Genomic DNA, 115,343 nt, shown 5'->3' with positions numbered 1-115,343 from the left:
ATTTTTGCTAAGCATCCGGCTTTATATACCATTTCTTTAGTTTCTTTAGTGGGTATTTTATCTGCAGTACTTATTGCTTTTACAGTGCAACCGTTGTTATTTAAATTATTTATTGGAAATAAAACCAAAAGGCCTATTTCTTTTCGCTTGTTTATTCACTCTGTTTTGTCCTTTACCTATTTTGGTTTAGGCGGGTTGGTACTTTCTTTTTTTAGTTTAGTATTAAAAATAATACCAGTTTCTAAGAAAGTAAAAATGGGGGGCTTCCATAGGTCTATTTCTAAACTTATGGGTTCAGTACTATATACCAATGGTTTTGTGTCTAAAGAAATAATTAATTTACAGAAAGAGACTTTTAAAGAACCGGTTATGATTATAGCTAACCATACTTCTTTCTTAGATATTTTAGCCATAGGAATGTTGCATCCAAAAATTGTTTTTTTGGTGAACGACTGGGTGTATAATTCACCCGTTTTTGGAACAGCAGTACAAGCGGCAGGTTTTTATCCAGTTTCTAAGGGAGTAGAAAATGGAGAAGAACATTTGCGTAAAAAGGTAGCGCAAGGATATTCGCTTATTACTTTTCCGGAAGGCACACGCTCTAGAACCAATAAAATAAAAAGGTTTCACAAGGGCGCTTTTCATTTGGCCGATAAATTAGGATTAGACGTTCTTCCAATCTTAATTCATGGAAATTCCGAGGTGTTACCAAAAGGCAGTTTTATAATTCGTGATGGAAGTATAACCATTAAGGTGTTAAATAAAATAGGAATTCAGGATACATCTTTTGGTATTACTACAAGAGAAAAAACCAAACAAATAAGCACTTACTTTAGAGAAGAATTTAATACACTTCGAAATACGATAGAAGGTGCTACCTATTTTCATTCTTTAGTAGCATTAGAATATAGATATAAAGGAGATTTTTTATACAAAGCCGTTAGCCAAGATTTAAAATCTAATGCGCTAGTTTATAAAGAGATTTTAGATTACGTAGACCCCAAAGGTAGCATAGTACATGCCTCTAAAGATTTTGGACAGCTAGATTTTTTACTAAAATTAGATGCACCAGACAGAAAGATTACAGCATTTATTAAAGATACAGAGGTTAAAGAAATTGTTGCTAATAGTTATATTACCAGTAATTATGGAAAATTTATTTTTTCTGATACTTTGATAGATGCATTTAAAGAACCAGCAACTATTGGTATTTTAAATTTAGATACTTTTAATTCGGAAGCATCTATAGCACTTTTAAATTCTGAAATTACTATCTTAATCCTCTTAAAAGATGGAAAATCTTTAAATTTAGATAGTTTTATAGAAGGCGGATTTACAGTAGATAAAGAAATGCCTGAAGCTCTATTTTTAAAAAGATAAATTAGAAGATGAATAAGAAGTATGATGTTGTAATTGTTGGTAGTGGTATGGGAGGCCTTGTTTCTGCTATTATTTTAGCAAAAGAAGGAAAAAGTGTATGTGTGCTAGAAAAAAACAACCAATATGGTGGTAACCTACAAACATTTGTGCGCGAAAAAACCATTTTTGATACAGGCGTACATTATATAGGCGGACTTTCTAAAGGGCAAAATTTATATCGTTATTTTAAATATCTAGGCATTTTTGATGGGCTTAACCTTAAAAAAATGGATGTAAATGGTTTTGATATTATCACCTTTGATGAAGATGAAAACGAATACAGTCATGCACAAGGGTATGAAAGGTTCCAGGAATCATTAATACATCAATTTCCTGAAGAAGAAGAAGGTATTAGAGCGTATTGTAAAGATTTGAAGGAAACGTGTAATAAATTTCCGCTTTACAATTTAAAATTAGGAAAGCCTTATTATGATGATACCGAGCTTTTTTCGTTACCAGCCAAAGCACATATAAATTCTTTTACCTCTAACAAAAAACTACAAGCAGTATTAGCGGGTTCTAATTTATTGTATGCTGGGGAGTCTGACAAGACTCCATTTTATGTACATGCACTTTCTGTTAACTCTTATATAGAAAGTTCGTATCGTTGTGTAAATGGTGGTAGCCAAATAACCAAGCTATTAATTAGAAAATTGATAGAAAATGGAGGGGAGGCATATAAACATAAAGAGGTAACCCAATTAGAATACAAAGAAAAGCAAATTGTTGCGGCGCATACTAAAGATGGTACTATTGTAAAAGGAGACCTTTTTATATCTAACATAGAACCAAAACTAACTTTAAAATTAGTTGGGGAAACCAATTTCAGAAAAGCTTACAGTAATCGTATTAAAGATATAGACAGTACCATATCAGCCTTTAGTATTCATTTGGTGTTAAAACCGGAGATGGTAACTTATTTAAATAAAAATTATTACCACTATAAAACGCCAGAAGCAGTTTGGAACTGCCATAATTATACCCAAGAAAATTGGCCATTAGGGTATATGGTTTCTATGGGAGTTAAGAAAGGATTAGGAGAATGGGCAGACCAATTAACGGCTATTACCTATATGAAATATGATGAGGTAAGACCATGGGATAAAACATTTAATACAGTTGCACATAAAAATGATAGGGGAGAAACCTATGAAGAGTTTAAAAAAAATAAGGCAGAACAACTTATAAAAGAGTTAGAAAAAAAATTCCCAAAAATTAGAGAATGTATACAAACGGTTTACACCTCTACACCATTATCCTATAGAGATTATATAGCGTGTAATGAGGGTTCTATGTATGGCTATGTAAAAGATGTAAATAATCCTTTAAAATCGGTCTTGTCCCCAAGAACAAAAATTAAGAATTTGTTGTTTACAGGACAAAGTTTAAATATGCATGGAATTTTAGGAGTTACTATTAGCGGAATTGTTACCTGTTCTGAAATTTTAGGAAGGGAATATTTATTAAATAAAATTACAGAACCTACTGCAAAAGAAAACATTGTAAACGTAAATGCGTAATGGGAAAATTTAAAATCACTCCTGTAGAGCGAGTAAAAAATATTACCAAAGCAGATTTTATAGAAAAGTACTACAAGCCGCAACGTCCAGTTTTAATAGAGGGCTTAACTAAAGATTGGCCAGCCTATGAAAAATGGACACTAGATTATGTTCAGGAAAGAGCAGGAGAACAAATTGTACCACTGTACAACAATGAGCCAGCAAAAGACAAAGAGAGCGTATACGCACCAGTAAAAGAGCTTAAACTATACGATTATATAGAGATTTTAAAAACCAAACCTACCGATTTACGGATTTTCTTTTATGACATTCTAAAAAGTATGCCCGAGTTACTTAAAGATTTTAAGTACCCAGATATTGGATTAAAATTCTTTAAAAGATTACCAGCTTTGTTTTTTGGAGGTGGAGATTCTAAGGTTTTTATGCATTATGATATTGATTTGCCAGACAGTATGCATTTTCATTTTCATGGCGATAAAAGTGTAACTCTTTTTTCTCCAGAGCAAACCCAATATTTATATAAAGTGCCTTTTTCAATACACAATATTGATAAGATAGATATGGACAATCCAGATTTTGAAAAATACCCTGCTTTACAATATGCACAAGGAATACAGGCGCAGATGAAGCATGGCGATGCTTTGTACATGCCAAGTGGTTATTGGCATTATATAAAATACCTGAATGGGGGTTTTTCTATGACTTTACGCGCATTGCCAAGGACTCCAAAACGTTTTTTAAATATGCTGTATAATGTAGCAATTATGCGTCATTTTGATAATGTTACACGCAAATTTTGGGGACAAAAATGGTTAAATTATAAAGAAGAACTTGCTGTTAAAAAAACACATAAAAATTTAGATAAACATTAGAATGAAATTAAAAGTAAACTTCTTTTTTTCTACTGTAGTTGCCTTTACTTTAAGTACGTTACTGTTCTCTTGTAGTGTTTCTAAGTCTTTAAAGAATGTGCCAGATATTAGTAATTACTCTTTAGAAAAACCAGAGCGAATTAAAATTTCGGATACTAGTTATATTACTCAAAACGGATTTTTAAATAAAAATAAACAAGGACTATGGGAACTCTATGTAAAAGGAAATCCAATGCAATTAGGTCTAGCAACTGGTGCACTAACACAAGAACTTTTTCATAAACAAGAAAATGCGTTGTTGTCTAAGGTAGATGAACTTGTCCCTTCTAAAACAAAACAATACTTATTACGTAAATTTTTAGCTTGGTTTAACCGTAAAATGTACTTGAATATTAATGAGGATTTTAAATCAGAAATTTACGGACTATCACAATATGCGTCTCCAAAATACCAACATATAGCAGAGCCCTACCCTAGAATATTATATTTACATGGTGCACATGATATTGGGCATGCATTACAAGACTTGGCTCTAGTTGGCTGTTCTTCTTTTGCTGCTTGGGGAGACAAAACCCAAGACGGGAATCTTATAATTGGAAGGAATTTAGATTTCTATGCAGGCGATACTTTTGCCGAAGATAAGATAATAGCTTTTATAGAGCCAGATAAAGGCCACCCTTTTATGTCGGTTACCTGGGGTGGAATGTTAGGTGTTGTTTCTGGAATGAATAATCAAGGATTAACCGTTACTATAAATGCCGGAAAATCTAAATTTCCATTGGTTGCTAAAACTCCAATCTCTTTAGTTACTAGAGAAATTTTACAATACGCAAGCACTATAGAAGAGGCTATTGCTATAGCTAAAAGTAAAGAGGTCTTTGTGTCCGAATCTATTTTTGTTGGCAGCGCAAAAGATAAAGAGGTAGTGCTAATTGAGGTTTCTCCTAAGAATTTTGGGGTTTATAAAGTAGAAAATCAGAATACGTTGGTTTGTTCTAATCATTTTCAAAGTGCTGCGTATGCAAATGATGAAAAGAATCAAAAGCACATAATAGAGAGTCATTCTCAATATCGTTATGAGCGCATGGAAGAGTTGCTGCAAGAGAATCCAAAAGTAACTCCAGAAATAGCGGTAGATATTCTAAGAAATAAAGAAGGTTTAGACGATAAAGAAATTGGTTATGGTAACGAAAAGGCTTTAAATCAATTATTGGCGCATCACGGAATAGTTTTTAAACCAGAAGAATTATTAGTTTGGGTATCTTCTAATCCATACCAATTAGGAGAATTTGTAGCATACGATTTAAATACTATTTTTAAAGAAAAAGTTAAAAATATTGAACCAAGGCAGTTGGCAAATAATGATTTGGCAATAGCTAAAGACACTTTTCAATTCACAGATGCATTTGCAAATTATGAGGCATATAGAACTTTAAAACATACCATTGAAAAAGCAATAAATAAAGAAGAAAAAGTAGATTTACAGCTTTTTAAAGAGTTACAGAAGAAAAATCCAAACCATTGGGAAAGCTATTACATTAGCGGAAAATATTTATATGAACAAGGATATTTTAGAGCTGCTTTGGCCGAATTTAATAGTGCTAAAACAAAAGAAATTACCACACTTGTAGACCAAGAAAATATAGAGGAGTATATTCGCAAAATAAAACGGAAAATAGACGCATGATTCCTGAGATAGAAAAGGCAGACCAGCAAACTATAAAAGCTTTTCAAGAAGAAAAACTAAGACAACTTATATCCTATCTACAGGAAAAATCTCCGTATTACAGACGTTTGTTTAAGAGTCATAAGATTGTTGCAGAAGATATTCAGACTTTGGAAGATTTGGTAAAAATAGCACCTACTACTAAGGAAGAATTACAAAAATATAATGCCGATTTTCTATGTGTTTCTAAGACTGATATTGTGGATTATGTTACTACATCTGGAACTTTAGGAGACCCAGTAACAGTTGCATTAACCGATGCTGATTTGGAGCGTTTGGCATATAACGAATCTATTTCTTTTGCTTGTGCAGGTATTACAAAGGAGGACGTTTTGCAACTTACTACGACTATGGATAGGCGTTTTATTGCAGGATTAGCGTATTTCTTAGGTGCCAGAAAATTGGGAGCTGGTATTATAAGAGTAGGAGCTGGGATTCCAGAATTACAATGGGATACTATTTTAAAATTTAAACCGTCGTACTTAATTGTTGTGCCTTCTTTTTTATTAAAGTTGGTTAGCTATGCCGAGGAGCATGGTATAGATTATAAAAAATCGGGGATTAAAGGAGCAGTTTGTATTGGGGAGTCTCTACGTAACCAAGATTTTTCTTTGAATATTTTAGGAAATAAAATTAAAGAGAAGTGGGATATAGATTTGTTTTCTACCTACGCCTCTACAGAGATGAGTACTGCCTTTACAGAGTGTTCCGAAATGCAAGGTGGGCACCAACATCCAGAATTAATTATTGTGGAGGTTTTGGATGATAATAACCAAGCTGTTCCAGATGGTACAGAAGGCGAACTAACTATAACTACTTTAGGAGTAGAGGCAATGCCGCTTTTACGTTTTAAAACGGGAGATATTGTTGTGGCGCATAACGAACCTTGTGCTTGTGGTAGAAATACGGTTAGAATAGGACCTTTGGTGGGTAGAAAAAAGCAAATGGTAAAGTATAAAGGCACTACGCTTTATCCGCCAGCGATGGATAATCTTTTAAATGATTTTACAGAGGTAGAAAGCCATGTTATAGAAATTTATCATAACGATATTGGTACCGATGAGATAGGAATTAAAATAGCTTCTAACAACCAGTCCGACGAGTTACAGAACGAAATACGCGACCATTTTAGATCTAAACTTAGAGTAGCGCCAAAGATTGAATATTGTAGTACTTCAGAAATTCAAAAATTGAGAAGTTCTATGTTGGGCAGAAAACCTGTTACGGTTATTGATAGGCGAGGGTAGGGGTGCTTTTTTTATACCTTTAATATGGATGCAATTCGAAAATCTTTAGATGCCATTAGCAAGCTTACGGATGCCGATTGGAAAATATTCTCTTCCAAATTAAAGAAACACGAAATTAAAAAGGGTGATGCACTTTTAAGAGCAGGAGATGTAGAGCGCTATCTTAGTTTTATTGTAGAAGGTTCTGCTAGAATTTATATTCCTAAAATAGAGAACGATGTAACTGTTGGGTTTGTTTATGAGAATGAATTTGTAAGTTCTTATGCTTCTTTTTTAACTAAAGAGACAAGTACATTTCAAATAGAGGCTATGTCTGCTACTGTACTTTGGCGTTTAACCTATACTGACCTTCAGGATATTTATAAGGAAACAGAGAATGGAAATACTATAGGAAGGGTAACTGCAGAGACTTTGTTTCTTACAAAATCTAAAAGGGAAGAATCTTTGTTAACCCAATCTGCGGAAGAAAGGTACACAAGGCTTTTTAAGGAGAGACCTAAATTAATTAAAGAAATTCCATTAAAGTATCTTGCTTCTTATATTGGAGTAACACCACAAGCTTTAAGTAGAATCCGAAAAAGAATTTCGCGATAATCCAGGTTTATATACTTAAAAGTTTACCCTGAGAGTAATTACTTAACTTAGGTTCATTTTTTGGTCTTATAGTTGCCTCTACTTTTGCTAAAAAAAGATGAAACCATTTATAGTTCTTATTGTAGTTAGTATTCTTGCTCTTATTTTTTTAAAAATAAACACAGGAGATTATAATTATGCATTATCGGCACGTATTGGAATGTCTGCCATGTTGGTTTTTACAGCATTGGGGCATTTTATGTACGCAGACGGAATGGCTTTAATGGTTCCCGACTTTATTCCCTTTAAAAAAGAAGTAATTATTTTAACCGGAATCTTGGAGGCATTAGGCGCTTTTGCCTTACACTTTTCGGAATTCCGAGTGCTAGTGGCATGGTTTTTAATTTTGTTTTTTATAACAATACTTCCTTCTAATATAAAAGCAGCAGTAGAAAATATAAACTATCAAAAGGGAACGTATGATGGGCCTGGATTACTATATCTTTGGTTTAGAGTTCCATTACAAATATGCTTTATTTTATGGGTGTATTTAAGCTCCATTAGAGTCTAGCAAATACAACCCCATTTTAATTTTCCAGTACGGCATTTTTTCTTCAAAATAGGTAAAGTATGCTTTTAGGCCGTCTTCTTCGATTAGCGTTTCTCTAGCTTTTTCTATTTTTTCTATTTCTTCAGAAGTTATAAATTGTTCAAAATCTATCGCCTCTCCATTTTCATGTATCTTTTGCAAATGGCCGTAGATAGTATCTTCCTTAATACCTCTTTCTTTAGCAATATCAGCAATAGAAATTCCGTCTTTAAACATGGAATAAGAAACCTCATGCGTTGGTACTTTTGCTTTTACGGTTCTTCTGTGGTCAGCTATTTCGTCCATAAAAACCTTAGCATACTTTTTTAGTTTGGCAGCACCAACACCAGAAATTTTTTCAAAAGCCTCAATGGTCATTGGTTTTTTAGCATCCATATCTTTTAAACTAGCATCTGTAAAAACAACATAAGCAGGCACGTTTTCTTCTGTTGCTATTTGTTGTCTTAGCGTACGTAATTTTTTAAACAATGCACTTTGTTTTTTAACTGCTTTTGCTTTTTCCTTAGCTCTTTCTTTAAGGTCTATGAGGGTGGCCAATTGCACGGTTTGTTTTTCAAACAAAATAGCTTTTGCTAATGGTGTTACTTCTAGTTTAGAATGTTCTTTAAAGTTAATTTGCAGCACGCCTTGATTTAGTAACTGAATTATATATTGCTGCAAATCTTGCCAAGAAATATCTTTTAAAGCGCCATAGGTTTTTATGTTTTGATAGCCTTTATCGTATACCGCAGCGTTTTGAGAACCACGTAAAACATCTATAACGGTTCCCATAGCTTCTTGCTCTTTTAAGCGAACAATAGCAGAGCAAATCTTTTGTGAAAGTACTGTAGCATCAAAATACGCGGGTGGTCGTTTACAAATGTCACAATTCCCACAATTCTCGGAAGTGTGCTCCCCAAAATAATTAAGCAATGCTATTCGCCTACAACTTAGAGCTTCAGCAAATTGTTGCATACGTTCTAGCTTTGCTGTTTGTACTTCTGTATTTGCGCCATTGTCTATAAATCTTCTAAGCTGTAACACATCCGAATAACTATAAAAAAGTAAGGTGTTAGAGTCTATACCATCCCGACCAGCTCTACCAATTTCTTGGTAATACCCTTCTAAGTTTTTTGGCATGTTGTAGTGAATAACCCAACGTACATTACTCTTATCTATTCCCATTCCAAAGGCAATAGTAGCTACAATTATTGGCGTGCGGTCATTAATAAAATCTTCTTGTATAGAAGAACGTTTATCGGCTTGTATACCGGCATGGTATGCTTTGGCTTTATACCCTAGTTTGCATAGTTGTTCGGCAATATTTTCGGTACTTTTTCTGTTAAGGCAATAAATAATTCCGCTTTCGGTGGTTTTATCTTCTAAGAACTGCTGTATTTGCTGCATTCTATTTTGTCCAGGCCTAACCTCTAAATACAGATTGGCTCTGTTAAAAGATGCCAAATGGCGTTCTGCATGCGGAATAGAAAGTTGGTCTAAAATATCATCTTGTGTAGCACGGTCTGCAGTTGCCGTAAGTGCTATAACTGGCGTATTTGGATATTCTGTTTTTAAGCGCCCAAGTTGGGTATATGCAGGTCTAAAATCGTGCCCCCAAGAAGAAATACAATGTGCTTCATCTATAGCAAAAAGGTCTATCGTAATTGCTTTTAAATGTTGTTCTATAAGTGCTAAACTTTCCGGTGCTACATAGAACAATTTTAGCTTGCCTTCTTTTAAGTTTTGTAAGGTTTCTTGTTGCTCCTCACTAGGTTGGGAACTGTTAAAATATGCTACAGAAACCCCATTGGCACGTAAGACATCTACTTGGTCTTTCATAAGTGCAATAAGTGGAGAAATTACAACCGTTGTTCCTTCTAATGCTAATGCTGGTAATTGATAACAGAGCGACTTACCACCACCGGTTGGCATAATGGCCATTACGTCTTTTTTTTCTAATACATTTGATATTATTTCTAGCTGATTAGGTCTAAAAGAATCGTACCCAAAATGGGTTTTTAAAAGCCTTAATAATTGTTGTTTTTGTTCTTCTTGTAGCATAGGAGGTAAAGTTACAGTTTGCAGCATTGGTTACAAAACAAAAAACTGTTCTCTATAGTTTAGAGTAACAGTTTTTAGGTCTTTTATAATTACACTTATTTGTTGTCCTTATCTTTCATTTTCTTCATGTAATTTTTGATGCTAAATCTGTCGTGAGAAGGGGAAGGTAAATTTCCTGTTGCTTTTATTTCAGAAATAGTCTCTTCGAAATCTGATATATAGTTAGAGTCTTGTATAATTCTAAATTTCTCAAATTCTTTATGAGCCATTTTTTTAGCTACATCACTTTTAATTTGACCTAGATTGTCTAAAATTTCATACTCGTTAAATTGAAGAAAAGAATTTAAACGATTATTCCAATCTTTCATTTTCATGATTTTGTTTCTTTTAGCCATATTCTCTGCAAAATCTAAGTACATAGAAACCAACCTATTTAAATCATCAATTTCTTTTTGTGTTAGATAATTCTTAGCTATTTCAGTATCGCTTTTAAGAACCTTACCTGTAGTTTCTGAATTTTTATAAGACGTTAAGCCCATAAATGGTTTTGTTGCATCCGCCCTTTTTGAAATTAATTCTGCTGCTGTATGCTGATGTATAGCCCAATGAAGTTTGTTTTGTACAGTCGCATAAAATTCTTTTGTAATGGAAGCGTTTTTGTCGTAATCGATACTTCCTTCCCTAAACAAATCCGTAAGTTTTAAGTAAAAACGTCTTTCGGAATTTCGTATGTAACGAATTTTTTCGAGTAATTCGTCAAAGTAGTCTTTACCAAAAAGGTTCTTACCTTGCTTTAATCTATCGTCATCTAAAGCAAATCCTTTAACCATGTACTCTTTTAGTATGGATGATGCCCAAATTCGAAATTGAGTAGCTTTATAAGAGTTAACTCGATAACCAACAGAGATGATAACATCAAGATTATAGAACTTAACAGGCTTAGTTGAACTAGCAATGTGCATTTTTTGCACATTGCTAATCTCCTCTAGTTCACCAGTTTCAAAAATATTCTTAATGTGCTTGGTAATACCGCTGACATCAATATCAAATATTTCTGCCATAGATTTTTGGGTAACCCATATGGTCTCTCTTTCTTCATCTACGGCGACGGATATTTTTACCTTTCCTTTATTAGATTGATAAAAAATAAAATCAGAATGTATATTATCTGGGTTATCCATTACTATATTTTTTAAAATTATGCAATTCACTTTCTACTGTAAAAGTAATTTAATTCTTGCTTAGTGCGATGATGCTTTGGTACTGATATAAGATATCCTTATACAGTAGAAAGTGATTCTTTATTTAGTTTTAAATGCTATTTTAAAAAGTAGTATTACTTCCCTAACATTAATAACTCATTACAACGAATCTCAGTAATATATCTTTTTTCGCCTTCTTTGGTGTCATAACTACGGTGGGTAAGTTTCCCTTCTACAGCTACTTGTTTTCCTTTTACTAAAAAGTTTTCTACAATGTCTGCTGTTTTTCCCCAAGCAACAATGTTGTGCCATTGGGTGTCTTCTACTTTTTCGCCATTCGCATTTTTGTAATGGTCTGTGGTTGCCATAGAGAATTTTGCTAATTTTTTTCCGCCGTCTAGGGTTACAATTTCTGGGTCTTGTCCTAAATGTCCAATCAACTGTACTTTGTTTTTAAGTGCGTTCATAAGTTCTAATTTTAATGTTAAACAGTTAATACTATGGCGCTTTATTGCTACCACATTGCAAACATAGAACAGCACTTAAAAAATATTCGGTTACAAAATACTTACTTTCGCTTGTAAACGTTTGTAGTCGTTTAAGTTCGAATAAATCACCATAAATAAGGGCATCTATATACAATGTGGGCGAGTGAAATAAATTAGAATTTCGGATGAAAAACCATCTTTTGTAAAAAATAATTATAAAAGATTATAACATAAAATTATACTTTAAATCACATGCATTTCATCAATTATAACTTTATTTTTAGAGTATAACATAGGGTAGTAGCGTTCTCATTTGTATTATATATACACCAACATGAAATAAAAAAGTATAATGGTTAAGCGTACTAGTACCATGCTAATTTTTTAAATGCTGTTTTTAGAGATTAAAAAGTTATCATAGTAATGCAACAGAGTATTTATACTATATCTTCTAAAACTATTTTAGCTATAATTTCTGTAGGTGTATTTAGGCAGGAATATAAAAGACCAACTATTAAAAATAATGCTATTCTATTCCTCATGTTAATATTACATGTAATGCCCAAAATATAGGACTATTACTATAATATGCCCTAAATTTTTAGTATTTTAGAATACTAAGTTTAAACCGTTATTTGCAGTTAAAATTCTCATAAATGAAAAAGAAAATAATAGTAAGCGCTGTCTTACTTGCAATAAGTATATATGCAATTAATCTCTTTTTTATACAACCAAAATCTGTAGAAAAACAAATGAAATCGGTGGCTCAAAATTTAAATAAAAAATGCCCTATATATTTAGAAAAAAATTCTAGGTTAGATAGTGTTAGTACAATCTCTAATACAAATTTCATCTACTACAAAACGCTTTACGCAATGGATAAAAGATATATGAAGATAGACTCTTCTAGCGCAATAATACGCCCTCACTTATTAAAAGAAATTAAAGAGAATCCAAATTACGAAGCTTTTAAAAAACACAATATTAGTATAGACTATGTTTTTTATGATAAACATGGCTCGTTCGTTAACAAAATCTCTTTTACACCAGAACTATATGCACACTAAAAAATTTTACTTTAGTAGATTATTCTTATTGGTTATTTTATGTTTTTTTTCTTGTGAAAAAAGAGAAGAGAACAAAACTCCAAAAACTCTTTTTTCTACTATGCCAGTAGATCATACTGGGGTTAAATTCCAAAATAAGGTTTTAGAATCCGAAGAACTTTACTATTACAAATACCTGTATATGTATATTGGAAGTGGTGTTGCCGCTGCAGATTTTAATAACGATGGGTTAGAAGATCTTTTTTTTGTATCCAACCTATATCAAAATAAAATTTTCTTAAACAAAGGAGATTTAAAATTTGAGGATATTACCTCTACATCTGGTATAAAAAAAACGGATGGATTTAATACAGGAATATCTATTGTGGATATTAATAACGATGGTTTTTTAGATGTATACATTAATAGAGCAGGATGGTATGAAGATGAAAAAAAATTGGCCAACCTACTATACATTAATAATGGAGATTTAACTTTTACAGAGCAAGCAAAATCTTATGGCATAGCAAATACAGATAGATCTATAACTTCTACCTTTTTTGATTACGATAAAGATGGCGATTTAGATTTATTCATTGCCAATGCCCCTTCTAGGTTTGATGTTTCTGGTGTTGTTTTAGATAAAAAAAACATTCAAAATCATCCATTAACAAAAACATTTAAAGGGAGTGATAAACTGTATAATAATGATGGAAATGGTCATTTTAATGATGTATCTATAAAAGCAGGAATATTACCCGATTTAGGTTTTGGACTAAATGCACAAATAGGAGATTTTAATAACGATAGTTGGCCAGACATTTATGTTTCCAATGACTTTGTGGGCTCTGATTTTGTATTTATTAATAACCAAGATGGCACCTTTAAAGATGGTAGAGATAAGACTTTTAAGCACATATCTTACTTTAGTATGGGTAGCGATATTGCAGATATAAATAACGACGGATTGCAAGATGTAATGGTTTTAGATATGGCACCCGAAGATTATATTAGATCTAAAACAACAATGGCAATGACCTCTATTGATAAGTTTAAGAAAATGATAGACAAAGGATACTATTACCAATACATGCATAACACTCTGCAATTAAATAATGGTAATGGTACTTATAGTGATATTGGCCATATGAGCGGAATTGCCAAAACAGATTGGAGTTGGTCTACCTTGTTTGCTGATTTTGATTTAGATGGTTTTAATGATGTTTATGTTACCAATGGAATTTATAGAGATGTGGTCAATAAAGATATTATTAGATCTCTAGATGCATATGCTTTAAATAATAAAGACAATTTAGATGCTAAGAAGATTTTAGAATTAACACAAAAGTTACCACAACAAAAATTAACCAATTATATTTTTAGAAATAAGGGAGATTTAACTTTTGAAAATAAAACTGCAGATTGGACAAACGAAAAAGAAAGTTTTTCTAATGGCGCTATTTATAGCGATTTAGATAATGACGGAGATTTAGATATTGTTGTAAATAATATTGATGATAATGCTACTATTTTAAGAAACAATTCTAGAAGTATTTCTCAAAATAATTATGTGCAATTTAATATTGATGGCCCTAAAGAAAATAAACAAGGCATTGGTGCTAGTATTAAATTACATCAGGAGAATGGAGAAATACAAACAAGACAAGTAATAGGCTCCAGAGGTTTTTTATCATCCGTCTCTAACAAGTTACATTTTGGATTAAAGGAAAATAAAACAATTCCTTATATTGAAGTATTATGGCCCGATGGAAAAACGCAAATCCTAAAAGATGTTGCAGCAAACCAAACCCTAACTATTACGTACAATCCCCAAAAAAATGTTGCATCGGAAAAAGCATCTAAAGGTGTACTTTTTAAAGAACAACTAATAGACTATTCCCATATTGACCCAGTGTTTGATGACTATAAAAAACAATTACTACTGCCCCATAAACTATCACAAACGGGCCCTGCTGTTGCAAAAGCAGATTTAAACAATGACTCTCTAGAAGATATTTATATTGGAGGGGCGCATAATAGCCCTGGTAAATTATTAGTTGCACAACCAAATAATACATTTAAAGAAGTTAGCATTCCAGATTTTATAAAAGACAAAGAATACGAAGATGTTAATGCTACTTTTTTTGATGCCGATAATGACAATGATTTAGATTTATATGTAGTTAGTGGCAGCTATGAGTTTAATGAAAATTCTGAAATATTAGAAGACAGATTGTACATTAACAAAGGAAACGGCGTTTTTAAACGTTCAAAAAATATTCCATCCATAAAATCTGCTGGCTCTATGGTTACTGCTGCAGATTATGATAATGACGGGGATCAAGATTTATTTGTTGGCAGTAGAGTAATTCCTGGAAAATATCCTTATACGCCTAATAGCTATTTGCTAATAAATGAAAAAGGGAAATTTAAAATACAAACCAAAGAACTTGCACCTGCATTAGAGAAGGTTGGTATGGTAACCGATGCTATTTGGAATGATATAGATAACGATACGGATTTAGATTTAATAGTTACTGGGGAATGGATGGGGATTGAAGTATTCACAAATAATAATGGAAAATTAACCAAAACCGATTCCTATACAGATCTTTCTTCTTCCGTTGGTTGGTGGAATAAAATAGTAATAGCTGATATAGATGAAGATGGGGATAACGATATTGTTGCAGGAAATTTAGGATTAAATTACAATTTTCATGCATCTAAAGAAGAACCCTTTCATGTCTACACCAATGATTACGATAATAATGGGATTGAAGATATTATTTTAGCAAAATACTACAAAGATAATCAGGTTCCAATACGCGGAAAATCTTGTACGGCACAACAAATTCCTTCACTAAAAGAAAAATTTACCAGCTATGACGCATTTGCAAATGCAGACCTTAAAGATATTTTTGGAGAAGGATTAAATACCTCTTTACATTTTAAGGCTACAGAATTTAGATCCGGTATTTTTATTAATCAAGGGAACAATCGCTATTCTTTTAAAGCTTTTTCTAATGAAGCACAAATTGCTCCTATAAATTCTATCCTTTATGAAGATTTTGACGGGGATCAGAAAAAAGATTTACTTATGGCTGGTAATAATTATATGCCCGAAGTAGAAACTACACGAGCAGATGCTGGAAAAGGAATATTTTACAAGGGTGATGCCAACGGTACTTTTAATTATAAAGACAATAATAGTACTGGTCTTTTTACAGATAAAGATGTTCGAAAAATGTTACTTCTAAAATCTAAAGAAGGGAAAAACATTTTTATAGCAAACAATAATAGTAACCATCAATTGTTTAGTGTAAAAAATATCAATTAGCCTCTTATAAACTGTTAGACTTTTACTAGTACATAAGTACAAAAAAGAGATACGTTTCTTTAGTGAAACATATCTCTTTTTTCATTCAGTATAACTCAAAATAATTTACTATTTATACGTATATATTTCTGTCTTCTGGATTCCAATACCTTCTACTGGAAGAAATACGCCCATTCCTCTATTAGTTTCATCACCACCTAGTCTACGACCTTTGATCCATTTGTTATTAACTTCTATATATTCGTCTACGGTACCAATACCAGCTTTTACACTCTTGTCTTTTGGTATAAAGCTAATAACAGCTTTGCTTCCTGTTATTGTAAAATGGTTATCTCCTGTTTTAAGTATTACTCCATAAGCGTCTTCTACTCTGTAAATGCCTCTTCTTTTATATAGTTCTGCTCTAACCATATAATCTCCCATACTTATCTCTACAAAAGGGGTGTCTTTGTTTAATAGGAACCCACTTATTTTATCTTTATTTCCCTGACTTTCTAAAATAGAAGGGGATAAGTAGTTTACCGCACTATACATTTCTCTAAGTAAAGGTTCCTCTTTAGGGTTTACCCTGTCAATACCAAAGGGAGCAACACCCAAAGTATTGTAATTTCCGATAGCGTATAGCATATAGCCCACATATTCTGGTTTTGTCCACCATGTTTCTGGAATAAAAAGAGGATCTCCTTGGGTGGTATATTGGTTGCACCACTCAACAAAGTCTCCACCATAAATATCAGGGCTCATAAAATCTATATCTGGAGCACCAGCTTTCCAAATATCTTTTACTCTTGGTAATGGCCCGCCAGTTGGGAACCCTCCAGGAAGTGGACTACCCTCATATTCTAACCAAGCATTAACAAACATTGGTAAATTGTATTCCTCTTTACCTAATTTTGCAACATAATTCATGTAAGTAGCGTATTGCCATGACATAAAAGCCAAGTCTGTCCAAACACTAGAACCAAAAACTTCTTCCCAATTTCCAGACTTTTTATAGCCGCTAGATGCCCATAATTCTTTTAATTGTGGCATTAGTGTTTTTTTATTTTTAATTAAATATTCCATTAAAGCTTTAGGAACATCCTTTTTAAATTCTTTTTCGGCTATAGCAGAGCGGTCTCTAGAATCGTCCATAAGGCCAACCTCATTTTCTACTTGCACCATAATAACGGTTCTATGCTCGCTATCTACTTTTTTAATATGCTTCATTAGTTCTGTAAAAGCTTTGGCATCTGCATTACGAGCTTCTAAACTTAAGGTAGAAACAACCTCTACACTGCCCGATTTTTTAGTTTTTGATCTAGGAAATTTTTTGTAATCTTTTTTTAGCCAAAGTGGCGCATAACTAGACATCCCATTTTTCCAGGATCCAAACCATAGTGGGATTATTTTTATATTTTTTTCTCGTGCTCCTTTAATTATAGCATCTACCGCTGTAAAGTCAAAGGTACCTTCTTGTGGTTCTATCATTTCCCAACTTACAGCAACTAATACCGTATTTACATTTAGATCCACCATTTGGTCCCAAACGGAGCCATCATAATCCATATTTTTACTGGTGTCATTTCCTAAAGTACCACCCACCATGGAATATTCTTTTCTTGGTAGTGGTTTTCCGCTAGGTAGCATATGTTCTATACTACCACTAACAGAATTGGATAGTTCCCCAGCAAGCATAAGAAATGGTTTGTTGTTTACTATAAGCTGTGTTTTGTTTTTTTCTTTTTTTAGGTAAGGTATAGCTTGTGCTGTAGATATAGTACAAAAAGAAGCTATAACAATAGTCACTATTGTTTTGAGTAAAGAGGGTTTTATAGTATTGTTAGAATTAGAGATCATAATTTTTTAGTTTGTAGGACTATTATTTTTAAATTTTATTAATGTGGGTTGATAGCTATAATTTCTAGAGCTTGGTTATTCTTTGCTACGATAATGTTTTTGCGTTTGTTAATAATAATAGTTTTAATGTACTTTACTTCTCCATCTATCATCAATCCACTCTCTCTACCTTTTATCAATTTAAAATCTCCTTCTGCATTTCCTTTTAAAAACAAGCCATGAGCGGCATCGTTTCTAGGTGTTTCTACTTCGGAACCATAAAGATTTCCTGCCATTAGTATATCTGCAAATCCATCTCCATCCATATCGTCTACTAAAATATCATTAACGGATGATGTCTGAACTCCTGTTTCTAGTTTTTTTGACACAAACTTTCCTCCTTCATTTTTAAAAAGCGTAGTTTCAAAGGTATTCGCTTTTAAATGCACTGATTTTTTTAATTGATTATCATCGAAGATATCCGTCACCGTGGCTTTTCCATAAGCATCATAGGTAGGAAATTTTTCTTTTAAAAAAGGCATTTGTCTAGAGGAGCATTCGCGCCCTCTAACTGGTACTAATTTTTTATCATCGTAATAACTTAGTACAATATCATTACTTCCAGAGGCATCAAAATCGCTAGCAAAAACCTCAAAAGGAGCAGTATTACTTGCTTTATATTTATAGTTAAGCCCTAAATTTCCTGCTATAATATCTTTATCACCATCCTTGTCAAAATCATGAACAGCAAGACTATACCACCAACCATTAGTTTCTTCTAAACCATATTCTTTAGTTTTTTCTGTAAAATCTTTCCCCTTATCATTTTCAAACACTCGTATTGGCATCCACTCTCCGGCAGTTATAAGATCTAAAAAACCATCCTCATTAAGATCTATCCAAACTGCATCTGTAACCATACCTAAATTTTGCCATAAATTATTAACTTCTAATTTAGCTTCTTCAAATATTACTTTCCCTGCTATACTATTGTTTTGTAACAAATAACTTTTTGCAGGTGCAGGGTATTTACCAGGTACTTGCCTGCCACCTATAAATAAATCTTTATCGCCGTCATTATCATAATCTATCGCTTTAATACATGAGCCGCTAATAGCTATTTTAGGTAGCGCACCAGAAGTTTTCGTAAAGTTTCCTTTACCATCATTTATATAAAGCCTATCTCTTAATAAGACTGAACCTTCTAGGTTTTCATTACCACCACTAACTATATATAAATCTAAGTCACCATCGTTATCAACATCAATAAATTCGGATGCTACATCTTCATAAGCAGACTCTTTTTCCATAAGTGTTTCATTAGCTAATGCAAAAGAGCCATCACTATTTTGTATATATATTACTCCTTGCATAGCTAATGCTCCACCAACATGGATATCCTCTAATCCATCTCCATTTATATCGCCAACCGCTAAAGAAGGCCCTTCGTTAGACATTTTATGTGGCAATAGACTTTCTCTTGCAAAATCATCAAAATCATTTTCCTTATGCATATAATTTAGACCTTTTACTGTATTTTTAGAAAAAAGGGTGTTTTCTAATTTCTTTTTTTCTTGGGTTGATGCAACTACGGCATCGGAATAATTTATAGTCAACAATTGATTTGCCGTTACATTTTTTAATAACTGATGCTTATTATCTGGCCATATAATTTCTACTGTTGCTTTTGACGATGTACCAAGTCCAAAATGCAGCTCTCTAGACATGGCAGACATAAAACCTCTTGAAAAATATAATTCTTGTGTTTGCTTATTTTCATCCGTGGTTACCACTACACGAGCACCTATACCATCTCTATTTTTTTGAGGGCCTTTTAGTGTAATAGTTAAGCTATGTCCTAATCCTAATTCTTTGGAGTTATTCTTTAAAATAAATGCAGGGTCATCTGTATTATTAACAATAATATCTAAATCGCCATCATTATCCATGTCTGCATAAACAGCACCGTTAGAACTTGTTAATGTTTGGTCTCCCCAAACCTTATTCATCTTCGTGAAATTAAGGCCATCGTTATTTTTAAAGAAAAAGTTTTCTTTTTTTCTTGTTGGCATCTTATCTAAAAGGTCAGAAATATAATCTTTTGGACTAAATTTTTTACTTGCAAGAATAGTGTCTTGCTTTTTATTCATGTAATTTACAAAGTCGTTATTTCTAAAATCTCTTTTTATTCCGTTAGAAACAAAAAGGTCTTTAAATCCATCATTATCCATATCAAAAAATAATGGCGCCCAACTCCAATCCGTTCTTGATACTCCTGCTAACTGAGCAAGATTAGAAAATATTGGCACATTATTCTTATTTAAAAAACCAGAGTTTATTTGTAATGCATTATACATATATTGATGATGCAATCCTATATCAACTGTATTTTGGAATTTTTTTGGATTCATTCCACTCATACTTGTTTTAATATCGTAATTACTTTCTCCCATCATGTCTACTGTCATAATATCTAACCAGCCATCGTTATTTATATCAGACATGTCATTTCCCATTGCAAAAAAAGAAATGTTTTTTGTGGCTTCTAAAATTCTATCTGTAAAAGTGCCATCCATATTGTTCATATATAGATGGTCTTTTCCAGAATAATCATTAGATACATATATATCTGGCCAAGTATCATTATTTACATCTCCAATTGCTATACCTAATCCATACTCTAAACGATTATGTATTATACCTGCTTTCTTACTTATATCTGTAAAATAATTGTTGTCATTTCGTAATAATCTATCGTTAGAAACACCCCCGTCTACATCTAATAATTCTTCAATAGTTGTGTTATCTGGATAAGTAGATGGAAAATGATTTAACAAATACATATCTAAATCACCATCTTTATCGTAGTCAAAAAAAGTTGCTTGTGTAGAACAATCTGCTATATCTAGACCATATTTTTTTCCTTGTTCCGTAAAAGTGGGAATTTTATGTTCTCCTTTTGCTCCCATATTAATATAGAGCTTGTTTCTTCTTTTCTCTTCCCCTTTATATTTTCCAGAGTTAGAAATATACACATCCATCCAACCATCATTATTTATATCTACAATAGTAACCCCTCCCGAAAATTTTTGTTGGAATGTTATACCAGTATGGCTTGTTACATCCTTAAATTTTAAATCTCCTTGATTTAAGAAAATTTGGTGTTTTTTTAAGGTGGAAACAAAAAATACATCTTTTAACCCGTCGTTATTAAAATCGGCAACTGCTAAACCACTTCCATTGTAATAGTACTCATATTGTACGCCATTGAATTTCATATTCTCATAAAGCTCATTAGCAAAATTTATCCCTGTCTGCTCTTGAGATAGTTTTGTAAAAATTGCTTCATTAGCAGAATTTAAACCAGATAGCTCACTTTTCTTATTACAGCTACATAAAACAAGAAAAAGAAACATATAAATACAATCTATTTTGCTTACCATAAATTTATTTTCAATTTTTTCACACTACTAATATAAAATGTACTTGTAACATTACGGATTTAAAACTATTATAAACAAAAACGACCCAACCTCATTGTAAAATGATATTGAGCCGTTCTCAAAACTAACTCTCAACTTACTCGTAACCAGGATTCTGAACCAAACTTGGGTCAGCCTGTATCTGGGAAATATGAATTGGTAAATAATACATTTTATCTAACCATACTCTATTTTCGAAACCTGGGTCTATATCTTGTACTGTATACGTATAATCGTAGTTATCCTTATCATATGCATATGTATCCACACTCGCTCCAGCTTTTAAGGCTCCAGCTACATTAATTATTTTTACAGGTGCACCATGTGTTTCATCGGCAACCATCCATCTTCTAATATCATGATATCTAGATTCTTCATAAGCCAATTCTACTCTACGCTCTTTCTTATACGCTGTAACTAAATCTTCTCCAGTAGCAGAAATGGCTGGTAAACCTGCTCTATAACGAACTTTGTTTAGCCATGCAATTGCATTTGCTTCATCTCCTGTTTCTATACACGTTTCTACAAAATTAAGCATAGCCTCTGTATATCTAAAAAATGGCCATGGTATGGTTTGAAATTGTTGAAAATCTACTATACTCGGGTCATTATTTATAAATTTTCTTACATAATATCCCGTTCTTGTACCATTCCAATCTTCTACAGGACCTTCTCTTGTATCTAATCCTGGCCATACTCCACTATTAATTTCATAGGATCCAGTCTGTACTTGGTTTGCAGGATCTCTAGATGCCACATCATCCGTTCTAGGTTTCCAATCTGCACCATCATATAATATACTTGCATAAAATCTAGGCTCTCTGTTTTCATAAGGTGCAGCAGCATGAGTTGGGTTATCCCAATCAAAATCAGAACCATCTTCCATAGCATAGGCATCAATTAAATTTTGAATAGGCACATTTCCTGCCCAGTTATGGTATCCATTTGGCCCATTAAAAAGACCTATTCGTTTACCTCCCCATTCATCACCTTCTGTATTAAATTGTCTTTCCCATAATATATCTGCTTCTCCACCATTTTGAGCAAGAGAAACGCTTATATAGTTCTCCTTTGCATCTTCCAAAGATTCAGGAGCAGATAACCCAGTTTTATAACCAGTAGTATAATCTAAAACAGCTTGCGCTGCATTTTTTGCTCTTACCCAACGAGCTTGTTGATCCCCAGATGTGTACCCAAGAATTTCGTAATTAGAAAAACCACTAAGTAATGAAGAATTTGCTGTTGCTATAGAGGCATCATGTAAATCACTTGCAGCATCCATTAACATTCTTGCTTTAAGAGCTAAGGCAGCATCAGCAGTTGCTCTTCCGCCATCCATACTTTCTCCGTCTAATAAGCTAAATGCAGCGTCACAATCTTTTACAATAAATTCTATACATTCTTCATAAGTATTTCTTGGATTAGTAAACTCGGAGTCTAAGTCAAAAGGGGTTTCTATAATTGGCACCCCTCCATAAAATCGTACTAATTTATGGTAATAAAAAGCTCTTAAGAATGTAGCTTCTCCTAACAACCTATCTTTTAGAGCATCATCGCCTATATCTCCTTCTTGTAATCCTTTAATAGCCAAATTAGCGTTTCTTACACCTACGAAGATATAATCCCATTGGTTTTCTTGAGCAATAAATCCAGTATTACTAGAGTTTGCTCGTCCTTCTGTTGTTGTATTAAGACTAGACCCCGTATGTATATACACAGATTCATCTGTTAAAGACGATAACATTTCTGGTCCAAATCCTCCGGTTAATAAATTTTCGTACACATTAGTAACTGCTGCTGCAGCTAAACCAGGATCATTCCATATGGCGGACTCTGGAGCACCATCTGTAGGTGTTATATTCGTAAAATCATCGTTGCAACTTACTGTTATAAATAGTAAAGTCAGTAAGCACATAAAACTATTATTTTTCATATGTCTGTTTTTTTTGGTGCTAAATTTAAAATGAGACTTTAAATCCAGTGTTAATTATTTTTTGATTAGGGTAATCTCTACCAGCAGCTTGAAGCCCTTCAGGGTCAAATGTGGTGTCTGATATAGTAAATAAATTTGATGCGCTTACATAAAATCTAACTTTACTAAGTCCTGCTATACCAACAATTTCTTCTGGGAACGTATAGCCTAGTTCTAAAGTTTTTAGTCTTAAATAATCTGTATCTTCTATCCAATACGTATTACCGCTACTAAAGTATTGATCTGCTCTATTGGTAATTCTTGGATGTACTGAACTTGGGTTATTTACAGACCATCTGTTTCTATAGGTGTCGGCGGTATAATTTCCTATTTCACCTGCTTCATTAAAGAATAATTGTACGCTTGAACCAGCTGCTCCTTGCATAAAGATGGTGGCATCAAAATTCTTATAGCCTAATTTAATGTTTACACCTCCCATAAAAGTTGGGATATTAAAAGCACTCTTATCTGTTCTAAATTGATCATCTGGGGTTATTGCTCCATCGCCAGAAAGATCTTTAAATTTCATATCGCCAGGTCTTAAATTATTCGAAATCGCAGAATAATCTAATGTTTCTGCATCAATATCTGCTTGCGTAGCAAAAACACCATCATAAGCATAAACTAATGGCGCACCTATTGTTCGTCCTGTTATTTTTTGACGATCTAATACACCATCTGGCTCATCAATATTTAGTATTTTATTCTTGGCCAAACCTCCATTAACAGCAATGTTATAAGTAAAATCTCCTTTACTATTAAAGTACGCTGCAGTAAAATCGAACCCTTTATTCTCTACCTCTCCAATATTTTGTCTAGGAGGGAATATTCCTGTATAGGAAGGTAAAGAAGCATTTGGTTGTGTTAATATATCAGTACGGACATTTTTAAATACATCAAATTCTAAAGTTAAATGTCTTTCTAAAAATTTAGCTTCTAGACCAATATTAACGTTATTAGCTTTTTCCCAAGTTATTCCTGGATTAGGAACTACCGCTTCTGCTAAAGTAGTCGTTTGTGCTCCGTTTATGGTATATGTGCCAAAGGCATAGGTAGGTAAAAACTGATTTGTTGGAAAATCAGCAGCATCATATCTATCATTTCCTAATTGTCCCCAAGATCCTTTTAATTTCAAGAAATTTATAAAAGAACTATCTTTTAAGAAACTCTCTTCAGAAACAACCCAACCTGCAGAAATACCTGGAAAAAATCCGTATCTGCTACTTTCTGGAAATGCATAAGAACCATCATATCTCCAAAGAAATTCTAATAAATATTTCTCTTTAAAATCATAATTAACACGTCCAAAATAATTTAATCTAGCTGCACTATTGGAAAGTCCACCATTATTTTGCTCAAGAGCTCCACCTTGGTCTAAATTATCAAGTGCAGAGGATATAAAAAATCTTCTGTATGCAAACATATTCTCGTCTTGAATAGTCTCTTTATTTAATCCAGCAAGAAACGCTACATTATGATCACCTATACTTTTTTGATACTTTATGTTTGCTCCTAGAAAAATATTTAATCTATTAGAGGATATTTGTGTTAAGTTAGGTTCTGGTGGCCCTTTTTGACCAGCTTCTAATGCTGGTAAACCATCTGCTCCTAAAGTAGAACCATCCCAACTATATAAGGTCCATGGAGTAACCCATGTTTTTTGGTTATGAAAACTTTTGTCAATCGCTGCTGTACCTTGTAAAGACAAACCTTCTACCCATGGAATATCTATATCTAAAACCCCATTAGTTTGTAAAAAATCACTTTTTCCTCTATCATAACCAGTAGCATTAGTTGTTATTACAATAGGTTGCTGGCCGTTTTCAATATCTGGCCCAGGTAGTCCATTAGGATAGGTTGCAATTTCTGTTGGTCTACCTCTAGTTAGCATTCTAAAAATATCGTCCACATTTTCTGTTGGAGCTTTACGTATTTCTTCTCTTAGCATAATTCCCATGTTAAATGTAACATGTTCATTTATGTTCATATTTACGTTTAATCTAGCGTCATATTGCTCATATCCAGTTGCAGAGTTTTTATAAATTGCATCTTGACTTAAGTAGCCTAAAGAAGTCATATACTGTACTTTCTCCCCTCCTCCAGAAACTTGAAAGTTATGTTTTTGTTGAGGTGCAGATGTTTTAAATGTTTCATCGAACCAATTTGTATTTGGATACCTCCAAGGATCTTCACCACTTCTAAATAAATCTATCTCCTGTGGAGAAAATGGTGCATTAACTACAGTACCATCTGGTTGTGTAAAAGTACCTGAAGAAGAAAACCCATCCGTAGCCCCTTGCCACTGGCTTGTTGGTAGTTGATAAACTCTTAATTCGTTAAGTAACTCCGCATATTGAGGAGCATCTGCCATATCTGGAAGTACTGTTGGTTTTGACCAACCCTGGTTAAAAGAATAACTAATTTCTGTTCTGCCTTGCTTTCCTTTTTTTGTAGTAACTAGAATTACTCCGTTTGCAGCTCTTGCTCCATATATAGCTGCAGATGCATCTTTTAATACAGATATATTATCAATATCGGCTGGGTTTATACGAGCCAAGCCTCCAGCTCTATCTGGAATACCATCAATAACAACTAATGCATTGGAATTATTATATGTATTTATACCTCTAATTCTAACGTCTGCATCATCTCGTCCTGGCTCTGCACTTGTTTGTGTAATAAATAAACCAGGAACTCTACCAGCAAGACTATTAGTAAGGTTCACTGCTGGGGATTTGGTAAGTTCTACCCCTTTAACTGATGCAACAGCACCCGTTATGGTTTCTTTTTTCTGTGTTCCATACCCAACTACAACAACCTCTTCTAAAGCAGCAGAATCTGGTTGCATTTGAATATTTAGTTGCGTTTTATTTGCCACTATAATTTCTTGAGTAGAGTAGCCAATGTAAGAAACAACCAAGACAGGATTATCACCTGTTAAGGATAAAGAGAAGATTCCGTCAAAGTCTGTGGTAACTCCATTTGTAGTACCTTTTTCAACAATGCTAGCTCCCGGTAAAGGCTGTCCTAATTCGTCTATAATAACACCACTAATACTTTTTTGGGGATTATTAGAAGAAAAATCAGAATCTATTGTAGGTGGCTTCTTGGATTTATAGAGTAGTATTTTTTTACTATCTATTTCAAAAGATGTTTTGGTATTCTTAAAGACTTTATTAAGTACATTACTAATATCTTCCTTATTAGCGTTAATAGATACTTTTCTATCTAAGTTTACTACATTTGTTTTAAAAATAAACTTAAATTTTGAGTTGGCTTCAATTTCATCAATTACAGATGAAACACTAACATTTTTTAAATTTAAGGTAATTTTATTTTTTTGTGAATACGCAGGATTGGCCTGTAAGGATAGCGCTGTTGTTAAAAGAAAAAGAAGTGATAACTTCATTTTTAAATTCAGTTTGATTCCCCATGGAATAATACCATCGGGATTAAGTTGTTTTTTCATACTTTAAGAGTGTTTTTTTGGTAGTTTATTTTTTGTAAATAAATTGCCTTATTTAGATTGAGGGATGTTCCAGCATTCCTCAATTTTTTGTATTAGACAATTGGTAATAAAAAAGAGTTAGTTAATTCATATAGTTTAGTTATTAGTTAATTAAAATTTCATTGTTAATAATATTATATTCAATTTCATAGACTTTGTTAAAGCAGTTTAAAACTTGTTCTATAGTTTCATTTTCTACTTCAATACTTGCATTAAAATTCTCATTATCAATAAGGTCTTTATTATTTACAATAATAGTTACATTATATAGTCGTTCTAATTTTTTTACAATCTCTCTAAATGGAGTATTTCTAAAGACTACTGTTCCTGTCATCCAAGATGTATAAATAGAAGTATTAACTTTTTTGGTTGTAATATTTTTGTGTCTTTTATTATAAGACCCTTTATAACCAGGTTCTAATACAACATCATTGTCTTTATAATTAAGCTTTTTTTGAGAATCTAAACCAACACTACCTTCTACTAAAATAACATCAATCTGTGAGTCTTCTTCATAAGTTTGTACATTAAATTTTGTTCCTAAAACTTGTACATTCAATTCTTTTGTGTCTACAACAAAAGGATGCGTTTTATCTTTTGCTACATCAAAAAAGGCTTCTCCAGTTAAGTAAACTTGCCTATTAAGACCCTTAATAAATTTAACAGGGTATTTTATAGAACTACCAGAGTTTAAGAATACACTTGTACCATCGGATAATATTAAATCAAATTTTTTCCCATAGGGTACGGTTAATTTATTGTACACTAATTTTTGAACATTTTTATCATTTTTATAGATTAACTTATCTCCTTGTTGTGCTCCAACTACTTTGCCATTAACATCTACAACAGTTGAGGAGCCATCCTCGGATATTACTTGTATATTTCCATTCTCAAGTTCTAATGTTATAAATTCTTCCTTTGGAACAACTATATTATTTGTTTCTTTTTGTAAAAAAGCATTTTGGAAAAAATAACCAATACCAATAAAAAGAATAGATATTGCTGCATATTTAAATATTGACTGAACTCTTTTTTTGTGTATAAGCTTTTTGTCTTTCCTAATTTCTTTAAGTAAGCGTTTTCTAATTTCACTAGAATCTGGGTTGTTCATACTAATAGTAATGGCGTAATGTGCCTTTATAAAATTTTCAAAAAGAGGTGCATTAGAAGAATTTGAAACCCATGTATTAAGTACATCTAATTCTTTGCCTTTTGCAAATTTGTTAATGAATTTAATAAGAATATTCTTAATTTTAGGTGTAATCATTAAACTAATTTTATTACTAGTAATACAAGGCAAAATATTAATACCCTAACATTTTGTTAATTTTTTTTTTAAATTCGTATTCTTATGCAGGTTTTGTTGTCAAATTAAAATAGTGTTTTTAATAATGGATTTAAACGAAAATAAGCTACTCATAAATTCTTTACGAAAAGGAGAGGAAAAAGCCTATATGTTTTTATTAGATAAGTATCATAGACGGTTACACGCTTATGCATTAACTTTAGTAGATGACCATAGCTTGGCACAGGATATTGTTCAAAATGTTTTTTTAAGGACTTGGCAGTATCGTAAAAAGTTAAATCATAAATATACAATTCAGAGCTTTCTTTATAAGTCTGTTTATAATGAATTTGTAAACACTTATAAAAAGGATAAAGCTATGATGCTTTTGCAAATGAAATATTATGAAGCCCTGCATCAAGAGATAGAAAAAATAGACGAAAAAAAGATTGAAGAAATAATACAATTAGTAACAAAGGAAGTTGATAAATTACCTCCTAAATGCAAGCAAATTTTTTCGCTTAGTAAAAAGGAAGGGCTTACCAATATGGAAATATCAGAATATTTAAATATCTCAATTAAAACGGTAGAGGCACATATAACAAAAGCTTTTTCTATACTTAAAGATAAATTAGATGGTAAGATAGAGATCTCTCTTTTTCTATTATTTGGAGTTAATTTTACACAAAAAGTCGATTAATTACTATATAAGATTGCCACTAAATGTATTTTTTGCTAATTATATTTTTGCACTTTTAAAAAATATAGGCAACCTCTAGAACCTACATTTCGCCAAAGAATTTTTTCTTTTTAATGGCATAAGCATATTTGTTTTTTTATTGCGATATTCGTCTCATAACGCTTTGTAATAAAATAATCAACCAATAATCAAACATTTAGAGGTTACAATCGTTAGTATATTCTAAACATATAAAAGATTACCTATAACCATTTACCAATGAAGACTAAAATATTCCCCCTTTATAGTTTATTGTTGTTTTTTGCTAGTGTATATAGTAATGTATTACATGCACAAGAAAGGTCTGTATTAAATATTATAAGCCCAAATGCTGCTACTGTTTGGAAACTTTCCGATGGTGGTTCTTTAGAGTGGTCTACGCAAAATATAGGTAGTGAAAAAAACATTCGATTTTTTCTTATACGTGATGAAATGGTTGTGCAAGAGTTAGGCATTTTCCCTAACACTGGTAGTGCAACACATATAAAATTTGCAAAAAATATTGGTGCAGGAAACCGTTATAAAGTAATGGGTATAGAATTGTTTCCGGATGATAAGTTTAAAATAGCAAAATTTGCAACACCATTTTTTTCTATACAAAAAGAAGTCAAGAACCCTCCTATAGTTTCAGAACAAGCGGTTGTCGCAGCACAATCAAAGCAAGTTTTGCCAGAGAACTTATCTAAAAAAGAGTTAAGAAAATTAAAGAAAGAAGAACGTAAAGCCAAAAAGTTAGCAGATGCTAAAAAGAAAGAAGAGGCTAAGAGAATAGAAAAGGCTGCAGCTAAAGAAAAGCAAACAACTGTTGCTGTAAAAGAAAATACAACACCAGAAAAACCTAAACTTAGAGAAGAGTTTGTAGGCAGAAATATTACCTATGTAAATGATTTAGTTTTTGAAGGCACAGAAATTAGTGTATATATCTGGGATCACGGAAGGCAAGATGGCGATATTGTTTCTATTTATTTAAACGGGGAACCTGTATTATCTAAGTACTATTTAACCTATTGGAAAAAAGAAATAAAAATTAAGGTGGATCCAAACAAACCTAACGATTTGTTTTTGTATGCCCATAATTTAGGTAGCGCACCTCCTAATACAGTTTCGTTAAAAATTACAGATGGTACTATTACCTCTGAGGATATTATTTTAAATTCCGATTTAAAGAGTTGCGAGGCGGTAAGTATAAGTGTAAATAAATAGTTTTTTATAGAAAAAACAAAAAGCCCTAACAATTAAATTGTTAGGGCTTTGTTGTATTCGTTGTGGTAATAGAACCCACACTCCGAAGAACTGGATTTTGAATCCGGCACGTCTACCAATTTAATCACCATAGCTCATATATGGTTTACAAAACCAAGAAACAAAATAGTACTTCAGAATAAAAAGCAGAAAAAAAGAGACTTAAAAAAAAGTCCCTTTTTTATCAATATAACTTGTCTTTTATTTATTCTCTAATTTCCAAGTTCTAACCCAATCAACTTTCATTGTATTAATTGAATTGTCTCCTAAATCACTTTTAGGAGGAAGACCACCTAACCAACCGGCTTCGTTGGTCCATAAGTCAAAAATTATTTCTAAATCTCTTGTAAATACTCTATTTGGATGATTAGTGCCATCCAAATGTTCTCCTACAACAACACTACCTGCTGGTTCCCCATCTAAGTAAAACTGAATATTTCTTGAATCTTTCCACCAAACACCGTAAGTATGATAATCCTCATTCCAATTTACATTTTTAAGCGGATTTACATCTGACAAACCACTACGATTAAAATTACCTTTGTTTCTAATTTCGTTAGGGGTTAAATTTTCATCTGCATGAAAATATTGAGAATTCATTTGAGTAGGAAAATTGTCTGCTGTGCAATTGGTACAACTTGGCTTAGAATTATTTTCAATAATATCTATCTCATCTCTATTAACACCTCCAGCACCTTCACCTTTATTTAACCAAAATGTATTATAAGCAGATATGTGAGCTGTTTTTATTCTAGCCTCTGTATACATAGGATAACCTGCCTCCGCTTTAGAATGAATTCTAGCAGTTTGGAACCACCTGCCATCTGGATTACTTTCGTTTAAAGTTGCTTTTATCCATAAATTTCCATCTATTACACCAGAATTATCATTAGATCTAGACATAAAAACGGGCACACCATAATTCCAAACAGATTTAAACCATTTATCTCCGTCCCAAATATCAAATTCATCAGACATACTTTCAAATTTAACCCACTGCATAGTGCTTGGTGTAGTATCGTCTAAAGAAACAAAAGAAGGTAAAGCTGGGTCGATATTTTCAAAATCTTCAGCTGTAAGTCCTGTGGATACTTCTTCTACATCATTAACTGTAATATCTACAGTTGCCGTATCAGTATCTCCATCAACATCAGTCATTGTGTATGTAAAGCTATCTACTCCGTTATAATCTGCATTTGGAATATACTCAAATATACCATCACTAATTTCTGTAACCGTACCATTACTAGCATTGGTTAATAAGCTATAATTGTCATTATCTCCCCCATCATCACCAATAACATCATTTGCAGATACGGTTACTTGATTTGCAGTTCCTGCACTACTGTCTTCTTCAACTGTTAAATTATCATCTTTAGCAATTGGTTTGGTATTTGTCATTGGAGTTTCTGGCTCTCCACTACCATCTCCGCCACAACTGATAAGAAACGAAGTTAAAGTTAAAAATAATAGTAGGTTTTTACTTGGTAAGATTCTTTTAAGCATTATTTTTATTTGTTAGTTTATAACTAACAAAAATAGTTATTGTTCTTAGGTTAAAGCTATTTGTAAACTTGATAAAAGCTAAACAACAATGTAAAAAAAGTGTTTAATCCCTTTTAAATTAAATAATTTTCAAAAAATATGTCTTATTTTTAAAATGCAATATAATTTACAGGATTTTCATAATTAAAAAGGAGACATTTAAAGTAAATGTCTCCTTTTTTGTACTCGAGGTGGGAATCGAACCCACACTCCGAAGAACTGGATTTTGAATCCAGCGCGTCTACCAGTTCCGCCACTCGAGCATTACCTTTAAGAGGATTGCAAAATTATAAAATAAATTTGTTTTAAGGTTAAAAAAAGCCACAATTATAATGCGGTTACACAAATAAATTTCTAAATTTGCACCTCCTTAAGAAAAGATACGTTTAATAAACTAGGAAACAATACATTAGCTATGGCTTACCAGGTACCAGAACCTAAAATTTTTGCTTGTACACAAAGTACAGAATTAGCAACTAAAATTGCTAAGTTGTATGGAGCTACTTTAGGGAAAGTTAAATTTTCAAGATATAGTGATGGAGAATTTCAACCTTCTTTTGAGGAGTCTGTTCGTGGTGCAAGAATTTTCATTATTGGGTCTACAAATCCAAGTTCCGAAAATTTAATGGAAATGTTGCTAATGTTAGATGCTGCTAAACGTGCATCTGCAAGACACATTACCGCTGTTATGCCATATTTTGGATGGGCAAGGCAAGACCGTAAAGACAAGCCTAGAGTTCCTATTGCGGCAAAACTTATTGCTAAAATGCTAGAAACAGCTGGTGCAACTCGTATTATTACAATGGATCTGCATGCAGACCAAATACAAGGTTTCTTTGAGAAACCAGTAGATCATTTATTTGCATCTACCTTATTTTTACCATATTTAAAAGAATTAAATCTAGACAACTTAACAATAGCTTCTCCAGATATGGGTGGTTCTAAAAGAGCTTATGCATATTCTAAAGCATTAAAGAGTGATGTTGTTATATGTTATAAGCAAAGAGCTAAAGCCAATGTAATTTCTCATATGGAACTTATTGGTGATGTAAAAGGAAAGAATGTTGTTTTAGTAGATGATATGGTAGATACTGCTGGAACATTAGCAAAAGCAGCAGATTTAATGATGGAAAGAGGAGCGTTAAGTGTAAGAGCAATTACAACACATGGTTTACTATCTGGTGATGCTTATGAAAAAATAGAAAAATCACAATTATCAGAATTGATTATTACAGATTCTATACCAACAAGAAAAGATAGTAATAAAGTAAAAGTATTAAGTTGTGCACCATTATTTGCAGATGTTATGCAAAGGGTACATACAAATACGTCTATAAGTTCTAAGTTTTTAATGTAGAATAATAGAATTTTAAATAGAATTATTAATTTTTAATATATATAATGAAGTCAATTACAATTAAAGGATCAGAAAGAGAAAGCGTAGGCAAAAAAGCAACAAAGGCCTTACGTAATGCTGGAAAGGTTCCTTGCGTAGTATACGGAGGGGAAAAACCATTACATTTTTCAGCAGATGAATTATCATTTAGAGATTTGGTTTACACTCCAAACGCACACACAGTTGTGATTGAGTTGGAAAACGGAACTAAGGTAGATGCTATTATGCAAGATATCCAGTTTCATCCTGTTACCGATAAAATTATCCACATTGATTTTTACCAATTATTTGCAGACAAAGAAGTTACAATGTCTATACCTGTGAGATTATTGGGTAACTCTCCAGGTGTTAAAAATGGTGGACGTTTATTATTTAGAAATAGAAAACTTACGGTTAAAGCTTTACCAGCAAACTTGGTAGATTTCTTTGATGTAGATATTTCTGAGCTTAAAATTGGTGGAAACATAAAAGTTGCATCTTTAAAGAGTGATGATTTTACCTTACTTCATCCAGATAACACTGTAGTTGTACAGGTTAAAACTTCTCGTAACACAGTTGAAGAAGACGAGGAAGAAGAAGGAGCAGAAGGTGAAGAAGGAGCGGAAGCACCAGCAGAAGCTGCTGCAGAATAAGCAAAATTCTTATAAGTATAAAAAAGCATCCTATTTTTATAGGATGCTTTTGTATTTTTATAGCATTACATTTTAACGTATGCTATCTATTATAAAATTATTGTTTGGGAAGAATATTACCTTTTTAGAAGAATTAGATATAATGAAAAAATTTTTAATCGTTGGTTTAGGGAATATTGGAAATGAATATGCAGAAACTAGGCATAATATTGGCTTTAAAGTATTAGACGCTTTTGTTGCAGATAAAGAAGCTTCTTTTGAAACTCAGAAATTGGGAGATGTAGCAGTGGTTAAAATTAAAGGTAGAAGTATTCTATGTTTAAAACCCTCTACCTATATGAATTTAAGTGGTAAAGCTATTAAATATTGGATGGATAAAGAGAAAATTCCATTAGAAAATATATTGATAATTACCGATGATATAAACCTAGAATTTGGAACTTTTAGATTAAAAACTAAAGGCAGTGACGGTGGCCATAACGGATTAAAAAGTACGCAGGAAGTTTTACAAACTGCTTCTTATAATAGGTTTAGGTTTGGTGTAGGAGCAGATTTTGGAAAAGGAAGGCAAGTAGATTATGTTCTTGGAGAATGGAATGCAGAGGAAAATAAAGCTTTAAAGGAACGTTTAGAAAAAGCATCAAACCTTATAGCATCTTTTGTGTTATCTGGAGTAAAAAATACAATGAACCAGTTTAACGGAAAGTAATTAAAGTGCTTTAAAACTAAAAACACCAGAGTCAGAAGTATTTCCTTCTTTATCAGTGGTAATTATTTTCCAGTAATATACGGTATCTGCAACTGCGGTTACTTTATATTCTGTTATTCCAGAAGTAGTAGTTTCTAATAGTATTGTTGGTGGGTTTTCTGTTCCGTAGTAAAGTTGAAAACTATCAATATCATTATCTAAATCGGAACCAGACCATTCTAGTGTAACTTCATTATTTATATCTATAAAGGCATTATCTCCTATTTTAGGAGTAATTATCTCTGCAGGGAAAGGTGCAAAAGCAGTTATAAAACCAGCATTATAAAAAGCCCAAGTTTCACTAGAAGCAGAGCCACTAGTTTTAGAGTTTTTAGAAAGTACTTTCCATGTATATGGGGCGCCTTTATCTAAAGGTACTTTAGCGGTTGTATTAGAGGTGTTAATAGATTGTGAGGTGCCAGATGTTAAGTTTGTTACTTGTAGCTCATAGACTTCTGTATCTGCTGAAGATTGCCATCTAAATTCTACTTCGCTAACATCATCGCTAATAGATACACCCGTAGTACATTCCGAGTTTTTATCTGGGTACGTTAGTTGTGTACTTTGCGGAGGGTTTGGTGGCGAATCCGATTTTTTGCTGCATGCACAAACAAAAAAACTAAATATAAGTGCGGCTAAAATTCTCATTGCTTAATTACTTTTAAAGTCCCTTTTACATCTTTACTACTATAAGAAACATAATAAATTCCTATAGGTAAGCTACTAAAGTCTAGCTCAATTTCATTCGAAGTAGAGTTGTATGTTTTATTTTTAATTAATTGTCCAGTATTAGTAAATATTTTTACCTGTACTTCTTCTAGGTTAGCGCCAATGTATAAATTGGTTATAGAAGTTAGTGGATTGGGGTAAATTATAGGTGTACTAGAAATAAATATGTTTTCTTCATGAGTGCCCTGGCATGGTATATTGGTATATACTTTTAGAGTGTTGGCGCCTTGTTTTAACGTTAAATCAATTTCGTTTTTAGTGGTTTGTGTTACTAAACCATTAAGCTCAATGTTGTATAAATTAGACCCAGATAAAAAGAGAGTTGTTGTATTTTTAGTAATTCCAACTTTAGAACTAACATTAAGTACTTCGGGTTCTGTAATGTTTACAGTAAAACAATGTTCATTGTAGGTTATATTACCATCGGTTCCTGTAATACAAATAGTATATTCTCCAGCACTTAAACTGTTTAATGTGTAATTGTTAGTATTGAAGTTGTCTGTAAAGTTAGTATTATCTCCTGTTAGCGTTATGGTATATTCTAAAGGAAGTGTAGCGGTAATATTAATTTGCCCATCATTGCTATTCCTACAGGCTTCACTTTGTGTAGAAACTGCAAAATTTGTGCTTGGAAAAAGGTAAACAGTGCATCCATTTTCATCTACTTCTAAACCTTCTGGAGTACCAAGGCATAAATCGTCTCCATCATCAAAAACACCGTCATTATCTTCATCGGGTCTAAATTCTCCTTCTACACAAACTTCTATGGAAAAAGCTTTAAGGAAACCACCATCATCATTGGCGTTATCATTTATTTGTAGTGTCCAATCTCCCTTTATAGATTCACCGATTAAGGAACTTAAGGTTCCTAAGGGTTTTACGGTTCCATTTATGGCTGGGTTGCCTCCACAGGTAAAACTGTTAGCATCATCATCAAAAGTGGCATTAATGTTTTTTAAATCTCCACAAGAACTAGAAACTAGTGCTACCTTAGTTCCTTGGGGGGAAATTAAATTAACTACAATATCAGATAAATAGTTATGGTCTATTTCTAAACTTATATTTATATCTGATAAGTTTATGTCTTCATAAAAAGAAATTTTAGAATTTACTGTTGGCGTTCCTTCTGCAGAAATTTCTAGTGGAAGCCCTACAGCGCTTTTTGTTTTACAGCTAAATTTTATGGTAGAAAAATTAAAAGGAGCGCTAAAAGTTCCTTCGCCACAAACATTTTTAGGTTTTACACGCCAATAATAAGTAGTCTCATAGGATAGAGAAAGTGGGCTATAAGTGTTAGAAATTAGGGTTTTACTATCTATTATGGTAGTAAATAAATCATCGGTAGCTATTTCTATATCGTAAGAGGTGTATTCTGGGCTACTTTCCCACTCTAGTGTAATATTTTTTGAGGTGTCTTCAATACCATTTATTGGACTTTGCAGGACTACTGGGGTAAAAGAGTTATCGAATATATTTAACTCTAACGTAACTGTTTTTGTTTGTGTTGTTGCTGTAGATACTACTTCTATTGGGTAGGTGCCAGCAGTTAAAGAATCAATATTTGTAAAAGATATAGTAACTTCAGTATCATTTAATGTTGCGGTTTCTGGAGAGAAAGTAATTCCTAGACCAGGAGGAGGAGACGCAATACTAAAAGTGCTTTCTTCAGAAAAGCCTAAATAAGTTTCATAATTAAAGGTGGTAGTAACATCATCTGGGGAACAAACTTCATATTCTAAGTTTGTAAAGTTTAGAATAACTTCACTTTCTTCAATAGTAAAGTTGGTATCATTTATTGCAAAGTAAATAGAGTTACTTGCTTTAACCATAACTCTGGCTTGTGTTGTAGCAACACCTGGAATAATTATTTTATGCTCTCCGTCATTTACAACATCTTCACTTAATGTAATAGGGTAGGTAAGTCCTCCATCTGTAGATAATAGTATATCTACTTGTGTGGTATTTATTGGGGCTTTATCTGTATTAGCCACATCCCAAAGAATAGTTTGGGTAGAACCTGCTTCTAAAACTTCATTAGTTGTTTGTGAGATAACTTTAAAAGGTCCTGCATTACCACTAACAGAGACTTCAACCTGGTCTGTAACTACTTGTCCACCCCCAGGAGCATTATCTCTTACGGTGAGCGCAAAATTAAGCTCTCTTTCTACTTCAGATAAGGTTTCCCATGCAGAATTTATGGTTGGCATAGTTTGGGTTAGTTGCCCAGTTAAAATGCTAGAAATTTTTGGGAAATAACGTTCCGGATTAGTAGAAGGAATTTGTGACCTAAAATTAGCACCACTTACGCTGGTTGGACCAAATGTATCTTGTGTAATAACACCATTATCAATTTGTTCCCAAGTATAGGTTAGTACATCTGTAGGGTCTGTATCTGTGGCAATACCTGTTAAAACAAAAGGGGTAGATTTTGGAATAGTAAAATTACCTGTTAAAGTTACGGTGGGAGGCAAATTTGTTAAATCTGTTTCTACGGCACAATTTGTTGTTTTTACATAATTTGCAATTTGTACAATACTCCAGTAATGAAAATATCCATCTCCGTTAGAGGCAACATTATTATCGCCTACAATACCGGCATAACCCATAATTGTGGTTCCACTTCCGGGTTCTGCTTGTACTAAAGTTCCTTCAGATTCATGAGACCATGTGTGATTTGCTCCAAATTGATGCCCCATTTCATGTGCTACATAATCTAAATCAAATAAATCTCCTGTAGGGTTTGGGTGCGATGAAAAAGCACTTCCTTTTTTGCCATCTTGGCACACAGAACCAATAGAACCAGCATTACCATTTGCTGCATCTAAATGAAAAAGATGTCCTATGTCATAATTTTCTTCTTCAATAATACTAGATAAGGTACTTTGTGTTTGGGTGTTTAAATTACCATCATAAGGATCTGTATCTGGGTCCGTATAAATTACTTCATCGGTATTTGAAACTAATTCTAATGTAATTGCCAAATCTGTTTCAAAAACTTGATTAAGTCTTGTTACAGTAGCATTTATTGCAGCTAAGGCATCTATAATAGTACCACCATGAAAATTAGTATACTCTCCAGTGGTAGAAACCGCTAGACGGTATTTTCTTAATTTTTGGTCATCTACAGGCCTAAGAGTTTGTGAAGAAGCCTTATTTGTAATAGAGGCTTTTGTTTTACAAATAAAATCTTTTTCAGTTTTATTTTCTTTATCTCTCTTATAGGCAACATAGGTATTACCCTTAACATTTTCTATGTACGTATTTCCTGTTCTATCACCATGAACAACCATACTTTGTATTCCTTTATGAGAAATACTTAAACGAACTTTGTCTTGTGGGTTGTTAATAGAGTATCCTATATAGGATTTTATAGTAGGGTATTTAGCTGCAAGTATTGGGGATAAAACCGAAGACTCTTTTACTAGAAAAGCTTCTTGTATTCCGTTTTCATTAGGTAGGTATATAGAGATTCCGTTGTTTTTAGAATGTATGGCAGATTTTAATTGAGACTTAAAATTACTTGTATTAAATGTAAATGTTTTTCCTTTTTTTACCTTGTATTGTTTAGCATAAGCTTTTTTTATGGAGTTACTAGAAACCTGTTGTTTCCAGTAATTACTTTGTGCAGATCCGTAAAAGGAAAGAAATACTATGGTAATTGAAAAAAGTAGACGTAATTTTGTAAGCATTAATGGTCTTTTATCTCTAAATCAAAGATAAGCCTTTTATTATTTATTAAAAGTGAATATAGTCCAAAGCATTTCTAAATACGATAAAAAAAAGCCAATAGCTATTACTATTGGAACTTTTGATGGGGTTCATATAGGGCATAAAAAAATAATAAAACGCCTTATAAACAATTCAAAAGAACTAGGCTTAGTGCCTACTGTACTTACCTTTTTTCCACATCCAAGAATGGTTTTACAAAAAGATGCAGAGATTAAACTTTTAAACACCATTGAAGAAAGAGGTGTAATTTTAAAGAAACTAGGTTTAGAGCAATTAATAGTACATCCGTTTACAATAGATTTTTCTAGACTTTCTGCTACTGAATTTGTTAGAGATTTATTGGTAAACAATTTAAGTACTAAAAAAATAATTATTGGGTACGACCATAGATTTGGCCGTAATAGAAATGCAAATATTAAAGATTTAATTGCTTTTGGAGCAACCTATAATTTTAGCGTTGAAGAAATTCCGGCGCAAGAAATAAACGAAGTATCTGTTAGTTCTACTAAAATTAGAAAAGCTTTAGATCAGGGAGATATTAATACAGCAAATAAATATTTAGGGTACCATTATATGCTTAGTGGAGTAGTAACTAAAGGAAAAGAGCTAGGTAGAAAATTAAGTTTCCCCACTGCAAATATTGAGATAGAAGAAAAGTATAAACTTATTCCAAAAAATGGAGTGTACGTTGTGCAAAGTGTATTAAATAACACTACTGTTTACGGTATGATGAATATTGGTTTTAATCCCACTGTTGCAGGAAAAAAGCAAACTATAGAGGTTCATTTTTTTGATTTTAATCAGGATTTATATGGGCAAAAAATACAAGTTGATATTTTAGAGCGTATAAGAGATGAACAAAAATTTGAATCTATAGAAGCGCTAAAAGCGCAACTAATATTAGACAAAGAAACTTCATTGAAATTAATAGCAAACTAAGATGTTACATCGATTTCTATTTCAGAGAATAGATAATAGCTCCTTACTATTATTTAGAATCTTTTTTGGAATCTTAGTTTCTTTAGAATGTTATGGCGCAATGGTCACAGGGTGGATTAAAAGAACCCTAATAGAACCTAGTTTTACTTTTAGTTTTATTGGTTTTGAGTGGTTGCAACCTTTGCCTGGAAATGGTATGTACTTCTATTTTTTTATAATGGGAACTTTAGGTGTTTGTATAGCCTTAGGGTATAAATATCGTGTAAGTATTATAGCTTTTTTTATTTTATGGTCTGGGGTCTATTTAATGCAAAAAACCTCCTATAATAATCACTATTATTTACTAGCATTAATTTCTTTTTTAATGTGTTTTTTGCCAGCAAATAAAGGTAGCTCTTTAGACGCAAAGAAAAATGTAAGTCTGCAATCTAAAACCATGTGTGCTTATGTAAAATGGATAATAGTTTTACAGCTAGTTATTGTATATACTTACGCTTCAATTGCTAAATTATATGGCGATTGGCTAGATTTTGGTATGGTAGAACTTTTAATGAAAGGAAAGGCAGATTATTACGTAATTGGCGTTTTTTTACAACAACATTGGGTACATGTTATTATGGGAACCTTTGGTATTTTGTTCGATTTGCTAGTTATTCCGGCCTTGCTTTATAAGCCTACACGTAAACTTGCTTTTATCTTATCTATCTTTTTTCATTTATTTAATGCTGTTGTTTTTCAAATTGGTATTTTTCCATTTTTATCTTTAGCCTTTACGGTCTTCTTTTTTGAACCAAAAACTATTAGAAATATATTTTTTAAGACAAAGGAGGTAAGTAAGCCTACAGTTGTTAATATTCCAAAAAATAAAAATATTCTATTAGCTTTTTTTACTACTTATTTTATTATTCAATTGTTCTTACCTATAAGGCATCACTTTATTACAGACAATGTACTTTGGACCGAAGAGGGACATAGATTAAGCTGGCGAATGATGTTGCGTAGCCGTAGAGGAAGTGTTCTTTTTAAAGTAAAAAATAAGGATACCGGAAAAGAAATATATGTAAAGCAAAATAAGTACCTTACTCAAAAGCAAAGAGCAAGAGTTGCATCTTATCCAGATTTTATGTGGCAATTTGCACAGCGTTTAAAGATGGAGTATAAAGAAAAAGGAGAAGACATAGCAGTCTATGCTATTAATTCTAAAATTAGCATTAATGGAAGGTATATGCAGCCTTTTGTAGACCCTAAAATAGATTTAGCTAATGAGACTTGGAGCCACTTTAGCCATCATCATTGGATTCTTTCATCTAAATTAAAAGAAGAGTGAACGTTTTTCTGTTGGCATTAGAAGTAAATAAACCTAAATTTGCAATTCAAAATATAACCAATGCTACAATTACAGGCAATTAGAGAGTCTAAAAACGAATTTATTACCGCATTAAAAAAGCGCAATATAGATGCTGCTCCTTTATTAGATAAAGCAATAGCATTAGATGATAAAAGGCGTGAAACGCAAACGAAATTAGATAAAACTTTAGCAGAATCTAATAGCCTGTCTAAAGAAATTGGAATGCTTTTTAAAACAGGAAAAGCGCAAGAAGCGACGGTTTTAAAAGAAAAAACTGGAGTTTTAAAAGATGAGTCCAAGGTTTTGAACGATACACTAACTAGTGTTGCAGAAGAATTACAAGCCTTATTGTATCAAATACCTAACATACCTCATGATAGTGTTCCTGCAGGAAACACAGATGAAGATAATGAAGAGATTTTTGCAGAAGGAGATGTTCCTGAGTTAGTTTCTAATGCTTTGCCGCATTGGGAATTGGCAAAGAAATATGATATTATAGATTTTGAACTTGGAGTAAAAGTTACTGGAGCAGGATTTCCTGTTTATAAAGGTAAAGGTGCTCGCTTACAACGTGCATTAATTTCTTATTTTTTAGATAAAAATGCAGAAGCTGGGTACACAGAAATACAAGTACCACACCTAGTAAACGAAGCATCTGGTTATGGTACTGGTCAATTACCAGATAAGGAGGGTCAAATGTATCATGTAGGTGAAGATGATTTGTATTTAATACCTACAGCAGAAGTTCCTGTTACTAATTTATTTAGAGGAGAAATAGTAAAAGAAGAGCAATTCCCTATTTGTTATACAGCATATACACCTTGTTTTAGAAGAGAAGCAGGGAGTTATGGTGCGCATGTTCGCGGTTTAAATCGTTTACATCAGTTTGACAAGGTAGAAATAGTACGTGTAGAACATCCATCAAAATCATTTGAAGCTTTAGATGGTATGGTAGAGCATGTAAAAAATATTCTTAGAGAATTAAAATTACCATACAGAGTTTTGAGATTGTGTGGTGGTGATTTAGGTTTTACATCTGTTCTTACGTATGATTTTGAAGTGTTTTCTACAGCACAAGATCGTTGGTTAGAGATTAGTTCTGTTTCTAATTTTGAAGCATACCAATCTAACAGATTAAAATTGCGTTATAAAGACGAGAATGGAAAAAGCCAATTTGCACATACTTTAAATGGTAGTTCTTTAGCATTACCAAGAGTTCTTGCGGGTATTTTAGAAAATTACCAAGTAGAAGATGGTATAGAAATTCCAGAAGTGTTAATCCCATATTGTGGTTTTAGTAAGATAGATTAATTAAATTAGTCACTTTAAAAAATAAAATAACTAGTAATACATCTTCCTTAAGATGTAAATTTTTTAATAGTGACTTATAATTTGTTAATTGAAAATATAAAGAAACATATAGATCTGTCTAGTTCAGAAGCAGACAGTATTTGTGAGTTTTTTAAGCTAAAAACAATTAAGAAAAAAGAGTTTTTATTAACACAAGGAACTATCTGTAAGTTTGAGGGTTTTGTAGTAAAGGGGTGCTTTAGAACCTTTACCATAGATAAAAAAGGGAATGAAAACACCCTGTATTTTGCTGCTAAAGATTGGTGGTTAATGGATATTGATAGTTTTATGAACCATAAACCATCTGATCTAAATATACAGGCTTTAGAAGATAGTGAGGTTCTAATAATATCTCAAAAAGATAAAGAAACACTTTATGCTAAAATTCCATCTGCAGAAAAACTGTTTCGTATTATGTTTCAAAAATCCATAGTTGCATGGCAACGAAGAATTATAAGAAACCATAGTTTAACGGCAAAAGAACGTTACAATCATTTTGTCGAAAAATATCCTAAAATTGCTTCAAAACTTACGGATAGGCAAGCATCAAGTTATTTGGGTATTACACATGAATTTTTAAGTAAAATTAAAAAACAGCCTTAAATTCTTACTAAATTTTTACGGAGTTGAACTTGTTCAACTTTTTTTTCAGAATAGTTTATAATTTTTGTGAAATAAAATTAAAATGATAATTATGAACTTAGTTAAGCGCCTAAAAATTTGTGTTTTTACATTTGCCTTATTATTTATTGGAACCGCTGTTAATGCACAAATAACGAATGATATTACCCACGAAGAAGCCTTTACTGCTCTTTTAGCGGCTAAGAAAAATGCCGAAGATTCTAATGTTTTAGTAAATATTGCTGTTGTAGATGCAGGGGCAAATTTAAAGGCATTTATTAGGATGGATGAGTCTTACTTGGGAAGTATAGATGTAGCTATTAAAAAGGCTAAAACAGCACGTTACTTTAATATGGATACGGGGAAATTAGGAGAATTAACCCAGCCAGGAGGTATAATATATAATATAGAATTAACTAATAATGGAATGGTATCCTTTCCTGGAGGATTACCAATAAAAAACAAAGACGGTAAAATTATTGGTGCTATAGGAGTAAGTGGCGGTACTATAGAACAAGATAGAGCAATTGCTACAGTAGGAGCTAAATCTATTTTAGAGTAATCTATTAAATTATAAAAAATAAAATCATGAAAAATATAATTCTATTTATAGCACTAATAGTATCACAACTTTGTTTGGCACAAGCCCTTGATGACGTAATGCTTTACAGAAAAGATTTTAAAAACATATCTGGAAAAAATACTGTTTCTGTTACAAGTTATGAAAAAGAAGGTTCTCACTATGTATATGTTGGTGGTGTAGGTAATGTAGATGTTTATAGTTTAGATAAAGAAGGTGTTCTTACTCCAATTAGCAATCACGAATTACACAAACAAAAAGGACCAGCTAGAGGTATGGTTGCAGATAATATTAATGGCACCGATTTTCTTTTTGTAGCAAACAAACATGGAAATGTTATAGAGACCTTTAAAATAAAAGAAAACGGGTCTTTAGAACGTGTTGCTTTAGTTGAAGATACAGAAGACACGTATTTAGCTGTGGGTATTACATTGCAGGTGGTACATATGAAAAATACGTCCTACTTATTTGTAGGTGGTTTAGAAAAAAATCCCGGTTTAACTTGTTTCAAAATACAAGATGATGGGAAATTAACTCATATTATGTCAATTAAAGATGATGAAAAAATTCATACAGATGGCATTATAGGAATGTTTGTTCACAAAATAAAAGGCAAAACGTATTTATATACTAGTGGATTTCAAGATAATGGCGTTAGTAGTTTTAGAGTGTATGAAAACGGGAAATTCAAAAACGTAAATAATATAAGTGACAATACAACAGATAGGTATTTAACAGGAGCATACCCAGTTACTGGAGTTACCTTAAGTAAGAATAAATATGTTATCGTTGGACATAGACATCATAAATATTATAGTAGAAATGGCTTTATTAAAAGACCAGATTTTGTATATCATGGAGATGGTGTAAGTGTATTTAAGATAAACAATAAGGGCGCTTTAGTTCCTCATTTTGTTTTAAAAGATGATGAAAAAACTAAGTTACAAGGACAAACAAGAATAGAAGTTGTTTCAACAGATAACAACCAAGCTGTTTTAGCTGTTGGGACAAGAGATGATGCCAGCGTTCAGTTACTTAAATTAAACGAAGAAGGTATTCTAAGTCCAATTAATTATCTAGAAGTTGGGTTTCCTATTTATTATGGTTTACGTTCTCATAAGATTGATGGAAAGAATTTTCTAATAGCTGGGTCATTTAGTTTTGATTTTAAAAAGGTGGTGTCTTATGATGTGTCTCCTAAAATTAACAGAGAAGGTAAAGTACTAAAACATATAGTACATCTTAAATACAAAGAAGATGCTACAGAAGAACAAGTTAACGAAGCAGTTAATGCTTTTGTTGATCTTAAAAATAAAATACCAACTGTTGCTGGTTTTGAATGGGGATTAAATGATAGCTCAGAAGGGCATACAAAAGGACTTACACATACTTTTGTAATTACATTTAATGATGAACACGCAAGAGAAATTTACTTATTTCATAAAGCGCACCTTGACCTTTTAGAAAAATACGGACAGTTTTTTGCAGATGCTGTTGTGATGGATTACTGGACAAAAGAGTAAAACAAATATTACTGTTTACGTAATTTAAATTACAACCCAACAAATAGTATGTAACTATTATTTGTTGGGTTCTATTCATCAAAATTTCTTAGGCACCTATGAGTACATCTTGAGGTGGCTTGTAAATCTATCAACTCAATTTAATATAAAATGAAGAAATTAATTTTACTCTTCTTCGTATTTTCTTCGTTTGCTCTATTTGCCCAAACACAAGAAACGGACAGTATTCAGAATAGAGTTTGGTTTGATAAAGGCGTAGATCCTTTTGTTTCCTATGTCTCTATTGCTGCGGCTAATGTATCTGGGGGAGTAGACCAAACCAGTAAATATGCCGGGCAGCTTTATACCGGACTTAGCTTAGATTTTGAAAAAATATTAGGTTGGAAAGGAACTCGCGGTAAAATATCTATGATAAACCGTCATGGTAAAGGCCTTATGAATGATGTAGGTTCCGTTTTTGAGCCTTTGAATATGGTTGGCGGACAGAATACTTTTGTATATGATTTAAGTATAGAAAAAGACTTTGGTAAGCATTTTTCTTTAAAAGCAGGACGAACTACTGCTGCCGATGATTTTTCCGGTTCTAAATTATATTACTATGCACTTAATAATACCGTAAATGGGGTTATAAGAGCCCTTCTGTTAGATGGTTTAATGAGTACATTTCCTTTTGCCACATGGGGAACCAGACTAAAATATAAACCTAATACCAACCATCAATTTCAATTAGGGGTATATCAAATGGGAAAGGATATATTTGATGATACAAAACATGGTTTAGACTTTTCTTTTAGAAGTTCAGATAATCTATCCATTTTTTTTCAATACGATTGGTTTGGAAAAGTTGCTAATCGTAATGCAAGGGTTTATTTAGGTGCAAATCAGGTATTTGGAGCATTCGAAAATTTTAATCCAGTTAATGAATCTGATTATTTTATGCGTCTTTATGGGCATGTAGATGTAGAACTTATAGAGGGTTTAACCTCTTTCCTTACCATAAGTTATTCTCCCCATGGCGAAATAGCAAAAGTGCCTTTTCAAAGTAGTTTGGGTATAAATTGGAAAGGATTAATACCATCTAGAGCTGCGGATAGAGTATTGTTCTTTGCAACTATTGGCAGTTTTAGTGAGGAATGGGCAAGCCTCAAAGGAGATACATTGTCATCCGAAGTGGTATTAGAATTGGGGTATCGTTTTCAAATAGCAGATTATTTTGCATTACAACCAGCATTGCAGTATGATATTAATCCAGGTGGCTCAGGAAGAATAGATAATGCCTTTATCCCAGGTATTTTAATCGAAGCTAATTTTTAGAGCTTGTAAAAGATTCCTAATTATAATAAAATTAAGGACTTAGGTCTATTTTAATAGAAAATTAATTAAAAAGATATAGAATGAGCAATTTACAAAGCAAAAAAGCAATTATAACCGGTGGAGGTAGAGGTCTAGGGAAAGCAACTGCTTTAGCGTTTGCTAAAGAAGGTATTGATGTTGCTATTACAGGAAGAACAGAGAGCGTTTTAAAAGAAACGGTTTCCGAGTTAGAAACCTTTGGAGTAAAAGCTATTTATTCAGTTTTCGATGTTGGTAATTATGACGAAGTAAAAAAGAATATCAAAAATAGTATAGACACTTTAGGTGGTATAGATATTTTGGTGAATAACGCAGGAATTTGTTCCGTAGGGTCTTTTAATGATATGCCAGTTGAGCAATGGAGCGCTATGATACAAACTAATGTTATGGGAATGTATTATGTTACAAAAGAGGTCTTACCTTATTTATTAGATAAGAATGAAGGAGATATTGTAAATGTATCTTCTACAGCTGGTTTAAACGGAAATGCAAATATATCTGCCTATTCAGCCTCTAAATTCGCAGTTATAGGGATGTCAGAATCTTTAATGAAAGAAGTTCGTAAAAATAATATTAGGGTAAATACATTAACACCAAGTACTATAGAAACAGATATGACTTTGGGGTTAAATATGATGGAAAAAGGTTCTGAAAATGTACTACAACCTACAGATTTTGCAGAATTAATACTAGCAGGATTAAAATTACCAAGAAGAGCAATGCTAAAAAGTGCTGCTTTGTGGTCTACAAATCCTTAATTATAGCGCTTTTTTGCTTAAATAGTGTTTTGTAGCTAAAAACGTATCTTTAAAATAAAAATGAAATGTTTTTTGCTATTTTTTAGCTTAAGTGTGTTTTTATCATTTGGATGTTCTAATACTGAAGAAGTAATTAGTAGGATTGCTAAAGAGGAGAAAAATGAGGAAAAAGCTGATACTCTTAAAAGTAAAACTATTTCCATTCTTTCTTTAGGCGACAGTTATACCATAGGAGAAAGTGTTTGTGTGTCTTGTAAATTTCCAGAGCAATTAAAAGAAGGGTTGTTAAATAGCTTTGGATCAAATACTTCTATAGACTTAAAAGTGATTGCTAGAACGGGTTGGACAACTACAAATCTAATTAATGCTGTAGCGTCAGAAAATGTAGCTAATAATTATAATTTAGTAACTCTTTTAATTGGTGTAAATAATCAATATCAAAATAAACCTTTTTCTTTATATGAGCTAGAGTTTCCTGCCCTTGTTGCAGCTGCAATTAAAAAGGCTAAATCTAGTAGCGGAAAAGTTATTGTTGTGTCTATTCCAGATTATGCCTATACTCCCTTTGGAGAAGGAGATATTAAAATATCTAATGGTATAGATAAATACAATGCTTTTGCAGAAAATTATTGTACTAAAAAGAATATTTCATTTATAAATATAACAGACATAACTAGAGAGGGGCTAAAGAATAAAGACCTTGTTGCTTCAGACGGTTTACATCCTTCAGAGTTAGCCTATTCAAAATTTGTTGAGAGAATACTCCCTGTAGCTATCTCAAAACTTGAAAATTAACTTTAAAATATAAGCTACAGTTAAATAGCATCTAAGATCTTTTGATATTATCTATCTTTGATAAAAATCCTAGCTTGCGCATATTTATCACATTTTTACTTACCTGCTGTTTTTTCTGGACATCTGCCCAGGAAGATTTTTTGGCATTGCAATATTTTAATGATGGAGAGTTTGATAAAGCAGTTGTTTTTTATGAAAAACTTTCTAAATCGAACCCAAGAAGGTTAGATTATTTAGAGGGTTTGGTTGCATGTTATCAGCAATTAGAAAGGTATGAAGATGCAGAAGCTTTTTTAGAGAAAAAAATAAAAGATACTAATGTAGCTCCAAATTTTATAATAGATTTGGGATACACCTACTCCCTTCAAAGTAAAAATGAGAAAGCAGAAGCGCAGTACAATAAAGCAATAAAATTCTTAAGTAAAAATCCTAATTACGGTTCTAGAATAGGAGCTAAATTTCTAAAGTATTCCTTACTTAATAAAGCAATTATAGCTTATGAGAAAGCAATGGCACTAAATCCTTCTTTAAATTATAATTACCAACTTGCAAGAATTTATGGGGAGCAAGGTAATATAGAGAAAATGTATGTTGCCTATTTAACATTACTCCTAGAAGGAAAAACTTCTAAGTCTAATGTTTTACGTAATATAGATGCCTTTGTTACAGAAGAAACTACTAATACCAATAATTTAATTTTAAAGAAAGTGCTTTTAAAAAATGCGCAAAGAAATCCGGATATTCTTTGGAATGATTTGTTGAGTTGGCTTTTTGTAAAACAAAAACAATACGAAAGTGCTTTTAGGCAAGAAAAGGCAATTTTTAAAAGAACAGAAGGAACAAATACGAATAGATTAATAGACTTGTCGGACATTGCATATAATGTAGGAGAATTAGATGTGGCACAAGAGATTTATTATTTTATTTTAAAGGAAACACAAGATGAAACCACAAGATTAGATTCAGAGTTGCAATTAATAAACATTCAATTACAACAAGAGGGTACTAGCACTTTAGATAATGTAGAAAAAAAGTATAAAGAACTATTGCAAATTCACGGCATTAAGAACACAACACTTAGATTACAAATAGCGTACGCTAAGTTTTTAACATTTAAAAAAAACACCCCTGACCCTGCAATTAAATTATTAAAAGATTATTTAGAAATACCTTTGAATAGGGAGTCTGTAGCTTACGTAAAATTTGCACTTGGAGAGATTTTAGTCTACAATAAAAAATTTAATGAAGCACTTATTTATTTTTCTCAAATTCAGAGAAAATTTAAGAATGATGTTATTGGGCAAAATGCCAGATTCAAAGTAGCACAAACAAGCTTTTATAAAGGAGATTTTGATTGGGCATTAACACAATTAAAAGTGTTAAGAAGTTCTACTTCACAGCTTATTGCAAATGATGCTATGCAACTTAGTTTATTAATTTCGGATAATGTTTTGGAAGATTCTACACAAATAGCGTTAAAGAAGTATGCAAGGGCAGATTTGCTAGCATATCAAAATAAAACAAAAGAAGCGGTTACAATTTTAAATGATATTTTAGAAAATCATAAAGGAGAAAAAATAGAAGATGAGGCTTTGCTTAAACAAGGAGAATTTTTAGAACAATTAAAAGAATATGAACAAGCAAAATTTAATTATCAGAAAATAATAGAATTTTATGCCCAAGGGATTTTAGCAGATGATGCATATTATGCCTTGGGTATGTTATATGAGAATAAATTAAATAAGCCGCAGAAAGCAAAAGAACAGTTCGAAAAAATAATATATAACTATCAAGATAGTTATTACGCCCCCACAGCAAGAAAACATTTTAGAAGATTGCGTGGAGATGCCATAAATTAAAAAAATATGTATATATATAACGTTACCATTAATGTAGAAGAAACTATTGTTAGTAATTGGTTAGTGTGGATGAAAGAAACACACATTCCAGAAATGCTTGCAACAGGTAAGTTTAGTAAAGCATTAATGACAAAAGTTTTGGTAGAAGAAGAAATGGGAGGTGTTACCTATTCCGTGCAATACACAACAGATAGTAAAGCAACTTTACAAAAATACTATGAAGAAGATGCAGAAAAAATGCGATCAGATGGTAGTAAACTTTTTGCTGGTAAATTTGTGGCATTTAGAACGGAGTTACAAATAGTAAGCGAACATTAAGCTATGGCAAAAAAGGGAAAAGGAAAATATGTTGGAGGTAAGCCTAAGTTTAAAAAAAACTGGCAAGAAGATAGCCCTGTAAAAGCTAAAAAGCATTTAGGGCAGCATTTTTTAACAGATGAAGGTGTTGCGTATGATATAGGCAATACGTTGTCTTTACAAGGGTATAAAAATGTTATAGAAATTGGGCCTGGCACAGGGGTTTTAACCAAACACTTACTAAAACAAGAAATGGATTTGGTGGCCTTAGATTTAGATACAGAATCTATAGAATATCTTAAAACTAATTTTCCATTAGAGCATCCAGAATTACAACAAAGAAAAGGAACGTTTAGAGTAATTGAAGCCGATTTTTTAAAATACAACATAGAAGACCTCTTTGGTAAAGAGCAATTTGCAATAACAGGTAACTTCCCTTATAATATTTCTACACAAATTGTTTTTAAGATGTTAGAGATGCGAGAACAAGTACCAGAGTTTTCGGGAATGTTTCAGAAAGAAGTGGCAGAGCGTATATGTGCTAAAGAAGGGAATAAAACCTACGGTATATTATCTGTATTAACACAAGCGTTCTATACTGCAGAGTATTTATTTACGGTAGAGCCAAATGTGTTTAATCCGCCACCAAAAGTACAATCTGGAGTTTTACGCTTAACACGTAAAGAGAATCTAAAATTAGATTGTAGTGTACCTATGCTTTATAAAGTGGTAAAAGCTGCTTTTGGGTTACGTAGGAAAACGTTAAGAAATAGTTTAAAACCATTTGCATTTTCAGATAATCTAAAAGAAGATGTTATCTTTGGCAAGCGACCTGAACAATTAACAGTGGCCAATTTTATTACGCTGACTAAGAAAATAGAGAATGACACCGTTTAAACTTACAGAAGAACTTGTAGCAGAAATAAAACTGTTAATTTACAACCAAGAGGATGTACAATTAGAGGGTCTTTTGAATGAGGTGCATTATGCCGATGTTGCTGAAATAATAAATGAGTTAGCTGCAGAAGAAGCTACTTATTTAATAAAGTTGTTAGATAGTGATAAAACTTCAGATGTTTTAACAGAGGTTGATGATGACTTAAGAGAAGCCATTTTAGGTAATTTATCTTCTAAAGAAATTGCGGAAGAATTAGAAGAACTAGATACAGATGATGCTGTAGATATTATTGCAGAATTATCAGAAGAACGTCAGCAAGAAGTAATATCTAATATAGAAGATGAGGAGCATAAAGAAGAGATTAAAGAACTTCTTAAATATGCAGAAGATACGGCTGGGGGGTTAATGGCAAAAGAGCTAGTTAAAGTTTATGACACCTGGACAGTTGCAGGTTGTTTACGCCGTATAAGAGGCCAAGCAGAAGAAGTAACACGTGTGCACTCCGTTTATGTAGTTAATAAACAAGATGAGTTAGTAGGAAGATTGTCATTAAAAGACCTTATTGTAGCTAAAAACGAAAAAAAAATTGCAGACATCTATATCTCTAATGTAGATTATGTAAATGTAGAAGATAATGTAGAAGATGTAGCAAAAGTTATGTCTAAGTACGATTTAGAAGCAATTCCGGTTGTGGATAATAGTAAAACTTTATTAGGGAGAATTACTATTGATGATATTGTAGATGTATTAAAAGAAGAGGCCGATAAAGATTACCAATTAGCAGCAGGTATTACACAAGATGTAGAGGCAGATGACAGTATAATAGAACTTACAAGAGCACGCTTACCATGGCTTTTTTTGGGACTTGTAGGTGGTGTAGGTGCCTTTTTAATTATGGAAGGTTTTCAAGATACCTTTAACAAGTATGCCGTATTATTCTTTTTTACACCATTAATTGCGGCAATGGCAGGTAATGTAGGAGTACAATCTAGTGCAATTATAGTGCAAGGTTTAGCTAATGATGATGTAAAGGGGAGTATAAATAGAAGGTTAATAAAAGAAATGCTTTTGGCAGCGTTAAATGGTACTATTCTAGCACTTTTTCTGTTTTTCTTTGTCTGGGTTACTAAAGGAGACGTAAATACAGCATTTGCTATCTCAGCATCCTTAGTTGTGGTTATTATAGTAGCAGGACTTATAGGGACTTTTGTCCCATTATTTTTGAATAAACAAGGAATAGACCCTGCAATAGCAACAGGGCCTTTTATTACTACAAGTAATGATATTTTTGGAATCCTAATTTACTTCTGGATAGCCAAAATGGTATTAGGAATTTAAATCCTTTTACAATACCTTACTGTTCTAATCTTTTTTATGAAATCAATTAATATTGTAGCGAAGCATGCCGAGTTTACAAAAGAATGGCACCCACATCAAATAGCAATTGTAGATACTATGCAAGTGCTATTAGCAAAACTCAAAGGTGAATTTGTTTGGCATGCCCACGAAAATGAAGATGAGTTATTTCAGGTGATAAAAGGCACCTTGTATATGCAATTTAGAGACCGTACAGAAGTGGTAAAAGAAGGAGAAATCATTGTAGTTCCTAAAGGTGTGGAACATAACCCTAGTACTAAAAACGGAGAAGTAGTTGAGGTTCTTCTTTTTGAAAAATTAACTACTGCACATACAGGCGGAATAAAACATGAAAAAACGCAGACTAGTTACCCCAAAATTTAATTTATGAGAGTATTACATTTAGATTTAAATCACCCATTAATAATAGAACAATTTACAACTTTAGGTTTCCAGAATGATGAGGATTATACCTCTTCCAAACAGGAAATAGAAACAAAATTACATTTGTATGACGGGCTTATTATTAGAAGTAGATTTACGATAGATAAAACATTTTTAGATAAAGCACCCAACTTAAAATTTATAGGAAGGTTAGGAGCAGGCTTAGAAAATATAGATACTAGTTATGCTAAGCATAAAGGAATTTTTTTAGCCTCTGCACCAGAAGGAAATAGAAATGCTGTAGGCGAGCATACCTTAGGAATGTTGTTATCTTTATTTAATAAGCTTACAAGTGCAGATAATGAAGTGCGTTCTGGAACATGGAACCGTGAGGGTAATAGAGGAATAGAGCTAGATGGTAAGACGGTTGGTATTATTGGGTATGGTAATATGGGAAAGGCATTTGCCAAAAAATTACGAGGTTTTGATGTAGAGGTAATTTGTTATGATATTCAAGGCGGAGTAGGTAATGAAGATGCTAGGCAAGTGGGAATATTAGAATTACAACAAAGAACAGATGTTCTTAGCTTGCATGTTCCACAAACCGAATTAACCATTGCGATGATAAATAAAGAATTTATTTCTCAGTTTCATAAACCATTTTGGATTCTAAATACGGCACGTGGAAAATGTATTAAAACACAAGATTTGGTGCAAGCTTTAGAATCTGAAAAAATTTTAGGAGCAGGCTTAGATGTTTTAGAGTACGAAAAAAGTTCCTTCGAAGATATGTTTGCAGAAGCGAATATGCTAGAAGCGAATATGCCAGAAGCTTTTCAATATTTAATAAAATCTAATAAAGTATTGCTAACGCCACATGTTGCTGGCTGGACCGTAGAAAGTAAAATTAAATTAGCCCAGACTATTGTAGATAAGGTGAAGACAGAGTTTTGTTAATATAATCCCATGAACAAAAACGAAGATTTTTATTTTAGTAAACACGAGCCAAACAAAAGTTGCTTACTTGCTTTGCGAGATATTATACTTAAACAAAGCGAAAATATAACGGAGACTACTAAATATGGAATGCCGTGTTTTTGTTACCATAATAAAATGTTTGTGTATCTCTGGGTAGATAAAAAATCAACAGAACCATATATTCTTTTTGTAGATGGGGATAAACTTATACATCCAGATTTAGAAACTGGAAAACGAGCTAAAATGAAAATTTTTAGAGTAAATCCTACTAAAGATATTGCTATAGAAACACTTAATTTTCTATTAGAAACTGCAATAGATATACGAGAAAAGTAGATGTATACTAAATGCTAAATTTAGTAACTTTAAAGGATAACATTTAATTTACTCTAAATGATGTCTAATGCCACTACGCCAGAAGAATATATAGAAAGCTTACCAGAAGATAGAAAAGAAGTAGTTTCTAAAATTCGAGATATTTTAAAAACAAATTTACCAGAAGGCTTTTTAGAATGTATTAGTTATAAAATGTTAGGATATGTAGTGCCACATTCTATATATCCTGATGGTTATCATTGTGACCCAAAGTTACCGCTGCCCTTTATAAATTTGGCCTCTCAAAAAAACTTTATTGCATTATACCATTCCGGTATATATGCAGATTCTAATCTCTATGGTTGGTTTGTAAAGGAATATCCAAAGCACTGTAAAAGAAAATTAGATATGGGTAAAAGCTGTATTCGTTTTAAGTACACAAATGATATACCGTATGGTTTAATAGAGGAGTTGGCGCGTAAAATGACACCAGAGAATTGGATACGTTTGTATGAAAAAAATATAAAGAGGTAGTATTTGTACTAATTTATAATACAATATAATATTTTGATATTTAGAGTGTTATTAATATCCTAATCGGTATAAAAAACCTATTGGTATTTTAAAATCTACTTGTAAGTGTTTGTTTTTTAGGAAAACAAGAGTTTTATATAAAATTTATAGTCTTTAGGATTACTTTTAATAAAGAGCTTGTATAATATTCAAAATAAATAGTACATTTAAGGAGTTTATTAACCACCAAAAACTAAAATAACAATGTCAGAAGAAAACAAAAATTTGGGTGATAAGGCAGAAGATGCTTTAGATTCGGCAAAAGAAAAAGCAAAAGATATAGGAGAAAATGCTTCAGAGAAATTTGATGAAGCAAAAGAGAAAGCAAGTGAGTTTGCTGAAGACGCTAAGGAAGCCGCTGGAGATTTTGCAGACGAAGCAAAGAAGACTGCTAATGAATTTGCAGATAGTGCAAAAGAAGCTTTTGGAAGTGCAGGCGGAGAAAATAAAAAAGTACTAGCAGGTTTATTAGCTATATTTATTGGGTCTTTAGGAATACACAAGTTTATTTTGGGGTATACTAAAGAAGGTATAATACAAGTTGTTGCCACTTTTCTTACTTGCGGTGCTGCTGGTATTATTGGTTTAATAGAAGGTATTATTTATTTAACTAAAACCGATGAGGAATTTTATAATACATACCAAGTAGGTAAAAAACCTTGGTTTTAGCATAGTAAAAAGTCGAACGTAATACATTCGACTTTTTTTATAATTCATTTAATCGCAATATTACGATAGTAAATACTTGTTATGGAGATTCACAAAATGGTAAAGGATAATTGGGGTGCTGTTGCTAAGATTTATAAAGAGGGTATAGATACGCATATGGCAACTTTTGAAACCAAAGTGCCTAAGTATCAAGATTGGGATACTTCTCACTTGCAAATTGGTAGGTTAGTAATGGTCAAGGAAGATAAGGTTTTAGGTTGGGCAGCACTTTCTCCTGTTTCTAGCAGATGTGTTTACGGTGGTGTTGCCGAAGTTAGCGTTTATATAGGGAAAGAACATAGAGGTTTAGGTATTGGTAAATTGTTAATGAGACAACTTATTTTAGAAAGTGAAATAGCAAAAATATGGACATTACAATCAGGAATTTTTCCTGATAATATTGGGAGTATAACTTTACATAAGAAAATGGGCTTTAGGTATATAGGGAAAAGAGAAAGAATAGGAAAGCTTAAGGGGGTTTGGAAGGATAATGTTTTGTTTGAAAGAAGAAGTAAAATAATAGGTATAGAGTAGGCTAAATTGTTTGCAGAATTAAATAATAAAACCGGTACGAATACCGGTTTTAAAATGAGTTAATTGTATATTAATTAACCTAATAGAACACTCCAAAACTATTATTAAATTTAGAAGAAAACGTTATTCTATATTTAACTTAAAGTTATATTAAGTTCATCTTAATGTTGCGTTTGTAAAGTTAAAAACACAAATCATTAATTTCTTTTTTTTATAAAAACTAAAAAGAGCTTCACCAATTAAGACAAAGCTCTTTTACGAGAACACTATATGAAAATGAAAAATTTTATTTCGTTTTTATTACAGGGTAAATATATAAGAGATGTCTTGTTTTTTAAAAGAAATGATGTGTATGTCTAGTTATTTGTTGTAAACACTGCTATTTTTGATTTTTTGTAAAAATATCAGCAATTTTAACCTTATAAATAATACCATTTTATGGCGTCAGATTTTAAAAGAAAGGTTTCTATAAGAGGTTCTCAAGATTTTTTAGATATAAAGTTAGGAGAGCCTATGAAAAAAGCTGCAGGAATGTTAGGGGTTAAAGAAGCTCTTAAACATGGCTTTAAGGAAATGGGAGTTGTTAAATCTATGGGGGCTTTGCTTCAAATGAACCAAGATAAAGGTTTTGAGTGCCCTAGTTGTGCATGGCCAGTACCAGAAAAGCAATCTAGTTTTGCAGAATATTGCGAAAATGGAGTAAAAGCTTTAGCAGATGAAGCAACTTCATCACAAATAGATGCTTCATTTTTTAAAGAAAACTCCGTTGAAAAACTTTCAGAACTTACCGATTATCAATTAAATAAATTTGGGAGAATTACAGAGCCAATGGTTCTTCGTCCAGGTAGTGTAAATTATGAGCCTATAACCTGGGAAGAATCATATCAATTAATATCAGAAGAGTTAAAGAAATTAAACTCCCCAGATGAAGCTGTTTTTTATACCTCAGGGCGCTCTAGTAATGAGGCGGCTTTTTTATACGGTATGTTTGCAAGAGCTCTGGGGACTAATAATATGCCAGATTGCTCTAATATGTGCCATGAATCTAGCGGTGTGGCTTTAGGAGAAACACTTGGTATGGGTAAAGGATCGGCTACTTTAGAAGATTTTTATGAAGCTGAGGTGGTTATTGTAGCGGGTCAAAACCCAGGAACTAACCACCCGCGTATGTTATCTGCATTAGAAAAATGTAAAGAAAACGGTGGTAAGGTTATTAGTATAAATCCTTTGGAAGAAGCTGGGTTAGTAAATTTTAAAAATCCACAGAATTTAAAAGGTATTCTTGGACCTGGAGAAGATATTGCAGATATACATTTACAGGTAAGAATTAACCAAGATATTGCTTTGGCTAAATTGTTAATTAAAAAATTGGCGGTTTTAGACAAGTTAAATAAAGGGGTGTTTGATCATGCTTTTATAGAAAAATATACAGAAGGTTATGAAGCATTATTGGCTGATGTAGAAAATTATGACGAAGAAGAGTTACTTACCTTAAGTGGTGTTAGTAAAGAAAAAATTGAAGAAACAGTAAAATTATTAGCAACCAACTCTAAGATTATTATTTGTTGGGCAATGGGGCTTACGCAACATAAAAATGGGGTAGAGAATATAAAAGAATTTGTAAATATTCTTTTATTAAAAGGGGCAATAGGAAAACCAAATGCAGGTACTTGTCCTGTTCGTGGGCATAGTAATGTGCAAGGGGACCGTAGTGTGGGTATTATGCACTTTGTGGACCTAGAATTAAATAAACGTATAAAAGAGCATTTAGGGTTTAATGCGCCTGCAGAGGAGGGTTTAGATACAGTGGAAGCTATTCATGCCATGCATGAAGGCAAAGCAAAGTTTTTTATGTGTCTAGGAGGTAATTTTTTAATGGCGGCATCAGACACAGAATATACAGCCGAAGCAATAGAGCAATGTAATTTAACGGTACAAATAAGTACTAAATTAAATAGAACCCATTTGGTTACTGGTAAAACGGCACTTTTATTACCAACATATGGACGTTCAGAAAAAGATATAAAAGAAGGCGTGCAACGTTATGTTACTGTGGAGAATAGTATGGGTAGAGTACGCCAGTCTATGGGAATATTAAAACCAGCTTCTGGAAGCATAAAAAGTGAACCAGAAATGATTGCAGAAATTGCAACTACTCATTTTACAGATTCACATTCGGTACCATGGAGAGCTATGGCAAGCGATTATGAACTTATAAGAACAAAAATAGACCAAGTAATTAAAGGATATAAGAATACAAAAGAAAGGTCTAAAGGAAAAGGGTATTATTTGCCGCATAATGCAAGGGAATTAGATTTTAGTGCGCTGCCTAATGGTAAAGCACAAATATCTATTAATAAGTTGCCAGTCCATAATTTAGAAAAAGATGAATTCTTATTAATGACTATACGCTCCCATGACCAGTTTAATACTACTATTTATGGTCTAGACGATAGGTATAGGGGAGTTTACAATGCAAGAAGAGTTGTTTTTATGAATCCAGAGGATATGAAACAGCATGGATTGTCCCAACTACAAGTAGTTAATATTAGTAGTTATTATGATGGTAAAGAGCGTACTGCAAATAATTTTAAAGTAATTGCATATAAAATTCCAAGAGGTAATATAGCTGCTTATTATCCAGAAACTAATATTGTAGTGCCTTATAACCAATATGCAGATAAAAGTAGAACTCCTATTAGTAAATCTGTAAAAGTAAAAATTAGTAAAGCAGTTAAAAGTTAAATACAAACTTTTATAAAACTAAAAAGAGCTTTGTCAATTAAGACAAAGCTCTTTTACGAGAACACTATATGAAAATGAAAAATTATTAATTCGTTTTTATTACAGGGTAAATATACTGGTAGACTTTAATTTTAAAAAAGTATTGTTGCGTAATAAGCAATAGTTGTTGTGTAGCCCTGTAGTTTTGTTTTTAAACCTTTTTGTGTCATTAAAATAACATTGGGACTTCTTCATTAACAATGTAATAACTTAATAGTAAACCTATCCTTACCGTAGCTAGAAAATATATATAGAATTTTGCAATATCTATTTTTATGTGATGAAAATAATCTTAATTGCTATCTCTACTTGGATTGTAAATGTTTTAATTACGCAATTAAGCACTTATTATTCTCCGTTAAAATTTAAGAGAGTTAGTAAATTACCGCAGGGCAAGTCCACGAGGTATTTCCGCCAAAAACAATTTAAAAATCTTGAGGCTTGCCTCGAAGTATTTAAATCTCGATTATCGAGTAAAAATTCTTCCAAAATAATTTTATGAAAAAAAGGCCCGTAGATATTGTGGTTATATCCGATGTGCACTTAGGTACGTATGGTTGCCACGCTAAGGAACTTCTTAAATATTTAAAATCTATAAAACCCAAAGAGGTAATTTTAAATGGAGATATTATAGATATCTGGCAATTTAAAAAACGGTATTGGCCAAAAGCCCATATGAAAGTTGTTAAGCTAATAATGGAGTGGATTGCTAAAGGGGTAAAAGTGCATTATATTACAGGCAACCATGATGAAATGCTTCGAAAATTTGTTGGCTTTAAATTGGGTTCGTTTACTATAGTAAATAAAGTTTTACTAACTGTTGATGAAAAAAAAATGTGGTTTTTTCATGGGGATGTTTTTGATGTTACCATGCAACATTCTAAATGGATAGCTAAGCTGGGTGCGCAAGGGTATGATTTATTGATTATTTTAAATAGAGCAGTAAATTTTATCAGTAAAAAAATGGGTAAAGGCCCTGTGTCAATGTCTAAAAAAATAAAAAATAGTGTAAAATCTGCAGTAAAATTCATCAATAATTTTGAGCAAATTGCAGCAGATATAGCCATAGAGAATGAGTACGATTATGTAGTCTGTGGTCATATACATCAGCCAGAAATGCGAGAAATTAAAAATGACAAGGGCAGTGTACTATATTTAAATTCAGGAGATTGGATAGAAAATCTTACCTCTTTAGAATATAATAATTCCAAATGGTCGCTTTACAATTATCAGGAAGAGCTTTTAGATGCTAATCAAGAAGAGGAAGATACTGAGGTTTTGGAAAAGAATGAATTGTTTGAGAGTCTTGTTAAAGAATTTCAAATCTTAAGGGCGCCTAAGAAGACTAATTGAGTTTTATAAAGTAACACACTTTTATGAAAGTATTATATGCTATTCAAGGTACAGGAAATGGCCATTTAAGTAGGGCTAGAGATGTTATTCCTGTATTGCAAAAGAAAGTAGATTTAGATATTCTTGTAAGCGGCACCCAAGCAGATATTAAAATTCCACACGAAATAAAATACCAACTAAAAGGGCTTAGTTTCATATTTGGAAAAAAAGGCGGTGTAAATATGTGGCGAACCTATGTAAAAGCAAACACAAAACGCCTTCAAAAAGAAATTAAGAGTATTCCTATAGAAGATTACGATATAATTATAAACGATTTTGAACCAGTAACCGCTTGGGCTTGCAAACTTAAAAACAAGCCTTGTTTTAGCTTTAGCCACCAGGCAGCAGTCCTTTCTCCTAATGCTCCAAAACCAAAAAAGAACGATTTATTAGGTAAAATGATTTTAAAAAATTATGCGCCTACAACCCATCAATATGGCTTACATTTTAAAGAGTATGGTAATAATATGTATACCCCAATTATTAGAAAAGATATAAGAGAGTTAAAAAGTACAAACGGGAATCACTATACAGTATACTTACCCTCTTATAGTGATGCTAAAATTATAAAAGTACTTTCTAAGGTTAAGAAAGTACAATGGCAAGTTTTTTCTAAACATAGTAAACAGGCTTATTTTACAAATAATATTGCTATTTCTCCAATTACTAATGATGCTTTTATACAAAGCATGGCTAGTAGTAAAGGTGTTCTTTGTGGAGGCGGATTTGAAACCCCTGCAGAAGCTTTGTTTTTAAAAAAGAAGTTGCTAGTTATCCCTATGAAAGGACAATATGAGCAACAATGTAATTCTGCAGCCTTAAAAGAAATGGGAGTTCCCGTTCTAAAGACTTTAAAGATAAAACACGTAGAAAAAATAAAAAAGTGGATAAATTCAGATTCTATTGTAGAGGTAGATTACCCAGAAATTACAGAACTTATTGTAAATAGACTACTTCAAGAAGCTATAGCTTTATAAAATTTTATGAGTAAATCAGAAGAGAATAAAACAAGAAATCTTACTTCTAAGGATTTTGGAGATAATTTTATTTGGGGTGTTTCTACAGCGGCATATCAAATAGAGGGTTCTCATAATAAAAATGGCAAAAGTGCATCTATTTGGGACGATTTTTCTTCTAAAAAAGGAACTATCTACCAAGATCAAGATGGGACTATTGCTTGCGATTTTTATGAAAGATATAAAGAAGATATTCTTTTAATGAAATCTATGCATATTACAAATTTTAGATTTTCTATTTCATGGACAAGGATATTGCCAAATGGTGTTGGGGAAGTTAATAAGGAGGGAGTTGGTTTTTATAATAACGTCATAAATTTTTGTTTAGAATGTGGTATAACGCCTTGGGTTACTTTATATCATTGGGATTTGCCACAAATATTAGAAGATAAAGGAGGTTGGGCAAATAGAGAAATAGTGAGTTGGTTTTCAGAATTTGCAACAGTATGCGCAACTAGTTTTGGCGATAGAGTAAAAAATTGGATGGTTTTAAATGAACCTATGGTTTTTACAGGTGCTGGTTATTTTTTAGGAGTGCATGCTCCTGGTAAAAAAGGATTAAAATATTTTTTACCGGCAGTGCATCATGCGGTTTTGTGTCAAGCAAAAGGAGGTAGAATACTAAGAGAACTAGTAGAAAATGCAACTATTGGAACTACTTTTTCTTGTTCACAAATTACACCGCATAGTTCTAAGAAGAGAGACTTAGTTGCTGCAAAGAAAGCTGATGCAATGCTTAACAGATTGTTTATAGAGCCGTCTTTGGGTTTAGGATATCCTATAGAAGATGTTTCGGTTTTAAAACGAATAGAAAAGTATTGTAAGCCAGAAGACAAAGAGGATAGTATTTTTGAGTTCGATTTTATTGGGGTGCAAAATTATACAAGAGAGATAGTGAAACACAGCCATTTTGTTCCTTATTTAAAGGCTAAGATTATTAAAGCATCTAATCGTAATGTTAAGATAACTCAGATGGATTGGGAAGTGTATCCGCCAAGTATTTATAAAATGCTTAAAAAATTTGATGCATACCCTGGAGTTAAAAGTGTAATAGTTACCGAAAATGGAGCAGCTTTTAATGATGTTGTTGTAAATGAAGGGGTTTATGATGAAGACCGTACTGCCTATTTACAAGATTATATTAAAGAAGTGAAGAGGGCTAAAGAAAAAGGGGTAAATGTAAATGGCTATTTTGTATGGACATTTACAGACAATTTTGAATGGGCAGAAGGCTATTATCCAAGATTTGGATTAGTACATGTAGATTTTGAAACGCAAAAAAGAAGTATTAAAAAATCTGGGCATTGGTACAGTAAATTAATAAAACCTTTAAAAAAAGAAAAACCGATGGAGACATCGGTTTAAACTAACTCAAAAAAATAACATAAGAACGTTTCCATTAAGGACACTACAAAGGTAGTAGTAACTTGTAATAAACTATGTTAAGCTAATATGAGGCTTAGGTTATATAAGTCTTTATTTAAATGCTGGTAAACCAGTAATATCTGCACCAGTAATTAGTAAATGTATATCATGGGTACCTTCATAGGTAATTACACTCTCTAGATTCATCATATGGCGCATTATGCTATATTCTCCACTAATTCCCATTGCTCCTAAAACTTGGCGAGCTTCTCTTGCTATTTTTAATGCCATATCTACATTATTTCGCTTTGCCATAGATATTTGTGCTGTTGTTGCATTACCTTCATTTTTTAATTGCCCTAACCTAAAAGCAAGTAATTGTGCCTTTGTTATTTCGGTAATCATTTCGGCTAATTTTTTTTGTTGTAATTGTGTAGCTGCTATAGGTTTTCCAAATTGGATGCGTTCTTTAGCATAGCGCAAAGCCGTATTGTAACAATCCATTGCAGCGCCAATTGCTCCCCATGCAATACCATAACGAGCAGAATCTAAGCAACCTAATGGTGCCCCTAAACCAGATTTGTTAGGAAGTAGGTTTTCTTTGGGCACTTTTACATTTTCAAAAATTAACTCTCCTGTTGCAGATGCTCGTAAAGACCATTTGTTGTGCGTTGTAGGTGTAGAGAAGCCTTTCATGCCACGTTCCACAATTAGACCGTGAATTCTACCCTCTTCATTTTTTGCCCATACTACAGCAATATCTGCAAAGGGCGAATTAGAAATCCAAAGTTTGGCACCATTTAAAAGATAGTGGTCTCCCATGTCTTTAAATTTGGTTTCCATACCATTTGGGTTAGAACCATGATTTGGTTCGGTTAAGCCAAAGCAACCTATTAGTTCTCCAGAGGCTAATTTTGGAAGATATTTTTTTCGTTGTTCTTCATTTCCGTATGTAAATATTGGGTACATAACCAATGAAGATTGTACGGATGCTGTGGAGCGTACGCCACTATCTCCACGTTCTATTTCTTGCATTATTAAGCCATAACTTATTTGGTCTAAACCGGCACCACCATATTCCATTGGAATGTATGGTCCAAAAGCACCTATTTCTGCAAGGCCACTTAGTATTTGTTTCGGAAATTCTGCTTTTTGTGCATATTCTTCAATAATGGGAGAAACCTCTCTTTTTACCCATTGGCGAGCCGCATCACGAACCAAAATATGTTCTTCAGAAAGTAAATCATCTAAATTATAGTAATCTGGAGCTTCAAATAAATCTGGTTTCATAAATAATAGACGTTTCTATCAAATATAAATAAAGAAATATAACATTACAACAATGTCTAGTTACATTTTTAAATAGAAATCTTTTGTAAGCTCTTTGTATTCGTTAGTGTATTGGTGTCTTTCCTTTTCTATAACTAATTCGTCTACTAGAGTTTTGGTTTTAGTAAAAGTAAACTCTAATAAACTTCGTTTTATTTCTGAAGAAGCATTTCCTTTTACTCTAGTAATTCTTTTTGGAAATAAGTCAAATTTGGAAGCAAGTAAAATAAAACTTTCTTCTTCCTTAAATGGTATAATAGTAGAAAAGGAACCATTTTTTGTTAATAGTTTAGAAGCTCCTTCTACTAGTTCGTCAAAAGGTAAAGAAGTATTTTGTCTTGCTGTATCTCTCGCGCTGTTGCCACTTGTAACTTCTTCACTATAAAAAGGAGGGTTAGAAACTATTAGATTGTATAATTCAGATTCATCAGGCTCCTCTTCTGTGTATTCATCTACAAATTCATCAAAACCAGCATGAAAACAAAAAAGACGATCTCCCCAAGGCGAGTTTTCAAAATTCTCGGTGCATTGTTCAAATGCATCCCCATCTAGTTCTATAGCCTCAATATTCTCTGCAACACTACGTTGCGCAAGTATTAAAGCAATTATGCCTGTACCTGAGCCAATATCTAAAATGGAATACGTGCTGTTGTTTATTGCGGTCCAAGCACCTAAAAGAACTCCGTCAGTACCAATTTTCATGGCACAGCGGTCTTGTTCTATGGTAAATTGTTTAAATGTGAATGGTTTTTTCATATAAATTCCAAATTTTAAAAAACAAATACCAAAAGGCTTATTTTATGTTTTATTGATGATTGCAGATAAAATCTTTCTTAGTTCTTCAGTTTCTTGGATTAAAACTCTTATATCGTTATTTGGATTTAATTTTTCTTGTAATCGTAGCCAATATTTAGATTCCTTAGCTTCTTTTCTAGCTATTTTAAGACGATATTTGAAATCTTTATCACCTAGTTTTTCGTTAGCCTCAATATAATTTGCCCCAACAGAGCCAGAGGATCTAATTAGTTGTTTGCCGTCTTCAATATTCGAGACGGTTTTTGATAATTTCTTTATTAAGAATCTACATGATTTGGCAAATAAAAAAGTCCTTTCTTCTAAATCATATACTTTTTTAGTGTCCATTTTTGGAATTTAGAATTTATTATTTGGAATTTTTACTCTAAGTACAAATCTACCAATCCTTCTGGTGTGGTAACGTAGATAGTTTTTGTTTCTCTATCTAGCTTGGTAATTATTTCGTCTCTTACAGGAATAAGAATCTGTTTGTCTTCTTTTTCTATTTCAAAAAGCGCTTGAGAAGTGGTGTCATTTACACCAGTGATGGTTCCAATATTTCCATGAATAGAGTCATGAACATTAAAACCTATTATTTCGTGGAAATAGAATTTGTTTCCTGTTAATTTAGGAAGCATTGCAAGCGGTAAATATAATTTAGAACCCATAATGCGGTCTGCATCCGATTCTGTTTTTACTTCCTCAAAATCTATCCGTAGAAGGTTAGATTTATGTAAGCGACATTTATCAATAAAAAATGGAACCAGATTGTTTCCTAAAGAAACGAATACTGATTCCATGTTTTCGTAAGTTTCCGGGTCATCAGTATCTAGTTTAACTAGTACTTCTCCCTTAAAACTATATTTAGAGACGATTTTGCCTAAGTAGAAACATTCTTCCTTCTGCATAGCGTCTTTATTTTAATCTATTCTTCTTCTGTAGATGCAGCAGGAGCGGCTTCTACTTCTTCAGTAGTTTCTGCAGGTGCTTCAGCAGCAACTTCTTCGGCAACTTCTTCTACTTCTGGCAATAATGCAGCAGCAGCTTCCGCAGCACGCTTTTCATTTACTTCTTTTTCAGCAGCTAATGCTTTCGCTTTAGCATCTGCTTTAATTTTATCAATACCACCAACTTTAGCAGCATTAGCTTTTTCTTTTTCAGCAGACCAAGCAGCAAATTTTTCTTCTGCTTGCTCTTCCGTTAAAGCTCCTTTACGAACACCACCTGCTAAATGATTTTTTAGCATAACACCAGTGTGAGATAAAATTGCTCTAGCAGTATCTGTAGGTTGCGCACCATTTTGTAACCATTGAACAGAACCATCTATATTAAGGTCAATAGTTGCTGGGTTTGTATTAGGATTGTATGTTCCTAATTTTTCTAAGTATTTACCATCTCTTTTTGCTCTTGCATCTGCTGCAACAACCCAATAGAATGGTTTTCCTTTTTTACCGTGTCTTTGTAATCTAATTTTTACTGGCATATCACATTAATTTGTAGGGTGCCCGACCCTTGATTATTAATTCTTTAACTTAATTTTTTGCGTTTGGTGAGCAAAGTCAATCCGAAAGCGGGTGCAAATATACTGTATTTCAGTAAAACAACAATGTAATTCATATTTTTATTAAAGTAGAAAGCAAAAGTAGTTAATAACTCCTGTCTATTTTAACTAAAACAAAGGCTAACTTTGCTTATTTTTATCTACTTATTTTTTCTGAAAGAACTCCTTTATGTATCTAATTTTTGACACCGAAACCACCGGATTACCTAAACGTTGGAATGCTCCTATTACAGACACCGACAACTGGCCGCGCTGTATACAAATAGCATGGCAAATTCATGATGACATGGGTAGGTTAGTGGAGAGTCAAGATTACTTGGTAAAACCAGATGGGTTTAACATTCCATATGACGCAGAACAAATACACGGTATTTCTACAGAGTTAGCAGAGCAAAAAGGCGTTTCTTTAGCCGAGGTTTTAGAGAAATTTAATATTGCAATGTCCAAGACCAAATTTGTGGTAGGGCAAAATGTTGGGTTCGATGTTAATATCATGGGAGCAGAATTTCACCGTTTAGGTGTAGAAAATCCTTTACAAGAACTACCTGTTTTAGATACTTGTACAGAACATACAGCAAAGCTTTGCCAAATTCCAGGAGGTCGTGGAGGTAAGTTTAAATTACCAACGCTGACAGAATTACATCAATTTTTATTTGGAGAGCCTTTTGGAGAAGCGCATAATGCCACTGCCGATGTAGAGGCAACTACACGTTGTTTTCTGGAGCTTATACGTAAGCAACAATATACCGTTGAGCAGTTAGATGTTCAGCCCGATTATTTTAAGAATTTTAATGAGGCCAATCCGCAAGAGATACAACTTATTGGTCTTAAACACATCAATCTAAAAAAAGCATCTAAAAAAATAGCAGATGCACTTTGGGAAAAAGATACCGGTGGTGTTTCTCAAGAGGATATAAATAAAAACTTAGCTACTTTACAAGAAGCAGAGTTTGCGCATCTACATAATCATACACAGTTTTCCATTTTACAATCTACCATTAGTGTTCCAGATTTAGTAAAAGCTGCGGCAAAAATGAATATGCCAGCAGTTGCCATGACGGATCATGCAAATATGATGGGGGCTTTTCATTTTGTAAATGGCGTTCTTAGTCATAATAAAGGCGTAAAATCCAGAAATGATGCTAATGAAATACGGTATGAAGCTACCCAAGAGAATCGTTTAGAAGAAGGGGAGGAGCCTTTGCATGAGTTTGTTCCTGAAAAAGAAATTATACCTATTGTGGGTTGTGAGTTTCAGGTTTGTGAGGATCATAAAGATAAAACCCAAAAGGATAACGGCTACCAAATAGTTATGTTGGCCAAAAATAAAAATGGGTACCATAATTTGGCAAAAATGTCCTCCATTGCCTTTGTAGATGGTAAATATTATGTACCTAGAATAGATAAAAAAGTAATAGAACAGTACAAGGAAGATGTAATTGTTTTAACAGGAAATTTATATGGTGAAGTTCCTAGTAAGGTTCTTAATGTTGGAGAAAATCAGGCAGAAGAAGCTTTGGTTTGGTGGAAAGAAACTTTTGGAGACGATTTGTATATAGAATTAATGCGTCATGGTCAAGAAGATGAAGACCGTGTAAATCAAGTATTAATTCAATTTGCAAAAAAGCACAACGTTAAGTTGGTTGCTACAAATAATACCTATTACGCAGAAAAAGAAAATGCGCACGCACATGATATTTTACTGTGTGTAAAAGATGGAGAAAAGCAAGCAACGCCTATAGGTCGTGGTCGTGGGTATCGATACGGGTTGCCTAATCAGGAATATTACTTTAAGTCTTCTGCAGAGATGAAGGAACTTTTTAAAGATGTTCCGGAAGCCATTACTACTATTCAAGAAGTAATAGATAAGATAGAAACCTTTACCCTTGCTCGAGATGTATTATTACCTGCTTTTGATATTCCAGAGGAATTTCAGTTTAAAGAAGACAAGTTAGATGGCGGTAAACGAGGGGAAAATAAATTTTTAAGGCATTTAACCTATGAAGGTGCTAAAATAAGGTATGGGGAAATAACTCCAGAGATTGATGAACGTTTAGATTTTGAACTTCAGGTAATTGAAAAAACAGGGTATCCTGGGTATTTTTTAATTGTAGAAGATTTTATACGCGCTGCTCGTGATATGGATGTGTCTGTAGGGCCTGGACGTGGTTCTGCAGCTGGTTCCGCAGTTGCCTATTGTTTATGGATTACCAATTTAGACCCTATTAAATACGATTTACTTTTTGAGCGTTTCTTAAATCCGGATCGTGTATCCATGCCCGATATTGATATAGATTTTGATGATGAGGGACGTGGACGAGTAATGGACTATGTAATTGATAAGTACGGCGCAAACCAAGTAGCGCAGATTATCACTTATGGAACCATGGCGGCAAAATCATCTATTCGTGATACTGCTCGTGCGCTAGACTTACCATTGATGGATTCGGATCGTATGGCGAAGCTTATTCCTAATATGTCTAAGCTTAAAAAGATTATTGGTGTTGATGAAGCTACCCTTAAAAAGAAATTTAATAGCGAAGAACTTATAAAGGTAAATGAACTTTTAGCCATATCAGAAGGGGATGGTTTGGAGTCCGAAACCTTAAATCAGGCTTATATTTTAGAAGGTTCTGTTCGTAATACAGGAATACATGCATGCGGGGTAATTATTACGCCAGATGATATTACCAAATTCGTTCCTGTGGCACTTGCCAAGGATTCTGAAATGTACTGCACCCAGTTTGATAACTCGGTCGTGGAAGATGCGGGTCTGCTAAAAATGGATTTCTTGGGGTTAAAAACATTAACCTTAATTAAGGATACTGTTAAAATTGTAAAAGCAAAACACGGTGTAGAATTAGATCCAGAAAATTTTCCGCTCGATGATGAAAAAACATACGAGCTTTTCCAAAGAGGGGAAACAGTAGGGGTGTTCCAGTATGAATCTCCTGGGATGCAAAAACACATGAGGTCGTTAAAACCAACAGTTTTTGCAGATTTAATTGCCATGAATGCCTTGTATAGACCTGGGCCAATGGAATATATTCCAAGTTTTATTGCTCGTAAGCACGGTACCGAAGAGATTATTTACGATTTAGATGCTTGTGAAGAATATTTAGCAGAAACCTACGGAATTACCGTATACCAAGAGCAAGTGATGCTTCTTTCGCAAAAGTTAGCAGATTTCACAAAAGGTGAGGCCGATGTTTTACGTAAAGCAATGGGTAAAAAGCAGAAGCACGTTCTAGATAAAATGAAGCCTAAGTTTATAGAACAAGCTTCAGCAAAAGGACATGCAGTAGATAAATTAGAGAAGATTTGGAAGGATTGGGAAGCTTTTGCAGCCTATGCTTTTAACAAATCGCACTCCACTTGTTATGCTTGGATTGCGTACCAAACGGCATATTGTAAAGCGCATTACCCTGCAGAATATATGGCAGCGGTACTGTCTAATAATATGAATGATATTAAGCAGGTTACCTTCTTTATGGAAGAATGTAAGCGTATGGGCTTAGATGTATTAGGGCCAGATGTAAACGAATCCTACTATAAATTTGCGGTGAATGATGCTGGTGCCGTACGTTTTGGAATGGGAGCTGTAAAAGGAGTAGGGCGTGGAGCTGTAGAAACTATCGTAGAAAATAGAAAAGAAGATGGGCCTTATAAATCGGTGTTTGATATGGCTAAGCGAATAGATTTAAGAGCATCAAACAAAAAAGCTTTTGAAAGTTTAGCAGTAGCAGGTGGTTTTGATTCTTTTGGGGAAACTCATAGAGCACAATATTTTCATACCGAAGGAGATGCGGTTACATTTTTGGAAAAGGTCATAAAATCGGGTTCTAAATATCAAGAAAATCAAAATTCTTCTCAGATGGATATGTTTGGGGGAGTTAGTGAGGCGCAAATACCAGAGCCTATTGTGCCACCTTGCGAGGAATGGGGTACAATGGAAAAACTTCGAAGAGAAAAAGAAGTAGTTGGTATTTACATTTCTGGGCACCCATTGGACGACTTTAAGTCCGAGATAAAAGCGTTTACCAATGGAACCATTTCTTGTTTTACAGATTTGCCTTCTTATGTGAATAGAGAAATTTCTTTTGCAGGTGTTATAACAGATGTACAGCATAGGGTTTCTAAAAATGGAAAAGGATGGGCTATGTTTACCATGGAAGATTATATGGATTCTTTTGAGTTTCGTGTTTTTGGAGAAGAGTATTTAAAATTTAGACATTTCTTAATGATTAACTCTTTTGCTTATGTGAAGATTTTTGTAAAAGATGGTTGGACAAATAGGGATACTGGTAAAAAAGGAGATCCAAGAATGCAATTTAATAGCTTTATGCTATTGCAAGAAGTTATGGAAACGTATGCTAAAAAGCTAACTATTAAATTAGATGTCTCGCAATTAAAAGAAGAAAATGTGGCTCAACTTAAAGACACAATTAGTTCTTTTACAGGAACAAATTCTTTAAATTTTATAGTATATGAGATGGAAGAAAAAATTAAGGTTAATTTATCACCCAGAAAGCAAAAAGTATTAATAACACCAGAACTCCTTGCGGCATTAGAAGAGCAAGAAGTAAAGTATAAAATTAATTAAAACTATAAACTTTACTAATATCACAATAGGAAAAAGGTATATTGCGTTAGTAAGGAAATGGAATATAATTTGACTAAATTTGTGTAATATTTATAAAAATAAAAAAACATGGCATTAGAAATAACAGACGCTACTTTTGATGAGGTAGTTTTAAAAAGTGATAAACCAGTAGTAGTAGATTTTTGGGCAGCTTGGTGTGGTCCTTGTAGAATGGTAGGTCCTATCATTGATGAGGTAAGTACAGAATATGATGGTAAAGCTGTTGTAGGTAAAGTTGATGTAGATGCTAATCAGGAATTTGCAGCTAAATATGGTGTTCGTAACATACCAACAGTATTGGTTTTTAAAGATGGAGAGATAGTAAGTAGACAAGTAGGGGTTTCTCCGAAAAAAGTTTACACAGATGCTATTGATGCAGCAATGTAATATAGTATAAGAATACATTTATATAGGGCTTGATGAAAATCAGGCTCTTTTTTTATGCTTTTATCTTAAAATAAGAGATGCTCTAGTTTTCTTATTTTATCTTAGTAATATGAAATTGCAATCTCAATTACAAAAAGCTTCTCTTTTTCAGAATCTAGAGTTACTAGCTAGTCAGGTAGTAGAAGGGTTTATTAGCGGGATTCATAAAAGTCCATTTCATGGTTTTTCTGCAGAGTTTGCGGAACATAAAATTTACAATAGCGGCGAAAGTACCAAGCATATAGACTGGAAGTTATTTGCAAAGACCGATAAATTGTATACTAAGAAGTATGAAGAAGAAACTAACTTAAGGTGTCACTTCATATTAGATAATTCTGCTTCTATGTATTATCCAGAAATAGAAAAATTAGGTATAGATAATTTAAATAAAATAGGTTTTTCGGTTTTAGCAATTGCAGCTTTAATGAATGTGTTAAAAAAACAAAGAGATGCCGTTGGGTTAAGTGTGTATTCCTCTGCTTATCAAAATTACTATCCAGAAAAAGGAAGTGAAAGGCACCATCAAATGTTACTAGCAAAGCTTAGTGAGATAAGTAAAGAAAAGGAACCCGAGAAAGAGACAAAGACGTATACTTATTTGCATGAGATAGCAGAGAATATAAAGCGCAGAAGCCTTGTTTTTTTGTTTACAGACATGTTTCAGTCTACTTTAGATAATAAAGCTTTGTTTAATGCACTACGTCATTTAAAACATAATAAACACCAAGTTGTTCTTTTTCATGTGTTAGATAAAAAAACGGAATTAAATTTTAATTTTGAAAACACTCCAAAACGTTTTGTAGATGTAGAGACAGGATCGCATATAGATTTGTATGCAGATACGGTTAAAAATGCTTACGAGAATAAATTATATACTACTATTGAGGAACTTAAGCTAAAGTGTGCGCAGTATAAAATTAGATATGTGGATGTGGATGTTACTTCAAATTTCTCGAAAGTATTAAATACCTTTTTGGTAGAAAAGCACAAATTTTAATTATTAGTAAATTTTTTACTAAAATTTCTTGTGTAATTAAATAAGCGGCGTATATTTGCAACCGCTAAACGCCACGGTCTGGTAGTTCAGTTGGTTAGAATACCTGCCTGTCACGCAGGGGGTCGCGGGTTCGAGTCCCGTCCAGACCGCGAAAAGCTCTCAAGAAATTGAGAGCTTTTTTTGTATATACTATTTAGGCTTTTAATACTCCATTTATTTTTCTACTTTAGTAAGCCCCCTTTTACTCATATTATACATAAACCAATAGACCAATGAAAAACCTTTTTTTATTGTCTTTAATTCTTTGTGCTTTAAGTTGTAAAAATAAAGGAACAGAAACTATTAAAGATTTTACCCCATTGTACAACGGAGAAAATTTAAATAATTGGGATTGCCATTGTAAAGGGGAAGATCCCGAATTACCAAAAAAAGTGTTTACTGCTGGTAATAAAGGAGAAATACATGTATTTAAAAATTTTCCAGAGAATTATGGAGTGTTAGAAAATAAAAACGAAACACACTGTATGATTTTTACAAAGAAAAAATATAGTCGCTACATTTTTAAATTTGATTATAAATGGGGGAATAAGCTTTTTAATAATTATGATACTTACCAATATGATGCAGGAATGTATTTTCATGTTTTTAACACTAAAATATGGCCAGAAGGAATAGAATACCAAGTGCGTTATAATCATTTAGAAAAAAGAAATCATACTGGAGATATATGGAATTCTGGTTCTAGTTTTAATTGGTATGCAGATGAAAAAAATAACACTTCAGAAAGTAAAACATATTTACCTTTAAATGAAGGAGGTGTTTTGCAAGCTCATAAAGGAGGAGAGCATAGGGCATCTAAAAATGCAGAGTATAATGCGCTTAATGGAAAGTGGAACCATTGTGAGGTTATTGTTATGGGTAATACGTATGCTATTTTTAAATTAAATGGTAAAGTTGTAAATGTAATTACTACTATTAAACATAAAGAAGGGGTAGTTGGTTTACAGGCAGAAACCGCAGAAATTTTTTATAAAAACATTAGTATAAAAGAGTTTTCTGAAGATATTCCAATTTCACAATTTTTAAATAATTAATTTAATGTTAGGAAGATTTTTTTTTAGTGGTATACTGGTGTTATTAATCTCTTGTGCAGGGGTAAAACAAAATAGAGAAAAAGAGAATAGATGGGAAAATATTACCTCTACAAATGAGTCAGAGTTAATAGGAAGACATGAGGCAGCATTTGTAAGTGTTAAGGATAAGTTTTATTTAGTAGGCGGAAGAGGAATTAGACCGGTAAGTATTTACAATGCAGTAACAGGCGTATGGACTAAAGGAGCAAAACCTCCATTAGAGCTGCACCATTTTCAGCCAGTAGTCTATAAGAATTTAGTATACGTTATTGGGGCAATGACAGGGAAGTACCCAGGAGAAGTTCCAGTTCCAGATATTTACATCTATAATGTTTCTACAAATAGTTGGTCTAAAGGAGATACAATCCCAAAAGATAGATTAAGAGGTTCTACAGGAAATGTTATTTATAAGGATAATGTATATATATCTTGTGGTATAAAAAATGGTCATATTGGAGATCATAAAAAGTGGCTAGATACCTATAATTTGCAAACAGGAGAATGGAAAGTTTTGCCAGATGCGCCTACAGCAAGAGACCATTTTCAGGCAACCGTGGTAGAAAATAAAATATACCTTTTAGGAGGCAGGCAATCTAAAGCACCAGACGAAACTTTTAAACATACAATAGCAGAAGTAAATGTTTTTGATATTGAAAAAAATAGTTGGGCAACATTAGCTAATAATTTACCAACAGAACGTGCTGGAAATATGGTAACAGCAATTAATAAGCATATTTGGGTAATTGGTGGGGAATCTGAAAACCAGCCAGTAGCACATAACGAGGTAGAAGTGTTAAATACAATGACTAAAACTTGGGAAAAGAAACCTTCTTTGCAAAGAGGTCGGCATGGAACAGGAATAGTAGTATATAAAAATACATGTTATGTGGCTTCGGGTTCAGGAAATAAAGGAGGTTCTCCAGAACTAAAAAGTATGGAGAAGCTAGAGTTAAATAATTAAATTTTTAATAACATTCTTTCATTTAAGAATCCTATATCATGAAAAAAATATTTGGAATAATTCTTTTAACTTTTTTGTTTAATTGCTCTAATGATGATGCTATTGTAGCGGATAAAACTTTTGAAGGAGATGTAACTCTTACAACACAAAGAGAAGTAGATGATTTTGGGGATAAAAACATTACTCATATTAATGGTATATTAACTATTGGAGGAAATGTATTAGAGACAACAGATATTTTAGAGTTAAAAAAATTAGAAAACTTAAAAAGTGCTTTGAGTATATATATTACATATAATAATGAGTTAAGAAATTTAAATGGCTTAGGAAATATAACTGCTAGTGGGCAAATAATTATTTCTAATAATCCAGCTTTAGTTAGTTTAAAAGGTTTGGAAAAAATTTCTGAAGCCGCAGTTATTTCTATAAGACATAATGTTGCTCTTATTAATCTTGAAGGTTTAAATGGTATAGTTAATTTATCAAGTAGTTTAAATGTCGTAGATAATTATAATTTAAAAAGTTTAAATGGCCTTACTGCTTTAAAAAGCACCAAATGGTTACATGTTGTAGGGAATGCTATAGAAAATTTAAATGGTTTAGAAAGCCTTGAGGAGGTAGAGAATTTTTTTATAGAAAGAAACAATAGTTGCTTAAATTTAAATGGCCTTTCTAGTTTAACTTCTATAAAAGGAGAGTTAGTAATTATAGGAAATATAGCTCTTTCAAATTTTTGCGGACTTAAATTAGGCTTTATGTCTAATTACAATGGTGAGTATTTAGTTAATGATAATGCGTATAACCCTACATTACAAAATCTTAAAGATGAAGATTGTAAACTATAGTAGATAATAAATTTTTAAATATCCTGTATTTATGAAAGCAACAAAATTTCTATTAGGTGTATTTTGTTTTTTTATTATTTTTTCTTGTAAAACAAAAGAAGATAAGCCTAAAGAAAAAGAAACAAAGCTGCCCAATATAGTATACATCTTGGCAGATGATTTGGGTTATGGGGATATAAGCTTTACGGGACAAGAAAAATTTAACACCCCTAATATAGATAAACTGGCTCGTGAGGGGATGTTTTTTACGCAACATTATTCTGGTGCTACGGTTTGCGCACCATCAAGGTCGGCATTATTAACAGGTCAGCATACAGGACATACACCAATAAGAGGGAATAAAGAAGTTCTTCCAGAAGGCCAATGGCCAATACCTAAAGGAACATTTACTTTGGCTCAAATGCTAAAAGAAAAAGGCTACGCTACTGGCGCTTTTGGAAAATGGGGTTTAGGATATCCAGGTTCAGAAGGAGAGCCTTTAAACCAAGGGTTTGACACTTTTTATGGCTATAACTGTCAACGTTTAGGGCATCATTATTATCCATATCATTTATGGGACAACACTTCCAAAGTAATACTTAAAGGTAATCAAGGTTATAAAAAAGAAGAATATGCACCTAATTTAATTCATAATAAAGCAATTTCTTTTATGGAGAAGCATAAAGAAGCTCCTTTTTTTATGTATTATCCAAGTGTAATTCCACATGCAGAACTTGCTGCACCTAAGGAATACATGGATTTGTTTTTAGGAAAGCTAGAGCCCGAAAAATCTTTTATAGGAAGGGATAGTGGAGAGGAATATAGAAATGGAGATTATGAATCTCAGGAAAATACACATGCAGCATTTGCGGCTATGGTAACATTACTTGATAATCAAGTTGGTGAGATTGTAAAAAAAATTACGGAGTTAGGCCTTGAGGAAAATACCTTAATTATTTTTACTTCAGATAATGGGCCACATATAGAAGGAGGTGCTGATCCAGACTATTTTAATAGTAATGGTATATACCGTGGGTATAAAAGAGACTTATATGAAGGAGGTATTCATGTTCCTATGATTGCTAAATGGAAAGGTGTTATAAAAGAGAATACTACTGCAAATCATATTTCTGCTTTTTGGGATGTATTACCAACTTTAGGAGAAATTATTGGTACAGAAATGGATAAAAATTTAGATGGAATTTCATTTTTACCAACATTAAAAAGTAAAGAAAATCAGGAACAACATAGTCATTTATATTGGGAATTTCATGAAAAAGGAGGAAGGCAGGCAATTAGAAAAGGAAAATGGAAACTTGTAAGGTATAATATTAAGAAAGGTGGTGCTAATGAGTTATATAATTTAGATGAAGATCCAGGGGAAACAAATAATCTTGCTGGTAGTTTAAATGATAAGGTGGTAGAATTATCAATAATTTTAGAAGAAAGTAGAACTCCGTCAGAAGTCTATAAGTTTAAACAGACAGCATTTAATGGAGAGAAGTAACTAATTTTAAATTCAATTAAAAATGCTTAAAATAAAAGGAATAATTTTTTTGTCTTTATTGATAAGTTTAACCTGTAATGCTCAGGATAAAAAGAAATTATCATTAGGCGAGCAGCCCATTTTTAAGGTAAGTAAAGCAACTAGTTCTGTTGTTGTAGATGGAAAAATGGATGAAATTATATGGAAAAAAACAGAAGTTGGAACTTTTGATAATTTTTATGCCGCACCAGAACCTAATGATAAACAAAAAAGTACATTTAGAATGTTATGGGGAGAAAATAGTCTGTATGTGTTTTTTGAATTTGAAGATAAGTATTTAACGGTTAGGGAAACTCAAAGAGATGGTGCTCCATATTTTGATGATTGCGCCGAAATTTTTATTATTCCAGCACCTGAAGCTTTGGATACACATTTTGGGTTTGAATTAAATTTGAATAAGGCTTCTAACGATTTTGTGTATTTCAATAATTATTATAATAATAAGAATGTAGCTTTAAAAAGTTTTAATCCAAATTTTAAAGCAGAGGTTACTTACAATGGTACTATAAATGATAATTCTGATATTGATAAAGGTTGGACTATGGAATTAGAAATTCCGTTATCTGTTTTTGGGTTTTTAGGGGAAGTTGTCCCTGTTGAAAAAGGAAATATTTGGACATTTTTAGCCTTAAGACAAGATAGAAATGATTCCGAGGGTAACCGAAGGTCAACCTCAACACAATTTCCTATAGCAGATTTTTCAAAAAATGTACATCAACCCACAGATTTTGGCTTCATGCAGTTTGTAGAGTAATTTATTTAAAAAACATCATTATGATTAAAGCATATTATTTTAGACCCTTCTTGTTTTTTGTTTAATTTATTCTGCTAAAACTTTTTGTTTCCAGTTTTCCCATTCGACTAATACATGATCTAACCAAATAGGTCTTTTGCCAAGTCTATAAGTAAGTTGCTCTTCGTATAAGGATTCTGGATAAACTTTTTTACCTAAACTCTCTGAATACCCAAGACTAGATTTTACAAATGTAGTCTCAGAGCCATGAAACCCTACAACAGTTGGGCTAACTATAGCAAAACCCCAATATAGGCTTTTAGGATTCTCTTTATTTGGTTGCATAGACCAATAATCATAATTTTTAATAGCTGGCCCAGTCTGATTAAAATTCCATAAAGTAAACCCCTTCATATGGTGTGGCTCTACTTTATAGTTTCCTCCGTTTCCAGACATATTATAAGCTTCATAACAATCGTATAGCGTAGACCTAGTATATCCAGAGTGTAAATCAAAACCTCTCCCTTGTGGAGCAGATATTCTCCATGCTACATTACCAGCTGCCATGTGAGAAGCATCAATTCCATGCCATTGTCCTAAATCAGTTTTATCTAACCATAAACCAGTAAGATTTCTAGTTCCAAATGTCATCTCTACTGATCCATGCCCTTGCTTACCATCAATAATATTCATAATTACAGAACTCGAAATACTTCCAGAAACTCTAATTGCACTATTCACATTTGTAAATACACATCTACGAATCCAACTATTAGCTACATGTGCCATATTTACACCTTTCCAACCACTATCGTGAATTTTGTTTTTATGGTGTTTAAATTTCTCTTGAAAATTACCAATCACATGAATATCTTCAAAACCACATTCTGATATTACTTCATGTGGTGCTACATACCATTTATATTCTGGTTTAATATCTGTTAATAAAGGACGTTCTAAAATAATTTTATCGCCCTTTATTTTTTTTATTTTATGAATTTCATTCGCTGTAATACCCTTCTCATTAATACGTTCCCACTGCGGACGGGTAGAAATCTCTCCTAGAAAATCTACCATACACTCTTTATTATAGGGCATTACTAATATAATGTGCGATTGGTTTTTAAATCTACTAGCGTCTTTTACTTTTATCATATAACTTCCTTCTGCTGCAAATTTTGTTATGTTACTTTTCACATGATAAGGTCTTGCAGATATATTGGTTGAGCAATAGCTGTCATAATCTAATTCTTTGGGGCGAAAAGTAAACATATGTGGACCAATCCATTTAAAAATGGATTTGTCATGACGCATATAATCTTGCATAAAAATCTCTGTGCCTCCCGGGCCAGCTCCTTCTCCTTTAATAATAATATTAGAATGGTTTATTTCAAACCCTTTATAATACTCTCCTTTGCAAACTACATATCTCCCTTTAGGGATAAAAACTACACCGCCTTTAGAATTTTCTGCCGCTCTAATTGCTGTGTGTATTGCTGCATCATCAGCTATAGTATCATTTGGAACAGCTCCGTAATCTAAAATATTAAAATAGGTAGATGTTTGTTTAGATATTTTTGGTATGGGTACTTCACCATAAGCATACCCAGCATGAGAATAATCTACTAAAACAGGATTTGCTTTATTCTTTTTATATTTAACCTTATAATCTTTCCAAATTTTTGCTTCTTGTGCTATTGCAGATAATGAAACACTGCCACATATAAGAAGTAAATAAAATAATTTGTTATGCATATTTTTATTTTTTAGAATCTTTTATTTATCCCAATATTCTTCTATTACTTTTTGAATCTCTTCATATTGTGTATCGTCTTCTCTAATTTCTTTACGTACTTCTTTTAATTTGTTCTTTAAAGATTTTACAACTGGAGCATATTCAGGGTTTTTGTATTGATTAACCATCTCATCAGGGTCTTTTTTTAAATCATAAAGCTCCCATGCAACAGGAGTATGCCCGTTTTCAATTTCTTTTTCTTTAGGATATGATTTATAGGGTCTACCATAAAAGAAAATAAGTTTGTATTCTTTGGTTCTTATTCCAAAATGAGCAGGAACTTCATGATGATGCATATGCATCCAGTAACGGTAATAGGTATGCTGAGGAAATTCTTCTGGTTCTAGACCTGTTTCTAGAATGGTTTTAAAACTTTTACCTTGCATGTATTCAGGTACTTTTCCTCCTGCTAATTCAATCAATGTTGGTGCAAAATAAGTGTTATTAATCATGGCATCACTACGGCTTCCTGGTTTTATTTTTTTAGGGTACCGTACAATAAATGGCATACGCATACTTGGGTCGTAGATCCACCGTTTATCAATATAATCTTGTTCTCCCAAAAAAAAGCCTTGATCTCCTGTATATACAATAATTGTATTATCATATAAACCTTCTTCTTTAAGGTAATCTACTATCCGTTTTAGGTTATCATCAACTCCTTTTACACAACGTAAATATTTCTTTAGATACAATTGGTAGCTGGCACTAGTATATGCATTACCTTTAAGTGATTGATCCACTCCTAATGTTTTTCCTTGATTTCTTCTATGATGACGTTTAGAAACGGATGTTCCTATATAATGTATTAAAGAATCATTAATACCGCGTGTAGCTTCACTTCCTGTTCCTCTTTTATAAAGACTTTTTGGTTCTGGAATTTTAACATCTTCTAAGTAACTGTTATAACGTGGAGCATTTTCAAAATCATCATGAGGCGCTTTAAAATGATGCATTAAAAAGAAAGGTTTGTCTTTATTTCTATGATTTTTTAACCATTCAAGTGTTTTATTTGTAATAACATCAGAACTATGCCCTTTATATTTTTTACCAGGTAGTGTTTGTTTTTTGCGATAATGAATACGGGTAGCCGAATCTGTTTCATTTTTCTCGTAAAGTATTGGGTCAAAATAATTGCCCTGTCCATGCAGTACACTATAATAATTAAACTCTTCAGGAGGTTCATGCAAGTGCCATTTACCTACAACTGCAGTTTGGTAACCAAGATTGTTCATCTCTTTTGCTAAGTATTGCTTTTTAACAGGCAATCGGCAATGAAGATCATAAATTTTATTTACTTGATTATACTGGCCAGTCATAATACTTGCTCTGCTTGGAGTACAAATAGCATTGGTTACATAACAATTATCAAATACCATCCCTTCCTTTGCTAAAGCATCAATATTAGGAGAGGGATTTAAATCACTCAAAATTGATTTATAAGCACCTATTGCTTGCCAAGTGTGATCATCTGACATTACAAATAATATGTTTGGCTTTTTATTTTCTATTTTATCTTTTGTGTTACAGCTAATAAGAAAAGTTATTACTAACTTAAGAATAGCCAGCCTTAACCAATAATGTTTTCTCATTTTGTAACGATTTTAAATGTGATGACCTTTTCTTTTACATCTGGATTATTAAATTCTAATTTTATTGTTCCATTAGTAATCGAATACTTTGGTGTTTCATTGTTTCCTAGTTGATAGATAGCTGTCACATTTTGGTGGATGTTTTTTAAATCAATAGTATCTTCATTAATTACTTTACAAAAGGCATAGATATTCTCTCCTTTTTGAGTATACCGTACGTTTTTATTTCCATAAACCGTATAGACTTTAGATTCATAAATTCCTTCAGAATTAATATCCATCCAATCTCCCATTTCTTCTAGAAACTTGTATTCTTTTTCATGTAGAGTACCATCTGGTTTCATTGGTATACCTAAAAGTAAGTTTCCATTTTTGCTTACCACATCTACCAAGTTCCATATAACACTTACAGTTGTTGGGAAATCTGCTTTCTTATTATAATGCCAAGCTCCAAATGGCCTGTCTTTTTGCCAAGGGTATTTCTGAATTTCTTGTTCTCCTCCTCCAAAACCGCCTTTCTCACGGTCTATGACCATACCTTTTTTATATATTTCGGGAACGGACTCGTTTAAATCATGAACTTTAATATTCATTACACCATTCTCTTTGCCATGCCACTTACGGTTTTGGTTGTAGAAATAAGAGATAATATCAATACCAGCTTCCTTAAAAGGTGTTCGTTCTGCTATTTTTCTGGTTTCATCTGGTACACCTTCGTATGTGTCATCTCCATGATAAGTAAACTGTCGCCAAACCTGTTCCACAATATAAGAATCAAAATACAGTAAATCTGGTTGGTAGCTATCTACCAAATCTACACAACGATCATACCAGTTTTGCATCCATTCTCTAGTTGGTATGGAGTCATTTTCACGTTCATAAGGACTGTATAACATGGCAGGGTCATAACCTTCCCACCATTTTCCTTTACCATCTTTAAGTGTTAATCTACCATCATACAAAACATCTTTTAAAGGTCCTTTTTTATCTGAACCAAAAGCATTTAAGAACCAACCCCATGTGTTTATGTTATGCACACTTACGCCAAACTTTAAGCCGTTTTTATCTGCTGCATTTTTCCACTCTCCTACAACATCTCTTTTAGGGCCAATATTTATAGAATTCCACTTTTGGTGTTTTGAATTCCAAGTATCAAAATTACAATGATGATTCGCTAATGCTACAAAGTATTTAGCACCTGCTCGTTTATAAAGATTCATTAAACTGTCTGGTTTCCATTTGTCTAATGTCCATTTTGGCAATAGATCTTTGTATCCAATTTTTGATGGGTGTCCAAAGTTTTGAACATGATACTCGTAATTAGGATGTCCTTCTTTATACATATTATGAGCATACCAATCACCTTCCATTGGAACATCCTGAGGAGAACTATGAGCCCATATTCCAAATTTGGCATCTGCAAACCAATCTGGACATTCATAAGTACTCAGTGACTTCCAATTAGATAGATATATTTTATCTTTTTTTTGTCCATCTTTATTAGAACAGGAATAGAATAAACCAACCAAAAAAACTATTTTAATTTTTGAACTTATCATTTTGGAACAGTATTAATACTTGTTATTTAATTTTTGTTATTGCAAGATCTAATTATTTTAAAAATTATCAGGGGTGTTTTGCGGGATGGTTAGGGGTGTATTTAATTCGTCATAAAATATTAATACATTTTAAAACTTCTTATAGGCCTTTTAATTCACTGAGTGTGGTGCTTTTTGATTTCCCTATCGTTCTAAAATACTTTTTGTCATAGAATGATTTACCCCCTTTCATAAACTTAATTTTAATCTGGTTTTTTAGGTTTCTTTTGTTCATTTGGGGTATAACTAAATTAACTCATATAATTATGAAGAAAACCAAATTTAAAATTTTAAAACACAGTAAGACTTTACTGTGCTTATTAGGAATTTTTTGTTGCTTATCCTCTTTTGGACAAACAACATTACAAGGGATAGTTTCTGATAGTCAAGGGCCTTTACCAGGAGCAAACGTAATTGTAAAAGGTACAGCTAATGGTACGCAAACAGATTTTGATGGTAAATTTATTTTAAATAATGTTGATCAAGGGGCAACATTAATCTTTAGCTATATTGGCTTTAAAAGCCAAGAAGTAGAGGTTGGATCCCAAGCAAATATTAACATTACGTTATTAGAAGATTCAGAGTCTCTAGACGAAGTGATAGTAGTAGGCTATGGAACTCAAAAAAAGAGTGATTTAACAGGCGCGGTTTCTGTGTTAAAAGGAAAAGCAGTTACTGTAGCACCAACACCAAACCTTACTCAAAATTTATCTGGTAAGTTAACAGGGGTAATTTCTAGACAAGTTTCTGGTAACCCTGCAGGGGATAACAATAATGAATTTTTAATTCGTGGACAAAGTACATTTGGTAATAATAGTGCCTTAGTCTTAGTAGATGGTATTGAACGAAGTATTGATAGATTAGACCCTAATGCAATTGAAAGTATTACAATATTAAAAGATGCCGCTTCTGCCGCAATATATGGAGCAAGGGCAGCAAATGGCGTTGTTTTAGTAACTACAAAACGTGGTGCATCAGGAGCACCAAGTGTTTCTTTTAATAGTTCTATTGGTTTTCAATCTGCAACTAATGTTCCTGAGATGTTAGATGCAGGACAATTTGCTGAGTTTTTTAATGAAGCGAGAGTAAATGTTGGCGATGATCCTTTATTTACAGATGAGCAAGTGAGACAATACCAAGATGGTACATTGCCTAGTACTAATTGGTGGGATGAAGTTATTCGTAAATCATCCCCAATCCAACAATATGGACTTACGGTAAGTGGCGGAGGTGAAAAAGTAAAATACTTTACTAGTTTAGGTATGTTAGATCAAGAAGGGCTTTATGAAACATCATCATTTAAAAGATATAATGTAAGAGCAAATATAGATGTTGAATTAACTAATAGGTTTAAATTTTCTATTGATTTAGCAGGGAGAAAAGAAAACATTAGTGATTCTAGTAATTCTCCATTTAATGCATTATTAAATGCACAACCTACATCTCCTGCATATGTTCCAGACAGTATTGAGCCAGGTGGATTAGGATACAATGGAGTTAATATTAGCCCTATTGGTGAAGCTATACGTTCTGGTTATAATAGAACAGATTGGGCAGTTTTTCAAGGTAATTTAAAGTTAGATTATGATATTCCAGTAAATGGGTTGTCTGCTAGTTTTAAATATAGTTATGATCACTCTTTTAGAACTACTAAAAACTTTGAAAGACCATATACGTTTTATGTTTTTGATCCTGTTAATGATATATATAATCCCTTTCCAAGTATAACAAATATTAAGTTAGAAGAAGGGTATCGTAAGCCTATTAGACAAACTACGCAGTTCTTTTTAAGATATAACAAAGATTTTGGGAAACATAAAATAGGAGGTTTATTTGTATATGAGCAAGTAGATTTTAAAAGAAATGAAATTGAGGCAGGAAGACAAGGATTTATATCTCCGGCTTTAGATCAATTACTTGCTGGTGGAGCTGAGGGGCAAACATCTAATGGTAGTGCTTTTGAAGAGGCTAGGCAAGGATACATAGGGAGGTTTACTTATAGTTATGCGGATAAGTATTTATTTCAAGCAAATATTCGCCATGATGGATCAAACATTTTTCCAAAAGAAGGAAGGTGGGGTACATTTCCAGCATTTTCTGCTGCATGGAAAATTTCAGAAGAAAATTTCCTAAAAGATATTAACTTTATTCAATCTTTAAAAATTAGAGCTTCTTGGGGGCAATTTGGTAATGATAGGGTTTCTTCTTTCCAGTATTTATCGGCTTATGAATTTAGGCAAGGTTCTGTAATTGGAGGAGCTTACAACCCTGGTATTAGGGATACTGGTGTGCCAAACCCAAATATTACATGGGAAACAGCAACAGATAAAAATTTAGGAATAGATTTTAGTTTATTTACTGGCAAATTAACAGGAGAATTCAATGTATTTAATAAACGAACGGAAGATATTTTAAGACCTGTAGGAGATGTTCCAGATACATTTGGAGGTTCTTTACCAGATACTAACCAAGCAATAACTGAAAATAAAGGTTATGAATTTGCGCTAAACTATAAGAGTAAAATAGGGGAAGATTTTAGTTTTACAATTTCTCCTAATATTACAAAAGCAACTAATGAGGTTATTTTTCAAGCAGAACCAGAAGATGTGCCAGATAGAATTAGAAGAACAGGTAGACCATTTAATCAAATATATGGTTATACAGATGCAGGACTTTTTAAAACACAGGAAGAAATTAATAATTGGCCAGATCAAGATGGGCAAGGTAATGCATCTTTAAACACTGGCGATATTAAATATGTAGATTTAAATAATGATGATGTTATAGACGGAGAAGATATAAGCCAAATAGGAAAGAGTACTATTCCCGAAATTATATTTGGTTTAAACCTTTCTATGAATTATAAAGATTTTGATTTTAGTGCCAGTTTTCAAGGAGCAACAGGATTTAATTCCTACGCAGAACTTGGTGCCTTTAACCTAGGTAGTAACGCCATAGAAGAACGTGTAGTTAATGCTTTTAGAGAAGGGAATGAAAATGCAGCCTTTCCAAGAACTTATTTTAATGACCCACCAAATAATACTAAAACCTCTACATTTTGGATGATAGACGGATCTTATGTAAAACTAAGAAATGTTGAATTAGGGTATACTTTACCCAAAATAGTGCTTAATAAATTGGGTATTTCTACTTGTAGATTCTTTGTTTCGGGTAATAATCTTTTAACATTTTCAAAATATGATTTCTTTGACCCAGAAAGACCATCTCAGGGTAATAACAATGTACTTTACTATCCACAATTAAGTAGAATAAATTTTGGGTTTAATGTTAACTTTTAAAAAAAATAAGAAAATGAAAAGGACTAAAATATTATTAGCATTAATTGCTGTTTTTGTGATTACAATTTCTTGCGATGAAGATTTTTTAGAAAGAGAACCTCTAGATAAAATTAGTGATTCTGCTGTTTACAATGATGAAGGATATGTAGAAGCTACATTGTTTAGATTATATAATTATATGCCTATTGGGTTTCCTGGTAGAGGGCAATCTAACCAGCAACCAGGGAGAGATTCTAATGGGTTTACATCTATCTTAGACAACAATACGGATATTGCATTAACTAAAAGTGGATGGATTGAGTCTTGGAGACATATTAGACCAGGCAACATAACTCCTACAAATAATCCTTTAGATAATTGGAAAGAATGTTATGAGGGGATTTATCTAGCTAATCTAATATTATCCAATTTAGTAGAGGCCGATTTAGATGCAAATTTTAAAACAAGAATTATTGCTGAAGTAAATTTTGTAAAAGCATTTCAATATTTTGATTTAGCAAGACGTTACGGAGATGCTCCAATAATTAGAGAAATTCAATCTTTAGAAGAGGATTTACTTGTGTCTAGAGACCCAGTAAGTGAAGTTTATACATATGTTGATGAATTGTTTACTGCAGCAGCAACAGATTTACCTTCAAAGGCAAATTTACCAGATAGCGAAGTTGGTAGAGCAACCAAAGAAGCTGCATGGGCATTTAATGGTAGAGCTCAATTATTTGCTAAAAATTATGCCCGTTCTGCTGAATTATCTAAGATGGTAATGGACTCTGGAAATCATACATTAGCTGTAGATTATGAAGCACTATTTCAAAGTCACGGAGGAGATTCTGAAGCAATTTTTGAAGTTTTGTTTGATGGCGTAAATAAAGGACACGGTATGGATAGAATTATGCTTCCTTTTAGTTATAGATCAGACTGGGGGGCGCAATGTAATCCAACCCAAGAATTTGTAGATAGTTATGAGATGACTAATGGATTATCAATTTCAGACGCTGCTTCTGGCTATGATCCATTAAGGCCATATGAAAATAGAGACTCAAGATTTCATGCAACAGTTTTATACCAAGGAGCTGAATTTATAGGAAGACCTATGGATGTAATCTTTCCTGATGGTATAGATGCTCCATTAAGAACTGGATTGCACTCTATTACTGGGTATTATATTAGAAAGTTTATGGATCAAAGCGCTCCTTTTGGTGTTAATTTTGGAGAAAGTAAACAGAGTTGGATGGAAATGCGACTAGCTGAGGTTTTACTAAACTATGCTGAAGCTCAGAATGAAGCTGTAGGTCCAGACGCTTCTGTTTATAATGCTATTAATCAAGTACGTAATAGGGCTGGGCAGCCAGATTTAGCTGCAGGACTTTCTCAATCTGAAATGTTTGATAAAATAGTTCATGAACGTAAAATAGAATTAGCATTAGAAGGCCATAGGTTTTGGGATTTAAAACGTTGGAATATGGGTGTAGAAATTTTAAATGATAAAATATTTACTGGAATGAAAGTTTTAAGTGTTGATGATGTTTCTGGAGAAATGGAGTTAGAACGTTTCCCTGTAGACAATAGACCCACTACAGTATATTTTGAGAGGTTTAACTTGTTTCCTATACCGCAAAGCGAAATAGAAAAAAACCCTAACCTTACTCAAAATCCAGGGTATTAATATAGAGTTAGTTTTTTAATTTCATAAGCCCTTTTCATATTTTGAATAGGGCTTATTTTTCTTATCCTCTTAAATTTATACTGTTCTTTTAAAAAAAAGTATATATCTTTTAAAAATACGCAGACATAAAAATGAAAAAAAATAAAAACAGGAACTTTCGTGTTTTATTAAAACCTACTAAATATAGATTAGGAATACTGGTTGTATTTATTTTTTTCTTTTCTAAAATTTATTGTCAAGAAAGTAAATTTTATTCTGCGAAACTAAATTTTAAAAATATTACTACAAAAAATGGATTATCACAAAGATCAGTTGTAAAAATTCTTCAAGATAATCAAGGTTTTATTTGGTTTGGGACTAGGTATGGGTTAAATAAATTTAATGGAACAGAATTTAAAGTATATAACTATAGTTCAAAGGATAGTACAAGCTTAAGTCATAATAGAATTACATCTTTAACACTAGATAAAAAAGGGAATATATGGGTTGGTACAGAAACGGGACTAAATTTATATAATCCCCAAAAAGATAATTTTACTAGAATAAAAAAATCTAAAAAATTAAATACATATTATACTAGTAGTATTAGAGAGGTTGTAGCATTAGATACTACATATTTGTGGATTGCAACAAATAAGGGGTTAGATAAATATAATATACAAACTAAGGAATCTATTAGTTTTAGTAGTTTCGTAAAAGGCGGCTTACTTTCTAATGATATTACTTCTATCCTTCAAGAGAAAAAAGAAAATTTATGGATTTGTACTACAGAGAAAATTCAATTTTTCAATGCTAAAAATAATACTCTAAAAACATATGACTACCCTAGTGATAATAGCCCAAATGTCACAAAAAATTATACCACCAACTTATTTAAAGATTATGAAAATAATATATGGTTAGGTTATAATAATGGTTTAGCTTTCTTTAATAATGCAACAAAAACCTTTGAAGATTATACTATTAATGATAAAAAGATTTTCACTACTTCTGTTAGAGAAATATGCCAAGATAAACAAGGTTATTTATGGATTGGCTGTTATGATGGTCTTTACCAACTAAACCTTGAGAATAAAACTATTAATAAATATCAAAACGAGGTAAATAACCCTAAAAGTCTTAGTCAAAATTCTGTTTATAGTATTATTGAAGATGATAGGGGAGATTTATGGGTTGGTACTTGGGCAGGAGGTATAAATTATATAGACAAAAACTCCAACAATTTTATGACCTTTAATGTTGGATCCACAAATAAAAATTTAAACTATAAAGTTGTTAGTGCTATTGTAGAGGATAAAAATGAAAACCTTTGGATAGCTACAGAGGGAGGGGGGATAAATTTATACGACACAAAAAGTCAAGAATTTAAATTTTATACTCATGACCCTAATAAGAATAGTAGTATAATTACTAATAATATTAAAGCTTTAATATATAGTAATAATCAAAACTTTTGGATTGGAACCCATGGCAAAGGGCTAAGTTATTATAATACAAGGAATAATAAATTTACACATTTTGAAAATCTTAAAGAAAAATCTAATAGTATTGAGGATAATAAAATTACAAGTTTAGTAGAAGATGAAAATAGTAATATTTGGATAGGAACTAATAAAGGCGGGTTAAATTTTTTTAACACAAAATTAAAAACTTTTGAAAAAATTAAAGATGCAAACCAAATAGTAGGTAGCTCTATTTATACAATTACAAAAGCTAAAAAAAGTAACACGTTATACATTGGTAGTCAAAATGGATTGTCAAAAGTAAATATTGCCACTAAAGAACTGGTGAAAATTAATTATAAGGGGGCTCAGAAAAATACATCATTTTCGGTTAACCAAGTAATTAGTATTTATGAAAGTAATACTAATGTTTTATGGATTGGTACAGAGGGAGATGGTCTTTATAGTTACAATTTAAAAACACAAGAAAGTAATAATTATGGTATTAAAGATGGCTTATTAAATGAAGTAATATATGGAATATTGCAAGATAATATGCAAAATATATGGGTAAGTACTAATAAAGGAATAAGCAGAATAAATATACATACTAAAGAGGTTAGAAATTTTGATGAAACTGATGGCTTACAGGGTAACGAGTTTAATTATGGCGCTTGTTTAAAAACAAAAAAAGGAAATTTAGTTTTTGGTGGTACAACTGGGTTTACCATATTTGATCCAAGTAAGATAATTGAAAAAGACACCTATGTAGCTCCAATAGAATTTACGGGATTTAAAGTTAGGAATAAACCTTTTTTAAAAAGTGTAGATGAGTCTGAAGTAATTAATTTAACCTATGATCAAAACGATTTTAGTATTGATTTTGTTGCACTTGGTTTTGCGCATCCAAAAAAGCATCAATTTGCTTATAAATTAGAAGGCTTTGATGCTAGTTGGAATTTTATAGGTAATAAAAGAACCGCTACATATACTAATTTAAACCCTGGGAAATATGTTTTTTATTTAAAAGCATCTAATGGGTATGGGGAGTGGAATAAAACCCCTAAAAAGATAGCAATAAATATAAAAAACCCTTATTGGAAAACGTGGTGGGCATATTTGGGATATATATTAATTGTTACCACCTTAACATTAATAATTAGAAAATATACATTATTAAGAATAAAAGATAAAAATCAATTACAACAAGAAAGAGAAAATAGAGAAAAAGTAGAAGAGTTAAATGGTTTAAAACTGCAACTTTTTACAAATATTTCTCATGATTTTAGAACCCCTTTAACATTAATTATTGGCCCTTTAAAACGTTTATTAGATAAAAATACTGGGGATGGAGTTTTGCAAAATCAATTGGCAGGAATGTACCGTAATGCTAATATATTACTACAATTAATAAATCAACTTTTAGATTTTAGAAAAAGTGAATCGGGTAAATTAAAACTATCTGTTAAGAAAAGAAATATTGTTCCTTTTCTGGAAAATATAAAATTATCTTTTGAGGAGTTGGCTCAAGAAAGAAATATTAATTATCAATTTACATCAAAAAATGATAATTATAATATGTGGTTTGATGAAATTGAAATGAAAAAAGTAATTTTAAATATTTTGTCAAACGCATTTAAATTTACGCCATCCAATGGTAAAATTATAATTTCTATTTCTTGTGAACTTAAAACTTTAAAAATTGTCATTTCAGATACGGGGAAGGGGATAAGAGAAGAGGATCTTCCACATGTTTTTGATAGGTATTTTCAGCTTGGACAGCATCATGAACTTCGATCAGGTACTGGTGTTGGTTTGGCACTAGCAAAAGATATTGTTTTATTACACCATGGAGAAGTATTGGCAGAAAGTGTTCTTGGCAAAGGCACAACATTTACAATTTTATTGCCAAAGGGGAATTCTCATTTTACAGATGATCAATTAAACTTAACTACAACAGAGTTTAAAAACAATTTAGATATTTCATTACCTTATAATCCATCTGTAGTTAATATTGGTTGGGTAAATGAAAAAGATGAAATACAAGAAGTAATTATTGATGAGGATTTGCCAACTATTTTACATGTAGAAGATAATAAAGAAGTAAGGATATTTGTTAAAGATATTTTTAAGGAAGAGTATAATATTCTGGAAGCACAAAATGGAGATATAGGCTTAAGTATTGCACAAACTAATAAAATAGATATAATAATTAGCGATGTAATGATGCCTAAGATGGATGGTTTAGAGTTTTGTAATGCTATAAAATCAAATGTATCTACCAGTCATATTCCTGTTCTTTTATTAACTGCTAGATCTTCTTCAAAAGCTCAAAAAAGCGGTTTTAATAGAGGAGCAGATGCCTATGTAACAAAGCCCTTTGATGCTGAAGTCTTAAAAATGCAAGTGCAGAATGTATTAAAGTCAAGGAAAAGCTTGATAAAAAAGTTTAAAAAAAATATACTTTTAGAACCTAAAGAATTACAATTAGAATCACCAGATGAAGAACTACTAAAAAAAGTAATGAGTATTGTAGAAGAAAACTTATCAGATTCTAGTTTTATGGCTGCTACATTAACTGAAAAAGTTCATATGAGTCAATCTGTCTTATATAGAAAATTAAAAGCCCTAACGGGGCAATCTATATCAGAGTTTATAAGAACCATCAGACTAAAACGTGCTAGTCAATTATTATTGCAATCTAATAGAGGAGTTGCAGAAATAGCGTATGATGTAGGTTTTAATGATCTTAAATATTTTAGGAGGTGTTTTAAAAAAGTATTTAATGCTACCCCATCTGAATATAGAAAAACTAAGTCCATACAAAGTTCCTCAATAGATATTTAAATACTTTGTGGTTATTTTCCTTATGGCAGGTATTTTAAACGCATTGCACCCCTTATTATCACTAAAAGTGCCCCTAGAATAGTAGCATTTTAGAAGATATTTGTATAGCTAACTAAATATTAAATAATGAGAATAGTAAAAATTACAATGGTATTGTTGGTTTGTTTGCAAATAGCTTGCTTAGATACAAAACCTAACTTATCTAAAGTAACTGTAGAAAGGGAGTTAAAAAATGCTGAGATACAATTAAACCTGTTAGTTAAAGAAGCAGAAACTGTAAATCGTATTCCTAGAACATTAAATAAAGAAGGAGAAATGCATTGGGCAAGAGAAGATTTTGACTGGACAGAAGGGTTTTTTCCTGGTTCTTGTTGGTATCTTTTTGAAGCTACAGGAGATAAAAAATGGAAGACCGCTGCAGAAAAATTTCAAGGACAATTTGAAAATCATAAATATTTAACAACTAATCATGATCTTGGCTTTGTTTTTAATTGCTCATACGGTAATGGCTTTAGATTAACTAATAATGAGGCTTTTAAAGATGTTATGATTACGGCTTCAAATTCCTTACTTACACGTTTTAATCCAAATGTTGGTTGTATTAAAAGTTGGGATGTAACTGGAGGTTGGCAAAAAGAAAGAGGGTGGATGTTCCCTGTTATAGTGGATAACATGATGAATTTAGAATTGTTATTTGAAACAAGCAAATTAACAGGAGATTCTAAATATAAAAAAGCAGCAATAATACATGCAAACACTACAATGAAAAATCATTTTAGAGATAACAATAGCTCTTTTCACGTAGTAGATTATGATCCCAAAACGGGAGAGGTAAGAAACAAACAAACCGCACAGGGTTTTTCTGATGATAGCTCATGGGCAAGAGGGCAAGCATGGGGGCTTTATGGTTATACGGTGTGTTACAGATATACTAAGGATAAAAAATATTTGGACCAAGCTCAGAAAATTGCAGATTATATTCTAAGTTATAAAGGGACACCAGAAGATGGTATTCCTTATTGGGACTATAATGCAGAGAATATTCCAAATGAGCCTAGAGATGTTTCGGCAGCAGCAATTACGGTTTCTGCTTTAATAGAGCTAGATGAGTATTCTAAAGTGAACTATAAAGCTGCAATTGATAAAGTTTTAGGTTCATTAGCAACTAATGAATATACAGCTGCATTAGGAAAAAATCATAATTTTATATTAAAACATAGTGTAGGTAGTATTCCCCATAATAATGAAATTGATGTGCCATTAAATTATGCAGACTATTATTATTTGGAGGCTTTATTAAGATATGAAAATCAATATAATACCAAATAAAATGAGAATTAATAATTTTGTAGTTTTAGTCGCTTTATTTGCTGTGTTCGGATGTAAAGCCCAAAAAGAATCTGTTTGGGATAATTATGTAAATGCCTCAAAAAAAGGGCAGGAGGCTATACTTCCTAATTTCTCTTTTGCAGGTTATAAATATTCGGAACAACCAATCCCTAGAGTTAATTATCCCGTTTTTAATGTTGTGGATTTTGGAGCAATCCCAAATGACAATTTATCAGATAAAGACGCATTAAATAAAGCAATAAAAGCAGCGTCGAAAAAAGGAAAAGGCATTATTTATTTTCCTAATGGAAGGTATATGATAAATACCGGTAATGATGATGAAAGTAGTATAAAAGTACAATCTTCTCATATTGTCTTTAGAGGAGAAAGCCAGGCAAATACTATTTTGTTTTTTGATAAAGATTTGTCACCAGCGGATCCAGAAAAATTATGGACAGTACCCGCTGCTATAAAAGTTTCAGTGGATGAGAAATCTAAAGTATTAGCAAATGTTACAGGGAATGTAACTAGAGAAACGCATAGTATAGAAGTGGACAATAGTTCTGCCATAAAAAAAGGGGATTGGGTAATATTACAGGTAGAAAATAATAGTAAAGATTTAGTTGCTTACGATGTGCAACCATTAATTCCAGACCCAGAATGGACAGCACTTTTAAACGATGGTGTTCAAGTAAATGAGCGGCATAAAGTGGAGAGTGTTATTGGTAATACAATAACTTTTGTGGAGCCAATACATTATGATGTTACTGCAAAGCATAAATGGAAGATTAAGAGTTTTCCACATCTAAATCATGTGGGTTTTGAGGAGATTACTTTTGAGGGTAATTGGACTAAAGATTTTGTGCATCATCGTTCTGCGCAAGACGATGGAGGTTGGACAATTTTAAGTATTAGTAATGTCGTAGATTCCTGGGCTAAAGATTGTACATTTAAAAATGTTAATGCTCCTTTAAGCTTTTCTGGAGCTGCTGCCAGTACAGCTTTAAATATTACTATTTCAGGGAAAATAGGACATAGTTCTGTACATGCTGCAGGCGGCTCAACTGGAATTTTAATTGCAAAAGTAAATGACATGGCAGGTATGCACCATGCCGTAGGAGTAGCAGGTGGGAGTTCCTCTGCAAATGTTATATGGAGATGTAAATTCCCAGCCCATACTTGTTTCGAGAGCCATGCTTCGCAACCGCGTTGTACTTTATTTGATAAAGTTGAAGGAGGTTTTTTTGCGGGTAGAGGAGGAGGTGCACGTTTTAATTTACCAAATCATGGGAGGTATTTAGTATTGTGGAATTACAAAGAGATTGATGAAGCAGAAGAAGATTTTAGATTTGTAGCAATAGACAGTTGGTATTGGAGAATAGTACCTCCAATAATAGTTGGTTTTCATGGTTCAGGAACCACTTTTAAAGAAGATGAGGTGCAAATATTAGAGAGTTTAGGCGCGCCTGTAAAACCAGAATCTTTGTTTGAAGAACAATTAAAATTACGCCTTGGGCACCTTCCAGAATGGGTATTAAAAGAAAAAAAATAAGATGAAAAATGTACTAACACTGTTTTTAATTCTACTTGCTTTCACAAATTGTGAGGATAAAACTAAAAAGGAATCATCTATTAAAAAAAAGGTAGTAAATAAACCTAATGTTTTAATTATATACCCAGACCAATTACGAAGATATAGTGCTGGTTTTTGGTCTAAAAAAGAATATGCTAGCTATGTAGTAGGTAAGCCAGACCCAGTAATAACTCCTAACATAGATAAACTTGCAACTAATGGTATTGTTTTTACAAATGCCATAAGTAATTACCCTCTTTGTAGTCCTGCTAGAGGAATGCTTTTAACAGGAATGTACCCTGAGCAAAACGGAATTTGGAATAATTGCAAGGTAGGTAGAGAAGAAAGTTTAAAAGATGATGCAAAAACAATTACAGATGTTTTTTATGAAGCTGGTTACAATACTTCTTATTTTGGTAAATGTCATTGGTTAAAAAATGATGCTTTATTTGATGAAAAAGGAAATTATATTGGTACAACTGAAGCTCCAGGAGGGCATCATGTAAATAACTATGATACCTATGTTCCGCCAGGGCCATCAAGACATAGTATAGAATATTTTTATCAGTCAATGAAAGATTCACATTATGACCCACATATATATTCTAATGATCCAGCTACTATAAATGGAAAGAAAGATGGTGAATTGCATTTACCTAAAATATTTTCTACCAAAAATGAGGCCGATAAAATTCTAGATTATTTAAAGAACAAAAGGAGTCAGAGAGAGGAGAAGAAACCTTTTTGTATGATTTGGTCTATTAACCCACCACATAACCCATGGGGAGATGATAACACAGATATGGAAGCTCTTAAATCTCATTATGGAGAAGATAAATACCCTGTAATTGATACTTCTTTAGTAGTTCGCGAAAATGCAGATTTAAAAGTGGCAGATTATGCACGCCATTATTATGCTAATGTTACTAGTGTAGATACGCATGTAGGTAGAGTATTAGAAGAGTTAAGAAAAATGGGAGAATTAGACAATACGATAGTTATTTATAGTTCTGATCATGGCGAAATGTTAGGTAGTCATGGGCGAACAGGTAAAAATCAATTTTTAACAGAGGCTATGGCAATACCTTTTATTGTACATTGGCCAAAGGGTTTAAAGAAAGGGGTAAATGAAACATTATTTAGTGTTCCAGATGTTTTGCCTACGCTTATGGGGTTGGCTGGTATGTCTGCTAATATTGAGGAGAAGGTAGAAGGAATAAATTTTGCCAATAATTTACTAAACCCGAATACTTATAATGTGAAAGAACCAGAGTCTGTACTACTTATGTTAGGGAATTCTAGAGGGGTTTTAACAAAGCAATATACTCTTTGGTTAGAAGAAGATAAATTACCATGGGATAAAAAGAAAGGAACTAAGTTGGCGCAATCTTTTTTGTATGATAATTTAAACGATCCTTACCAATTAAAAAAAATTCCAATAAAAGAACTGCCAGAAATATCTAAAGTATTGCTAAAAGACTTGGGTGTAATGTTAAAAAATACAAATGACCCTTGGTATCAAGAAAATCTATATGCAGATACTATAATTTATTAAAAATTACATTTTAAAAATAAAAAGTTGCGAGGAAATATTTTCTCGCAACTTTAATTAACACACACTAGAAGGTAGGTTGTAAAAACCTACCTTTAGTTTTATCTATTATTCTTTTGTAACAAGAATAACCCAGTCTAATTGTTTTTTGTCTGGGGATTTTCCTAATTCTACTACGGTTCCTCCTTTAACTTTTTTTACTTTAGACTTCTTTAATGAACCACCTTGTTTAGGATTATACCAAAGAACTTTATATTCTCCTGTAGCATTTGATAAATCTAAAGTTGAGGTTGTTTTAGAATTTAAATAAACAACATAAGTATCATTTTCTTTTGCAAGGCAATACACTGTATTCTTGTTTTCTGGATTACCTACTAAGCTATTATTGTTTTCCATTTCCCAGAAGGAAACATTGTTGTCTTTAAAGAAATTAATAGCGTGTACGGTTTGGTCCCAAAACAAATCTCTAGAACGGTAATCTTGACAAGTAAGATCGGAATTAGCATGCTTGTAACCAAAGTACCATTCGTTACCCCAGCCACCGGCCATGAAAGTACCCCAAAGTGCATTTCTTCTAGCTGTATCATGTCCAGGATTTTCATCGTCTGGTAATAAAGAATGTTGCGCATCTCCTGGTTCATCTACTGCAGCTGCCCATTGAAAACCAGCTTCTTTTGATATTTTTAATAAATGCAAGACCTCTTTATGAATGGTGCTAAAATCAGATTTGTGAGTTTGTATAGATGGGCCAGTTAATCCACTATCAGGACCTAATAAATCATCATACTTTACACCATTATGTATTACTAAATGATGATGGTATGGGTCATGGTTTTTAAAGTAATGGGTCATTGCTAACCTTTCTTCTGTGCTTTGTGGAGGTGTTGGGTGGTCTTTAATCCATTCTCCATTTTCTTCACATAAATTCCAGTTTAAGGCTAAATGGTGACCAAATCTGGCCATTAATTCCCTATAATATAGCTTGCTGTTTGCGCCAACACCACCGTTATCTAATAGTCCTTGATTTTCTACTTCTAAGGTTTTAAAATGAAGAAAAAGACCTAGTTTTTGTGCATACTCAAAAAGAGATTCCCACTGGTCCATTTTAGAAACATCAATACGGTCATAGGTGTCATAATCTATATAAGGGAATACATTTTGATCATCACCAGCAATATTATTTGTTAAAAAAGAAACAGAATTTAAATCTTTAGAAGCTAAATAATTTAATGCGCCTACGATAGCTTTTCCTTTACCATTTTTCCAAGTTAAATCTCCTTTTTTCCAATCTTTTTCATGTGCTTCCCATGTCTTTACTAAATTATCTTTGTGTCCGTCATTATGAAACGTACCATCAAAATCTATATAAGATAAAAAATTCTCAGGAGCATCTGGTCCTTGTTTTAGGAAGTACTCTCCTGTTTCTGCAAATTTTAAATAACGTTCCCCAACATATTGGAGTCTTCCTTTTGCTCTAAAATCTTTTCCTTTTTTATTAGTATTTTCTATGGTAAATTTACCAGTAGCACCATCCATGTAACCACCACTTAATCCAGAATTTATTTTATCGCTTACAGCCACCCAATTACCTTTTCTAAAATCTACTTCATAGGTCCATTCTCCTATTTCATCTGGAGCAAAATGCACACGCCATTTATTCCCTTCAGTAGCAGAAGATTCTCCGGCATAGCCATCTGCAGCAAAATAACCTGGGATAAGATATTTTTTACCAGTTTTAGTGTGTGTAAACGTAGTGTTAAAACGGAAATTCATAAAAGGATTATTCTTTTTAGTTTCAGAGGTAAGTGGCCCATCAAAAGTAAGGGTTACTTTATGCCATTTTTTTAATTCACCATCTACAACAACACTTGTATTTTCATTGCCTCCTTTTAGACCTTTAAGTAGTTTGTCTCCTTTTCCTATTGGGGTAATATTTATACCGCTCCATCGGCCTCTACTAAATTCTTTTTGATCTCTACTTCCTATTTTTCCATCAATAGTAATAATGTCATTTGTGTTTAATTGTACATCTAAAAACGTTTTACCATAGTCTGGTCCTTCTTCAAAAGGGTCTGTACTTAATTCTGGTCTAAATGTTCCTTGTGGGTACTTATTTACAGTAAGTGTAAAAGAAGACCTTCCGTCATTTTCGCCAACGCCATGTACCACGATGTCAAATAAACCAGAAGCTCCAGTATATTTATAAGTAGCTTTGGCGGTTTCATTTTTATTTGGGTTTATTGCTAGCCAATTTTTGTCTACATAAAAAGTATTATTTTGAATATCAAATTCGGTTGCCTTTATAGTTGCATAGTCAGGATATTTTTCTTTAACAGCATCCATTAAAGAAATGGTATTTTCTTCTTCTTTAAGTTTGTCTAAAGAAAAATGTTTATCAGTTGTCATTATCCACTGGTCCATGGCAAAGCCATCTTCTCGCATACTAAATTGAATATCATATTCGCCTGCTTTATCAATATCCAAATAAATTAAACCAGGTACCCCGCAATGAACTTCTAAGGTTCTTTGGCTACTACCCAAAGTCCATGAATTTTTACCATCGCACCATTGCATTCTTTGTCCGCTTTCTGGCCATTCTCCATTGATACCAACATGTACCCCGTTGTCTTCAGAATTTGAGCTATAAGCGCTTGCCCATATGTAATAACGGCCTGGAGTGTTTACTTTTACCTTGTAGTGCACAATTGCCATTTTCCCAGCTTCATTACTAAAATTTACTTTAGGAATAAGTTTATCTTTGTGGTTGGTTCTAGTATCTGGTAATATTTTAATGTAACTGTTGTGACTAGCAGTTTTGGCTTCTAGATTATTTTTATCAGAAATAATATGCCATTTGCGTATCTCTGTTTTTGTTTGATTTTGAAAATCTTCTGCCTCAACAACTAAAAGACCATTTTTTTCTTCTAGAACTTTTTGGTTCTGAGCTTTTAATGTAGCACCAAATAGAAAAACAGCTAGTGTAGTTCCTAGTGTTATTTTTATTTTATGTTTTAAATATTTCATTGTAAAATTTAATTTAAATGTTAATTAATTATGGTTTTGAGTTTCTATTTTTATTTGTGGAGTTTCGCACAACTAAAAAAGATTTAAGAATTCTTTTTTCATAAACTTTATTGAAATTGTTGAGCTGTTTTAATAGTAGTTGCGCAGATTCTTCTCCCATTCTATAACCTGGCTGATCTATACTGGTTAATGAGGGTTCTAAAAGTTCATCTATAGGTTCGTTGTTAAAACCAATTAGAGATAATTTTTCAGGTATAGCAATTCCTCTTTCCTTTGCAGCTAACATTACACTAATTGCTATTTGATCACTAAAGGTTAAAATTCCGTCTGGGTAATCAGGAGAATATAATAAAGTTCTTGCCGCAGTTAATGTACTTTCTCTATCAAACCTGCTATACATTATATGATTATCATCAATATCTATTTTATTATCCGCTAAAGCATCTTTAAAACCCTGAGCTCTTTCTTTGTTTATTTGTAGTACCTCTGGACCTCCTATATATGCTATTTTTTTACATCCAACAGAAATTAAATGCATTACAGCTTCATATGCGGCTCTTTTATTGTCTATAGTTACCTTATGTGTAATTACATCATTACATTCTCTATTAAAAAAAACTAAAGGAACACCTAATTTTTTTAACTCTAGAAAATGTGAAAATTCTTTGGTTTCACTTGCCAAAGAAGCTATTATGCCATTTACCCCAGCTTGTATAAGCTCTTTTACTAAGCTTTTTTCCCTTTCATAAGATTCATTAGATTGGCATACTATAATGTGCATACCGTTTTGTTCTGCAATATGCTCTATCCCACTTATTGCCATGGCATATAAGTGATAACTAATTTTAGGTACTATTACTCCTATAAGATTAGATGCTTTCTTTTTTTCTTCACTAAGCATATCTATAGATAAATACCCCATTCTTTTTGCGGTATTTTTTACCATTTCTTGTGTTTTTCTACTAATTCTAGGATTGCTTTTTAATGCTCTAGAGGCAGTAGATATAGAAATGTTTAGCGTTTCTGCAATATCTTTTAAAGTAGGGGTTTCTTTCTCTCTTTCTTTTTTTGTCATAATTACATTTTGTGCAATTTATTGCGCAAATAATAGTATATATTCAATCAAATGTAGTTAAAATTATATATTTTTGTATTAAATAGATATAAAAATTATTAAATAAACATTTTGTAGTTGTGCAAAATTGCGCAAAAATAATTCACTTAAAATGGGAAAAGTATATAAAATAGCCGTTGTAAACGGAGACGGAATTGGAGCAGAAATTGTGCCAGCAGGTGTTTCTGTATTAAAAGCTGTTGCAAAAAAGCATGGTTTTAATTTAGATTTAAATGAATTGTCTTGGGGAGCAGGTCATTATTTAAAACATGGAGAATTTATGCCAGAAGATGGTATAGAGCAAATGAAAACGTATGATGCAATTTATTTTGGAGCTGTAGGTTTGCCAGAAGTAGACGATACTTTGCCAGCTAGAGATTATACTTTTAAAGTAAGAGGAAAACTTAAGCAGTATGTAAATTACAGACCTGTAAAATTATTTCCAGGAATAGATAGTCCGTTAAGAGATAAAACGCAAAAAGATATAGATTTTGTAGTTGTTCGTGAGAATAATGAGGGAGAGTTTGTACAAAATGGACAAATAATGCATGCAGAAGAAGCTGGTGGAGTTGCTACAGATACTAGTGTATTTACTAGATTTGGAATAGAGCGTATTGCACACTACTCTTTTAAATTAGCAAGAAAAAGAAGAAGTAAGGTAACGAACGTAACAAAATCTAACACCTTAATACATAGTCTTGCTTATTGGGATAGAGTTATTGCAGAGGTTGCAGAACAGTATCCAGATGTAGAGTACAATACGATGTATATAGATAATGCATCTGCAAGTTTTGTACTTCGCCCAGAAGTTTTTGATGTTATTTTAACTACGAATCTTTTTGGAGATATATTGTCAGATTTAGGAGGCGCTATTATGGGTAGTCTTGGCCTTGGTGGAAGTGGAAACATTAATCCGGAAAAGGATTTTCCTTCTATGTTTGAACCTATACATGGTTCTGCTCCAGATATTGCTGGGCAAAACATAGCAAATCCAATAGGTCAAATTTGGTCGGCTGCTATAATGTTAGATCATTTAGGAGAAACAGAAGCTGCAAAAGATATTATGAAAGGTATAGAGCATACTACTTCTAAAGGAAATTTAACGAAAGACCTTAAAGGAAATGCATCTACCTCTGATGTAGCAAATAGTGTGGTAAATTATATAGAGACTTCAGAACTAGTAGTTGCATAAGAAAATGAGCAACAAAAAAATTATAGATTTAACCCTGCCCATAAATAATACTATGAGCGGGGTTACTATAGAACCTGCTCGTTCTCTCGCTAAAGATGGTTGGAATGCAACAACTTTAAATTTATACTCTCATAGTGGCACCCACATGGATGCGCCCATTCATTTTGGAGTAACCCCCCAAACTATAGATGTAATACCTGCTAATAGGTTTGTTTCTAATGCATGGAAAGTAGATGTAACAAAAATAAAACCTAAAGAATTAATTACTATAAGACATCTGCAAGCTGTTGCTGATAAAATTAGTCCTGGAGATAGTATTTTATTGCAAACAGGTTGGAGTAAAAAAATAGGGTCAGAAGAGTATCGTAATGCATTACCAAGAATAAGTAAAGAATTGGCTTTATGGCTTGGAGAAAAAAAGGTGAACATTATAGGTGTAGAGCCACCATCTGTTGCAGATGTAAACAACATTGAGGAAGTAACGGAAATTCATAATATTTTAATGAAGAATGATATTATAATAATTGAAGGGCTTACCAATTTAGAATCTCTTCCCTCTTCAGAATTTACACTGGTTGCACTTCCTATAAAGGTAGAAAACGGCGATGGTGCGCCAGCAAGAGTAATAGCAATAGAGAAATAAATAATGCTAAAAGAAGGAATATTAAAATCTATTGAAGAAGGGAAACTGTTACAAGGTTCTGTACATGCTATACGTAAAGAGCTAAATAAAAACCCAAAAACTATTATAGTTTTAGATGATGACCCTACAGGAACACAAACAGTGTATAATGTACCTGTAATTACAGAATGGACAGATGAGGTTCTTGAAAAAGAAATACTTAGTAGTTCTGTTTTTTTTATTTTAACTAATTCTAGAAGTTTACAAATACAAAATGCGAATGTATTAGCAGCATTAATTGGTTCTAGACTTAATAAGTTATCTAAAAAACATAAAAAAGAGCTAGTTTTAATTAGTAGAGGAGATTCTACTTTAAGAGGTCATTATCCTAATGAAGTAAATGCTCTTGCAGAGGGATTACAAATACCAAAAGCTAAACATGTACTAGCTCCTGCTTTTTTTGAAGGAGGTAGGTATACCTATAAGAATATCCATTATGTAAAAGAAGGTCAAGAATTTATTCCTGCAGCAAAAACACCCTTTGCAAAGGATAATACTTTTGGCTACTTATCATCTAACCTAATAGATTGGATATTAGAAAAAACGAGTGCTATAGTAGATCCTAAAAACATTGGAAGTTTATCAATTAAGGAATTAAGAGAAGATTCAGAGGAAAGTTTACAAAGCATTCTCAAAAAACCGAGTATATCGCATATAATAGCTAATGCAACATCTTATGCAGATTTAGAGAAATTAGCTTTAATAGGTTTGCAAAGTAAAGAGACTATAATATATAGAACAGCTGCATCTTTTGTAAATGCTATTACAGGGATAACACCTAAAAACTGTTTAACAAAAAAAGAAATATTAGGGGAAGACTCTAAAGGAGGTTCTTTATTAGTAATAGGGTCTTATGTTCCAAAAACAACATTGCAATTAAATTATTTAAAAGAAAACACAAAAGCTATTTTCTTAGAATTAGACGTTACAAACGTATTAAATACTGCTGTTTTTAAAAAGGAAATAGAAAAATTAATTTCTAGAGTAAATAGTAATTTAGAAAAAGGAGAAGACGTTGTTCTTTTTACTAGCAGAACTATTATTAAAGGAGTTTCTCAAGTTAAAAGTCTTGAGATTGTAAACTTAGTATCTAATGGCCTTATTCGTATAGTTAAAGAATTGTCATGTACTCCCAAATATATTATCGCTAAAGGAGGTATTACCTCTAGTGATGTGGCAACAAAAGCTCTGAGAGTTAAAAGAGCCTTTGTAATGGGGCAAGCATTAAAAGGTGTTCCTGTTTGGCAATTAGGGAAGGAAAGTAAATTTCCTAAAATGCCATATATTATTTTTCCAGGAAATGTTGGTGATGAAAAGGCTTTGTATGAATTATTAAAAATTTTAAAATGAAAAAAAACAGCTTTTTCCCTAAGCGTTATTTTATGATAGTAGGCACTTTTCTTTTAGCCTTATTATTATATGTAGACCGTATTTGTATTAGTGTAGCTAAAGAGCCAATAGCAGAGGCTCTTAGTTTAAGTGATAAACAAATGGGATGGGTTTTAGCTGCTTTTTCTCTTGGATATGCTTTTTTTCAAACTCCATCTGGGATAATGGTAGATCGTTTTGGACCTAGAAAAATATTGACTATTATAGTTGTTTTATGGTCTTCTTTTACGGCAATTACAGGAGCAGCTTGGAATTTTATTTCTCTCTTAATAATTCGTTTTTTATTCGGAGCAGGAGAAGCTGGTGCCTTTCCTGGTATGTCTAGAGCAATTTATAGTTGGATACCTTTAAAAGAAAGAGGAATAGTTACAGGTATTAATTTTTCTGGCTCCCGTTTAGGAGCTGCGTTTGCAGTGCCTGCAGTAGCATGGGCAATAACAGATTTTGGTTGGCGTAACACTTTTGTACTATTAGGAGTGTTAGGAGGAGTATGGGCTATTTGTTGGTATATATTTTTCAGAGATACACCAGAAGAGTTGAAGAGTATTAGTCAAGAAGAAAAAGATTTTATAATATCGCAAAGACAAGAAAAAAACACAAATGCTACCACCAAAAAAATACACTTTGGAACTTTGCTAAAATCAAAAAATATGTGGCTTGCAATGGGTCAGTATTTCTGTAGTAATTTTACCTTTTTCTTTGCACTTACTTGGTTGTTTCCTCATATTAAAAGCGAATATCAACTAGATACTGTGGAGGCAGGTTTGTATACCGCAATTCCTTTAGTTTTTGGTGCCTTTGGCAATTGGTTTTCTGGTTGGTTAATAGATAAAATATATAAAAAAGGAAAATGGGATGCATCTAGAATATTTCCGGCTTCTTTAGGATTTGCCTTAGCAGCAATAGGTTTGCTTGGTAGTGTATACATGAGCTCTGCAGTTGGAGCAATAGTATTTTTAAGCATTGCAATTTTTGGTGCAGATATGACATTGCCACCGTCTTGGGCCTTTTGTGTAGATATAGGTAAAAAACATGCGGGAACAGTTTCTGGTACAATGAATATGGCTGGTAATATTGGAGCCTTTATAACAGCTTTATTGTTTCCATATTTATTATCTTGGACAGGAAGTACAACGTTGTTTTTTGTTGTAGGAGCAATATTAAATATTATAGCTGTTTTGATATGGTTTAATATGAAACCTCATAAACACTTTTCAGAATATTAAGAATGAAAATTTATAAAGGAGTTTGTATAGGCGCAGGGTATTTTAGCCAATTTCATTACGAGGCATGGGCGCGTTTAGAAAACTTAGAAATAGTAGCAGTTTGCGATATTTCTATAGAAAAAGCGCAAACAATATGTGATACCTATGGTTTTGCAAAAGCGTATGAGAATTTTGAAGAAATGCTTAAGCAAGAAAAGCCAGATTTTGTGGACGTTATAACACCGCCAAATACACATTTAGAGATATGTAAAATTGCAGCATCTAATAGTATTCATATTATTTGCCAAAAACCTCTTGCTCCAACATATAAAGAGTCTATACAGCTCGCTAAAATAATAGAAGAATCTAATGTAAGAATGATGGTGCATGAGAATTTTCGTTTTCAACCGTGGCATAGAGAAATCAAAAAATTACTAGTACAAAATAGTATTGGGAATAAGTTGCACACTATTAACCTTTGTATGCGAATGGGAGATGGTTGGCAACCTGATGCATATATGAATAGACAACCCTATTTTAGAGAAATGGAAAAGCTGTTAATTTATGAAACAGGTATCCATTTTATAGATGTTTTTCGTTATTTAGGAGGAGAAATAACAAAGGTTTATGCAAAATTAAAAACCTTAAATACTAATATAAAAGGAGAAGATTTTGCTTGGGTAAATTTTGATTTTATTAATGGTGCTGTAGGTTTTTTAGATGCAAATAGGTATAACGAAAGTACATCAGACAATCCTAGATTCACTTTTGGAAAAGTGCTAATTGAAGGTAATAAAGGTAGTATTAGATTATATGAAGATGGGAGAATAACCATCCAATTATTAGGAGAAAAAGAAAAAGAGCACAGCTATAAATTTGAGAAAATAAATTTTGCAGGAGACTGTGTTTTTAATACCCAAAAACATTTTATAGACCAGCTTAGTTCTGGTAAACCTTTTGAGACGGATGTTTCTTTGTACCTAAAAAATATAGTAGTGCAAGACAAAATATATGAGTCTAGTAAATTAGGAAAAGAGATTTCTATATAAAAATATAATAGTCCAATTAAGAAGAAGGTTATTAATTGTAATTTATACGTTTTATAAACGTAAAATTCTTATATTTCGCTAACTTAATTCAATAACTCAACAATTTATATTATGACAAACAAAATTAAAAAAAGTAGCTTTTTACTTTTTCTAGCAGTCTGTTTTGCGTTTTTTTCTAGTTGTAAAGAAAAGAAAGCAGAAACAGCTGTAAAAGAAGAGGTTCAGAAAAAACCTAATATTGTTTTTATTTACATGGACGATTTAGGGTATGGAGACGTAGGGTTTAACGGTTCTACAGTATTGAAAACTCCAAATATGGATAACTTAGCAAATAATGGTTTGCGTTTTACAAACGGTTATGCATCATCAGCTACGTGTACTCCAAGTAGATATGCTTTATTAACGGGTTCTTACCCTTGGAGAAATAAAAACGCTAAAATATTACCAGGAACGGCTCCGCTGCTTATTAGTGAAGACCAAATGACAGTACCAAAAATGCTTAATCAAGAAGGCTATTACACAGGTGTTGTAGGTAAATGGCATTTAGGATTAGGAAGCGGACATGTAAACTGGAATGAGAAAGTTAAACCAAGTCCTAATGAAGTTGGTTTTGACTATTCTTATATTATGGCGGCAACGCAAGATAGAGTGCCAACGGTATACATAGAAAATGGAGATGTTGTTAATTTAGATCCTAATGATCCTATTGAAATTAATTATAAAGAAAATTTTGAAGGAGAGCCAACGGGAGTAGATAATCCAGAATTATTAAAATTAAAATGGCATCACGGGCATAATAATAGTATAGTTAATGGTATACCAAGAATTGGATATATGAAAGGTGGGGAATCTGCTAAATGGGTAGATGAAGACATGGCGGATCACTTTTTAAAAGGTGCGCAAGATTATGTTAAAAAACATAAAGAGGAACCATTCTTTTTATACTATGCAATGCAGCAGCCTCATGTGCCGCGTACACCACATCCAAGATTTGTAGGTAAGTCTGGTTTAGGAGCTCGTGGAGATGTTATTATGGAGGCAGATTGGTGTGTAGGAGAGTTTGTAAAGACATTAGAAGAAGAAGGTTTATTAGAGAATACAATTATAGTTTTCTCTAGTGATAATGGCCCTGTATTAAACGATGGATATTTTGATGAGTCTGTTGAAAAATTAGGAGAACATACACCAGCAGGTGGACTTAGAGGTGGGAAATATAGTTTGTTTGAAGCGGGTACACGTGTTCCTTTCTTTACCTATTGGAAAGGTACTATAACACCAGGAGTTTCTGATGCATTAGTATGTCAAATGGATTTACTTTCTTCTTTAGCTACTTTAGTTGGTAGTGATGCTAAAGTAGAGGATAGTGAGAACCTTTTAAATGCTTTCCTAGGAAAAAGTAAGCAGGGAAGAGATAACTTAGTTCTTGAAGCAGGTTCTAGAACAGCATTAAGACAAGGAGATTGGGCTATGATACCAGCATATAGTGGTGTAGCTGTTATGGATCAAGTTAATATTGAGCCAGGAAATTCTGATGTGCCAATGCTTTTTAATTTGAAGGAGGATTTAGGACAACAAAAGAATGTTGCTGAAGAAAACCCTGAAAAGCTAAAAGAAATGATGGATGTTTTTATAGGTATTAGAGGAGAGAATTATAAAAAAACACAAAAGATAATTCTTAAGTAGTAAAAGGAGTCTAAAAAAAAGAGCCTGTGATGTATACAATCACAGGCTCTTTTTTTGTTTGTTAATTTTTAAAAACTTACTATTTTTCGTTAAGAATAGATAAATATTTTTTTGATAAAGTCACAATGTCATTAAAATCAGATTCGGAATTAACAACTTTCGTTAATCCACCACCAATACCAAGTCCTTCAGCTCCAGCAGTAATCCAATCAGCAGCACTATTTTCATCAATACCACCTACAGCAAATAATGGAATGTCACTTAAAGGTGCTTTTACTGCTTTAAAGTATTTTATTCCCATGGCACCAGCAGGGAATATTTTAACAATATCTGCACCAGCTTCAGCAGCCATGCTAATTTCTGATGGGGTAATAGCCCCCATTAAAACCGGGATGTTGTTTTCATGAGCAACTTTAATAGTTTCTATGTTTGTATTTGGCGTAACTAAAAATTGTGCGCCAGCATTTACAGAGTCCTTGGCTTTATTTGCATTAGTGACTGTACCGGCACCAATAAGCGTATTAGGGTATTTTGTTCTAGCTTTAGAAATTTCTTCTAAGTAGCCAGGAGTATTAGAAGTTACCTCTAACGTTTTAATTCCTCCTTTAACCAAGGCATCTATAACTTTTGCAACTTGTTGTTGTTCTTTCATTCTTATAACAACAACTATCTTACTGTCTTTAATTATCTCTAAAATTTCTTCTCTTTTCATCGTAATACGTGTCCTGTTATATTTCCATTTCTTATGGAGTTAATTTCCTCTTCGTTACTTGTATGTTGATCTCCTTTTATAGTATGTTTTAGAGCAAAGGCAGCAGTTGCAAAACCAATTACCTTTTCTTTATCCCACTTTTTATTTAATCCGTGTAAACATCCTGCTGCAAAAGCATCTCCTGTACCAAAGCGGTCTAAAATCTGTACTTTATAGGTGTCAGAGACAATAGGGTCATTAGCACCTATATAAATACCAGATAGTCCATTTTCATTAGCAGAGTAATGATCACGTACGGTAAAAGCTAGTTCATTTAAACAAAATTCGTTCTTAGCTTTAGTAATAATATCAACTGTTTTATCTATACTATTAGAGCCCTCACCTGTCATACCATAAACATCATTTAATACGCCCATATTTCCAAACAAAATATCTGTGTTTTCTAAAATGGCATCAAATATTTTTCTAGCATTTGATACATCACTCCAAAGAGTTCTTCTATAATTCATATCAAAGCTAACCTTAACATTTAATTTTCTTGCAACTTTAGCTAAAGAAATTACTTCATCAGCACAATGTTTAGATAATGCAGGTGTAATTCCAGATATAAAAAGATGTTTTTGTCCTTCTAGTATTTTTTCCCAATCAAATTCATTGTTTTTTATACTAGCAATAGCAGAATTTTCTCTATCATAAATTACACTAGAAGGTCTTATAGAGGAACCAATTTCTATAAAATAAGTTCCAACCCTATTTCCTCCTCTTAATATGTTATTCGTATTTATACCATAGAACCTTAAGGAGTTTACAGCAGCGTCTCCTAGCTGATTTTTTGGAAGTTTAGTAACAAACTGTGTTTTATTGCCTAAATATGCTAAGGAGCTAGCTACATTAGATTCTGAGCCTGCAAAGTGTACTCCAAAATTTTTTGCGCTATTTATTTTAGCAGCGTAATCGTTAGGAGTTAGTCTAAGCATTATTTCTCCAAAAGTTGTAAAACTCATAATGTTTACCAATTAGTAAGTGAACCGTCTTTTCTATAAAGACGAGGGATTTCTACAGGTTTAAATTTTAATGTTTTAGCGTATTCTTCGTTAAAATCTATTCCTAAACCAGGAGTATCCGTAACCGGATATCTTGGACCAGCTAATTTATGTTGCTCAGGGTAAAATTTTGGGTCATTTGTTATAACATGTGCACCAGTATTTACTTCTTCTAACCAACTAAAATTAGGGCATGATGCAGCTAAGTGTATAGTTGCAGCGGTGCATATTGGCCCTAAAGGATTATGTGGCATTAAATCTATATAGTGTGTTTCTGCCATAGCAGCAACCTTTTTAGCTTCGGTAATACCACCAACATTACAAACGTCTATTCTTGCGTATTGTGTTATGTTCTTTTCTATGAAAGGCATAAATTGCCATTTGCTAGAAAACTCTTCTCCTATGGCAAAAGGAATATCTATCATTTTACGTAGATTTTCATATGCTTCTGGATTTTCATCACGTATAGGCTCTTCTATAAAATCTATAGTACCTTTTGGCATTCTTTGTATAAAAGTGTATGTTTCTGCTTGTGTTAACCTTGTGTGGTAATCTATACCAATAGTTATTTTTGTTCCTACTTCTTTTCTTAAAGCAATTAACCATTCTGAAATTATTGAGATAGATTCTCTTGGTTCAAATTGGCTTTGGTTTTCTTGTGCTTCAAATTCAGCAGGAGCTAAGCGAAGCATATTCCATCCTTCTGCTACAAGTCCTTTAGAAAGTCTGATAAGTTCTTCTAGCGTAGAAAAACGTACCGAAGCAAAACATTCTACAAAGTTACGTTGTTTACCTCCTAAAAGCTCATAAACAGGAACCCCTAATGTTTTCCCTTTTATATCATATAATGCTATGTCTATTGCAGATATTGCGGCGGTTAAAACTCTTCCGCCTTCAAAATACTGCCCTCTATATAAATCTTGCCAAATGGCACCAATTTGCATTGGGTTTCTCCCAATAAGTAATGGTTTGTAATGCTTTATAGCGCCAACTACGGCAAGTTCCCTTCCGGAAAGGCCGGAAGCTCCCCAACCATAGATACCACTATCTGTCTCTATCTTAATTACTAATTGACTTCCACTTCCAACATTTATTGGATATGTTTTTATATCGGTGATTTTCATTTTTATATTCTAAATTACTATTAGTAATACTACTGTCTTTATTTGTTTTTTGGTACAATACGTTCTACTTTACCAACAATAAAAGTATAGGAAACAAAGCCTAACAATGCTATTCCTCCAATAAAAAATAGGGCAGGACTAAAATCCCCATCTTTTACTAAATAACCTATTACAATAGGAACAACTATACCAGCTAATCCTCCAATAAAATTAAAGGCTCCACCAGTTAATCCAATAAGTCTTGTAGGTGCTATTAATGATATAAATACCCATGCTATACTTGCAAGACCATTGCCAAAAAAGGAAATAGATAAAAACAGTATTATAAAGAAAGTATCATCGGTATAATTAGCTCCAATAACACCAATAGAAAGTAACATACCAATAATTATTGGTAATTTTCTTGAAGTTTCTACAGAGTATCCTTTTTTTGTTAGATAATCTGATGTAAATCCAGAGAGTAAAACTCCAACAAAAGCTGCTAAATATGGAATAGATGCTAAGAATCCAGATTTAAGAAAGTCTAACCCTCTATATTTTACTAAATATGTTGGAAACCAGGTAAGAAAAAATATTAATGTTGCTCCTAAGCAAAATTGACCTATATAAAGTCCCCATAGTTTACGGTAACTAAATACTTCTTTAATATCTTCCCAGTTAAATTTTTCTTTAACTTCTGTCTGTTTTTTTGTTTCTATAAGGCCACCACCTTCTTGAATATAATTTAATTCCGATTCGCTAATAGATTTATGGTCTTTTGGGTCTCTATAAAAGAAATACCAAATTGCAGCCCATACAAGCCCTATAATTCCTGAGATTATAAAAAGCCCTCTCCAGCCAAATGCATCTTGTATTAAAGTTAAAATAGGTAGTAAAAAAGCCATTCCTAAAAATTGTCCAGATGTGTAGATGCCAATAGCTGTAGCTCTTTCGTTTTCTGGAAACCAGCGTGTAACTACTAAATTATTTATTGGATATGAAGGAGCTTCAAAGAAGCCTATACTTGCTCTTAAACCTATTAATGCGGTAAAAGAATTTACCATTCCTTGAATTAATGTTGCAATAGACCAGAAAACCATTATAAAAGTATATAATACTCTAGATTTTATTCTATCTGCAATAGCACCTCCAGGAATTTGTAATAATGCATAGGTCCAAGCAAAAGCAGAAAATACATATCCCATTTTAATAGAATCTATACCTAAGTCTTCTTGTAAGGCAGATGCTGCAATAGAGATATTACTACGATCCAAATAATTTATTACTACGGTTATAAAAATCATAGCAAGGATATTAAATCGTTTTCTTGTGGTTGGTTTTTCAGTCATTTTCTTTCTTTTTAAAGTCCTTACGAAAATATGTGGATATAAATTGTATTTATAGCACGAATGATTAATATGAAGTAACTAATGTTTTTTTTATAAATAAAATGTAATGTTGGTAGTCATTTAAAGGTAAAAAAAGAACGGTAGTTTACTTAAAAAAGTTACTTGCCGTTCTTAGCTCAAAACTCAACTCAAACAAAATTTTTAATACGCAGGGTCTTGTGTTAATACACCAGATTGTAAATCTAGTTGTGTTTGTGGTACAGGGAAATGATCATCCTGTCCTGCTGTATATGTAGCTCCTTGAATCCATGGAAGTTTATCAGTAGATAATTCTGAAGTCAAGTAAGCATTCATTGTTTCAGCATCAATTCCCCAACGAACTAGATCTTGAAAACGCATACCTTCTAATGCGAACTCTAATCTTGTTTCGTGACGCACTGCCTTTCTTGCATAATCTTGATCAGGAAAAGAAGGGTACAATCCTAATAAATAATTTGCCGCAGGTTGTGATTCATCAATTACTATTGGGTCATCAGCTCCAAAGGTTGTATTACTAATTCTTCCCATAACAATATCATCTTGTGCTCTAAGACGAATTTCATTAACTAGGTCTTTAGCAGTTTCTAAATCATTTTCTTCTACTGCAACTTCTGCTCTCCATAATAATATATGTCCTAATCTAAATAGTCTCCAGTTATTACCATTTAAACCTGCAGACCATGTAGGTGTGTTAATAGATATAGTCTGAAAATTTCTTTTATAGAACATGATTTTTTTGTTTAGGAATGGTCCCATACCAGCTTGATCTAACATCCAGTCTCCACCAGACATTGGTCCCCAATCAAAAAATGGTATTCCACGTCTTGCAATTGTCCAATCTACTCTAGGGTCAAGCAGTTCATTAGTTGGTGTAAAATCATCAGTATCTAATTTTCCATAATCTTCTAATAATAAATTATCTTGGAATGTATCTAATAAAGGAAGTCCATCTGCATCTACTTTAAAAGCATTAAAAAGATCAAAAGAAGGAGCGCTATATGCACAACATAAACCAATATCTGCACCTCTTGGGAATAATGTTCTATGGTCAGAACCAGCATTATGTCCTCCGGCATCGCCATCATTTACAGTATATTGTATTTCAAAAATACTTTCTGCATTGTTTTGCTTTTCTTCGTCATGATTGTCATAAAAGTGATCCATTAATACAAATGGGCCATTATCTATAATATCGTCTAATAACGGTTTAGCTAAATTAAACTCATTTTGAAACATATGAACACGAGCTTTAAAAGCTTTAGCTGCCCAACGAGAAGCACGACCAATTTCTGGAGTTTCAGACATACCATTGTCTATACCCCATTGAATATCTGCTTCAATATTATCCCAAACTTCAGTTTCGTTAGAAACTTCTGCAGGGTTCACGTCTTCTGTTACATAAGGTATTTTTTCAATTTTTGTTCTTAATTGAAAATGAAACCACGCTCTTAACCATCTAGCCTCTGCTTCAATTTGTGATGCAGCCTCCGCAGGAATATTATCTCCTGCATTTCTAAGAACTCTAATAACATCATTAGCTCTTGCAATACCATCGTAATTTGCTTTCCATAAACCTTCTACCCATGGGTTAGTAGGGTCTACTTCATATCTTTCTATTAAATTTATTGCACTCCATCCACCAGTTTGGTCTCCACGGTGCATATCATCAGAAGGTACATCTCCCCAAACCCAGTTTGTAGCTGAAGCTTCACCAGCTCCACCAGGGCCACCTTGTGAGTAACCATCAATAACAGAATATGCTCCTACTAATAATAAATTAGCGCCAGGTTCATCAGAAAGTGTATCAATAGTTACAACACCTCTTGGGAATTCTTCTAAAAATTCATCTTTACAAGCACTAACAGCAATTCCTAGAATTACCAATAGGCTTATTTTTTTATATATTTTCTTCATTTTCATTTTTTTTATAAACTAATATTTAAACCAAGGACAAATTGTTTCGGCTGTGGCCATGTTCCAAAGTCGAAACCTTTATTTATTTCACTGTTTTGATTATTAGCATCAAAAGCAGGAAATACTTCAACATCTAAACCAGAATAATCATCAAAAAGGGTAATTAAATTTGTTCCCATTAAATAAATACGCATATTAGAAACACCTATTTTATCTAAAACATTACTTGGTAAGTTGTATCCTATTTGTAATGATTTAAGACGTAAGAATGTACCATCTTCAACCATATCTGAATTTGTGTTTTGCTCAAAACTTGTTGTGCTAGATGCTTTAGGTAATACAGCATCTTCATTATTTTCTAGATATGGACTTCCCCAAGACTTATATAAACGGTCTGATGCTTTTGGCCCTTGAAATAAACCATATCTTGTAAATCTGTTATAGTAATTAATTAGATCATTACCAACACTTGCATACCAGATAGCGGTTAGGTCAAAGTTTTTATATTGCATCCCAATATTTAAACCTGCTGTAAAATCTGGATGTGGATTTCCAATAGAGGTTCTATCGTCTGGAGTAATTTCTCCATCTGGTACGCCATCTGGACCGCTAATATCTTTTATTTTAAGATTACCAGGTTGGTTATATGTTCCATTTGTAGCGTGTGCATCTGCTTCTGGTTGTGTTTGGAAGATGCCTTCTACAACATAACCATAAAATTCAGGGAAAGAATGCCCATTTTCTGCTCTAGTATAGGTTTGTCCTCTTTCACTTCTACCTGTTACAAAATCATTTTCTCCACCTGATAATTGTGTAACTTCATTTTTATAAGTAGAAATATTTGCGCCTATACTATAAGTGAAATCTGCTCCTACGCTGCCGTTATAATTAAGTTCTATATCAACACCATTATTATCCATAGTTCCAATATTTACAGCTGGGTATTGTGCTTGCCCTACAACAGCAGGTAATTCTATAGGAAATAGCATATCGCTTGTTTTCTTTCTCCAAACATCTACACTTAAATTTAAGCCACCTACTATTGTAGCGTCTAAACCAAAGTTTGTAGATTCTGTAGTTTCCCATACAGCATCAGGGTTTCCGTATGCAATAGACTGGTAGCCTAAAGCAATAGTATTGTCATTACCACCTAAACCATAGTATGAGTTTCCTAAACCAGAACCATATGTGCTATAAATATTACTACTACTACCTATTTGATCATTACCAGATTGACCCCAACCAACTCTAAATTTTAATTGGTTTAACCAACCACTAGTGCCTTCCATGAAGTTTTCTCTAGAAACTACCCAACCTGCAGATACTGCTGGAAAATAACCAACTCTTTTATCTGATGTGAATATGGAAGAAGCATCTCGTCTAACGGTCCCTTCTATCATGTATTTATTATCATAAGAATAGTACAATCTAGAAAACAAAGAAAATAAAGACCCTGCACTAGCATTGGAATCATTAGTTATTCCATCTGCTCCGGCAGTTAAATAGTAAAAATCTGGATTAGTAGATATATAACCTGCTCTACCGGCTTGTATTTCATCAAAACTACTTTTGTA

Annotated in this window: 85 protein-coding genes and 2 tRNA genes (2 of these 87 cut by a window edge); 59 read left to right on the top strand and 28 right to left on the bottom strand. The window is 32.6% G+C overall.

Annotated elements, in window-relative coordinates; genetic code table 11:
• The 7 genes from CLV91_RS02790 to CLV91_RS02760 form a co-directional block, all read left to right on the top strand.
• On the top strand, positions 1-1,380 hold the 3' end of the coding sequence (locus CLV91_RS02790) for an MMPL family transporter (protein ID WP_121063750.1). It extends 2,295 nt beyond the left edge of the window; only the last 1,380 of its 3,675 coding nucleotides appear in the window; its start codon lies beyond the left edge, outside the window; it ends in the stop codon at positions 1,378-1,380.
• Positions 1,381-1,388: 8 nt separating this feature from the next.
• Positions 1,389-2,939, top strand: coding sequence for a phytoene desaturase family protein (locus tag CLV91_RS02785; RefSeq protein ID WP_121063748.1), 1,551 nt, complete (start codon positions 1,389-1,391; stop codon positions 2,937-2,939).
• A complete protein-coding gene (locus tag CLV91_RS02780; RefSeq protein WP_121063746.1) occupies positions 2,939-3,811 on the top strand; it encodes a cupin-like domain-containing protein in 873 nt (290 codons plus the stop codon). Before CLV91_RS02785 ends, CLV91_RS02780 begins: the two co-directional genes overlap by 1 nt.
• A 1-nt stretch (position 3,812) precedes the next feature.
• Positions 3,813-5,498: a C45 family autoproteolytic acyltransferase/hydolase gene (locus CLV91_RS02775; protein WP_121063744.1), complete on the top strand. Its 1,686-nt coding sequence runs from the start codon at positions 3,813-3,815 to the stop codon at positions 5,496-5,498.
• Positions 5,495-6,784 (top strand): phenylacetate--CoA ligase family protein, encoded by a 1,290-nt coding sequence (locus tag CLV91_RS02770; RefSeq protein ID WP_121063742.1) that lies wholly within the window; start codon positions 5,495-5,497, stop codon positions 6,782-6,784. The genes CLV91_RS02775 and CLV91_RS02770 overlap by 4 nt, the downstream gene beginning before the upstream one ends.
• A 24-nt stretch (positions 6,785-6,808) precedes the next feature.
• Entirely contained in the window at positions 6,809-7,378 is a 570-nt protein-coding gene (locus tag CLV91_RS02765) for a Crp/Fnr family transcriptional regulator (protein WP_121063740.1), read from the top strand.
• Between the two features lie 97 nt (positions 7,379-7,475).
• A complete protein-coding gene (locus CLV91_RS02760; RefSeq protein ID WP_121063738.1) occupies positions 7,476-7,928 on the top strand; it encodes a DoxX family protein in 453 nt (150 codons plus the stop codon).
• On the opposite strand, the gene recQ is transcribed toward CLV91_RS02760, so the two are convergent.
• The 3 genes from recQ to CLV91_RS02745 all read right to left on the bottom strand — a co-directional run bounded on the left by recQ (position 7,908) and on the right by CLV91_RS02745 (position 11,676).
• On the bottom strand, positions 7,908-10,034 hold the full coding sequence (gene recQ, locus CLV91_RS02755; RefSeq protein ID WP_245987127.1) for a DNA helicase RecQ: 2,127 nt from the start codon (positions 10,032-10,034) through the stop codon (positions 7,908-7,910). The two genes, CLV91_RS02760 and recQ, sit on opposite strands and share 21 nt — an antisense overlap.
• A gap of 68 nt (positions 10,035-10,102) precedes the next feature.
• Positions 10,103-11,218, bottom strand: coding sequence for a virulence RhuM family protein (gene rhuM, locus CLV91_RS02750; RefSeq protein ID WP_245987126.1), 1,116 nt, complete (start codon positions 11,216-11,218; stop codon positions 10,103-10,105).
• Between the two features lie 125 nt (positions 11,219-11,343).
• Positions 11,344-11,676 (bottom strand): single-stranded DNA-binding protein, encoded by a 333-nt coding sequence (locus CLV91_RS02745; protein ID WP_121065663.1) that lies wholly within the window; start codon positions 11,674-11,676, stop codon positions 11,344-11,346.
• A 444-nt stretch (positions 11,677-12,120) separates the two neighbouring features.
• Between CLV91_RS02745 and CLV91_RS16775 the strand changes: the two genes are divergently transcribed.
• From CLV91_RS16775 to CLV91_RS02735, 3 genes are all read left to right on the top strand, one after another.
• Positions 12,121-12,270: a hypothetical protein gene (locus tag CLV91_RS16775; protein ID WP_170146689.1), complete on the top strand. Its 150-nt coding sequence runs from the start codon at positions 12,121-12,123 to the stop codon at positions 12,268-12,270.
• Positions 12,271-12,353: 83 nt separating this feature from the next.
• Entirely contained in the window at positions 12,354-12,764 is a 411-nt protein-coding gene (locus CLV91_RS02740; RefSeq protein WP_121063734.1) for a hypothetical protein, read from the top strand.
• A gap of 100 nt (positions 12,765-12,864) precedes the next feature.
• Positions 12,865-16,080 carry a VCBS repeat-containing protein gene (locus tag CLV91_RS02735; protein ID WP_245987125.1) on the top strand — a complete coding sequence of 1,072 codons (3,216 nt, stop codon included), beginning with the start codon at positions 12,865-12,867 and terminating at the stop codon, positions 16,078-16,080.
• A gap of 108 nt (positions 16,081-16,188) precedes the next feature.
• Here the strand turns inward: CLV91_RS02735 and CLV91_RS02730 are convergent, their stop codons facing one another.
• From CLV91_RS02730 to CLV91_RS02710, 5 genes are all read right to left on the bottom strand, one after another.
• Positions 16,189-17,919, bottom strand: a complete 1,731-nt coding sequence (locus tag CLV91_RS02730; RefSeq protein WP_121063730.1) for a GH35 family beta-galactosidase — start codon at positions 17,917-17,919, stop codon at positions 16,189-16,191.
• 38 nt (positions 17,920-17,957) lie between these two features.
• On the bottom strand, positions 17,958-21,341 hold the full coding sequence (locus CLV91_RS02725) for a VCBS repeat-containing protein (protein WP_121063728.1): 3,384 nt from the start codon (positions 21,339-21,341) through the stop codon (positions 17,958-17,960).
• A gap of 136 nt (positions 21,342-21,477) precedes the next feature.
• Complete coding sequence (locus tag CLV91_RS02720; protein ID WP_121063726.1) at positions 21,478-23,313, bottom strand: RagB/SusD family nutrient uptake outer membrane protein; 1,836 nt, start codon at positions 23,311-23,313, stop codon at positions 21,478-21,480.
• A gap of 25 nt (positions 23,314-23,338) precedes the next feature.
• Positions 23,339-26,821, bottom strand: coding sequence for a TonB-dependent receptor (locus CLV91_RS02715; RefSeq protein WP_245987124.1), 3,483 nt, complete (start codon positions 26,819-26,821; stop codon positions 23,339-23,341).
• Between the two features lie 142 nt (positions 26,822-26,963).
• Complete coding sequence (locus tag CLV91_RS02710; protein WP_121063724.1) at positions 26,964-28,130, bottom strand: FecR family protein; 1,167 nt, start codon at positions 28,128-28,130, stop codon at positions 26,964-26,966.
• 124 nt (positions 28,131-28,254) lie between these two features.
• On the opposite strand from CLV91_RS02710, the gene CLV91_RS02705 reads away from it, so the two are divergent.
• Complete coding sequence (locus tag CLV91_RS02705) at positions 28,255-28,848, top strand: RNA polymerase sigma factor (protein WP_121063721.1); 594 nt, start codon at positions 28,255-28,257, stop codon at positions 28,846-28,848.
• 258 nt (positions 28,849-29,106) lie between these two features.
• Positions 29,107-30,090, top strand: a complete 984-nt coding sequence (locus tag CLV91_RS02700; RefSeq protein WP_147406398.1) for a hypothetical protein — start codon at positions 29,107-29,109, stop codon at positions 30,088-30,090.
• A 240-nt stretch (positions 30,091-30,330) separates the two neighbouring features.
• Here the strand turns inward: CLV91_RS02700 and CLV91_RS02695 are convergent, their stop codons facing one another.
• The gene (locus CLV91_RS02695) at positions 30,331-31,635 is read right to left on the bottom strand and encodes an Ig-like domain-containing protein (protein ID WP_245987123.1); all 1,305 of its coding nucleotides are present in this window, start codon (positions 31,633-31,635) and stop codon (positions 30,331-30,333) included.
• 222 nt (positions 31,636-31,857) lie between these two features.
• Positions 31,858-31,937, bottom strand: a tRNA-Leu gene (locus tag CLV91_RS02690).
• A gap of 152 nt (positions 31,938-32,089) precedes the next feature.
• On the opposite strand from CLV91_RS02690, the gene CLV91_RS02685 reads away from it, so the two are divergent.
• From CLV91_RS02685 to pth, 3 genes are all read left to right on the top strand, one after another.
• Complete coding sequence (locus CLV91_RS02685; protein WP_121063717.1) at positions 32,090-33,031, top strand: ribose-phosphate pyrophosphokinase; 942 nt, start codon at positions 32,090-32,092, stop codon at positions 33,029-33,031.
• A 44-nt stretch (positions 33,032-33,075) separates the two neighbouring features.
• On the top strand, positions 33,076-33,702 hold the full coding sequence (locus CLV91_RS02680; RefSeq protein WP_121063715.1) for a 50S ribosomal protein L25/general stress protein Ctc: 627 nt from the start codon (positions 33,076-33,078) through the stop codon (positions 33,700-33,702).
• A gap of 79 nt (positions 33,703-33,781) precedes the next feature.
• A complete protein-coding gene (gene pth, locus CLV91_RS02675) occupies positions 33,782-34,411 on the top strand; it encodes an aminoacyl-tRNA hydrolase (RefSeq protein WP_121063713.1) in 630 nt (209 codons plus the stop codon).
• Here pth and CLV91_RS02670 read toward each other — a convergent pair whose 3' ends face one another.
• Both CLV91_RS02670 and CLV91_RS02665 read right to left on the bottom strand, forming a co-directional pair.
• Positions 34,412-35,098 (bottom strand): hypothetical protein, encoded by a 687-nt coding sequence (locus tag CLV91_RS02670; protein WP_121063711.1) that lies wholly within the window; start codon positions 35,096-35,098, stop codon positions 34,412-34,414.
• On the bottom strand, positions 35,095-38,868 hold the full coding sequence (locus tag CLV91_RS02665) for a reprolysin-like metallopeptidase (RefSeq protein WP_121063709.1): 3,774 nt from the start codon (positions 38,866-38,868) through the stop codon (positions 35,095-35,097). The genes CLV91_RS02670 and CLV91_RS02665 overlap by 4 nt, the downstream gene beginning before the upstream one ends.
• A gap of 52 nt (positions 38,869-38,920) precedes the next feature.
• Between CLV91_RS02665 and CLV91_RS02660 the strand changes: the two genes are divergently transcribed.
• The 23 genes from CLV91_RS02660 (at position 38,921) to CLV91_RS02545 (ending at position 62,634) form a co-directional block, all read left to right on the top strand.
• Complete coding sequence (locus CLV91_RS02660) at positions 38,921-39,847, top strand: bifunctional riboflavin kinase/FAD synthetase (RefSeq protein WP_121063707.1); 927 nt, start codon at positions 38,921-38,923, stop codon at positions 39,845-39,847.
• Position 39,848: 1 nt separating this feature from the next.
• Positions 39,849-41,174, top strand: coding sequence for an HTTM domain-containing protein (locus CLV91_RS02655; RefSeq protein WP_121063705.1), 1,326 nt, complete (start codon positions 39,849-39,851; stop codon positions 41,172-41,174).
• 60 nt (positions 41,175-41,234) lie between these two features.
• Positions 41,235-42,506, top strand: coding sequence for a serine--tRNA ligase (gene serS / locus CLV91_RS02650; RefSeq protein ID WP_121063703.1), 1,272 nt, complete (start codon positions 41,235-41,237; stop codon positions 42,504-42,506).
• A 69-nt stretch (positions 42,507-42,575) separates the two neighbouring features.
• Positions 42,576-43,148 (top strand): Crp/Fnr family transcriptional regulator, encoded by a 573-nt coding sequence (locus CLV91_RS02645; RefSeq protein WP_121063702.1) that lies wholly within the window; start codon positions 42,576-42,578, stop codon positions 43,146-43,148.
• A 91-nt stretch (positions 43,149-43,239) separates the two neighbouring features.
• Positions 43,240-43,728 (top strand): GlcG/HbpS family heme-binding protein, encoded by a 489-nt coding sequence (locus CLV91_RS02640; protein ID WP_121063700.1) that lies wholly within the window; start codon positions 43,240-43,242, stop codon positions 43,726-43,728.
• 26 nt (positions 43,729-43,754) lie between these two features.
• Positions 43,755-45,269 (top strand): Dabb family protein, encoded by a 1,515-nt coding sequence (locus CLV91_RS02635; protein WP_211333184.1) that lies wholly within the window; start codon positions 43,755-43,757, stop codon positions 45,267-45,269.
• 150 nt (positions 45,270-45,419) lie between these two features.
• Positions 45,420-46,583 (top strand): carbohydrate porin, encoded by a 1,164-nt coding sequence (locus CLV91_RS02630; protein ID WP_121063696.1) that lies wholly within the window; start codon positions 45,420-45,422, stop codon positions 46,581-46,583.
• Between the two features lie 80 nt (positions 46,584-46,663).
• The gene (locus tag CLV91_RS02625) at positions 46,664-47,380 is read left to right on the top strand and encodes a 3-ketoacyl-ACP reductase (protein WP_121063694.1); all 717 of its coding nucleotides are present in this window, start codon (positions 46,664-46,666) and stop codon (positions 47,378-47,380) included.
• 72 nt (positions 47,381-47,452) lie between these two features.
• The gene (locus CLV91_RS02620; RefSeq protein WP_245987122.1) at positions 47,453-48,175 is read left to right on the top strand and encodes an SGNH/GDSL hydrolase family protein; all 723 of its coding nucleotides are present in this window, start codon (positions 47,453-47,455) and stop codon (positions 48,173-48,175) included.
• A gap of 74 nt (positions 48,176-48,249) precedes the next feature.
• Complete coding sequence (locus tag CLV91_RS02615) at positions 48,250-50,034, top strand: tetratricopeptide repeat protein (RefSeq protein WP_121063690.1); 1,785 nt, start codon at positions 48,250-48,252, stop codon at positions 50,032-50,034.
• 6 nt (positions 50,035-50,040) lie between these two features.
• Complete coding sequence (locus CLV91_RS02610; protein WP_121063687.1) at positions 50,041-50,352, top strand: DUF4286 family protein; 312 nt, start codon at positions 50,041-50,043, stop codon at positions 50,350-50,352.
• A gap of 3 nt (positions 50,353-50,355) precedes the next feature.
• The gene (gene rsmA / locus CLV91_RS02605; RefSeq protein ID WP_121063685.1) at positions 50,356-51,228 is read left to right on the top strand and encodes a 16S rRNA (adenine(1518)-N(6)/adenine(1519)-N(6))-dimethyltransferase RsmA; all 873 of its coding nucleotides are present in this window, start codon (positions 50,356-50,358) and stop codon (positions 51,226-51,228) included.
• A complete protein-coding gene (gene mgtE, locus CLV91_RS02600; protein ID WP_121063683.1) occupies positions 51,215-52,567 on the top strand; it encodes a magnesium transporter in 1,353 nt (450 codons plus the stop codon). The genes rsmA and mgtE overlap by 14 nt, the downstream gene beginning before the upstream one ends.
• Positions 52,568-52,603: 36 nt before the next feature.
• Positions 52,604-52,969, top strand: coding sequence for a cupin domain-containing protein (locus CLV91_RS02595; RefSeq protein WP_121063681.1), 366 nt, complete (start codon positions 52,604-52,606; stop codon positions 52,967-52,969).
• A gap of 3 nt (positions 52,970-52,972) precedes the next feature.
• Entirely contained in the window at positions 52,973-53,926 is a 954-nt protein-coding gene (locus CLV91_RS02590) for a 2-hydroxyacid dehydrogenase (RefSeq protein WP_121063679.1), read from the top strand.
• Positions 53,927-53,935: 9 nt separating this feature from the next.
• Complete coding sequence (locus CLV91_RS02585; protein ID WP_121063677.1) at positions 53,936-54,283, top strand: DUF1801 domain-containing protein; 348 nt, start codon at positions 53,936-53,938, stop codon at positions 54,281-54,283.
• A gap of 57 nt (positions 54,284-54,340) precedes the next feature.
• Positions 54,341-54,796: a DUF1801 domain-containing protein gene (locus CLV91_RS02580; protein WP_121063675.1), complete on the top strand. Its 456-nt coding sequence runs from the start codon at positions 54,341-54,343 to the stop codon at positions 54,794-54,796.
• A gap of 243 nt (positions 54,797-55,039) precedes the next feature.
• Positions 55,040-55,504, top strand: coding sequence for an NINE protein (locus tag CLV91_RS02575; RefSeq protein WP_121063673.1), 465 nt, complete (start codon positions 55,040-55,042; stop codon positions 55,502-55,504).
• Positions 55,505-55,585: 81 nt separating this feature from the next.
• On the top strand, positions 55,586-56,077 hold the full coding sequence (locus CLV91_RS02570; RefSeq protein ID WP_121063671.1) for a GNAT family N-acetyltransferase: 492 nt from the start codon (positions 55,586-55,588) through the stop codon (positions 56,075-56,077).
• Between the two features lie 438 nt (positions 56,078-56,515).
• The gene (locus CLV91_RS02565) at positions 56,516-58,822 is read left to right on the top strand and encodes an FdhF/YdeP family oxidoreductase (protein WP_121063669.1); all 2,307 of its coding nucleotides are present in this window, start codon (positions 56,516-56,518) and stop codon (positions 58,820-58,822) included.
• Between the two features lie 537 nt (positions 58,823-59,359).
• Positions 59,360-60,214, top strand: coding sequence for a UDP-2,3-diacylglucosamine diphosphatase (locus CLV91_RS02555; protein WP_121063665.1), 855 nt, complete (start codon positions 59,360-59,362; stop codon positions 60,212-60,214).
• Between the two features lie 23 nt (positions 60,215-60,237).
• Positions 60,238-61,230 carry a glycosyltransferase family protein gene (locus CLV91_RS02550; protein WP_121063663.1) on the top strand — a complete coding sequence of 331 codons (993 nt, stop codon included), beginning with the start codon at positions 60,238-60,240 and terminating at the stop codon, positions 61,228-61,230.
• Between the two features lie 6 nt (positions 61,231-61,236).
• Positions 61,237-62,634 (top strand): GH1 family beta-glucosidase, encoded by a 1,398-nt coding sequence (locus CLV91_RS02545; protein ID WP_121063661.1) that lies wholly within the window; start codon positions 61,237-61,239, stop codon positions 62,632-62,634.
• Between the two features lie 111 nt (positions 62,635-62,745).
• On the opposite strand, the gene CLV91_RS02540 is transcribed toward CLV91_RS02545, so the two are convergent.
• From CLV91_RS02540 to CLV91_RS02520, 5 genes are read right to left on the bottom strand one after another with little or no spacing between them, the layout of a single operon-like run.
• Entirely contained in the window at positions 62,746-63,924 is a 1,179-nt protein-coding gene (locus tag CLV91_RS02540; protein ID WP_121063659.1) for an acyl-CoA dehydrogenase family protein, read from the bottom strand.
• 60 nt (positions 63,925-63,984) lie between these two features.
• On the bottom strand, positions 63,985-64,719 hold the full coding sequence (locus tag CLV91_RS02535; protein ID WP_121063657.1) for a tRNA1(Val) (adenine(37)-N6)-methyltransferase: 735 nt from the start codon (positions 64,717-64,719) through the stop codon (positions 63,985-63,987).
• Positions 64,720-64,761: 42 nt separating this feature from the next.
• Positions 64,762-65,106 (bottom strand): four helix bundle protein, encoded by a 345-nt coding sequence (locus tag CLV91_RS02530; RefSeq protein ID WP_121063655.1) that lies wholly within the window; start codon positions 65,104-65,106, stop codon positions 64,762-64,764.
• Between the two features lie 32 nt (positions 65,107-65,138).
• The gene (rimM, locus tag CLV91_RS02525) at positions 65,139-65,666 is read right to left on the bottom strand and encodes a ribosome maturation factor RimM (RefSeq protein ID WP_121063653.1); all 528 of its coding nucleotides are present in this window, start codon (positions 65,664-65,666) and stop codon (positions 65,139-65,141) included.
• Positions 65,667-65,683: 17 nt separating this feature from the next.
• Complete coding sequence (locus CLV91_RS02520) at positions 65,684-66,241, bottom strand: 30S ribosomal protein S16 (protein WP_121063651.1); 558 nt, start codon at positions 66,239-66,241, stop codon at positions 65,684-65,686.
• A 247-nt stretch (positions 66,242-66,488) separates the two neighbouring features.
• Here CLV91_RS02520 and dnaE point away from each other — a divergent pair, with 247 nt between their 5' ends.
• The 9 genes from dnaE (at position 66,489) to CLV91_RS02475 (ending at position 77,602) form a co-directional block, all read left to right on the top strand.
• On the top strand, positions 66,489-70,922 hold the full coding sequence (gene dnaE / locus CLV91_RS02515; RefSeq protein WP_121063649.1) for a DNA polymerase III subunit alpha: 4,434 nt from the start codon (positions 66,489-66,491) through the stop codon (positions 70,920-70,922).
• Between the two features lie 108 nt (positions 70,923-71,030).
• A complete protein-coding gene (gene trxA / locus CLV91_RS02510; RefSeq protein WP_121063647.1) occupies positions 71,031-71,348 on the top strand; it encodes a thioredoxin in 318 nt (105 codons plus the stop codon).
• A 109-nt stretch (positions 71,349-71,457) separates the two neighbouring features.
• A complete protein-coding gene (locus CLV91_RS02505) occupies positions 71,458-72,384 on the top strand; it encodes a DUF58 domain-containing protein (protein WP_121063645.1) in 927 nt (308 codons plus the stop codon).
• Between the two features lie 75 nt (positions 72,385-72,459).
• A tRNA-Asp gene (locus CLV91_RS02500) sits at positions 72,460-72,533 on the top strand.
• Positions 72,534-72,656: 123 nt separating this feature from the next.
• On the top strand, positions 72,657-73,478 hold the full coding sequence (locus CLV91_RS02495) for a 3-keto-disaccharide hydrolase (RefSeq protein WP_121063643.1): 822 nt from the start codon (positions 72,657-72,659) through the stop codon (positions 73,476-73,478).
• Between the two features lie 4 nt (positions 73,479-73,482).
• Positions 73,483-74,478, top strand: a complete 996-nt coding sequence (locus CLV91_RS02490; protein ID WP_121063641.1) for a Kelch repeat-containing protein — start codon at positions 73,483-73,485, stop codon at positions 74,476-74,478.
• 38 nt (positions 74,479-74,516) lie between these two features.
• Positions 74,517-75,323: a hypothetical protein gene (locus CLV91_RS02485; protein WP_121063639.1), complete on the top strand. Its 807-nt coding sequence runs from the start codon at positions 74,517-74,519 to the stop codon at positions 75,321-75,323.
• Between the two features lie 31 nt (positions 75,324-75,354).
• Positions 75,355-76,809 carry an arylsulfatase gene (locus CLV91_RS02480; RefSeq protein ID WP_121063636.1) on the top strand — a complete coding sequence of 485 codons (1,455 nt, stop codon included), beginning with the start codon at positions 75,355-75,357 and terminating at the stop codon, positions 76,807-76,809.
• 22 nt (positions 76,810-76,831) lie between these two features.
• A complete protein-coding gene (locus CLV91_RS02475) occupies positions 76,832-77,602 on the top strand; it encodes a carbohydrate-binding family 9-like protein (protein WP_121063634.1) in 771 nt (256 codons plus the stop codon).
• Between the two features lie 66 nt (positions 77,603-77,668).
• Here CLV91_RS02475 and CLV91_RS02470 read toward each other — a convergent pair whose 3' ends face one another.
• Genes CLV91_RS02470 through CLV91_RS02460 form a run of 3 tightly spaced genes read right to left on the bottom strand, consistent with a single transcriptional unit; the run spans position 77,669 to position 82,527 of the window.
• Positions 77,669-79,336: a DUF4955 domain-containing protein gene (locus CLV91_RS02470; RefSeq protein ID WP_121063632.1), complete on the bottom strand. Its 1,668-nt coding sequence runs from the start codon at positions 79,334-79,336 to the stop codon at positions 77,669-77,671.
• 21 nt (positions 79,337-79,357) lie between these two features.
• Positions 79,358-80,968, bottom strand: coding sequence for a sulfatase family protein (locus CLV91_RS02465; RefSeq protein ID WP_121063630.1), 1,611 nt, complete (start codon positions 80,966-80,968; stop codon positions 79,358-79,360).
• On the bottom strand, positions 80,965-82,527 hold the full coding sequence (locus CLV91_RS02460; RefSeq protein ID WP_121063628.1) for an alpha-L-fucosidase: 1,563 nt from the start codon (positions 82,525-82,527) through the stop codon (positions 80,965-80,967). Before CLV91_RS02460 ends, CLV91_RS02465 begins: the two co-directional genes overlap by 4 nt.
• 305 nt (positions 82,528-82,832) lie before the next feature.
• Between CLV91_RS02460 and CLV91_RS02455 the strand changes: the two genes are divergently transcribed.
• The 6 genes from CLV91_RS02455 to CLV91_RS02430 all read left to right on the top strand — a co-directional run bounded on the left by CLV91_RS02455 (position 82,833) and on the right by CLV91_RS02430 (position 96,274).
• Positions 82,833-85,865 (top strand): SusC/RagA family TonB-linked outer membrane protein, encoded by a 3,033-nt coding sequence (locus CLV91_RS02455; protein WP_121063626.1) that lies wholly within the window; start codon positions 82,833-82,835, stop codon positions 85,863-85,865.
• A 13-nt stretch (positions 85,866-85,878) separates the two neighbouring features.
• On the top strand, positions 85,879-87,528 hold the full coding sequence (locus tag CLV91_RS02450; RefSeq protein WP_170146688.1) for a RagB/SusD family nutrient uptake outer membrane protein: 1,650 nt from the start codon (positions 85,879-85,881) through the stop codon (positions 87,526-87,528).
• 131 nt (positions 87,529-87,659) lie between these two features.
• On the top strand, positions 87,660-91,817 hold the full coding sequence (locus tag CLV91_RS02445) for a hybrid sensor histidine kinase/response regulator transcription factor (protein ID WP_121063622.1): 4,158 nt from the start codon (positions 87,660-87,662) through the stop codon (positions 91,815-91,817).
• Positions 91,818-91,943: 126 nt separating this feature from the next.
• On the top strand, positions 91,944-93,146 hold the full coding sequence (locus CLV91_RS02440; RefSeq protein WP_121063620.1) for a glycoside hydrolase family 88 protein: 1,203 nt from the start codon (positions 91,944-91,946) through the stop codon (positions 93,144-93,146).
• Positions 93,121-94,698 carry a DUF4955 domain-containing protein gene (locus tag CLV91_RS02435; RefSeq protein ID WP_121063618.1) on the top strand — a complete coding sequence of 526 codons (1,578 nt, stop codon included), beginning with the start codon at positions 93,121-93,123 and terminating at the stop codon, positions 94,696-94,698. Before CLV91_RS02440 ends, CLV91_RS02435 begins: the two co-directional genes overlap by 26 nt.
• A 1-nt stretch (position 94,699) precedes the next feature.
• A complete protein-coding gene (locus CLV91_RS02430; protein WP_121063616.1) occupies positions 94,700-96,274 on the top strand; it encodes a sulfatase family protein in 1,575 nt (524 codons plus the stop codon).
• Between the two features lie 105 nt (positions 96,275-96,379).
• Here CLV91_RS02430 and CLV91_RS02425 read toward each other — a convergent pair whose 3' ends face one another.
• On the bottom strand, positions 96,380-99,295 hold the full coding sequence (locus tag CLV91_RS02425; RefSeq protein WP_211333183.1) for a DUF5060 domain-containing protein: 2,916 nt from the start codon (positions 99,293-99,295) through the stop codon (positions 96,380-96,382).
• Positions 99,296-99,323: 28 nt separating this feature from the next.
• Positions 99,324-100,370 (bottom strand): LacI family DNA-binding transcriptional regulator, encoded by a 1,047-nt coding sequence (locus CLV91_RS02415; RefSeq protein WP_121063614.1) that lies wholly within the window; start codon positions 100,368-100,370, stop codon positions 99,324-99,326.
• 151 nt (positions 100,371-100,521) lie between these two features.
• On the opposite strand from CLV91_RS02415, the gene CLV91_RS02410 reads away from it, so the two are divergent.
• The 6 genes from CLV91_RS02410 to CLV91_RS02385 all read left to right on the top strand — a co-directional run bounded on the left by CLV91_RS02410 (position 100,522) and on the right by CLV91_RS02385 (position 107,609).
• On the top strand, positions 100,522-101,601 hold the full coding sequence (locus tag CLV91_RS02410; RefSeq protein WP_121063611.1) for a tartrate dehydrogenase: 1,080 nt from the start codon (positions 100,522-100,524) through the stop codon (positions 101,599-101,601).
• 4 nt (positions 101,602-101,605) lie between these two features.
• Complete coding sequence (locus tag CLV91_RS02405; protein WP_121063609.1) at positions 101,606-102,244, top strand: cyclase family protein; 639 nt, start codon at positions 101,606-101,608, stop codon at positions 102,242-102,244.
• Between the two features lie 3 nt (positions 102,245-102,247).
• Entirely contained in the window at positions 102,248-103,633 is a 1,386-nt protein-coding gene (locus CLV91_RS02400) for a four-carbon acid sugar kinase family protein (RefSeq protein ID WP_121063607.1), read from the top strand.
• The gene (locus CLV91_RS02395) at positions 103,630-104,898 is read left to right on the top strand and encodes an MFS transporter (RefSeq protein ID WP_121063605.1); all 1,269 of its coding nucleotides are present in this window, start codon (positions 103,630-103,632) and stop codon (positions 104,896-104,898) included. Before CLV91_RS02400 ends, CLV91_RS02395 begins: the two co-directional genes overlap by 4 nt.
• A 2-nt stretch (positions 104,899-104,900) precedes the next feature.
• Positions 104,901-105,926 carry a Gfo/Idh/MocA family protein gene (locus tag CLV91_RS02390; RefSeq protein WP_121063603.1) on the top strand — a complete coding sequence of 342 codons (1,026 nt, stop codon included), beginning with the start codon at positions 104,901-104,903 and terminating at the stop codon, positions 105,924-105,926.
• Between the two features lie 111 nt (positions 105,927-106,037).
• The gene (locus CLV91_RS02385) at positions 106,038-107,609 is read left to right on the top strand and encodes a sulfatase family protein (protein WP_121063601.1); all 1,572 of its coding nucleotides are present in this window, start codon (positions 106,038-106,040) and stop codon (positions 107,607-107,609) included.
• 79 nt (positions 107,610-107,688) lie between these two features.
• On the opposite strand, the gene CLV91_RS02380 is transcribed toward CLV91_RS02385, so the two are convergent.
• The 6 genes from CLV91_RS02380 to CLV91_RS02355 form a co-directional block, all read right to left on the bottom strand.
• A complete protein-coding gene (locus CLV91_RS02380) occupies positions 107,689-108,321 on the bottom strand; it encodes a bifunctional 4-hydroxy-2-oxoglutarate aldolase/2-dehydro-3-deoxy-phosphogluconate aldolase (RefSeq protein ID WP_121063599.1) in 633 nt (210 codons plus the stop codon).
• Entirely contained in the window at positions 108,318-109,325 is a 1,008-nt protein-coding gene (locus CLV91_RS02375) for a sugar kinase (protein ID WP_121063597.1), read from the bottom strand. The genes CLV91_RS02380 and CLV91_RS02375 overlap by 4 nt, the downstream gene beginning before the upstream one ends.
• Positions 109,326-109,330: 5 nt before the next feature.
• Positions 109,331-110,488, bottom strand: coding sequence for a mandelate racemase/muconate lactonizing enzyme family protein (locus CLV91_RS02370; protein ID WP_121063595.1), 1,158 nt, complete (start codon positions 110,486-110,488; stop codon positions 109,331-109,333).
• A gap of 38 nt (positions 110,489-110,526) precedes the next feature.
• Positions 110,527-111,816: an MFS transporter gene (locus tag CLV91_RS02365; protein ID WP_121063593.1), complete on the bottom strand. Its 1,290-nt coding sequence runs from the start codon at positions 111,814-111,816 to the stop codon at positions 110,527-110,529.
• Positions 111,817-112,017: 201 nt separating this feature from the next.
• Positions 112,018-113,769, bottom strand: a complete 1,752-nt coding sequence (locus tag CLV91_RS02360; RefSeq protein WP_121065652.1) for a RagB/SusD family nutrient uptake outer membrane protein — start codon at positions 113,767-113,769, stop codon at positions 112,018-112,020.
• Positions 113,770-113,780: 11 nt separating this feature from the next.
• On the bottom strand, positions 113,781-115,343 hold the 3' portion of the coding sequence (locus CLV91_RS02355) for a SusC/RagA family TonB-linked outer membrane protein (protein ID WP_245987121.1). It continues 1,656 nt past the right edge of the window; the window shows 1,563 of its 3,219 coding nt (coding positions 1,657-3,219); its start codon lies off the right edge, out of view; the stop codon is at positions 113,781-113,783.

Origin of the sequence: Maribacter vaceletii (assembly GCF_003634105.1) — a bacterium.
GTDB classification, from domain to species: Bacteria; Bacteroidota; Bacteroidia; order Flavobacteriales; family Flavobacteriaceae; genus Maribacter_B; species Maribacter_B vaceletii.
Note: the sequence above shows the minus strand (reverse complement) of the source record. Positions and strands in the feature narration are given on the sequence as shown.

Coding starts and splice junctions, on each gene's coding strand:
- CLV91_RS02785 (WP_121063748.1), top strand. CDS start 1,389: ATGAATAAGAAGTATGATGTTGTAATTGTTGGTAGTGGTATGGGAGGC.
- CLV91_RS02780 (WP_121063746.1), top strand. CDS start 2,939: ATGGGAAAATTTAAAATCACTCCTGTAGAGCGAGTAAAAAATATTACC.
- CLV91_RS02775 (WP_121063744.1), top strand. CDS start 3,813: ATGAAATTAAAAGTAAACTTCTTTTTTTCTACTGTAGTTGCCTTTACT.
- CLV91_RS02770 (WP_121063742.1), top strand. CDS start 5,495: ATGATTCCTGAGATAGAAAAGGCAGACCAGCAAACTATAAAAGCTTTT.
- CLV91_RS02765 (WP_121063740.1), top strand. CDS start 6,809: ATGGATGCAATTCGAAAATCTTTAGATGCCATTAGCAAGCTTACGGAT.
- CLV91_RS02760 (WP_121063738.1), top strand. CDS start 7,476: ATGAAACCATTTATAGTTCTTATTGTAGTTAGTATTCTTGCTCTTATT.
- recQ (WP_245987127.1), bottom strand. CDS start 10,034: ATGCTGCAAACTGTAACTTTACCTCCTATGCTACAAGAAGAACAAAAA.
- CLV91_RS02745 (WP_121065663.1), bottom strand. CDS start 11,676: ATGAACGCACTTAAAAACAAAGTACAGTTGATTGGACATTTAGGACAA.
- CLV91_RS16775 (WP_170146689.1), top strand. CDS start 12,121: ATGCAACAGAGTATTTATACTATATCTTCTAAAACTATTTTAGCTATA.
- CLV91_RS02740 (WP_121063734.1), top strand. CDS start 12,354: ATGAAAAAGAAAATAATAGTAAGCGCTGTCTTACTTGCAATAAGTATA.
- CLV91_RS02735 (WP_245987125.1), top strand. CDS start 12,865: ATGCCAGTAGATCATACTGGGGTTAAATTCCAAAATAAGGTTTTAGAA.
- CLV91_RS02730 (WP_121063730.1), bottom strand. CDS start 17,919: ATGATCTCTAATTCTAACAATACTATAAAACCCTCTTTACTCAAAACA.
- CLV91_RS02725 (WP_121063728.1), bottom strand. CDS start 21,341: ATGGTAAGCAAAATAGATTGTATTTATATGTTTCTTTTTCTTGTTTTA.
- CLV91_RS02720 (WP_121063726.1), bottom strand. CDS start 23,313: ATGAAAAATAATAGTTTTATGTGCTTACTGACTTTACTATTTATAACA.
- CLV91_RS02715 (WP_245987124.1), bottom strand. CDS start 26,821: ATGAAAAAACAACTTAATCCCGATGGTATTATTCCATGGGGAATCAAA.
- CLV91_RS02710 (WP_121063724.1), bottom strand. CDS start 28,130: ATGATTACACCTAAAATTAAGAATATTCTTATTAAATTCATTAACAAA.
- CLV91_RS02705 (WP_121063721.1), top strand. CDS start 28,255: ATGGATTTAAACGAAAATAAGCTACTCATAAATTCTTTACGAAAAGGA.
- CLV91_RS02700 (WP_147406398.1), top strand. CDS start 29,107: ATGAAGACTAAAATATTCCCCCTTTATAGTTTATTGTTGTTTTTTGCT.
- CLV91_RS02695 (WP_245987123.1), bottom strand. CDS start 31,635: ATGCTTAAAAGAATCTTACCAAGTAAAAACCTACTATTATTTTTAACT.
- CLV91_RS02685 (WP_121063717.1), top strand. CDS start 32,090: ATGGCTTACCAGGTACCAGAACCTAAAATTTTTGCTTGTACACAAAGT.
- CLV91_RS02680 (WP_121063715.1), top strand. CDS start 33,076: ATGAAGTCAATTACAATTAAAGGATCAGAAAGAGAAAGCGTAGGCAAA.
- pth (WP_121063713.1), top strand. CDS start 33,782: ATGCTATCTATTATAAAATTATTGTTTGGGAAGAATATTACCTTTTTA.
- CLV91_RS02670 (WP_121063711.1), bottom strand. CDS start 35,098: ATGAGAATTTTAGCCGCACTTATATTTAGTTTTTTTGTTTGTGCATGC.
- CLV91_RS02665 (WP_121063709.1), bottom strand. CDS start 38,868: ATGCTTACAAAATTACGTCTACTTTTTTCAATTACCATAGTATTTCTT.
- CLV91_RS02655 (WP_121063705.1), top strand. CDS start 39,849: ATGTTACATCGATTTCTATTTCAGAGAATAGATAATAGCTCCTTACTA.
- serS (WP_121063703.1), top strand. CDS start 41,235: ATGCTACAATTACAGGCAATTAGAGAGTCTAAAAACGAATTTATTACC.
- CLV91_RS02640 (WP_121063700.1), top strand. CDS start 43,240: ATGAACTTAGTTAAGCGCCTAAAAATTTGTGTTTTTACATTTGCCTTA.
- CLV91_RS02635 (WP_211333184.1), top strand. CDS start 43,755: ATGAAAAATATAATTCTATTTATAGCACTAATAGTATCACAACTTTGT.
- CLV91_RS02630 (WP_121063696.1), top strand. CDS start 45,420: ATGAAGAAATTAATTTTACTCTTCTTCGTATTTTCTTCGTTTGCTCTA.
- CLV91_RS02625 (WP_121063694.1), top strand. CDS start 46,664: ATGAGCAATTTACAAAGCAAAAAAGCAATTATAACCGGTGGAGGTAGA.
- CLV91_RS02610 (WP_121063687.1), top strand. CDS start 50,041: ATGTATATATATAACGTTACCATTAATGTAGAAGAAACTATTGTTAGT.
- rsmA (WP_121063685.1), top strand. CDS start 50,356: ATGGCAAAAAAGGGAAAAGGAAAATATGTTGGAGGTAAGCCTAAGTTT.
- mgtE (WP_121063683.1), top strand. CDS start 51,215: ATGACACCGTTTAAACTTACAGAAGAACTTGTAGCAGAAATAAAACTG.
- CLV91_RS02595 (WP_121063681.1), top strand. CDS start 52,604: ATGAAATCAATTAATATTGTAGCGAAGCATGCCGAGTTTACAAAAGAA.
- CLV91_RS02590 (WP_121063679.1), top strand. CDS start 52,973: ATGAGAGTATTACATTTAGATTTAAATCACCCATTAATAATAGAACAA.
- CLV91_RS02585 (WP_121063677.1), top strand. CDS start 53,936: ATGAACAAAAACGAAGATTTTTATTTTAGTAAACACGAGCCAAACAAA.
- CLV91_RS02580 (WP_121063675.1), top strand. CDS start 54,341: ATGATGTCTAATGCCACTACGCCAGAAGAATATATAGAAAGCTTACCA.
- CLV91_RS02575 (WP_121063673.1), top strand. CDS start 55,040: ATGTCAGAAGAAAACAAAAATTTGGGTGATAAGGCAGAAGATGCTTTA.
- CLV91_RS02570 (WP_121063671.1), top strand. CDS start 55,586: ATGGAGATTCACAAAATGGTAAAGGATAATTGGGGTGCTGTTGCTAAG.
- CLV91_RS02565 (WP_121063669.1), top strand. CDS start 56,516: ATGGCGTCAGATTTTAAAAGAAAGGTTTCTATAAGAGGTTCTCAAGAT.
- CLV91_RS02555 (WP_121063665.1), top strand. CDS start 59,360: ATGAAAAAAAGGCCCGTAGATATTGTGGTTATATCCGATGTGCACTTA.
- CLV91_RS02550 (WP_121063663.1), top strand. CDS start 60,238: ATGAAAGTATTATATGCTATTCAAGGTACAGGAAATGGCCATTTAAGT.
- CLV91_RS02545 (WP_121063661.1), top strand. CDS start 61,237: ATGAGTAAATCAGAAGAGAATAAAACAAGAAATCTTACTTCTAAGGAT.
- CLV91_RS02540 (WP_121063659.1), bottom strand. CDS start 63,924: ATGAAACCAGATTTATTTGAAGCTCCAGATTACTATAATTTAGATGAT.
- CLV91_RS02535 (WP_121063657.1), bottom strand. CDS start 64,719: ATGAAAAAACCATTCACATTTAAACAATTTACCATAGAACAAGACCGC.
- CLV91_RS02530 (WP_121063655.1), bottom strand. CDS start 65,106: ATGGACACTAAAAAAGTATATGATTTAGAAGAAAGGACTTTTTTATTT.
- rimM (WP_121063653.1), bottom strand. CDS start 65,666: ATGCAGAAGGAAGAATGTTTCTACTTAGGCAAAATCGTCTCTAAATAT.
- CLV91_RS02520 (WP_121063651.1), bottom strand. CDS start 66,241: ATGCCAGTAAAAATTAGATTACAAAGACACGGTAAAAAAGGAAAACCA.
- dnaE (WP_121063649.1), top strand. CDS start 66,489: ATGTATCTAATTTTTGACACCGAAACCACCGGATTACCTAAACGTTGG.
- trxA (WP_121063647.1), top strand. CDS start 71,031: ATGGCATTAGAAATAACAGACGCTACTTTTGATGAGGTAGTTTTAAAA.
- CLV91_RS02505 (WP_121063645.1), top strand. CDS start 71,458: ATGAAATTGCAATCTCAATTACAAAAAGCTTCTCTTTTTCAGAATCTA.
- CLV91_RS02495 (WP_121063643.1), top strand. CDS start 72,657: ATGAAAAACCTTTTTTTATTGTCTTTAATTCTTTGTGCTTTAAGTTGT.
- CLV91_RS02490 (WP_121063641.1), top strand. CDS start 73,483: ATGTTAGGAAGATTTTTTTTTAGTGGTATACTGGTGTTATTAATCTCT.
- CLV91_RS02485 (WP_121063639.1), top strand. CDS start 74,517: ATGAAAAAAATATTTGGAATAATTCTTTTAACTTTTTTGTTTAATTGC.
- CLV91_RS02480 (WP_121063636.1), top strand. CDS start 75,355: ATGAAAGCAACAAAATTTCTATTAGGTGTATTTTGTTTTTTTATTATT.
- CLV91_RS02475 (WP_121063634.1), top strand. CDS start 76,832: ATGCTTAAAATAAAAGGAATAATTTTTTTGTCTTTATTGATAAGTTTA.
- CLV91_RS02470 (WP_121063632.1), bottom strand. CDS start 79,336: ATGCATAACAAATTATTTTATTTACTTCTTATATGTGGCAGTGTTTCA.
- CLV91_RS02465 (WP_121063630.1), bottom strand. CDS start 80,968: ATGAGAAAACATTATTGGTTAAGGCTGGCTATTCTTAAGTTAGTAATA.
- CLV91_RS02460 (WP_121063628.1), bottom strand. CDS start 82,527: ATGATAAGTTCAAAAATTAAAATAGTTTTTTTGGTTGGTTTATTCTAT.
- CLV91_RS02455 (WP_121063626.1), top strand. CDS start 82,833: ATGAAGAAAACCAAATTTAAAATTTTAAAACACAGTAAGACTTTACTG.
- CLV91_RS02450 (WP_170146688.1), top strand. CDS start 85,879: ATGAAAAGGACTAAAATATTATTAGCATTAATTGCTGTTTTTGTGATT.
- CLV91_RS02445 (WP_121063622.1), top strand. CDS start 87,660: ATGAAAAAAAATAAAAACAGGAACTTTCGTGTTTTATTAAAACCTACT.
- CLV91_RS02440 (WP_121063620.1), top strand. CDS start 91,944: ATGAGAATAGTAAAAATTACAATGGTATTGTTGGTTTGTTTGCAAATA.
- CLV91_RS02435 (WP_121063618.1), top strand. CDS start 93,121: ATGAAAATCAATATAATACCAAATAAAATGAGAATTAATAATTTTGTA.
- CLV91_RS02430 (WP_121063616.1), top strand. CDS start 94,700: ATGAAAAATGTACTAACACTGTTTTTAATTCTACTTGCTTTCACAAAT.
- CLV91_RS02425 (WP_211333183.1), bottom strand. CDS start 99,295: ATGAAATATTTAAAACATAAAATAAAAATAACACTAGGAACTACACTA.
- CLV91_RS02415 (WP_121063614.1), bottom strand. CDS start 100,370: ATGACAAAAAAAGAAAGAGAGAAAGAAACCCCTACTTTAAAAGATATT.
- CLV91_RS02410 (WP_121063611.1), top strand. CDS start 100,522: ATGGGAAAAGTATATAAAATAGCCGTTGTAAACGGAGACGGAATTGGA.
- CLV91_RS02405 (WP_121063609.1), top strand. CDS start 101,606: ATGAGCAACAAAAAAATTATAGATTTAACCCTGCCCATAAATAATACT.
- CLV91_RS02400 (WP_121063607.1), top strand. CDS start 102,248: ATGCTAAAAGAAGGAATATTAAAATCTATTGAAGAAGGGAAACTGTTA.
- CLV91_RS02395 (WP_121063605.1), top strand. CDS start 103,630: ATGAAAAAAAACAGCTTTTTCCCTAAGCGTTATTTTATGATAGTAGGC.
- CLV91_RS02390 (WP_121063603.1), top strand. CDS start 104,901: ATGAAAATTTATAAAGGAGTTTGTATAGGCGCAGGGTATTTTAGCCAA.
- CLV91_RS02385 (WP_121063601.1), top strand. CDS start 106,038: ATGACAAACAAAATTAAAAAAAGTAGCTTTTTACTTTTTCTAGCAGTC.
- CLV91_RS02380 (WP_121063599.1), bottom strand. CDS start 108,321: ATGAAAAGAGAAGAAATTTTAGAGATAATTAAAGACAGTAAGATAGTT.
- CLV91_RS02375 (WP_121063597.1), bottom strand. CDS start 109,325: ATGAGTTTTACAACTTTTGGAGAAATAATGCTTAGACTAACTCCTAAC.
- CLV91_RS02370 (WP_121063595.1), bottom strand. CDS start 110,488: ATGAAAATCACCGATATAAAAACATATCCAATAAATGTTGGAAGTGGA.
- CLV91_RS02365 (WP_121063593.1), bottom strand. CDS start 111,816: ATGACTGAAAAACCAACCACAAGAAAACGATTTAATATCCTTGCTATG.
- CLV91_RS02360 (WP_121065652.1), bottom strand. CDS start 113,769: ATGAAGAAAATATATAAAAAAATAAGCCTATTGGTAATTCTAGGAATT.